Source organism: Rhodococcus sp. NPDC060084, assembly GCF_042730335.1.
GTDB lineage: Bacteria > Actinomycetota > Actinomycetes > Mycobacteriales > Mycobacteriaceae > Rhodococcus.
Genome location: NZ_JBHWWX010000001.1, coordinates 170,504 through 285,846 on the forward strand (window position 1 = coordinate 170,504; position 115,343 = coordinate 285,846).

Genomic DNA, 115,343 nt, shown 5'->3' on the forward strand with positions numbered 1-115,343 from the left:
GCGTGTCGGCACCGTAGTCGTGGCAGATCTGGTCGGGCGCAACGGAGTTCTTGAGCGACTTGCCCATCTTTCCGTACTCGCGGGCGACTTCCTGCTCGCCGTCGGGACCCGTCCAGAAGAACTTCCCGTCGCGTTCGACGACGTCCTCGGCCGGGACGTAGACACCGCGCGCGTCGGTGTAGGCGTACGCCTGGATGTATCCCTGGTTGAACAAGCGCCGGTACGGCTCGGACGAGGTCACGTATCCGAGGTCGAACAGCACCTTGTGCCAGAAACGCGCGTACAGCAGGTGCAGCACCGCGTGCTCGACGCCGCCCACGTACAGATCGACGCCGCCGGGATCGTTCGGCCCGTACAGATCCGGGCGCGGCCCGGTCCAGTACTGCTCGTTCTCCTTGGCGCAGAACTCCTCGTTGTTGAGCGGGTCGATGTAGCGCAGCTGGTACCACGAGCTGCCTGCCCACTGCGGCATCACATTGGTGTCGCGGGTGTAGCGCTGCAGACCGTCGCCGAGGTCGAGTTCGACGTTCACCCAGTCCGTGGCCTTCGCGAGCGGAGGCGAGGGGGCCGAGTCGGCGTCGTCGGGATCGAACGAGACGGGAGCGTAATCCTCGACCTCCGGAAGCTCCACGGGCAGCATGGATTCGGGGATCGCGTGAGCCTCGCCCTGTGCGTCGTAGACGATGGGGAACGGTTCGCCCCAGTAGCGCTGGCGCGCGAAGAGCCAGTCGCGCAGCTTGTACTGGACGGTTCCGACTCCCGCCCCGGACTCCTCGAGCTTCGCGATGATCGTCTTCTTCGCGTCCGGCACCGCCAGACCGTCGAGGTAGTCGGAGTTCACGAGCACACCGTCGCCGGTATATGCCGCCTCCGCGATGTCGCCACCGGTGATGACCTCGCGAATCGGCAGCCCGAAGGCGGTCGCGAATTCCCAGTCACGCTGGTCGTGGCCCGGCACCGCCATGATCGCTCCGGTGCCGTACCCGGTCAGGACGTAGTCCGCGATGAAGACCGGCAGCTTCTCCCCGTTGACGGGGTTGACCGCGTAGGCGCCGACGAAGACGCCGGTCTTCTCCTTGCTCTCCTGCCGCTCGAGATCGGACTTGGCCGCGATCGACGCGCGGTACGCGGCGACGGCGTCACCTGGGGACGCGGCGCCACCGGTCCAGCGGGCATCGACACCCTCCGGCCAGGATGCGGCGACGATCTCGTCGACCAGCGGATGCTCGGGTGCGAGAGTGACGTAGGTGGCACCGAACAGCGTGTCGGGCCGGGTCGTGAAGACCTCGATATCCGAATCATGCCCGGCCACACCGAACTTCACCTGTGCGCCGTGGCTGCGCCCGATCCAGTTGCGCTGCATCGACTTGACCTTCTCGGGCCAGTCCAGGTATTCGAGATCGTCGATGAGCCGGTCGGAGTACGCCGTGATGCGCATCATCCACTGCTGGAGGTTCTTCCGGAACACCGGGAAGTTCCCGCGTTCGGAACGGCCGTCCGCGGTGACCTCCTCGTTGGCGAGCACCGTGCCCAGGCCGGGGCACCAGTTGACCAGCGAATCCGAGCGGTACACGAGGCGGTAGCCGTCGAGAGCGGACTGCTTCTCGGCATCCGACAGGTTCGACCAGTCACGGCCGTCCTCGAGGGAGCGGACACCCGCGTCCAGTTCCGCCTCGAGTTCGGAGATCCGGCGGGCCTTCCCTGCCGACCGGTCGTACCACGCGTTGTAGATGGTGAGGAAGATCCACTGCGTCCAGTGGTAGAACTCCACGTCCGTGGTCGCGATGGAGCGACGCTCGTCGTGCCCGAGTCCGAGGCGCCCGAGCTGGCGCTGCATGTTGGCGATGTTCGCCTGGGTGGTCGTGCGGGGATGGGTCCCCGTCTGGACGGCGTACTGCTCCGCCGGCAGCCCGAAGGCGTCGTAACCGAGCGTGTGCAGCACGTTGCGGCCCTGCATGCGGTGATAACGCGCGTAGACGTCCGTCGCGATGTAGCCGAGCGGGTGGCCGACGTGCAGGCCCGCACCCGACGGATAGGGGAACATGTCCTGCACGAACAGCTTGTCGGCCGGCACATCGCCGGCGAGCGCGCCGACGGGATTGGCGGCGTGGAAGGTGCCGCGCTCGCGCCACAGCTCCTGCCAGCGCTGCTCGATCTGCCCCGCGAGTTCGGCGGTATACCGATGCTTCGGGGTGGCGTCGGACGACTGCTGCTGTGCGGCAGCGTGCGGCTGTGCGGAGGTCTGATCGGGACGGGTCACGGTGATCGCTATCTACTCGGCCGGCGTTTGTGGGCTCCTACCAGGGTAGAACGTGCCCGAACCCGACCTCACCGGCGCCTTCCGCCGACGCGTATCCTGACCGAGTGCTGATCGTCGCCCTTCTGCTCTTCCTGCTCGCTCTCGTCGTCGGAGCGGTCGGTGTCGCAGCGCTGGCCGGGAAGTTGCCGCGTAACCGCTGGGCCGGAGTGCGCACCCCCGACTCTCTTCGCGACGACACCACGTTCGCGCTGGCCAACAAGGTTGCCGCCCCCAGCATGCTCGGGGCTGCCGTCCTACTCGCCGTGGGCGGTATCGCCTGCCTGACCCTGCCGACCGTCGCGGCGATCATCGCGATCGTCGTCACCGTCGGGGCGGCGCTCGTCACCGCCGGTGCCGGTGGTGCGGTCGGTGCGCGGGTCGCGGCGGCGACGAAGCCCACGGAATCCGAGGGATGCGGCTCGTCCTGCGGTGCGTGCAGCCTGCGCGGGGCGTGCGAGCCGAGCGCCTGACAGATCCCGGCGCCGGCCTCGCCGGCAGCGTGGAAAAGCTCCGAGGCTCTACTGTGAGGCCGTGTCGCAGAGTGAGGCCGTGTCGCAGACCCGCGTGATCGATCCTGTCGGTGTTGTCTTCGGCATCGTGGTTCCGGTACTCGCCGCCGCCTCGATCGTCGTTCTCGCCCGTCTCTGGGAGCCACGGCTACCGGCCGAGGTGGCAACGCACTGGACCGGATCGCGCCCGGACGGCTTCGGACCGGTCGGCTCGTCGGCGTGGACGATGGCGCTGCTCGTTGCGATGGTCGGGGGCGGTTGCTGTGCGATCGCGGCGCTCGCCCGGTCGTTGCTGCTGATGCGGCGCTACATGCTCGTCATCGGTCTCGGGGTCACCGGGGTGATGGTCGCGACATTCGTCGCCGTGCTCGGCGCCCAGCTCGACGTCGCGGACGCGACACAGACAGCATTTCCCACCTGGTCGATCGCGGTCGGCACGGTCGCGGGTGTCGCCGTCGGATGGCTCGGTGCGGCCCTGCTCCGCGACGGACGCGAACGCACACCCGCATCACGGCCGCCCGCACCCGATCTGCCCCGCGGACCGGTCGAATCATCACCCCTGGTGGACCGAGTCGGTATCGGCGCCGGTGCCACCGTCGTCCTGCTGGGCTCGATCCTCGTGCCCACCGTCCTCGTGTGCGCAGCCACGGACAGCTGGTGGCCGACGGCGGTCGTCGTTCCGGTCGCCGTCCTCGCCGTGAGCCTGCTGCGCTTCACCGTGATCGTGGACGAGAAGGGCATCCGGGTGCGCAACCTCGCGACGGATGCGGTGGTCTACGACCTCGACGAGATCGTCGGGGCCGAGGTCACCGAGACCCGGCCCTTCCAGGACTGGGGCGGCTGGGGTCTGCGGGTGAAGGGGCGCGGCCGATACGGCCTCGTCACCACCACCGGACCGGCTGTGGCGGTGACAACGGCGTCGGGCCACGTCTTCACGGTCACCTCGGCACGCGCCGATGAGCTCGCCGGGGCACTCAACACCCTCGCGGATCGACGCGGCGCCGCCGCATCCAGCGACTCCACCGGGTTGACGGAACCGTCCACCTGACGGTCGGTCAGTTCCGCTCGATCTCGATCGGATGCGTAGCGAGCAGCGCGAGCGGGAGCGGCTGACGGCGCAGGACCCGTGCCCAGAGGTCGACGTGCGCGGGAGTGAAGATGTCGTAGGGAAGCGCGGAGACCACCATCCAGTCGTCGTTGCGCAGCTCTCCGTCGAGTTGACCCCCGCTCCATCCCGCGTACCCGGCAAAGATCCGCACGGCTTCGACGTGCCGGGCGATGACGGCCGGATCCGAATCGAGATCGATCATCACGACGCGCCCGTCGACCCGTCGGATACCGGGCACACCGTCGACGGACATTCCGACCGGGACCGTGCCCAGACACAAAGCCGAACTCCGGTGAACCGGGCCGCCGACGAACAACGCCTTCGGCGCCGCCGCGAGCCGCGTCCACCGTGGCAGCATCGCGTCGACCGAGGTATTGCTGATGCGGTTGAGGACGACGCCGAAACTGCCCGCGTCGGTGTGCTCCACGACGTAGACGACGCTGCGGCGGAAAGTCGGTTCGGTGAGGTCGGTGGCGGAGACGAGGAGACTTCCGGGCCGCACCTTCGGAGTCACAGGTGCGGTGCGGTCCTCGGGTTCCTCCTGGTGCTGCGCCACGAGAGACATTCTGTCACCGGCGTCACCGCGATGTCGGCCGGAACCCGGCTGTCCGCGCGAGCAACGCGAGGTGGTGGTCGAACAACGACTCCGGGTCCGTGAAGGTGTCCGTGCCGTACTGGCCGAACACTTCGAAACTCACCGCCCCGAACAGCGCCGGCCACACGAACAGACCGCGCGCCAGAACGTCGTCCGGCAGGTCTGCGGAAATCTCGGCACGGATGCGATCGAGATCACCGACGAGCCCGGCGGTTGTGGGGACTTCCGTCGCCTCGTCCAGCGCCGCGGCCCGGTGGGCCTCGACCAGGATGCGTACCAGAGTCAGAACGACGCGGGTCCCCGGCTGGGTGGTCCGCTCGGCGGGTGCGTGATAGCCGGGCACAGGGGTACCGAAGATCAGGCCGTACCGGGCCGGCTCGGCACGCGCCCAGGCTCGCACCGCCCGGCCCAACGCGAAGAAGCGTGCCCGGTGGTCGGCGGCATCCACGGCATCGACGGCTGCGTCGACGGCATCGCCGAGTTCGTCGTAGGCATCGATCACCAGCAGGGTCAGGAGTTCGTCGCGGCTTGCGACGTACCGGTAGACGGCCGAGGAGACCACCCCGAGATCGCGGGCGACCGCCCGCAACGACAGGGCCTCGGCGCCACCGGCGGCGAGATGCTCGCGGCCGATGGCCACGATGTCCGCCATCGTGCGGGCACGAGCCCGGGCGCGGGGTGTTGTCACGCCGCCCAGCCTGCCCTACCGGAAGCACCGCAAACAAATGTGAGCACTGCTCCCTGCCGCGCCGGGCGGGACATCCGCGCAAAGTCGCGATCGATAGGGTCGCGTGTGTGCGGGACTCCCAGAAACAGGCGTGGCGATCGACCGCGACGGCGCTACGGCATTCCCCGGGACTCGCGCGACTGACAGCCGTCCGGTTCGCCGGGCAGTTCGGGGACGGTCTGTTCCAGGCCGCCCTCGGCGGAGCCATCCTCTTCAACCCCGAACGTCACACGAATCCGGTGGACATCGCCGTAGGGTTCGCGGTGCTTCTGCTGCCCTATTCGGTGATCGGACCGTTCGCCGGAGCCTTGCTCGACCGCTGGGATCGCCGTCTCGTCCTGGTGTGGGCCAACGCGGTGCGCGGAGTTCTCGTCGCGTCCGCGGCGGCGGTACTCCTCGTGGGTGGGCCACAACTGCCCCTGATGCTGCTGGCACTTGCCGCCGTGGGGGTGAGCAGATTCGTTCTCGCCGGAGTCTCGGCATCACTTCCGCACGTGACGAGGCAGTCGTGGCTCGTCCCGGTCAATTCCGTTCTGGCGACCGCGGGTTCGGTGGTCGCCGCAGCGGGTGCCGCCGTCGCGGTCGCGACGATCGGTGTCGTCGGTGCGGGGGACACGGGTTCCGGCATCGCGGTGGCGGTCGGCGTGACCGGATCGATCGTCGGCGCCGCCGCAGCGGCAGGGTTCCCCCGCAACGCGCTCGGACCCGACGGTGCACGACTCCGTTCGCCCGCGAGCGCGGTACTCGCCGGCCTGCGAACCGGCGCGGGCGCGGTCGCCGAGAATCCCGGAGTCGCTGCCGCGCTGCTCGGTATCGGGGCGCACCGCATCGTGTTCGGCCTGAACACACTCATCACGCTTCTCGTCCTGCGAAACGCCGACAACCCGTCGGACCTACCCGGTGGGCTCGCCGGATTCGGTGCCGCGGTGGCCTGCACGGCGGCGGGAATGCTCCTCGCCGCCGCCCTCACACCGTTCCTCCTCCCACGGCTCGGGCGACCTCGTGCGGTCACCGCCGGATTGCTCGCCGCCGCGGTCGTGCAGTTCGCGTTCGTCACCTCCTTGACGACGGGATCGTTGCTGATCGCCGCTTTCCTCCTCGGGGTCGCGGGACAGACCATCAAGCTGACGGGTGACGCCGCCATGCAGATCGAGATCGACGACGCGCGTCGCGGGCAGGTATTCGCGTTGCAGGACACCGTGTTCAACCTGGCGTTCCTTGCCGCGATCGCCGCGTCGGCCTTCCTGATCGCGCCGGACGGGCGCAGCCCGGGACTTGCCCTGGCCGGCGGGCTGATCTACGTGCTCGCCCTGGCCGGCGTTCTCGCACTCGGGCGGTCGCGGACCTAGTCACGACCCCCGCAGGGCCGGAAGCGCGGCGCGATGAACGCGAATCTCCATGGCCTTGACGACGAACCACACGGCCGAGCCCGGCTCGAGACCGAGATCCGCAACCGCGGCGGGCGTCACTTCCGCCGCCAGACCGGCGACTCCGGTGCGCACCAGCACCGTCGAGCCCCGGGCCTCGACTTCGGTGACGGTCACCTCGAACGCATTGCGGGGACTCCCGTGTGGCTCGTCCACGTACACCGCGACCGCGGCGGGGGAGAAGACGGCCGCGGCCACATCTCCCGGTACGCACTCCTCGTCGACGACGCCGTGCACGGCACCGACCTCCGTCTCCACGCCATCCGCTGTCACCGTGCCGGCGATCAGGTTCATCCCGGCGATCTGTGCGGCGAAAGCGCTCCGTGGCCGGGTGAGGACGTCCCGCACCGCGCCGTGTTCCACGACACGTCCCGATTCGACCACCACGACGCGGTCGGCGAGGGCCAGGGCGTCGAGGGGGTCGTGTGTGACCACGAGCGCCGTGCGCCGGTCCTCACGCAGTATCCGGCGCAGCAGTGACCTGATCGCCGGCGCCGCAGCGACATCCAGCGCGGCCATGGGTTCGTCCAGCAGGAGCAACTGCGGGTCGGCAGCGAGAGCGCGGGCGATCGCGACCCGCTGAGCCTGCCCGCCCGACAAACGGTGCGGTTTGCGGTCGGCGAACGCCACCGCGTCGACGGCGTCGAGCCAGCGCAACGCCTCGGTATGCGCGGCGCGGCGGCTCATTCCGGCACTGCGCGGTGCGAAGGCCACGTTGCCCGCAGCGGTCAGGTGCGGGAACAGCAAAGCCTGTTGTGCCAGCAGGGCAACCGACCGGCGATGGGGCGGCACCGCGACACCCGCCGACGTGTCGGTGAGGATCCGGCCACCGAGCTCGATCCGGCCTTCGTCCGGAAGAACCAGTCCTGCAATCAGGTTCAGCAGCGTCGATTTCCCGGCACCGTTGGGACCGAGGATCGCGACCACGCTGCCCGATGCCACGTCCAGGTCGAAGTCGACGGACCGTGCGTCCACCCGTGCGTGCACGTGCAGTTCGCTCACCAGTCGCCACCTGCCCGGCGTCCGCGTGCGGCCACCACGATGAGCACTGCCACGACGACCAGGAGCAGCGACAACGCCACGGCGGCATCGGGATCGGTTTCCCGCTGCAGATAGATCTCGAGAGGGAGGGTGCGGGTGACGCCCTGGAGGCTGCCCGCGAAAGTGAGAGTCGCGCCGAATTCCCCGAGCGCCCGCGCGAACGCCAGGATCGCACCGGAGACGAGTCCCGGCAGCACCAACGGCAGGGTGACCCTGCGGAAGACCGTAGTGGGCCGGGCGCCCAGCGTCGACGCCACCGCCTCGTACCGTCGGCCCGCGGTACGCAACGCTCCCTCGAGACTCATCACCAGGAACGGCAACGCCACGAAGGTCTGTGCCAGCACGACAGCGGTGGTGGAGAACGCGATCCGGATCCCGAACGCCTCGAGGTGCTCACCGATGAGGCCGCGTCTGCCGAAGGTGTACAGCAGCGCGATCCCACCCACCACGGGTGGCAGCACGAGCGGCAGCAGGACCAGTGAACGGAGCACCGGCATCACGCGGGACGTGCTGCGTGCGAGCACGGCAGCCATGGGCACACCGAACACGATGCACAGCACGGTGCTGGTGAACGCGGTCCGCACGCTGAGCGCGAGCGCCTGCATCGATGCCTCGGACGTGACCAGTTCCGGGAAGCGGTGCCAGTCGACGGAGAGCACGATCGAGACCAACGGCAGCACCACGAACAGGCCGCCGGCGATCGCCGGAAGATAGATCCACGCCGGCAGACCGGTCGGGGTGCGGGCCGCCGTCATGGACCGGCGAACCCGGCTTCCCCGAGAATCTCCAGCCCTTCGGGTCCGGCGACGAAATCGACGAACGCGCGGGCGGCGTCCGGATTCCGGGAATCTTCGAGTACGGCGATCGGATAGGAGTTGACGGAGTCCCCGGACTCGGGAAACGCCACGACGGTGACGGCGTCGCCCGCGGCGCGCGCATCGGTGACGTAGACCAGTCCGGCGTCGGCCTGTCCCGAGGTGACCTTGGCGAGCACGTCGGCGACGGAGGATTCCTCGCTGACCGGCGACAGTTCGGTTCCGGTCGCCTCCTCGGCGCGCACGGTGGCGGCGCCGCACGGCACCTGGGGTGCGCAGACGACCGCCGACACGCCGTCGCGGCCGAGGTCGTCGAACGAGGTGATGCCCTTCGGATTCCCCGGCTCGGTGACAATCGTGAGCGTGTTGGCCGCGAAGAGCACCGGATCACCGGCGACGAGACCCTCGTCCACGACGCGGGACATCGTGACGGTATCGGCGGACGCGAACACGTCGGCGGGTGCGCCCTGCGCCAGTTGGCCGGCGAGGTCCGACGACCCTGCGAAGTTGAACACCACGGCGGCGTCGTCGTGCACTTGCTCGAACGCGGTGCCGATCTCGGTGAACGTGTCCCTGAGCGACGCTGCCGCGAACACCGTGACAGTGCCCGTCACACCGTCACCCGACGGATTCCGATCACTCTGTTCCGAACCGCAGGCGACCGAAGCCAGTGCCACGGACGCCACCAGGATCCATCCTGCGCGCACGCGCCTCACGAGGACCCTCCGGGTGTTTCGATGATGACGGTTGTCGCTTTGACGACCGCGACCGCGACGCTGCCCGGTTCGAGGCCGAGTTCCCGCACCGCTTCGGTGCTCATGAGAGATACGACCCGATGCTGCCCGCACTGCATCTCGACCTGCGACATCACCGGGTCCGAGACGACCCGGGTGACGAGACCGACGAATTTGTTGCGGGCGGAACTCCCGACGCCGAGCAGATCCGGTGCCGCGTCGGCTTGGGCCCGCGAGAACGCCGCGAGTTCGCTGCCGTCGACCACTTTGCGGCCGGTGTCGTCCTTGCTCGCACGAAGGGCGCCCTGGTCGATCCAGCGCCGCACGGTGTCGTCGCTGACACCGAGCAGGCGTGCGGCGTCGCGGATACGGAAAGTCGTCACGATATGTTCCGCACACAAGTCACGAACTGGACGATACGTCCGCAGATGCGGTTGTATCAACCTTCTCAGTAGACGTCGCGCACGTACCGCTTCTCAGCACTCAAACGATCGACGTATGCCGCTGCCGCCTCCTGGTCGAGCCGGCCGTGGGTCTGCACCACCTCGCGGAGCATCGCGTCGACATCTTTCGCCATGCGCCCGGCGTCCCCGCAGACGGCGAAATGAGCGCCGTCCTCCAGCCATCTCCAGAGCTGGGCGCCCTGCTCACGCATGCGGTCCTGCACGTACACCTTCTGTCGCTGGTCACGCGAGAACGCGAGGTCCAGCTTGGTGAGGAACCCGTCGGCGTGCATCTTCTCGATCTCGTCGCGGTACAGGTAGTCGGTGTCCGACCGCTGGTCGCCGAAGAAGAGCCAACTGCGACCGGTGTGCCCGGATTCGCGGCGGTCGTGGAGGAAGGCCCGAAACGGCGCGATCCCCGTTCCCGGCCCGACCATGATCATCGGAGTATCGCCGGGTGGTGGCCGGAAGTGCGGATTCCGCTGCACGAAGATGGGGATGTCGACGCCCTTGCTGTGGTCGGCGAGGAAGCCCGAGCACACGCCGGCCCGGTCGCGGCCCTCGAAGCCGTATCGCACCACCGACACGGTGAGCTGCACCTCCCGCGGGTTGGACTTCGGACTCGACGAGATCGAGTAGCTGCGTGGCTGAAGCCGCGTGAGCACACCGAGCCACTCGTCGAGCGGTGCCTTGAACGGGTATTCGGCGATGACATCCATCGCCTGCCGCCCCCACAGCCACCGCTGCAATTCCATCTTGTTTCCGGGTCGCAGCAGCTTGGCGAGTTCCGGACTCCCGCTCTGGCGTTGCACGAAGCGCAGCAATTCGGGAGTGGTCCTGGTGATGTCGAGGTACCGAGCCGCGGCCTCCCGGAGAGGGACGGTGGGACGATCGACGCTTTCGACGGGCGCCTCCGCGTCGAGCGCGGTGACCTGCATCCATTCTTCGACGGCCTCGGGGCAGTTGGTCGGCATCACCCCGAGGGCATCTCCCGCACAATATTCGAATTCCGGGTCGAACAGCTCGAATCCGAACTGCCGCACATCCTTCGACGATCCGGCTCCACTGAGTGCGATGTTGCGTGTCAGGCGGGTGACGAGCGGGGACTTGCGGCTGTACACGGATGCCCGCGGCGGGACAGGTTGCGCGGGCGCGTCACCGGCCACCAGATTCTGGACCGAGCACACCCATTCGTTCGCGCGGTCCTCGAAATCCGGTTCACAGTCCACGCGTGGAACCATCCGGGTCGCTCCGAGATCGGCCAGCCGGTCGTCCACCTTGCGTCCGTACCCGCAGAAGTCGTCGTAACTGGAGTCGCCGAAAGCCAGTACCGCATAGCGGGTACCGGCGAGCGACGGTGCGTCTGCACCGTTCAAGCTCTTCCAGAACGCCGAAGCGTTGTCCGGCGCGTCGCCGTCACCGAACGTACTTGTCACCACCAGCAATTCCGGTATCTGCACGAGATCCGCGACGGTCAGCGTCCCCATCCCGACCGCGGTGGCCTCACGTCCCGCGGCACGAAGACGCTCGGCGCAGGTGTGCGCGAATCCTTCGGCATTCCCCGTCTGCGACGCCCACGCCACCACGACCGGCGGTTCCGGGTTCCGGTCCCCGGCCGCGGCATCGGAGCCGGCGTCGATCGCAGCGCTCTGCGAGTACATCCCCGCGAACAGTCCGTCGAGCCACGCCCGGGTCGCGGGGGGAAACGGCGCCGAAGCCGGCAGCGACGGCGCGGCGGTGACATCGGACGACCGCAGACCGGCGAGAAGACCTGCGAGATAGCGTTTCTCGTCGTCGCCGAACAGGGGAGCGGGGATACCGCCGACTCCGAGCGTCTCCGCGAGCCGTCCGACGACCGAATCGTCGGCGGGCAGGGAAGGGGATACAGGTGCTGCCGCGACTTTCGTCACGGCGACCGCGCAGAACTTGAATTCTGGCTGGAGCGACGCGGAATCGACGGCGTCGTTGGTCACGACGTTGATCGCGCGATCGTTCCCGAACAGGTCGTTCCAGTGGAACGGGGCGAAACAGTTTCCCGGCATCACCCGATCGGTCACCACCGCCGGAAGGACGGCGCGCCCCCGCCGCGATGCGATGTCCACCGCGTCACCGTCGACGATCGACAACCGCGCGGCATCCTCGGGACTGATCTCCACGAACGGTCCGGGGTCGAGTTTTCCGAGCTTGGCGATCTTGCCCGTCTTGGTGAGCGTGTGCCATTGGTGTTGTACGCGACCGGTATTGAAAACGAACGGGTAGTCGTCGTCGGGCAGTTCGGCTGTGGGCAGATGCGGACGGGGGAAGAACCGGGCTCGTCCGTCCGGTGTCGCGAAGGCCAGTTCCGGTACGGATCCGTCGTCGCGGACCACCAGCGTCCGGCTGTCTCCGTCGTTGAGATACCGGACCGGACTGCGATCGTCGGTGCGGCCGGGGCCACACGGCCATTGCACCGGGCCGTGCCGCAGCCTGTCGTATGTCACGCCGCGCAGGTCGTACCCCGTCTGCGGATTCCAGAACTGCGTGATCTCGTCGAAGATCTCCTCCGCGCACGAGTAGGTGAACGCGTCACCGAACCCCATCTCACAGGCGACACGCGCGATGATCTGCCAGTCGGGCAGTGCCTCTCCGACCGGTTCGACGGCCTGTTGCAACAGGTTCAGAGTGCGGTCGGATCCGACTGTCACGTAGTCGGACTCCGCCCACAGGGCACCCGGAAGGAGGATGTCGGCGTACGCATTCGTTTCGGTCTCGAGGAACACGTCCTGGGCGATGACGAGTTCCGCGTTCTCGAGACCCTCGAGAACGGTCGCCCGGTTCGCGACCGAGGCCACCGGGTTGGTGCAGATGATCCAGCACGCCTTGATCATTCCTTGTGCCATTTCCCGGAACATGTCGACGGTGCCGGTGCCTGCTTCGGCGCGCAGCGTGCCGGGAGGTAGCGCCCACTGCTCCTCGACGAACACCCGGTCGTCGCCGGACAACACGCTGCGCTGGCCCGGCAGGCCGGGACCCATGTACCCCATCTCGCGACCACCCATCGCGTTGGGCTGACCGGTCAGCGAGAACGGGCCGCTTCCGGTGCGGCAGATCGCTCCCGTGGCGAGATGGAGATTGCAGATCGCGTTGGTGTTCCAGGTGCCGTGGGTGCTCTGGTTGAGCCCCATCGTCCAGCAACTCATCCACTCGCCGGCCTCGCCGATCCATCGTGCAGCCGTGCGGATGTCGGCTTCCTCGAGGCCGGTGATGCCGGCGACGAGAGCGGGCGGGTACTCGGCGAGGAACTCCTCCATCGCTTCCCAGCCCTCGGTGTACTCCTCGACGAAGTCACGATCGACGTGCCCGTTCTCGACGATCAGGTGGAGCAGGCCGTTGAGCAGTGCGAGGTCGGTACCCGGCGCGATCTGCAGGAACAGGTCCGCTTTGTCCGCGGTGGCGGTGCGCCGAGGATCGACGACGACGAGCTTGGCCCCGGCTCGGACACGTTCCATCATCCGCAGGAAGAGGATGGGGTGACAGTCGGCCATGTTCGAACCCGAGACGAAGAACAGATCGGCGTGCTCGAAGTCCTCGTACGAGCCGGGTGGCCCGTCCGAACCGAGCGACTGCTTGTAGCCGGTGCCCGCAGAGGCCATGCACAGCCGCGAGTTCGATTCGATCCGGCTCGTGCGCACGAATCCCTTGGCGAGCTTGTTCGCGAGGTATTGCGCCTCGAGCGACATCTGTCCGGAGACGTAGAACGCCACCGCATCGGGTCCGTGGGTTCCGATGATCTCCGTGAGACGGCGTGCGGTGTCGGCGACGGCCGCGTCCACCGGCACCGGCGAAGGAGCGCCGCCGCGGCGGTCACGCACGTACGCGGTCTCGAGACGGCCCGCCGCAGCCAGCATCTCCGCGCTTGTCGCACCCTTGGTGCACAGGCGCCCCCGATTGGTGGGGTGCTCCTTGTCGCCGTACGCCTTGACCACCCTGCGGGCACCGGTATCGGGATCGGTGGCGACGTCGAGCACCATGCCGCACCCGACACCGCAGTAGGAGCACGCGGTCTTCACCGTCGTGATGTCATCCCGCATCCGAATCTCCTACCCGGCACCGCGTCCGCCGGCAGTGAACCGAGGGGCACGCCGTTGCCGTCGCCGATACGACGACTTCCATGCTGCGGACTCGGTGTTTCGGACGCGTCACATGGGATGAGCACGCTGTGACATCTGGCTCACGGGTGACGGGAGGAGGTGTGAGGTGCCGGCAACACGCTCAGGACTTCGGTTGCTGCTCCCACCATTTCAGGAGCTCGGCCTCGGCGTCGTCGCGATCGAGTGGACCGCGATCGAGGCGCAACTCCTTGAGGAACTTCCACGCCCTGCCCACCTCGGGGCCCGGCGGAATGCCGAGAACTTCCATGATCGCGTTGCCGTCGAGATCCGGGCGGACCTTCGCGACGCCCTCTTCCTCCGCCAGTCGCGCGATGCGCACCTCGAGATCGTCGTAGGTGGCCTGCAGTGCTGCGGCGCGCCGTTTGTTGCGGGTGGTGCAATCGGCCCGAACCAGCTTGTGGAGCCGGGGGAGGAGGTCCCCGGCATCGTGCACGTACCGCCGCACCGCCGAGTCCGTCCATTGGCCCTTGCCGTACCCGTGGAAGCGCAAGTGCAGAAACACCAGCTGGCCGACGTCCTCGATCATCTGCTTCGGGTACTTCAGGGCCCGCATCCGCTTGCGCACCAGCTTCGCCCCGACCACCTCGTGGTGATGGAAGCTGACGCCGCCGCCGGCCTCGTTGCGCTTGGTGCCGGGCTTGCCGATGTCGTGGAGCAGCGCCGCCCAGCGCAGCACCAGGTCCGGGTCGCCGTCCTCGAGATCGATCGCCTGGGTGAGCACGGTGAGCGAATGCCAGTACACGTCCTTGTGCTGGTGATGCTCGTCGATCTCGAGTTTCATCGCGGGGATCTCCGGGATGACGCGCTCCGCCAGGCCGGTCTCCACCATGCACTCGATGCCGTCGACCGGATGGTCCCCCAGGATCAGCTTGTCGAGTTCGGCCCGCACCCGCTCGGCGCTGATGCGCAAGATCTCGTCCGCCATCTCGCGGATCGCCGTCTGGACCCGCTCGGTGAGCGAAAAGCCCAGTTGGGAGACGAATCGGGCCGCCCGCAACATGCGCAGCGGGTCGTCCTCGAACGAGTCCTCGGGCCGAGCCGGAGTGTCGAGAACACCTGCGAGCAACGCGTCGAGCCCACCGAGCGGGTCGACGAACTCGCCGGCACCGTCCGGACCGATCCGAACGGCCATCGCATTGACGGTGAAGTCACGGCGTACGAGATCGTCCTCGAGGCTCGTTCCGTACTCGACGACGGGATGGCGGGTGACACGGTCGTAGGCGTCGCTGCGGAACGTGGTGATCTCGAGTTGTTCGGATCCCTTTGCCGCGCTGACCGTGCCGAAGTCGATGCCGGTGTCCCACTGATGGTCCACCAACCCGCGCAGCAGTTCCTGGACCTTCTCGGGGCGCGCGTCTGTCGTGAAGTCGAGGTCGGTACCCAACCGGCCGAGAAGCGCGTCGCGGACGCTCCCGCCGACGAGATACAGCTCATGGCCCGCCTCGGTGAACCGCGCACCGAGTGGAGCCAGGACATCGGACAACGAGCGCAGAGTGACGTCGGCTCCGGCGAGCAACCGGGTTCGGCGGTCGAGGTCTGCGGTGGGTGAGTTCACGTCTTTGCACCTTACCGAGCAGGGCGTTCGTGTGGTTGAGCCGGGACCGACGGCGGTACATCTACTATCTATTAGGTGTCGCCCGCCGAACGTGCCAATCGCAACCGCCGCAGCTCGCGGCGTCGTGGCACGAGCGCGAAAAAGGCTGCTCAGGGCGGAGCACCCGGCGCACCCGGCCCTCGACTGCGCACCGTCCGCGAGACCTCGGCCGGCGGGCTGGTCGTCGACGGACTCGGCGGTCCACCCGACAAGCTGTGCGCCGCGCTGATCGGGCGTACCGACCGTCGCGGCCGCCTGCTGTGGTCGCTGCCGAAGGGGCACATCGAGCGCGGCGAGACCGCCGAAATGACCGCGATGCGCGAGGTGCACGAAGAGACCGGTGTCCGCAGCACGGTGCTCGCCGAACTCGGCAGCATCGACTACTGGTTCGTCACCGAAGGCCGTCGCGTCCACAAAACGGTGCACCACTATCTTCTGCGTTACCTCGGCGGTGAACTGTCCGACGCGGATGTCGAGGTCACCGAAGTCGCGTGGGTTCCGCTCCGTGAACTCCGGTCCAGGCTCGCCTACGCCGACGAACGTAAGCTCGCCGACGTCGCAGACCAGCTCATTGCGGAGATGCATCCCGAATCGCGTCCCCGCACCGACGAACCGGGGGCCCATCTCGGATGACGGCGGTGGTTTCCCGAACGGGTGCCGCGGTTCTGGCCGTGCTCACGCTCGTTCTCACAACGATCGGTGTGGCGATCCCCGCACCCGCGACGGCACAGCCGGACTCCGAAGACACCAAGTTTCTCGCTCTGAGCATCGACGAGGTCACCCCGTCGGTGGTGTCGCTCACGAGTGAATCGGTAGTCGAGGTCACGGGCACCGTCACCAATGTCGGCGACCGCGATGTCGAGGACGTCTGGGTGCGACTTCAGCGCGCACCCGTCATCTCCGACTCCGCTGCCCTGCGCACCTCGCTCTCCCTCGATCAGTCGGGTTTCGACACCGTGGGCGAATTCGAGCAGGTCACGGACCGGCTCGGCCGCGGCGACCGCACCGAGTTCACGATCGAGCTGCCCCTGCGTTCCGAACTCGAGCCGTCGCTCGGCATCGACACCCCCGGTGTCTACCCGTTGCTCGTCAACGTCAACGGCTCGCCCGAATACGGGGGCCAGGCCCGTCTGGACGATGCCCGTTTCCTGCTGCCCGTGCTGGGAGTGCCCGCGGGCGAGGACACCTCCGGCCCGCGAACGTCGGCGTCCACGCCCTCGGGCGGAACCGCCGGAACGGCGCCCAGGAGCGAGACCGAGAGCTTTCCCGCCGTTCCACCCGAGGTGTCGCGCCCCGTCGCCGTCTCGATGTTGTGGCCCTTGGCCGACACGCCGCGGCTGGCCTCGGGTGTTCCCGGATCCGCGACGGAACCCGCCCGGCTCGTCGATGACGTGCTCGCCACGTCGCTGGCCGAAGGAGGACGGCTCGACGGGTTGCTGCGCGCTGCCGAACAATCGCTGGAGACCGATCCGCGGGTCACCGAAGGCATGTGCCTGGCGATCGACCCCGACCTGCTGGTCACGGTCGCGAACATGACCCGGGACTATCTCGTGGTGGGCGACCCGGCCGATCCGATGGCGGCCGCGAGCCCCGGAACGGGCACCGAGGCGGCTATCGCGTGGCTCGGCCGCATCCGGGCACTCGCGACCTCCATGTGCACGGTGGCGGTGCCGTTCGCCCAGGCGGACCTGACGGCGCTCGCGGAACTGGACGATCCCACGCTGACCGTGCCCGCCTTGCGGTCCCCGAGCACGCTTGTCGACACGATCCTCGGAACCACGTCGCTTCCGGATGTCGTGTGGCCCGATTCCGGTGTCCTCACCGAGAACGCCGGGCTTCTCGTCGCCGCGGACGGCCCGGTCACGGCGGTACTCGCCGACACCGCGGTGGACGACGGACGCGCCGCCATGAGCGGCGCATCCCCGCGCAACAGTGTCCGGGTGTCGGGAGTGGACGGGCTGACGGCCGGCCTGTTCGACGCCGCGGCCTCGGCAGCACTCGCGGGCATGGGCGACGCGCCGTCGACCCCCTCGTTCGTGACCAAGGCCGCGCGCTACGACCTCGCCGACGACTCCGCGACCGCACGGTTCCAGGACGCGCTCGGTGCGCTGGCGTTTCCGGCGCTGGCCCCGTCGGTGGACGCGGCGTCGGGAGTGCCGCTGCCCGCACCCGGCCGCTCGGTGCTGTTCGCTCCGCCGCAGGTCTGGTCGCCGTCCCCGGACGAGGCGTCGGCCACGCTGTCCATGATCTCGTCACTCATCCGTTCGGGAACGGCGACGGCTCGTCCCTTCACCGAGTTCGTCGCCGCGGCAGCAGCCACCGCAGACGACCCGAATACCTCCGTGCTCGACTATCCGGAGCAAGCCGTCACCGACGGTGTGCCGGCAGAAGTGGTCCGGATTGCCGCCGAGCAGACGCCCCGGCTCGATGCTCTGCAGGCAGCGTTGATCGAGGATCCCCAGGCCCAGCTCACGCCGCAGGAGTTCCTCACACCGCTGCGGGAGGATCTGCTGCGCGCGATGGCGTCGGCGGGGCGGCGGGGTGAAGACCCCGAGCAGGCGGTGGACGCCGCGACTCTGCGCGCGGTGGAAGTCGAAGAAGCCGTGGACGGGATGTTCGCGGGAGTGACAGTGCTCTCACCGGGTGGTGTGTACACACTGACCTCCGAACAGAGTCCCCTACTGTTGGTGGCGCGCAACGATCTGCCCGTGGGCATCACAGTGCGGTTGCACGTGGACGCGCCCTCGGCGATGGAGATCACCGATATCGGGCCGACCCAGCTGCCTCCGCGCGGTAGCCGCACCCTGACGGTGCCCGCTCAGATCAGCGACTCGCGGAAGCTCGAACTGGAGTTCTCGCTCACCACGGAATCCGGCCTGTCTCTCGGCAGTCCGACGAACGTGACGGTACGTTCCAATGCGTATGGCCGGATTCTCGCCATCGTCACGGGCTGTGCGGGAGCGCTCCTGCTGTTCCTGGCGGGCAGGCGGCTTCTGCACCGGTTCCGCGGGGAACCGGATCCAGCCGACGAAGGGTACGAACGAGAATGACGGGGAACGCGACCCGCGACGACGTGAAGTCACCGACGACTTCACCGGACGTCACCGGTGCCGGTCCCACCGGCCGGAAGGTTCCGAGCCTGCTCGCGGCCACCGGCTCCATTGCCGTCGCCACCCTGGTCAGCCGGATCACCGGGTTCCTCAAGCAACTGCTGATCCTCACGTTGCTGGGTGCGAGCGTCGCGTCGTCGTTCACCGTGGCCCACCAGATCCCCAACATGATCTCCGAGCTGGTCCTCGGCGCGGTCCTCACCTCGATCGTGGTGCCGGTGCTCGTGCGGGCGGAACGCGAGGACCCGGACGGCGGCGAGGCATTCGTCCGTCGCCTGTTCACCGCGGCCGTCGTGCTGCTCGGCGGCGCGACGATCCTCGCGGTCGCCGCCGCGCCGCTGCTCACGACGCACGTGTTCCTCGACGACTCCGGCAAGGTGTCGACGACACTGACGACTGCCCTGTCGTACCTGCTGCTGCCGGCCATCGTGTTCTACGGGCTGTCGGGCCTGTTCACGGGCATTCTCAATACGCGGCAGGTCTTCAAGCCCGGCGCATGGGCACCCGTGGCGAACAACGTCGTCGTGCTCGTCGTGCTGGTCGTCTATTACCTGATGCCGGGGGAGATCACCCTCGATCCGGTGCGCATGAGCGACCCGAAGCTGCTGGTACTCGGCCTCGGTGTGCTTCTCGGCGTCATCACCCAGGCGATGTGCCTGATCCCCGCGCTCCGCCGCGAAGGCATCAACCTGAAGCCGCTGTGGGGCCTCGACGACCGCCTGCGCCAGTTCGGCGGGATGGCCGCGGCAATCGTGCTGTACGTGCTGATCAGCCAGATCGGCATGATCTTCGCAACCAACATCTCGTCGGGCGCCGATGCCGCAGGCCCCGCGATCTACAACAACGCCTGGCTGCTGCTGCAGTTGCCGTACGGCGTGCTCGGCGTCACCGTGCTCACCGCGATCATGCCGCGACTGAGCCGCAACGCCGCCGAGGGCGACACTCCCGCGGTCGTCGACGACCTGTCGGTCGCGACCCGGATGACCATGATCGCGCTGATCCCGATCGTCACGTTCCTCACGATCGCGGGCACGCACGTCGGGACCGCCCTGTACGGCTACGGCAATTTCGGCGCGGGCAACGCGTCCCTGCTCGGCCAGGCCGTGAGCTGGTCCGCCTTCACCCTGATTCCCTACTCGCTCGTGCTCATCCACCTGCGTGTTTTCTACGCGCGGGAACAGGCCTGGACCCCCACCTGGATCATTCTCGGCATCACCGCCGTCAAGATCGGCTTGTCGGCGCTCGCTCCGGTCGTGGCGAGCAACGACCAGCAGGTCGTCGTCCTGCTCGGTGTCGCGACCGGTCTCGCGTTCACCTGCGGTGCGTTCATCGGCGGGTTCCTGCTGCACCGCACCCTGGGCGACCTGCGGATGGCCAACGTGGGCCGCACGATTTGGCACGTGGTGCTGGCGTCGGCCGGCGGGGCGGTCGTCGTGCTCGTCGCCGACAGACTCCTGCAGTTGGACGCCCTCGCGGACCGCTTCGGCGGCCTCGGCTCGATGGTGCGTGTCGCGATCAGCGGCATCCTCATGCTGCTCGTCGCGCTCGTCGGTATGTATCTGCTCAAGGTTCCCGAGATCATGGCCATCGAGGCCGCCGTACGCCGCAAGATCGCCGCGGTGCGCGGTGGCGGCGCGGAAGAGAGCGAAGCCGAACTCGGGGAGTCCACGGCCACTTCGCCGGCCGATACCGGTGCCTTCCCGACCCGCCGCCGCTTCGGCTACGACGCCTACCCGGAGTCCGACTTCGAGAAGACCGTCGTACTGCCGCGCATCGACTACGGCGACTACGGAGTCGGACCGTACGACGCGATCACCGAAGTCATGCCTGCGATCAGAGACGTGCCCCGTCCCGTCGAGGCGCAGCAACAACTCCCGTACCCTGGTCAACAGCAGATTCGACACGGGCGCCGTGGTCCGCGCTACTTCGCGGCCCCCACGGGCGATCCTCGTCTCCGCACCGGAAGTGGACGAGTCGACAACGAAGGAGTGAGGGTGAGCGACGACCACGCTGCCGGCAGGTCCACGATCGACGCGTCACAGCAGGCAGGATCGACGCCGGCCGGAAACGATCAGCGGCCCACGCCGCCGAGTCCGCCGCGCGACACCCACCACGACACCGGGGTCATACCGATCGGCTCTCCTCAGCTTCCGCCCGTCCGGGTTCCCGGGTCGGCGCCCCGCCGCACCATGCGCGGACCGGAACTCATCGCCGGCGCGTCCGTGGCCGGTGGCCGGTACCGGCTGCTCTCGCCCCACGGTGGCGCACGCGGGCTCCGGTTCTGGCAGGCACTCGACGTCAAACTCGACCGCGAGGTGGCACTGACGTTCGTCGACGCCGACCAGAGCGCTGCCGACGGCACCGGGCCGGACTCTCCACAGGCCATCCTGTCCCGGACGCTGCGGCTCGGCCGGATCAATTCGCCCGGACTGGCACGTGTCCTGGACGTGGTCCGGGGTAGTTCGGGCGGCATCGTCGTCGCCGAGTGGACGCCCGGTCGTTCGCTGCGCGAGATGTCCGCCACGCAGCCGTCCCCGTTGGGCGCTGCACGAGCCGTCCGCGCCCTCGCGGCAGCGGCAGAGGCCTCGCACCGTGCGGGCAGCGCGTTGTCGATCGACCACCCCGACCGCATCCGGATCAGTGTCTCCGGCGACGCGGTGATGGCGTTCCCGGCAACCTTCTCCGACGCGGATGCCGTCTCCGATGTGCACGGTCTCGGAGCCAGCCTGTACGGGCTGATCACCGGCCGCTGGCCGCTCGCTGAACCGCCCGCTCCGGGACGGCCGCCGGCCCCGCACCACAGCGGCGCGACCATCGGTGGCATGCCGGAAGCCGACCGCGGCGCCGACGGCAAACCGGTCGAACCCAAGGTGCTCCGCCCCGACGTTCCGTTCGAGATCTCGGCGGTCGCCGTGCGCGCTCTGAACACCGACGGCGGGATCCGCACCGCGGCAACGGTGCAGCACATCCTCGACCAGGCGTCGGTGGTGGATCAGAAGACCGACATGATTCCCGCGCTCCGTATCGGCCAGCGCGCGAACATGACCGAAAGCCATGCCCTGGCGGACCCCGAGGCGCTCGAACAGAAGAAGAAGCATTCCCAGCGCATGCTCGTCGCGCTGATCGGCCTCGGTATCACGACGGTCGTGCTGCTCTCGCTGATCGGTTGGTGGATCACGAATCTGCTCGCCGGCGACGCAAGCGATGCGCCGCTCACCAGCCAGGAATTCGGTCTCACACCGACCGCCGAAGCACCTGCCGCACCCGAGTCCGCGTCGGAGGAGGCGGCTCCCGCCGCAGCCGGGGGCCCGGTGCCGGCATCCGCGGTGACGGTGTTCTCGCCGCAGGGCACCCCCGATTCTCCGGCGTCCGCGTCGCTTGCGATCGACGGCGACCCTGCCACGGCGTGGAGCACCGACGCGTACTTCGATCCCTTCCCGTCCCTGAAGAGCGGGGTGGGCCTGCTGGTGACGCTCGAGGACGCAGCGACCCTCTCGTCGGCGAAGGTCACGTCCGAGTCGCCCGGGACCGTGCTCGAAATCCGCAGCGCGCCCTCGGATTCGACGTCCCTGGACCAGACGCAGGTGATCGGCCAGGCGACACTGGGATCCGGCGAAACCGAGATTCCGCTCGACGCCGACGGCCGCACCACGCACGTGTTGCTGTGGATCACCGGGCTCAGCTCCGACGGTGGCAGCAACAAGAGTTCGATCTCCGAGATCGAGTTCATCGGCTCGGACTAACCGGATCGCCCCGAGCGCAAGCCGGGGCAATCGCCGTGCGATCGGCTACCATCCGCGCGTGCGAATTTTCGGGGGGATCGCAAAAATCGCCGTGCCCGACGACTCTGTGCTCACAGAGGTGCCGGGCACGTTCGTGTCCGACGCAGCCCTGTTGTCGGCACACGCGGCCGGCGATCGGGAGGCGTTCGCGACACTGCTGTCGCGCCATTACGACCATTTGTGGCAGGTGGCGCGACGTACCAGCTACTCGCCGGAGGACGCGGCCGACTCGCTTCAGGAAGCTCTCCTGTCCGCGCATCGTATGGCCGCGAACTTCCGTGAGGACGCCGCGGTCCGTAGCTGGATGCACACCATCGTCGTGAACGCGTGCCTGGATCGCATCCGGCGCAACAGGGTTCGGCCCACGGTTCCGCTCTTCCCCGACGATTCCGAAACTCCTCGTACGGGGCGGGATTCCATCCACGACACGGAACTCGCGCTCGATGTGAGGACCGCACTGTTCACACTTCCGCCCGATCAGCGCGCCGCGATCGTGGCGATCGACGTCGAGGGATATTCGGTGCGAGAAGCGGCCCGCCGGCTGGGAGTACCGGAGGGGACGGTCAAGAGCCGATGCGCGCGGGCACGTCGCAAACTCGCCGTCGTTCTCGGCGACCTACGGGAGTGAGGGAACCGAACACGAGTCCGGATCGTCTTACTCTGGTGAGGACAACCCACCCGCGAGGAGAATGCGCATGAACGAGGACGAGATGCCACGTCCGCCGTACTCGCACGACCTGCTCGCCGACCTGCACGCGGGCGTGCTGGACGACGCCTCGGCCGACAGGCTCTGGCCCCTCGTACACGCAGACCCGGAGGCCGCGGCCGTCCTCGCACGACTCGACGCGGTGAAGTCGCGTCTCGGCACGCTCCGCGACAGTGATCCGGCGGAACCGATTCCTCCGGCGGTGGCCGCCCGGATCGACGCCGCTCTGGCAACTGCTCCGCGACGACCTGCCCGAACATGGCTGGCGGGAGCCGGGGTTGCCGCGGCAGCGGCATTCGCCGGCGTGTTCGCACTCGTCCTGCTCCACTCGGCGCCCGGGGGAGACGACGACGCGGGTAGCGACGCCTACGCCGCCCACGAGAGCGACTCCGTGTTCGAGCCCGCCGAGCTACGCTCGATGGTCGGCACGACTTCGCTCGGTCCTCTCTCGGATACGGTTCGGCTCCGGAACTGCTTGGAAGCCAACGGTTTCGATTCGAATTCTCCTCTGCTGGGATCGCGGCAGACGGAATTTCGCGAACGTGACGCCGTCCTGCTGCTCCTCGGTGGACCGCACCCTCCGCAACTGACCGCGGTGATGGTCGGAACCGATTGTGACGCAAACACTCCCGCTACCCTGGCGGTTCATACCATCGGATAGGCGCTCGGCGTGCGTCGTCACTCGGCGATGGTCAGCAGCAGGTGAAGTATCCGTGCACGCAGCGCCGGGGTGTCGTCCTCCGCGGCGATCAGCCCGGTGAACAGCGCGGTCCCCGCCGCCATCACGAGCGCCGCCCGGGCATCGAGTTCCGCGTCCCCGTCACCGTTCTCGGTGAACAGCGCAGTACTCGGACCGCTGAAGGTTCGCCACAGTGTGCTGCGAAGGTCCTCGTGGTCACGCAGCGCCGCGAGGAGTCCGGGTAGGGCGGCGCGAACCTCGGGTCTCGAGAAGAGTTCGTTGCTCCCCGCGACAACCCATTCGATCCAGCCCTTGCGGTCGATTCCGTCGTACGGCGCCAGATCGGGTGCCGAGCCGAGCAGCGCATCGAGCATCAGGTGCGCCTTGCTCGGCCACCTGCGCGTCAGTGCGGCTCGCCCGACTCCCGCACGCGCCGCGATCGCCCGCATGCTGAGGCCGTCCCACCCGTCCCGGACGAGCATCTCGCGGGTGACGGCGAGGACGTCACTGTCGATTCGAGGATCTCTCGGACGTCCCGCAGGTACAGCTGGCATGGGCTCTCGTGTGAGTGGGACCAGACAGTGCCTGGTGTGTGATCGGGGTTATAGTCGGCCTATTACGATACCACTGGCATCGAAAGTAGGGTCATGACTTCGCCGCGATCCACCGTCTTCGAACCCGCCCGCCTCGGGCCTCTCACGCTCCGCAACCGCATCATCAAGGCCGCGACGTTCGAGGGTGTCATGCCCAAGGGTGCGGTCACCGACAAACTTGTCGACTTCCACGCCGAAGTCGCACGCGGCGGTACCGCGTTGACGACCGTGGCGTACTGCTCCGTCTCGCCCGCGGGTCGCGTCCACCGCGACACCCTCGTCCTCGACCGCGACGCCGTGCCCGGGCTGACCCGGCTCACCGAGGCCGTCCACCGGGAGGGCGCACTCGCGTCCGCGCAGATCGGGCATGCCGGGCTCGTCGCCAACCAGCTGTCGAACGGGATGAGCACCACCGCCCCCTCCACCCGGATCAGCGCCCCCGCGATGGGTCTCGTCCGCGGCGCGACACTCGGGCAACTCGACGCGATCGTGGAGGACTACGCGTCGGCCGCGCGATACGCCGTCGAATCCGGATTCGATGCGCTGGAAGTACACCTGGGGCACAACTACCTTCTCAGCTCCTTCATGAGCCCCAACCTCAACAAGCGGACCGACCGGTACGGGGGAAGCATCGCCAACCGCACCGCTTTTCCCCGGCGTGTCCTCGCCGCCGTGCGCGCTGCGGCGGGGGATTCGGTCGCTGTCATCGCCAAGTTCAACATGACCGACGGCGTCCCGAAGGGACTGTGGCTCGACGAGTCGCTGCCCATGGCCAAGCTGATCGAGTCCGACGGCACCATCGACGCGATGCAGCTGACCGGTGGCAGCTCGCTGCTCAACGGGATGTACTTCTTCCGCGGCGACGTTCCGATGAAGGAGTTCGTGCAGTCACAGCCGAAGGTCATCGGCTGGGGCCTGAAGGTGTACGGACCCAAGCTCTTCCCGAAACTTCCGTTCGAGGAAGCGTTCTTCCTCCCGATGGCCCGGCAGTTCCGGTCCGAACTGTCGCTGCCGCTGATCCTGCTCGGTGGCATCAACCGCATCGACACCATCGACAACGCCCTGCACGAAGGTTTCGAGTTCGTGGCCATGGGCCGGGCGCTTCTCCGTGACCCGTATCTGGTCGACAAGTTCCGCAACCACACCGCGGACGAAGGGTTGTGCATCCACTGCAACAAGTGCATGCCAACCATCTACACCGGGACCAAATGTGTGATCCGGGAAACCCTCCGGGACGTCCCGGGCGCGGTCTGACACCTCCGGGCGGCGGGTGCGCACGCGCTGTGGCACGACGCACGCTGCGAGGGGAACAACACCGTTTACCCTGGTGTTGACATCTGTGTATGCTGCCGCGCCGGTCTCTCGGCACGTGGCATCTACGACAGCCCCGACCGCCGACCGGAAGGCCTCCGCCGAATGACGACCTCGCCCACCATTCACGACCTCATCATCATCGGTTCGGGCCCGGCGGGATACACCGCCGCGATCTACGCCGCCCGCGCGGAACTCTCGCCCATCGTCTTCGAGGGAACGCAGTTCGGCGGCGAGCTGATGACGACAACCGAGGTCGAGAACTTCCCGGGCTTCAAGGACGGCATCATGGGTCCGGAGTTGATGGACCAGATGCGCGAGCAGGCGCTCCGCTTCGGTGCCGACATCCGTACCGAAGACGTCGAGGCCGTCGATCTCGCCGGCCCGGTCAAGACCGTGGTCGCGAACGGCGAAACCTACAGCAGTCACGCGGTCGTGCTCGCCATGGGCGCCGAACCCCGTTACCTCGGTGTGCCGGGGGAGGAGCGGCTCCTCGGCCGCGGCGTCTCCGCCTGCGCCACGTGTGACGGGTTCTTCTTCCGGGATCAGGACATCGCAGTGGTCGGCGGCGGCGACTCGGCGATGGAGGAAGCCACGTTCCTGACGCGGTTCGCGCGCAGCGTGACCATCATCCACCGCCGCGAAGAGTTCCGCGCCTCGAAGATCATGCTCGAGCGCGCCGAGGCTAACGAGAAGATTCGTTTCCTCACCAACACGAGGGTCCTCGAGGTCCTGGGAGAGAACAGCGTCTCGTCGCTGACCGTCGAGAACACTGTCACCGGCGAGCGCAGCGATCTCGCCGTCACCGGACTCTTCGTCGCCGTGGGACACGACCCGCGCAGCGCACTCGTCGCGGGACAGGTCGAACTGGACGACGAGGGTTACGTGAAGGTCGTCGGCCGCACCACTGCGACGTCCCTGCCGGGTGTCTTCGCGGCCGGAGACCTCGTCGACCACACCTATCGTCAGGCCATCACCGCGGCCGGCAGCGGTTGTTCCGCGGCGATCGACGCCGAGCGCTGGCTCGTCGCACGCCACGAGGTACCGCCCTCGATCGTGCCCGCCCAGGTCTGACCGTCCCACCCACCCCCCGATAACACGCGACACCAGGAGATAGCCGTGGCCGTCAAGGACACCAACACCGTCACCATCACCGATTCCTCGTTCGTCGAGGATGTGCTGCAGGCCGACAAGCCCGTGCTCGTCGACTTCTGGGCCACGTGGTGCGGTCCGTGCAAGATGGTTGCTCCGGTTCTCGAGGAGATCGCGGGTGAGCACGGCGACAAGCTGACGATCGCCAAGCTCGACATCGACGCGAACCCGTCGGCGGCCCGCGACTACCAGGTCATGTCCATCCCCACCATGATCCTGTTCTCCGGCGGCAAGCCCGTGAAGACGATCGTGGGGGCGAAGGGTAAGGCGGCGTTGCTTCGGGACCTCGCGGACGTCCTGTAGTACGGTCCCGAGGATCGATTCTCGGATGCGCCGCCCCGGGCCCCGGCTCCCGGCGCATCTGAGATAATTCCGTTCGATGCTGCCCTGCCCCGTGCCGGGCGCAATCCGGTCAGCACGGAAAGGCCCAACGCATGCGCCCTCTTCGTCACGGCGACCACGGCCCGGCAGTCGCCGAGATTCGGAGCACTCTGGCCGGTCTGGGTTTCCTGCACGCCCGTCCCGACTCCTCCGACAGCTGGATGGGGTCCGACGTCGTTTTCGACCGCGAACTCGACGGCGCCGTGCGCGCCTTCCAGCAGCAGCGCGGTCTGCTCGTCGATGGGGTTGTCGGCCCGGCCACGTACCGCTCCCTCAAGGAGGCGTCGTACCGACTCGGCGCCCGAACCTTGATGTACCAGCTGTCGGCGCCGTTGTACGGCGACGACGTGGCGGCGCTGCAGACCCGGCTGCAGGACCTGGGGTTCTACGTGGACCGCGTCGACGGCTACTTCGGCCAGAAGACCCACGAAGGACTCAGCTCGTTCCAGCGCGAGATCGGTCTCGCCGCGGACGGAATCTGTGGACCCGAAACGTTGCGGGCACTCGAGTTGCTCGGTACCCGGGTGTCGGGCGGATCGCCTCACGCCATCAGCGAGGAGGAGATCGTACGACGGTCGGGCCCCCAGCTGAGCGGTAAGCGCATCGTCATCGATCCCGGTCTGGGCGGCACCCACCACGGCATCATCGTGCCGAGCGTGCACGGGCCCATCTCGGAAGCCGACATCCTGTGGGATCTTGCGCGCCGCCTCGAGGGCCGCATGGCCGCGACCGGCATGGAGACGTTCCTCTCGCGCCCGTACCACGCGGATCCGACCGACGTCGAACGCGCCGGCACTTCCAACGCGTTCGGTGCCGATCTCATGATCTCGCTGCGCTGCGATTCGAGTTCGAACCCGCACGCGAGTGGCATCGCCAGCTTCCACTACGGCAACTCGCACGGCTCCGAATCCATGATCGGTCAGGTACTGACCGGGTTCATCCAGCGCGAGATCGTCGCGCGAACCTCGCTGCAGGACTGCCGCAGCCACGGGCGCACCTGGGACCTGCTGCGCCTGACGAATATGCCCACCGTGCAGATCGATCTCGGTTACCTCACCAACGAGCACGACGCATCACTGCTCGCCGACCCGCGCACCCGTGACGTCATTGCCGAGGCAATCCTCGTCGCAGTGAAGCGCCTGTATCTGCTCGGGCAGGACGATCAGCCCACCGGTACCTACACGTTCGCCGAACTGCTGGCCGAGGAACTCTCCATCACCGAAACTCGCTGACTCGCTGCCGGGGACTCGGCACCGCGGTCGCCGGCACCTTTACGGCACGCCCACCGCGGTGCGCCCCGTGACATCCTCCACGGTCAGTGAGGCCGCTTCGATCAGGCGCTCGAGAGCCGCTTCCACCTCTTCCTTCCATCCGTGGTCGCGGTCGAGTTCGAGCCGCAATCGTGGGAAGCGAGGATGCGGGGCGATCACCTCGAAGCCCATGTCCTCGAGAAAGTCGGCGCCGATCATGCATTCGGCAGGGGAGCATTCCCGCGCGGAGGTGGTGCTGGGCACGTCTCCCGCCGACGGCCTGTCGTCCTCCTGCGGTCGCACCCCGAACGCTTCGAGCGCCCGGACGTTGCGGCGGACCAGATCGGTCACGACGGCGCGAATGAGATCGGCACCCACATCCAGGTCGGACGCGTGAGGCTCGATGCGCATCGTGGTGAGCAGAATCGCGTCGGCGCTGACGGGTGAGGTCGGGAAGAGTCGCGCCCGGGGAACCATGTTGGGTGGCGCGTAGAACGCCACCCCTGCCACTTTGTCGTCGGTGTCCCCGAACGTGGCGACCTGTGCGCACGACCCCCACTCGAGCATGACCATGGACAGCCACGCTTCTTTCTCGAATTCGGGATCGCAGAAGTTGCGGGCATCACCGGCGGGCGCCGGATCCATTTCCCAGAACACACACCGCCTCGGGTGCGCAGGCAACTGCTCGATCGCACTCAAGGACAGCGGCGTGACTCGCGTCGACACGGGATACCTTCGCCTCCACGTCTTTCTCTCACAGACTGTTGTCCGACCCCCCTCGGGAAGTCAAGACTGGCGGGCCCGATCGGTCGGATCCGCGCCGACCTCACGGTCGGTCTGCATCATGGTCACGATACGTTCGAGATCGTCCACAGACCCGAATTCGACCACGATCTTGCCTTTGCGCTTCCCCAGACTCACGGTCACGCGGGTGTCGAAGGAGTTGGACAGACGCTCGGCGACGTCCTGCAACCCCGGCATCTGGATGGGCTTCCGCTTCGAGGACGGCGACGGCGTGGGAGCACCACTGCGGTTCGCGAGCATGACCGCTTCCTCGGTCGCGCGTACCGACATCCCTTCGGCGACGATCCGCATCGCGAGCGCTTCCTGAGCGTCGGCACCGGCTTCGAGTGCGAGCAGGGCGCGCGCGTGACCTGCGCTCAGCACGCCCGCAGCGACCCGCCGCTGGACAGGGATGGGCAGCTTGAGCAACCGGATCATGTTCGTGATGACCGGGCGCGAGCGTCCGAGACGTGTCGCCAGTTCCTCGTGGGTGACGTCGAACTCCTCGAGCAACTGCTGATACGCGGCTGCCTCTTCGAGGGGGTTGAGTTGCACACGGTGGATGTTCTCGAGGAGAGCATCGCGCAGCATCGCGTGATCGTCGGTGTCCCGGACGATCGCGGCGATCGTGTCGAGTCCCGCTTCCTGGGAGGCCCGCCACCGGCGCTCGCCCATGATGATCTGGAAGCGGTCATCGTCGGCTCGCCGCACCACGATCGGCTGCATCAGGCCGAACTCTCGGATCGAGTGGACGAGTTCGGTCAGTGCCTCTTCGTCGAAGACCTGACGGGGCTGCTTCGGGTTCCGGTCGATTCGGTCGATCGGGATCTCGAGGTACACCGCCCCGGCGGGAGAGGGGAGTTGACCCTGATCGACCTCGGCGGGCGCAGCCTCGTCGCCTTCCGTGCCCGGCGCCGTGGATTCGGGAGAGGCAGGCTTTCCGTCGCCGATGATGAGGTCCGCCGCGGCGGATCCGAGTCCGGACGGCGACGAGGACATTCCCGGTGACGCACCGGCACGTCGACTGGGGGCAGGCTTCACGGGCGGCGCGGGAGCGGTCGGTGCCGATGCGCTGGTGGTCGATTCGGTGGTCGTCGATTCGGTGGTCGTCGAGGTGGGCGCTGTCGTGGCCGGCGCAGTTACCGGTGGACCGGTCGGGATGAGAGCAGCCAAGCCTCGTCCGAGCCCGCCCTTGCGTGTCGCACTCATTCGTTCCCCTGCTTCTTCTGTATCCCGCGTGCCGCCAGCTCGCGACCCGCATCGAGGTAACTCATCGCGCCGCGCGATCCCGGATCGTAGTCGAGAACTGTCATCCCGTAGCCGGGAGCTTCGGAAACCTTCACGCTCCGGGGGATGACGGACCGCAGCACCGCGGACCCGAAGTGTGCGCGCACCTCGGAGGCGACCTGATCGGCAAGCTTCGTGCGGCCGTCGTACATCGTGAGCAACACCGTCGAGACGTGAAGGTCGGGGTTGAGGTGCGACTGCACGAGTTCGATATTGCGCAGCAACTGCCCGACACCTTCGAGGGCGTAGTACTCACACTGAATCGGGATGAGCACTTCCTTGGCCGCGACAAGAGCGTTCACCGTCAGCAGGCCCAGTGACGGCGGGCAGTCGATGATGACGTAGTCGTACTCGCGCGGCCCGAGCGCGTCCTTCGTGAGTGCGTTCCGGAGACGGTTTTCGCGAGCCACCATCGACACGAGTTCGATCTCGGCGCCTGCCAAGTCGATGGTCGCCGGGATGCAGAAGAGGCGCTCGCTGTGGGGACTCTGCTGGACGGCGTCGACGGCGCGCACCTCGCCCAGGAGGATTTCGTAACTCGACGGAACGCCGGAGTGATGAGGTACTCCCAGCGCGGTACTCGCGTTGCCTTGAGGGTCGAGGTCGACGACGAGCACCGTCAGACCCTGGACCGCCAGCGCGGCGGCGAGGTTGACCGCGGTCGTGGTTTTGCCGACCCCACCCTTCTGATTCGCGATCGTGAACACGCGGCGCTCGTGCGGCTTCGGGAGAGCAATCGCATCGCTCGGGTGAAGCACCTGGCTCGCGCGATGTGCCGCAGCGCCGATCGGCGTATCGATCGCGGAGAAACCATCGAAGGGGACGGGTGAGAACTCGTCGTTCATCGCCTCGGTTTCACGTGAAACAGCGGATTCAGATCCACCCGTCATAGAACGCTCCTTAAACGTTTGATCCGCACGGTCCGCACGCTACATCCTCTTCGCTCCGGGGACACGGCGCACGGGACGCGGCCTGTTCGAGCAACGAGGAGGCGAGGCATGTCCGAGGAGTTGGTTGTGTCTTCGACGCGTCGATTCACGTCCACTTCCTCGGTCGGTTCAGTATTCCACCCGCATTCTATGTGGCTGCCACGCGATCACACCGCAGGACGTTCCACGTGAAACAACGCTTCTTTGTTTCACGTGGAACATTGCGGACCGGGGGGAGTGGGGAATGTTTCACGTGAAACTACGACACGTGTCGCTCGGGTCGCTGAGCTACGGGTACTGATTACTTCCGAGTATCTGAACATCTTGGTGCGCAACGTGTTTGAAATTCTTTCCCCGTAAGACGTTGTGCCACAGCGTTTCCCTCATCCGGAGAACTTTTACACGGCACGGTCCCACTTCTGGCGTCACAGTGACGAAAAGAGAAGGGGTCCCCGGTACCCGCCCACACGGGAACAAAATCGACCCTTGACGCCGTCCGAACTCTTCCGGATGCCACTCAGTACTCGAGGGACTGCCTCGAGCTCGAGAGGCATCCCGGTCGATCGGTACTCGAGATGTCCGGCGCCGGCCCGAACAAAACAAGCCCCTCGACTCCGCGAGGGGAGTGAGGGGCTCGTTTCACGTGGAACAGTTACTTGTTCTTTCTCCGCCGCGAAGGACGTGGCATGCGCTCCGCTTTCACCACGAGTGTCGGAACCGGAAGCGCATCGCGGCCGCACTCGAGCACCTCGAGATTGCCGGCACCGAGGCGGGCAAGCTCGTCTCGGTCTCGCTCGATCTCCTCGTGCGCCGAGGAACCTTTCAACGCGAGCATGCGGCCGCCTTCGTGGATCAGGGGGAGGGACCACTTGGCGAGTTTCGCGAGCGGCGCGACCGCCCGCGACGTGACCACGTCGGCTCCGCCGGCTTCCTGAAGCACACTCGGCTGTTCCGCGCGGCCTCGCACCACCAAGACATTGTCGAGACCGTTGGCTTCCACAAATTCCGCCAGATAGACCGTGCGTCGCAAGAGCGGCTCGACGAGTGTGATTCTCAGGTCGGGTCGAGCGATCGCCAGCGGAATACCCGGCAAGCCCGCTCCGCTGCCGACATCGACGACGGCCTCGTCCTCCTGGATGAGTTCGCCCAACACCGCGCAATTCAAGATGTGACGCTCCCACAGTCGGGACACTTCACGCGGACCGATCAGTCCGCGCTCGACTCCGTCGACCGACAGTGAGCGATGGTAACGCTCGGCAAGCTCGAATCTCTCACCGAAGATCTGCTGGGCGGTGGCCAGCAATCCTGCCTCGTCTTGTTCCACGTGAAACATCCTCTCGTGCCGACGGCGTGCCGGCGGTGCCGGTCCCGCTGGCCTCCATCGAATAAAAAGAGGGACCCCGAGTGTTCAGGGTCCCTCTTCGAGCCGAAAGCGGACGGCTCAATCCTGCACGATCACAACGCGCCGATGCGGTTCGGCGCCTTCGCTCTCGCTGGAGACCCCGTCGACCTTCGCGACCGCATCGTGCACGATCTTGCGTTCGAAGGGAGTCATCGGGGCAAGTTCCTCACGACCGCCGCCGGCCAGGACCCGCTTCGCAGCGGAGGTACCCAGCTCGGTCAGCTCGGCGCGCTTGCCCGCACGCCAGCCCGCGATGTCGAGCATGAGCTTGCTGCGTTCCCCGGTGGCCTGCTGCACGGCGAGACGTGTGAGCTCCTGGAGGGCGTCGAGAACGTCACCGTTGGTTCCGACGAGCTTGCTCAGATCCTTGCCGCCGTCGATGCTCACGACGGCCCGGTCACCCTCGACGTCGAGGTCGATGTCGCCGTCGAAGTCGAGCACGTCGAGCAACTGTTCGAGATAGTCGCCGGCGATTTCCCCCTCTTCGATCAAGTCCTCGTCGTCGACCACGTCGGTGTCGAGTTCAGGCTCGCGCGCCTCGCCGGTCACCTCGATGTCCTCCTGTGCCTTGTCCAGGTCACTGGCCATGATCAGCTCTCTTCTACTTCGGTCAGCGCCGCTTGCGCTTGGAGTTCTTGGGACGGCTACCCGGCTTCGGGGCCGATGATCCGGGACCGGACGTGGGCGTCGAGTTGCCGTTCGCCTGAGCGTCTACGTCCTTGGTCAGCGAGACCTCGGGCGTCACGTCGGTGGCCGCACCGTCGGCAGGAGCACTCTCCGCCGCAGCGACGGCGCCCTTCTTCTTCTTCGCCTTGTTCGGACGGGCACCCGGCTTCGGGGCGTTCTCGTTGCGGCGTGCGAGCGCCGCTGCCCGCTTCTCTTCTTCTTCCTGATCGATCTTCCGGAAGACGAGATGCTGCTGGCCGTACGTCCACACGTTGTTGCTCACCCAGTACAGGATGATGGCGATCGGGAGGAACGGACCACCGACGAGCACACCGAGCGGGAACACGTAGAGCGCGAGCTTGTTCATGATTGCGGCCTGCGGGTTCGCGGCAGCCTGAGTGCTCTGGCGGGCGACGGAAGCGCGGGCGTTGAAGTGCGTGGCGATACCGGCCACGATCATGAGGGGAACGGCGACCGCCGCGATCTGCCACCGCGAAGGGATGTCACCGAACGGCGCGAAGGCCTCGAGCGAGGCGATCGGCTGAGTGATCCACGACGAGATCGGGGCACCGAACAGACGCGCGCTCAGGAAGGATTCGACGTCTTCCGGGCTGAAGGCGTAGTTGCCGACACGTGCGTTCTCTTCCGGCGTCAGGCCGAGCTGGCCGAAGCCGGTACCGGTGCGGTTGAAGGACCGCAGCACGTGGAACAGACCGATGAAGACCGGCACCTGCAGCAGGACCGGCAGGCAACCCATCAGGGGGTTGAAGCCGTGTTCCTTCTGGAGCTTCTGCATCTCCAGTGCCTGGCGTTGCCGGTCGTTGGAGTACTTCTTCTGAAGCGCCTTGATCTGCGGCTGAAGTTCCTGCATCTGCCGGGTCGTGCGGACCTGCTTGACGAACGGCTTGTACAGAATGGCGCGGAGGGTGAACACGAGGAACACCACCGACAACGCCCACGTCCAGCCGCTGTCGGGAGCAAGGACGAACGAGAAGGCTTTGTGCCAGACCCAGAGGATCCAGGACACGGGATAGTAGATGAAGTCGAGCACGGCTCTATGTACTCCTCGGGTCGTCCATGTCGCCACGGAGAGGCGTCGGTCTCAGGTCTTCGCTCCGGTCAGGTACCCACGTGGGACGACCGATGACTCCGCTCGGGTACCGGATTCCATCCTCCAGGATGCCAGGGAGCACATTTGAGCAGCCGCACCAACGTGAGCGCCGTGCCGACCACGAACCCTCGCGCGCGCAACGCTTCGACCGCGTATTCGCTGCAGGTGGGAACGAATCGGCACGTCGGCATCCGGGTAGGCGACACGTACGTGCGGTAGAGCTCGATACAGAAGATCAATGCCCTTGCCGGCGCCGAGCGGATGGTGTTTCCGCTCGCATTCGGGGCGGTCATGCGGGCTTCCCGGCATCGGCGTGGACGCCTGCACTCTCGGCAGGGACGCTGGAGGACGGCTCCTCGCCGGTGGGAGATGCGTCGAGAAGAAGTCCGAGCCTGGTCAGACCCGACCGGAGCTGCTTGTCGAGTTCCCGCGAATCCGCGGTCGCCGAGCCCGGAAGAGCACGCAGCACGAGGTCGGTGTTCTCGGGTACTCGCTCGACGAGGCCGGCACAGATATGACGAAGCCGGCGTGCGACTCGATGTCGAATCACCGCCGGCCCGACAGCCTTATTCACGACGAGCCCGAAACGGGGACCGTCGACACTCACCAAGAACTCGGACCTATCACGCTCGAGAGCGTGAATCACCAGGTCCCGCCGCCCCTGACGGCGACCGCGACGGACGGTATCGGAAAAGTCCGTGCGGCGCCGCAGTCGATACGGCTCAGGTAACACCCCGAGCTCCCGTTACGGGATCAGGCGGTGAGTTCGGCGCGGCCCTTACGGCGACGCGCCGTCACGATCGCGCGACCCGCACGGGTCCGCATCCGGAGACGGAAGCCGTGGACGCGCGCGCGGCGTCGGTTGTTCGGCTGGAACGTCCGCTTGCCCTTAGCCACGGTCAACACTCCTCGAGATATATGTGACGCCGGCAGGCGCCATCGGTCTAACGTGTACGGATTTTCGCACGACCCGTGCGCAATGAGTGCAGCACGGACCTATCACTTCTGCATGAGTGACTGTTCGAGGCTACGCGGATTCCGACGCGAAATCAAACTGCGGTCTCTGTGCCCGCGCGGTCCCGGTTGTGGTGCACATCCGTCGAAAGTCGGGCCCCGAACACCCCTGTGTCCCACGTCACGGTGGGTTACGCTCTCTCGCATGGCTTCGTCAGCGAACCCGCAGCGCATAGGCCGTCTTGCCCATTCGCCGCACGTCCATAGACGATGCGCGCGGCCGCCGGTCGCGTGCCGTCGCTCCTGACGCGCCGCACAGCGCCACCGCGCGGAGCCGATCTCGTGTGCCAGACTGATCACGAAGCGTCGGCACACCGACGGGCCCCTCGAATCAGGTCTTCCACTTCACCTGTGCACACAGTTGCACCACTTCTGCAGACATCCACCGGGTCGTCCCCCCCCGGTTGTCCACACCTGTGGATAATCGTGTGGAAATCATGTCGACCTGTGGGAGGAAGCTACGTGAACGACGAGCCGAACGCGCTTGCCGATGTGTGGGCGGACGTCGTCGCCGAGCTGACAGCGGACGACGGAGTGCTGACCAAGAGCCAGAAGGCGTGGCTTGCGCTGGTCAAGCCGATCACGCTGGCCCAGGGTTTCGCGCTGCTGTCGGTCCCGTCCACGTTGGCCCAGCAATCCATCGAGCGTGACCTGCGCGAACCTATTCTCCGGGTGCTCACCCGCTACCTGGGTCATCGCGTGGAAGGACTGGGCGTTCGGGTCGAGCCGCGCGAACGCATCGACGACCCCGCGGAGGATCCGTACGCGGAACCCCGCGACACTCTGCCCCTCGAGGGCCTTCCCGAGGACCGGGGCGCCGGGGATACCCGCAGCGGAGAGAGCCGCGCCCGCGATGCACGGCGCGAGCCGGCGGGATCTCGAGACGGTGGTTCACCTCGAGACGGTCGCTCCTCCCGCGACGGCATGGCTCCCGGCGAAGGCATCGGGCACCTCCGGCGGAGGTACACCACAGCCCGCGACCACGACATGCTCGACGGCGAGCCCGGCGACCACGAGGAAGTGGACGACGACCGGGAGGCACTGACCGCCGTCCGCGAATCGTGGCCGTCCTACTTCACGCAGCCGCCACCTCCCGAGACGCCCTCCATGGGCAGCAGCAGCCTCAACGCGAAATACACCTTCGACACCTTTGTGATCGGCGCGTCGAACCGCTTCGCCCACGCCGCGGCCGTCGCGATCGCCGAAGCCCCGGCCCGGGCATACAACCCGCTGTTCATCTGGGGTGCGTCCGGTCTCGGCAAGACCCATCTGCTGCACGCCGCCGGTCACTACGCCCAGCGGTTGTTCCCCGGTATGCGGGTCAAGTACGTCTCCACCGAGGAATTCACGAACGATTTCATCAACAGCCTCCGCGACGACCGCAAGGTCGCGTTCAAGCGGCGGTACCGGGAGACGGACATCCTCCTGGTCGACGACATCCAGTTCATCGAGGGCAAGGAAGGTATCCAGGAAGAGTTCTTCCACACCTTCAACACGCTCCACAACGCGAACAAGCAGATCGTCGTCTCGTCGGACCGTCCTCCCAAGCAGCTGGCAACCCTCGAGGAACGCCTGCGCACCCGGTTCGAGTGGGGCCTGATCACCGATGTCCAGCCGCCCGAACTCGAGACGCGCATCGCGATCCTCAGCAAGAAGGCGCGCATGGACGGGCTCAACGTTCCCCATGACGTCCTCGAGCTGATCGCCAGCCGGATCGAACGCAACATCCGCGAACTCGAGGGTGCGCTGATCCGCGTCACCGCCTTCGCGTCCCTGAACCGCCAGCCGCTCGATCTGACGCTGGCGGAGGTCGTGCTGCGTGATCTGATGCCCGATTCGACGGCTCTCGAGATCAACGCAGCGACCATCATGGCGGTGACCGCGGAGTACTTCGGTACGTCCATCGACGACCTGTGCGGTCCGGGCAAGGCGCGTCCACTCGCGCAGGCCAGGCAGATCTCCATGTATCTCTGCCGAGAACTGACGGATCTGTCACTGCCGAAGATCGGGCAGACGTTCGGACGCGATCACACCACAGTTATGTACGCGGACAAGAAGATTCGCAAAGAGATGACGGAACGCCGGAAGGTGTACGACCAGGTCCAGGAACTCACCGCGCGGATCAAGCAGAGGTCCAAGCGGTAGTCCTCGCCGCAGAAAGCTGTCCACAGGGAGTGCCCACACGGGCGCTCCCTGTCCTGTTTCCGTCCCGCATCTCGAGAAAGTCCGGGTACTCACACTTGTGGACAAGGGTGTGTACAACATGGGATCTTTGTGGACGGACGGTGGACAGAGGACTAACACTCTCGAGGAGTCCACATTCCATCCTCGAGTAGTCCTCGAGTTCATCCTCGAGTGCGGCGCCTCGAGAAGGGCACCCCACCAGCCTAGACGTCGATCGGTCCACAGATTGCACAGGACCTATTACTACTTCTGTGAGTTCTTCTGAGAAATACTATTTAAAAACAGGTGTGTGGATGAGCTGTTCCACAGGCGTCTCGAGTGAGGTGCCCTCTCCCGGCCCCAGCTTTCCAACCAGCCAGGGAAGGCATACCGTGGAGCCGCATCCCCCGACGCCGCCCCGCGGAGTCGGGGCCTTGTGTCAGACTTCGTACGACTTGTCGAGACCACGATCGAAGGGATCCACCGGGCGATGGAGCTTGGAAGCATGAAGTTTCGTGTTGCTCGCGAGGACTTCGCCGACTCTGTCGCGTGGGTTGCCCGGAGTCTGCCGTCACGACCTCCGGTGCCCGTCCTCGGCGGTGTCCTCCTCGGAGCCGAAGAGCAGGGCCTGACCGTGTCGGGATTCGACTACGAGGTCTCGGCGCAGGTCCACGTGGCGGCCGAAGTCATCACCACCGGCCAGGCCCTCGTGTCGGGCAAGTTGCTCGCCGACATCACCCGTTCGCTGCCCAACAAGCCGGTCGACGTGGTTCTCGACGGCACGCGTGTACTCATCACGTGCGGCAGCGCAAAGTTCTCGCTCCCGACGATGCCCGTCGAGGATTATCCCCAGCTCCCCGAGCTGCCCCAGCAGACCGGCTCGCTCGCCGGCGACCTGTTCGCCGAGGCCATCAGCCAGGTCGCGGTGGCAGCGGGCAGGGACGACACCTTGCCGATGCTCACCGGCATCCGGGTCGAGATCGACGGCACCGACGTGGTGCTCGCCGCCACCGACCGGTTCCGCCTCGCGGTGCGCAAACTCGAGTGGATGCCGACCACGGACACCACCACGGCCGCAGTGCTCGTACCGGCGAAGACTCTGTCGGAGGCTGCGAAAACCGTTGGCGGGTCGTCGAATTCGCCCGTGCAGCTCGCACTGGGTAGCGGTTCGTCGGTGGGCGCCGAAGGTCTGCTCGGCATCGTCGCCGACGGCCGCCGCACCACCACGCGGCTCCTCGATGCCGAATTCCCCAAGTTCCGCCAGCTGCTGCCGAACGAGCACACAGCGATGGCCACCGTCGAGATCGCTCCGCTCGTCGAGGCGATCAAGCGTGTCGCGCTCGTTGCCGAACGTGGCGCTCAGGTCCGACTCGAGTTCACCGACGGCGGCGTGCTCCTGTCCGCCGGTGGCGACGATGCGGGTCGCGCCGAAGAATCACATCCCGCCGAGTTCTACGGTGAACCGCTGGTCATCGCGTTCAACCCCGGTTATCTGCTCGACGGCTTGACGTCGCTGCACACCGACAAGGTCTCGTTCGGGTTCACCACCGCGAGCCGGCCCGCCGTGCTCCGGCCCGCACTCGAGGAAGAACCGTCGCCCGACGCTTCGGGTACCTTCGCTGCTCCCGAGAGCGATTACACCTATCTGCTGATGCCGGTGCGCCTGCCGGGCTGACCGGCGCGCCAGATTTGGACGGTCCGTGTACGTTCGCACCTTCTCGTTGCGCGACTTCCGCTCCTGGGAAGCCGTCTCCGTGGAGCTGTCGCCAGGAGCGACGGTCTTCGTCGGCCGCAACGGACACGGCAAGACGAACTTGCTCGAGGCTCTCGGATACCTGTCGAGCCTGTCGTCGCACCGGGTCGCGTCCGACACACCGCTGCTGCGCGCCGGTACGACACGTGCATTCACAGGTGCGCAGGTCGTCAATGCGGGTCGTGAGCTGGGCATCGACATCGAGATCAACGAGGGCAAGCCGAATCGCGCCCGCATCAACCAGTCGCCGGCTCGTCGCCCCAGGGAGATTCTGGGGATTCTGAGGACCGTGTTGTTCGCGCCCGAAGACCTGTCGCTCGTCCGCGGTGACCCCGGTGACCGGCGCCGGTACCTCGACGAACTTCTCACCACCCGTTATCCCCGGATGAGCGGCGTCCGGGCCGACTACGACAAGGTGCTGCGGCAGCGTTCGGCGCTGCTCAAGACAGCCGGAGGCGCGCTGCGCCGGGGCACGCGCTCGACCGACGGTACGAGTGCGCTGGCGACCCTCGATGTCTGGGACGGGCACCTCGCCGCACACGGATCGGAGTTGCTTGCGGCCCGGCTCGAGTTGTTGCACGCTCTGGCCCCGCACGTGTCGGAGGCATACCGCTCGATCGCGCCCGAATCCCGTCCCGCCCGCCTGCGATATCGCAGCAGCCTCGGTGATGCACTGCCCGACGAGTTCTCCGATCCGGCCCGCGTTCCCGCACCGGACGACCGTGAATTCCTCGAGACCGTGTTCCTGCACCGTCTGGCAGAAGCGCGGAACAAGGAGATCGAACGCGGTGTGTGCCTGGTGGGCCCGCACCGCGACGATCTCGAGTTGATCCTCGGCGAGCACGGTGCGAAGGGATACGCGAGTCACGGCGAATCGTGGTCGTTCGCGCTCGCGCTCCGGCTCGGCGCCTTCGCGCTGCTCCGTACGGACGGTACCGACCCCGTGCTGTTGCTCGACGACGTCTTCGCCGAACTCGATCGCCGTCGCCGCGCTGCGCTCGCGGAGGTCGCTGCGACCGCGGAGCAGGTACTGATCACCGCGGCTGTTCCCGAGGACGTGCCGGACGAGTTGAGCGGCGCGCGGTTCCCCGTGGAGGTGGAAGACACCGACAACGGTCGGATCTCTGTGCTGGGATCGGTGCAATGGGCAGACGCACAATCGGTCGGGAGGTTCGATGAGTGACGAGTCACGGCCACAGGACGGCTCGCCGTCCGGCGAACCGGAACTGAAGGGTGTCGACCTCGCACGGCGCGCGCTCGAGGAAGCTCGAGCAGCAGCCAAGGCCAGCGGCAAGGCAGTGGGACAGGGTCGCGCGTCGCGCGGGAACCTGCGTCCTCGCCGGCGTCGCCGCGGCTGGTCCGGCCCCGGACCCGACGACCGGGATCCGCAGCCTCTGGGCGCTCTCACCGGCGCGGTAGCCAAGCAACGAGGCTGGTCGACGCACGTATCCGAGGGCACCGTCCTCGGCAGTTGGGCTCGTGTGGTGGGCGAGGACATCGCCGGCCACGCCCAGCCGACGACACTGCGCGACGGCATCTTGCACATCTCGGCCGAGTCGACGGCCTGGGCAACCCAGTTGCGGATGATGCAATCGCAGATCCTGGCGAAGATCGCCGCGGCCGTGGGCCACGGCGTGGTGAAGGAACTGCGCATCAGCGGACCCACGGCGCCGAGTTGGCGCAAGGGCGAGCGGCATGTCCGTGGGCGTGGTCCTCGCGATACGTATGGGTGATCCAGGTCGCCCGCGAGCATCACGAGCGCGGAATGAAGCCGACGTAGGAAATTACGTGTGTTGATGCGCGCGAGGCCCGCTGCGGGGATATCAGCGGGGTAAGCAACCGCATTCTGTGTCGCCCCCGGCATACGAGGGTCGGGCACGTAGGATGGATGAAGAATGCCGCGCGCGTTGTGCGGGGCCGAGGCGGAGAAGGAGAGCTACCCACCCGTGGCTGCCCAGAAGTCGAACAAGAGCAACAAAGACTACGGTGCGTCGTCCATCACCGTCCTCGAAGGACTCGAGGCGGTACGCAAGCGCCCTGGTATGTACATCGGTTCCACCGGAGAGCGTGGTCTGCACCACCTGATCTGGGAAGTCGTCGACAACTCGGTCGACGAGGCGATGGCCGGGTACGCGACGAAGGTCGAGGTCACCCTTCTCGAGAACGGTGGCGTGCAGGTCGTCGACGACGGCCGCGGTATCCCGGTCGGGATGCACTCGTCGGGCGTTCCCACGATCGAGGTCGTCCTCACCCAGCTGCACGCCGGCGGCAAGTTCGACTCGGATGCGTACGCCGTGTCCGGTGGTCTGCACGGTGTCGGCATCTCCGTGGTCAACGCGCTGTCGACCACACTCGAGGTCGAGATCGACCGCGACGGGTACCACTGGGAACAGACGTACACCTATTCCAAGCCCGGTGAGCTGGTCAAGGGTGAGCCGTCGACACGGACCGGCACCACTGTCCGGTTCTGGCCGGACCCGGACATCTTCGAGACGACCACCTTCAACTTCGAGACGGTCGCGCGCCGCCTGCAGGAAATGGCGTTCCTCAACAAGGGACTGACCATCACGCTCTCCGACGAGCGCGTGCTTCCCGAGGAAGTAACCGACGAGGTCGTCCTCGAGACCGCGGACGCGCCGAAGACCGCCGAGGATCAGGAACTCGAGGCCAAGAAGCCCGAGGTCCAGAAGGTCAAGACTCGCGTCTACCACTACCCCGGTGGTCTCGAAGACTATGTGCGCCACCTGAACCGCACGAAGTCGCCGATCCACAACTCGGTGGTGGGTTTCACGGCCAAGGGCACGGGCCACGAACTCGAGGTCGCGATGCAGTGGAACTCGGGTTACTCCGAGTCCGTCCACACCTTCGCCAACACCATCAACACCCACGAGGGTGGTACGCACGAGGAAGGCTTCCGTGCGGCCCTGACCACCGTGGTGAACAAGTACGCGAAGGACAAGAAACTTCTCAAGGAGAAGGATCCCAACCTGACGGGTGACGACATCCGTGAGGGTCTCGCGGCGATCGTCTCCGTCAAGGTCGCCGAGCCGCAGTTCGAAGGACAGACCAAGACGAAGCTCGGCAACACCGAGGTCAAGTCGTTCGTACAGAAGGCGTGCAACGAGCACATCTCGCACTGGTTCGAGGCGAATCCGGCCGACGCGAAGACGATCGTGACGAAGGCAGTGTCGTCCGCTCACGCCCGTCTCGCAGCCCGGAAGGCGCGAGAACTGGTGCGGCGCAAGAGCGCTACAGATATCGGTGGTCTGCCGGGCAAGCTCGCCGACTGCCGCTCCAAGGATCCGAGCAAGTGCGAGATCTACATCGTGGAGGGCGACTCGGCCGGCGGTTCCGCGAAGTCGGGCCGCGACTCGATGTACCAGGCGATCCTCCCGTTGCGCGGAAAGATCATCAACGTCGAGAAGGCCCGCATCGACCGGGTGCTCAAGAACGCCGAAGTCCAGTCCATCATCACGGCTTTCGGCACGGGCATTCACGAAGAGTTCGACATCGCGAAGCTGCGGTACCACAAGATCGTGCTGATGGCCGACGCCGACGTCGACGGCCAGCACATCGCGACATTGCTTCTCACCCTGTTGTTCCGGTTCATGCGGCCGCTCGTCGAAGACGGTCACGTCTATCTGGCGCAACCGCCGCTGTACAAGCTCAAGTGGCAGCGGAGCGAGCCCGAGTTCGCGTATTCCGACCGGGAGCGGGACGCGTTGCTCAAGGTGGGTCTCGAGTCCGGTAAGAAGATCAACAAGGACGACGGTATCCAGCGCTACAAGGGCCTCGGCGAGATGAACGCGAAGGAACTGTGGGAGACCACCATGGATCCGGCCGTTCGCGTTCTCCGTCAGGTGACGCTCGACGATGCCGCCGCCGCGGACGAACTGTTCAGCGTCCTCATGGGTGAGGACGTGGAGGCACGCAGAAGCTTCATCACGCGCAACGCCAAAGACGTACGGTTCCTCGACGTCTGACACGGGGCCGCTCGGCGGGCGCTGAGCGAAATCTGACCACATCGGGATCCCTTTTGTGAGAGACATCACATTAGGGGTCCCGATGATGTGACATGTGACAGTGACACGCTGGTCGCGCTGGCTGGCTACCCGCTAGTACAGTCCATTGGGCCACCGCCATGTGTGGCAGCCGTACAGGGGGTCGGGTGCATTTCGCAGGAGCGTACGAGCGTGCGCCTTCCGTATTCCCTGTATGTACCGCTATGGTGCCCTCACCCAGGAACGTCTCGTTCGACTGCATCGATCGAAAACGCACTCAGTTTCGAGCGGTGCGCCGGTTGGCGCTCGTCGCCTGGCGCGAACGGGGTGGAAGGAGAGCTGTAATCCATGAGTGACAAATCGCCGCCCCGGCAGCGGTGGTGGAACATCGAGGGGTGGGGTCTTCGCACGAAGGTCACCGCCGTCCTCGCTGTCCCCGTGACAGTGGCGATGGTCCTGGGTGGTCTTCGCGTCGAGAACGAACTGTCCAATGCGGTGCACTTCTCCTCCGCGGCCGATCAGGTCGCGGTCGTGCCCGACATCGTCGACTTCTCGACGGCGTTTGCGACGGCGACCGGTAGCGCGGCAGCGGGAACGATCACGCCCGAGGAGATGGACACACTCGGGGAAACGTTCGTCACGATGAAGACGATCGCTGCAAGCCCCGAGTTCGACGAGGCGCTCGTCTCGGACCTCGACCGCACGATCGCCAGCGCCGAAACGCTTTACACCAAGATGCAGGCCGGGCCCGTCGCGATCGCTGAGATCGCCGCCGTCACCAGCGAGGTGCGCGACAACCTCAACAGGATCGTCGAAGCGGTCCTCGACGGTGTCGACGACCGCGAGATCCTCGACTACGGCAACCAACTCGTCAACGCCTGGTACTCGCAGCGATACCTGTTCGGACAGGTGCTCGGTGTGCTCGCGATCCTCGAGAACCCGGAACAGCCCGACACCGCGCTCGTGTCCGCGTCCGGCGGCGAGCTTGCGATGCTCGAACTTCTTTCCCGGTCGTACCCGATGGCCGACGCGCAGATTGCCGACCTGCGGTCCGGCGTCAAGGAACGCACCGACATGGTCGCGGCTGCCGGCGAAGGCCCGCTCCCGATCCTCAACGTCCGAGCGTCGCTGCTGCACAGCGTCGACGTGTACGGCGGCATCATCGACGCTGCGGCGCAGCAGATCACGACGACCATTCAGGATCGTGCCGCGGAGACCCGTGCAGCGGCCTTGCGCGACACCGCGATCGTGCTCGCCGCTCTGCTCGCCGCTCTCGTCCTCGCGCTGCTCGTGTCCCGGTCTCTTGTCGGCCCCATCCGCCGGCTGCGGTACGGGACCCTCAAGGTTGCCCGTCAGGAGCTGCCCGAGGCCATCGACCGCATCAAGGTCGGCGACAGCATCGAGGACATCGAGTTCACCCGCGTTCCCGTCCACACGACCGAGGAAATCGGTCAGCTGGCGCGCGCGGTGGACGACATGCACGGGCAGGCACTGCGTCTCGCGGGCGAGCAGGCCCACCTCCGTCTCCAGGTCAACGACATGTTCGAGACGCTGGCCCGGCGAAGCAAGTCCCTCGTCGAGCAGCAGCTCGGACTCATCGAACGGCTCGAGTACGAGGAGAAGGACCCCAGCCGTCTCGAGAGCCTCTTCCGGCTCGATCACCTTGCGGCTCGTATGCGCCGTAACGGCGACAACCTGCTGATCCTCTCCGGCACGCGCATCCGCCGCGGTCACTCGGCGCCTGTACAGCTCGGCGACATCCTGCGTGCCGCGATGTCCGAAGTCGAGGACTACCAGCGGGTCCAGATCGGTTCGACACCGGACGGTGCGCTCAGCGGTGCGGTAGCAACCGACATCGTGCATCTCCTCGCAGAATTGGTCGACAACTCGTTGCGGGCCTCCCCGCCCGACAGCACCGTCACGTTCAGCTTCGCGCGCGCCGTCGACGGTGGACTGCTCGTCGAGATCGCCGACCGCGGCATCGGTATACCGCGGGAAGAACTCGAGATCATCAACGAGCGCCTGACGAGCGGTGGCGCGGTCGGTCCCGACACCGCCCGCCACATGGGTCTGTTCGTGGTGTCGCGGCTCGCCGAGCGTCACGGCCTCACCGTGCGGCTGCGCCCGACCTTCGACACCGCACGCAACCCCGGCATCACCGCGAGCGTTCACATCCCGGATGTGCTGCTCGTCTCGCCGCTCGCGTTGTCCCAGACGGGTCCGCAACCGCGAATCATCGACGCGGAGCCCGAGTCTGCACCCGAGGCACTGTCCTCGCCGTCGTCGCAGGAGACTCCCCAGCTGCCGCCGCCTTCCCGCGAGAAGGAATACGAACCGGCGCGGTCGCAGTCTCAGGCGCCCTCGCAGCCTCAACCCCGGCCGAAGCCCCAGCCCCGGCCGCAGTCCGATCAGCAGTCGCAGCCCCAGCCCCGGCCGCAACCGCAGTCCGATCAGCAGTCGCAGCCGATCCGTGTCGATGCGTACGACCGTTCCGACGCGGAGTCCAACCCGCCGTCGCAGCCGATCCGCATCGAGGCGCCCGACCGGTCGTACTACGCGCAGGACGAGCGGTCTTCGGAGAGAAGAGATCCGGGTCAGGGTGTCCGCCGTGATTCCGCACCGGGTCGTGACGAGCGTTCCCGCGACGACGAGCGTGCGGGCTTCGCGCCGGCCTCTCGTGGCGCGGTTCCGCGCGAGTCGACGGGTGCGCACGAATTGTCCGCACTCCGGGAATCAGGTGTTCCGGGCCGGCCTCAGCAAGGCCAGGGCGACCGCTCCGGTCTGCCGACGCGTCAGCCGGGCGCGGCACCGGGACTTCCTCCGCGCCAGCCGGGTTCGAACCAGCCGGCTTCGAACTCGGGTCTGCCCACCCGGAACCCCGGCGCAGCGGCATCGGGTCTGCCTACCCGCAACCCCGGCGCAGCGGCACCGGGTCTTCCGTCCCGTCAGCCGGGGACGACTCCCGGGTTGCCGACGCGTCAGCCGGGTGCCACTCCCGGGTTGCCGACGCGTCAGCCCGGCGCGACTCCCGGTCTGCCGACGCGTCAGCCCGGCGCGACCTCCGGTCTACCGCAGCCGCAGCAGGCTCCGCGCAGGATCCAGCCCGACGCCGCGGCAGCATTCGTCTCGGCGCTTCCTCCCCGCGGCCAGCACGGTCAGAACCGTCCCGCTCAGGACCGCGTGTGGCAGGACGAACACGCTCGTCGTCAGGAGCGGGAGGCGCAGGCCGGACAGGAATCTCGTCAGGATCGTCCTCAGCAGGACGAGCGCGATCGTCGGATGGCACGGGACGAGCGTCCGGCCGAACGGACCGGCAGCCACGCGGCGGCCGAGCCGTCCACACATCGGCAGCAGCCGGAACCTGTTCGGGAACAAGAAGCTTCGAGCCTCCCGCAGCGTCAACCGGGTAATACTCCCGGCCTTCCGGTCCGTTCGGGACCTGCCCCGCAGGAGCAGCGTCCGGATGCGCAGCAGGGAACCCGTCCGTCGGGGCTCCCGCAGCGTCAGCCCGGTGCTACACCCGGACTGCAGGGACGCGGCGCAGCCCCGTCGCCGCAGCAGCAGACGACTCCTGAGCGTGCTCCCCAGCATTCGCAGGCACAGCATTCGCAGGTGCAGCCGCCGCAGAATCTCCGGCCGTCGCAGCAGCAGCCGCAACACGAGGCTCCGAACGGGCTGCCGCAGCGTCGTCCGGGTGCTACGCCCGGCATTGCCGGTGGGCCGCAACCTCGCCCGGACAGCGCACCGGCCGGAGGACTTCCGCGTCGCCGGCCCGGGGCGACCCCCGGTCTTCCGCCGCGTCCTGCCACCGCGCAGGAACCCTCGGCTGCCGCACTGGCGGGTCCGACGCCAATCCCGTCGGCGAGTATTGCCGACGGCGGATCGGTGGCGCCGCAGAGCGACGCGCAGAACGCCGCTCGCCATCGCTACCGGACGAACTCCGCGAAGACGGCGTCGTTCTTCCAGCCCAGGCCGGATTCGGTCGGGCTCCGCCCGCAGCCCGCACCGCACACGCCGATCTTCTCCAACATGATGTCGGATTGGCTTGTCGATCCGACCAGTCTTCCGGAGGACCGCCGGAGGAAGGAATGGCGCTCGGCTGCCGACGCAGGATGGGAAGCAGCACAGCGAGCAGCAGAAGTATCGGTGGAAGAACACACGACGGCCGGCCTTCCGAGGCGCGAGCCGGGTCACCGCCTCGTTCCGGGTGCGGTGAGGGCTCCCGCCACCGGGGAGCTGCCCAAGACGATCCGACGCCGGGACCCGGAAGCCATTCGGGCGAACCTGAGTCGCCACCAGCAGGGCGTCCGTAACGGTCGCACCTCGGCGAATACCAGCAATCGCGAGAACAATGAACAGGGAGTTCGATGAACATTGATCATGGATCCGACGTGGCCCGTCCACTGGACTGGTTGGTTTCCAACTTTGCGCGCGAAGTTCCAGGTGTCTCGCATGCCGTACTCGTGTCCGCCGACGGCCTGCTGATGGCTGCCAGCGCCCACCTTCCGGTCGACCGTGCCGAGCAGCTCGCTGCCGTCACCTCCGGCCTCGCGAGCCTGTCCAACGGTGTCTCGCAGTTGTTCGACGGCGGCGGAGTGCTCCAGTCGGTCGTCGAGATGCAGCACGGTTACCTGCTGCTCATGAGTGTCGGTGACGGTTCGCACCTCGCGGCTTTGACCGCGTCGGAGTGCGATATCGGACAGGTCGGCTACGAGATGGCGCTCTTGGTGGACCGGGTGGGTGCCTCGGTCGAGGCAACCCCGCGGGTCGGCCAGGGGTCCTGACGTCGAGGTGGCCATGGAATCGCGCAAGCCTGAGTCGGTGCCGGATCAGCCCAGCCTGGTACGGCCCTACTCGCTGACTTCGGGACGTACGAGTCCTGCGGTCGAACTGGCGTTGGAAGCACTGATCCAGGCGATCCCGGGCACGGACCCTCGGGCCCGTGACTTGGACAACATCAACGCCACGATCTTGGAGTTGTGCAAGGAGTCGCCCTCGGTTGCCGAGATCGCGGCGAGGGTGGGCGTGCCGCTGGGAGTGGCACGCGTCCTCGTTGCCGATCTTGTCGAAGCCGGACACGTACAGATCCTGGCCACGCTGAAAGACGATTCGAGCGACGCGGAGCGTCGTGAGCTGATTGAAAGGGTCCTCAGTGGACTTCGCGAACTCTAGCGCCACCAAGCGCGTGACCTCGACCAAGATCGTGATCGCGGGTGGCTTCGGTGTCGGAAAGACCACGCTGGTCGGGGCGGTGTCCGAAATCGTCCCCCTCCGCACCGAAGCGCTCGTGACGAACGCCAGCGACGGGGTCGACAATCTCACCGCGACGCCACAGAAGGCGACGACGACGGTGGCGATGGACTTCGGCCGTATCAGTCTGGCCGAGGACCTCGTGCTGTACCTGTTCGGTACTCCGGGCCAGCACCGATTCTGGTTCATGTGGGACGATCTCATCCGAGGCGCGATCGGTGCGATCGTGCTGATCGACACGCGTCGGCTCGACGAGAGTTTCGCGGCCGTGGACTTCTTCGAGGCGCGGAACCTTCCGTTCATCGTCGCGATCAACGAGTTCGACGACGCGCCGCGCTACCCGCTCGAGGACATCCGCCAGGCCATGGCGATCTCACCCGATGTCCCGATCGTGTCGATCGACGCTCGTTCCCGTGAATCGGCGAAGCAGGCATTGGTGACCGTCACCGAATACGCGCTGCGGAAGCTGCACCAGCCGGTGGCCCCCTAGTGGTCGAGGGACTCCAGCTTTTCACCATGGGTCCATGGGTGATCTTGCTGGCGTACCTCACCTCGGCGATCGGGGTGTTCGTCGGGGTCACCAGCGTCCGGAAGGTTCGTACCGCGGGCAGCGACCGCGTTCGCCGATTCTGGCTGGTGGTCGCATGCCTCGTCCTCGGTGGAGTCGGTGTGTGGCTCGCACAGTTCCTGCCGATGGCCGGGTTCGCGGTGGAGAACAGCATCGTCCGGTACGACCTGGTCACCATCGTGTTCTCGATGTTGCTCGCGCTGGTGACGGTGTTCATGGCTCTGCTGATCGCGTCGCCGTCGGATGGTTCCTCGTCGAGGACGGAGCCGGCTGCTCTCGTACTCGGCGCCGGACTCGCCGCTGTGCCCTACGTGATCATGTGGTCGGTCCGGACCCAAGGCGAGGTCTCCTTCAACCTCATCTTCGTCGGCGCCGGCGTGCTCGTCGCATTCGTGACGGCCGCGGGTCTGATGTGGCTGGTGCAGCACGCGGACACATGGCCCAAGCGGCTGGTCGGTGGGGTTCTCGGCGGCGCCGCAGTGATCGTCGTGCACTTTCTCGCTGCGGCGTCCATCCGGGTGACTCCCGACGCGACGGTGCCGGCACCCGCCGGCATCGAGGTGTTCGCGATTCTGTTCCCGTTGTTCGTCGCCGGACTGCTCATGCTGGTCGTTCCGATTGTCGCGGTGCTGCTCGCCCCGGACCGCGTCGCGGCGCAACTCGAGCGTGAAGCCGACGAGTGGAACGCGGAGACGTTCCGGACCCCCACGCGGTAACAGTCCGGCGTGCACCATTTCTCGATGGGGCCGTGGGTATTCGTGCTGGCCTACGCGACCGCTGTAGCCGGGTCCTACACCGGGCTGTCCTGCATTCGCAGGTCGCACGAGGACTCGGGACGCAACGGGGGCAACTGGTGGTTGCCCATGGCGTCCCTCGCCATCGGCGGCGTGGGGATCTGGCTCATGCACTTCATCGGCATGATGGGGTTCTCCGTGCCGGGAACCGTGATTCGCTACCACCTCGGACCCACGGTGCTCTCGGTGCTGGCGGCGGTGGCGACCACCATGCTCGGCATCTGGATCGTGACTGTCCGCTCCGCGGTGCTCGAGCGGCTTCCGCGCGGGGTCCGTCCGGGAATCGGCGGCCTGGTGATGGGTCTCGCGGTGACCCTCATGCATTACATCGGGATGACCGCGATGAGGGTCCAGGGCACCATCGACCACGATGCGAGGTTCGTTCTCCTGTCGGTGGGCATCGGTGTGGTCGCGTCGACGCTTGCGCTTGCTCTCGCGCGGAGCGCCGAAAGGGTCCACATCCGTCTGATGGCCGCGTTCGTCATGGCCTCGGCCGTGGTCGCGCTGCACTACACCGGAATGGCGGGGGTGCACGTGGTCGTCGACCCCGGAGCCCCGGAACCGAGCGGCATGAGCGTCCTGTCGTTTCTGTTCCCCGCGTTCATTCTCGGCATCATCGTGCTGGCTGTGCCGATCACCGCACTGGTGCTCGCACCGGAGGACGAGAAGGACCGGCACGAGGACCTGATCGATCTCCGGACCGACGCGGGAAGTGGGACATGACGTGGTGCAGGACGGCGCTTTCGTGTGTGATCTACCTCTCCCTTGCGGAGACGTGAGCGGAAAGTGCCTGTCCTTCGCGGCGTGGGGTGACCTGCACCTATAGACTCGTGTGGTTGCGAGACGTCTGCCGGGCGGAAGACCGCGGGCGGACGTTCGAGCCGAGTAGAAGAAGGAGCTCATGACCGACACCACGTTGCCTCCGGAGGGGCCGGGGCACGACCGCATCGAGCCCGTCGACATCCAGCTGGAGATGCAGAACAGCTACATCGATTACGCGATGAGCGTGATCGTGGGGCGTGCTCTGCCCGACGTGCGTGACGGACTCAAGCCCGTCCACCGTCGCGTGCTGTACGCGATGTTCGACAACGGGTTCAGGCCGGACCGCGGCTATGTGAAGTCGGCGCGTGCCGTTGCCGAGACGATGGGCAACTACCACCCGCACGGCGACTCTTCGATCTACGACACCCTGGTGCGCCTGGCGCAGCCGTGGGCGTTGCGGTACCCGCTCGTCGACGGACAGGGCAACTTCGGTTCCCGCGGCAACGACGGTGCGGCCGCCATGCGGTACACCGAGTGCCGGCTCACCCCGCTCGCGATGGAGATGCTGCGCGACATCGACCACGACACGGTCGATTTCCAGCCGAACTACGACGGCCGGACCCAGGAACCGACAGTTCTCCCCAGCCGTATCCCCAACCTGTTGATCAACGGTTCGGGTGGCATCGCGGTGGGCATGGCGACCAACATCCCGCCGCACAATCTCCGCGAGGTCGCCGAGGCGATCTACTGGGCACTCGAGAACTACGAAGCCGACGAGGAAACGACCCTCGCCGCGGTCATGGAGCGGATCAAGGGACCCGACTTCCCGACCGCAGCCTTGATCACCGGATCCCAGGGCATCCACGACGCGTACACCACGGGCCGCGGCTCGGTGAAGATGCGCGGTGTCGTGGAGATCGAAGACGACGCCAAGGGCCGCACCACCATCGTGATCACCGAGTTGCCGTACATGGTCAACCCGGACAACCTCATCACCTCGATCGCCGAACAGGTTCGCGACGGCAAGATCGCGGGCATCTCCGACATCCACGACGAGTCGTCGGATCGTGTGGGTATGCGCATCGTCGTGACCGTCCGTCGTGACGCGGTCGCGAAGGTCGTTCTCAACAACCTGTACAAGCACACCCAGCTCCAGACGAGCTTCGGCTGCAACATGCTGTCGATCGTCGACGGTGTGCCGCGCACACTGCGCCTGGACCAGATGATCCGGCTGTACGTCGTGCACCAGGTCGAGGTCATCGTCCGGCGTACGCGGTACCTGCTGCGCAAGGCCGAGGAACGGGCCCACATCCTGCGCGGCCTCGTCAAGGCACTCGACGCGCTCGACGACGTCATCGCACTCATCCGCAGGTCGCAGACCGTCGACATCGCGCGTGGCGGCCTCATCGACCTGCTCCAGGTCGACGAGATCCAGGCCGATGCGATTCTCGCGATGCAGTTGCGACGCCTCGCCGCTCTGGAACGTCAGAAGATCATCGACGACCTCGCAGAGATCGAGCGCGAGATCGATGATTACAAGGACATTCTCGAGAAGCCCGAGCGGCAGCGCGCCATCGTCCGCGACGAGCTGAAGGAGATCGCCGAGAAGTACGGCGACGATCGCCGGACACGCATCGTCGCCGCCGACGGTGACGTCACCGACGAGGACCTCATCGCTCGCGAAGACGTGGTCGTCACGATCACCGAGACGGGCTACGCCAAGCGCACCCGCACCGATCTGTACCGGTCGCAGAAGCGCGGCGGCAAGGGTGTCAAGGGCGCTGAGCTCAAGCAGGACGACATCGTCAAGCACTTCTTCGTGACCTCCACGCACGACTGGCTGCTGTTCTTCACGACGAAGGGCCGCGTCTACCGGGCGAAGGCATACGAACTGCCGGAGGCGAACCGCACCGCACGCGGTCAGCACGTCGCGAACCTGCTGGCCTTCCAGCCCGACGAGCGGATCCAGGGCGTCATCCGCCTGCAGAGCTACGAGGACGCGCCGTACCTGGTGCTCGCGACGCGCAACGGCCTGGTGAAGAAGTCGCGGCTGTCGGACTTCGACTCCAACCGCAGCGGCGGCATCGTGGCGATCAACCTGCGCGGGGACGACGAAATGGTGGGCGCGGTTCTGTGCTCCGCCGACGACGACCTGCTGCTCGTCTCGAAGCTGGGACAGTCCATCCGGTTCTCCGCGACCGACGAAGCGCTGCGGCCGATGGGACGCGCAACCTCCGGCGTCCAGGGCATGCGGTTCAACGGTGAGGACAGCCTGCTGTCGCTCAACGTCGTCAAGGAAGGCACCTACCTGCTGGTCGCGACCTCCGGTGGATACGCGAAGCGGACTCCGATGGAGGATTACCCGGTTCAGGGCCGCGGCGGCAAGGGTGTCTTGACCATCCAGTACGACCGCCGGCGTGGCACCCTGGTCGGTGCTCGGATCGTCGAGGACGATGACGAGCTGTACGCGATCACCTCGAACGGTGGTGTCATCCGTACTGTCGCCAAGCAGGTGCGCAAGGCTGGTCGGCAGACCAAGGGTGTGCGCCTGATGAACCTCGCCGAGGGCGACACGCTGTTGGCGATCGCCCGCAATGCCGACGAGCTGGACGACGCAGACGTATCCGGAGCTAAGGAGTCGTAAGTGAGCACTCCCCAGGGACCCAACGGAAACGGCCAGGGGCAACCCGGCCGGAAACCCGAGGATCGCAATGGGCAGGAGGTGTCGTCCGCTTCATCCGGTGCGGCGCCTTCACAGGGGCCGGCTCCGCAGGGGGCATCCTCACAGGACCGGGCACCGCAGGACCGGGCTCCGCAGCAGGAACGGTCGCCCCAGAACACGGCGGCGGACAAGCCTGCCGGATCTCCGCAGAGCGGTGGCCCGGTTGGGCAATCCGCTCCGTCGAAGCCGGCGGAGGTTTCCGGGAAGGCCCCTGAGAAGGCCCGCGAGACGCCGAAGTCCGAAGGTAAGGGTCCGGCGGCCGGTACGGCGAAGCCCGCACAGCGCGAGGAGTCCGTGCGCAGCGAGTCGCAGGTACGCAGCGAGGAGCCTCGTCAGGCTGCGGCAGCGCCGCAACCGGAGGCTCCCAAGGCGAACCAGGGCGCCGGGAACCAGAGCGCGGGAAATCCGGGCACCGGGAACCAGGGCGGGGCACCGTCCGGAGCTGCGACAGCACAGTCGTCGCAGGGCGGCGATCAGTCCCGCTCGGCGAGGCCCGCCAACCAGACGGCGCGTCCGGGTGGCCAGACCCCGCCGTGGCAGCGCGGCCAGCAAGGGACCGCGCAGGGCGGTTCTTCGCCGCAGAAGACGCCGCAGACCAACCTGCCCGGAGTCGGCCCCGGTCTCGGCAAGTCCGGGCCGGCGGCAGGCGGCGGATCCTCCGCTTCGCGGCCGTCGACGGGTGGCCAGCCTCCCGCCGGCAAGCCTGCCGCAGCTCAGAATCCGGCACCGTCGACCCGTCCGGTCGTGACGGGTACGGCAGCGGCCGCGATGAACTCCGGTAACTCCGGTTCCTCGGCGTCGGCTACGCGCACCACCAACGAGCGCGCGAGCAACGACCGTGCTGCGGCGAAGGCGAAAGCCGCGGTCATCGACGGGCCCACGCGGCATATCGAGCGCAAGGATCTTGCGAAGGATCTGCCCGATCTCTCCGCCGTCAAGCATCCGACGCCTGTCGCGCCGGCAACGGGGGAGACCCCGAAGGTGGGTCCGACGGCGATTGCCCCGGCCCCCGCGGGTGTCGACACCGGTGATGCACTACGCGCCACGGTGCAGGTGCGGCGGATCGACCCGTGGTCGATGCTGAAGATCTCGTCCGTGATTTCCGTCTCGCTGTTTTTCGTGTGGATGATCGCGGTCGGTCTGCTCTACGCCGTGCTCGCCGGGATGGGCGTGTGGGACAGGCTCAACAGCGCGTTCACCGACATCGTGAGCGATGCGGGCAGTGAGGGACTCGTCACGGTAGGCCAGGTGTTCGGCTACGCGACCGTGATCGGCCTGGCCAACATGGTTCTCATGACCGCTCTCGCGACCCTCGGAGCGTTCATCTACAACCTGTGCACCGACCTCGTCGGTGGCGTTCAGGTAACGCTCGCAGACCCGGACTGACCTGCAGGAATGCTGCCCCGTCGAGGCGATTTGAATCATCCGGCGTCGGTGGGGTAGTGTTCCATCCGGTTCGAGGGCCTATAGCTCAGGCGGTTAGAGCGCTTCGCTGATAACGAAGAGGTCGGAGGTTCAAGTCCTCCTAGGCCCACTCCCCGTGCCCGAAAGGCAGCCAGAAATGAAGTTCCTGATCGCTGTGGGAGCTGGTTTTCTGGCGGTCGTCGGACTTGCTCGCATGCTGCGTAGTGAGGACGAGTGGCACGAGGTACCCAGTCGCTAGTCGGCGTACGGGGCCTTAGCTCAGTTGGTAGAGCGCTGCCTTTGCAAGGCAGATGTCAGGAGTTCGAATCTCCTAGGCTCCACAGCAACACGAAACCCACCTCCGTTCAGGGGGTGGGTTTCGTCGTACTTGCGGGTTGCGTGCGTTTCACGTGAAACCCGGCGCGACAGTGCTGCATCACATACGACGCTCTGTAGTACGAGACGTATCATCGGGGGCATGGCCGCCGACCCTCAGCTTCTCGCGCGCATGCGCGGTGGCTTCGTGGGTGGCACCTGTGGGGTGGTCGCGATCGTCGCGCACGCCGTTGCGGAGGGCGCATATCCGGGCACTACCGCCCTCACGGTTCTTCTTTCCGTCGCCGTGATCGCGGGCGCTGTCGCGGCGGGCACCCGGCTCGCGGTCGTACCGTTACTCCTCGCCGGGCAGGTCTTCGGTCATATCGCACTGTCGCTGGGCAGCGGCCACTTTCATCTCCCCGGCCCGGGCATGCTTGCTGCTCACCTGGCAGCGGTCCTCGTTGCGTCCGCCCTCATACGCGGCGCAGAACGGGGTAGCGCCCTCGCACTGAACGCGGTGCGCCGCATCGCCGCGATCCGCGGTCCCTTCTCCTCTCTGCCCGTTCCGGCCGCACTCCCCGTGGGGTACCGGCCCGCGGTGCGCCGGATGCAGGTCTTCGCCACGGGAGTCTCGACCCGTGGACCACCGCTCGTCACGGTCTGACCTCCTTTTTCCTCCTCGACCACCGTTCCTACGGCGGTCGGCGCCCTCGCGCGCCAACCTACTTTCCTGGAGTTACCGATGACGAGAAAAACTGTTCGTACTGTGGCCGTTGCGGGAGTTGCCGCTGCTCTGGCCGTGCTCACCGCCTGCGGATCGACCGATGCGCCGCCCACTGCCGCCGAGGCGCTGACGGTGTCCGATGCCTGGGTCAAGGCCGCCGACTCGGGCATGACCGGCGCCTTTGCCGAGTTGTCCAACACGGCCGATACGGACCTGCATGTGGTCGCAGTATCGAGCCCGAGCGCGAGCCGCACCGAATTGCACGAGATGGCCCCGGACGGGGGAAGCGCGATGGTGATGCGCGAAATGGCCGACGGCCTCGTGATCGGAGCCGGAAGCACCCACAGCCTCGCTCCCGGCGGCGACCACCTGATGCTCATGGACATCGTCGAACCGATCAGGCCCGGCAGTGACGTCACCTTCTCCCTGGAATTCGAGGACGGATCCGTGAAGGACTTCACCGCGCAGGTCCGCGACTTCGCAGGGGCACAGGAGGAGTACGAGCCGGCGACAACCGGGGCGGGTCACGGTGGCTGAGCTCAGCCGCCGTCATCTACTCGGTGGCGGTCTGGCAGCCGTAGGGGCTGCGGGTCTCGCGGCGGTCGGTGGTGGCGCGGCCGTGGCATCCCGGACGCCCGAGCGGATGGGTGCGGCCACAATCGACCCCCACGGCCGTCACCAAGCCGGGATCGATACACCGCCGCAGGCGTTCGCCTCGTTCGCCGCACTCGATCTCGCGAGCGGTGTCGACCGTGCGGGCCTGGCCGGAATCATGAAGGTGTGGGCGGAGGACATACGGCGCCTCACTGCCGGACGGCCCGCGCTGGGGGACACCGAACCGGAACTCGCGGTGGATCCGGCTCGGCTCACGATCACCGTGGGATTCGGACCGGCGGTGTTCGATGCCGCCGGACTGGCCGACCGGCGTCCGGCGTGGTTACGTCCCCTTCCCGAGTTCGCGGTGGATCGCCTCGAAGACCGGTGGTCGGGTGGCGACCTGGTGCTGCAGGTGTGTGCCGACGATCCCGTGGTGGTTTCCCACGCCACGCGCACCTTGACCAAGAACGTGCGATCGCTGACCACCGTGCGCTGGGTACAGCGGGGATTCCGGCATGCCGTGGGCACCAGGCCCGACGGGATGACGATGAGGAATCTGATGGGCCAGGTAGACGGCACCGTCAATCCGGCGCCCGGCAGCCCGGACTTCGGGCGGCAGGTGTGGAACCCCGGTGAACCGGAATGGCTGCGCGACGGAACGTCGCTCGTGTTTCGCCGGATCCGGATGGAACTCGACACGTGGGACGAACTCGACCGGCCCGCACGAGAGCTCGCGGTGGGCCGGACCCTGTCGAACGGTGCTCCTCTCACCGGCACCGAGGAGCATGACGACGCCGATTTCGAGGCTACTGACCGGTACGGGATTCCGGTGATCCCACCGGAGTCACACGTGGCGAGGGCGCGGCCACGGACCGCCGACGAGCAATTCCTGCGTCGGGGATACAACTACGACGACGACGGTGCAGGGCTGTTGTTCGCGGCGTACCAGGTCGACGTGGACCGTCAGTTCGTCCCCGTACAGCAGCGCCTCGCCGAGCACGATGCGCTCAATCCGTGGATCACCCCCGTCGGATCAGCGGTGTTCGTCGTTCCACCCGGCTTCGGTCCGGAGGGCTATCCGGGAGACACGCTCCTGGCCGGGTGAACTCGCGCCGGACGTGCCGGTGACGAATGCTTCCGGGACGCCCGGGGTGGGGTTACCCTCGGGGTGTGACCGGAAGCACACAGACACGTCTCGGGTTCGCGTCGCTGCGGGAAGGCGGCCTCAACTGGGACGCCTTCCCGCTCCGACTCTTCGCGAAGGGCAACGCGAAATTCTGGGATCCCGCGGATCTCGATTTTTCGCGCGACGCCGCCGACTGGCAGGCGCTCACCTCCGAGCAGCGCCGCAGTTCCACGTTCCTCGTCGCGCAGTTCGCCGCGGGAGAAGAAGCCGTCACCCAGGACATCCAGCCGTTCGTGCGCGCGATGGAGGCCGAGGGGCGGATCGGCGACGAGATGTATCTGACGCAGTTCTGTTTCGAGGAGGCCAAGCATCTTCAGGTGTTCCGGCTGTGGATGGACTCGGTGGGGCTCACCTCCGACCTCCACCCCTATGTGGCCGACAATCCGTTCTACCGGCAGCTCTTCTACGACGAATTGCCGAACTCGCTGCGACTGCTCGAGTCCGATCCGTCGCCGGCCAACCAGGTACGCGCGAGCGTCACCTACAACCATGTGATCGAGGGGAGCCTCGCGCTCACCGGTTACTACGCGTGGCAGAAGGTCTGCACGACGCGCGGCATCCTTCCCGGAATGCAGGAACTGGTCCGGCGTATCGGTGACGACGAGCGCCGGCACATGGCGTGGGGCACCTTCACCTGCCGGCGGCACGTCGCGGCAGACGACTCGAATTGGGCTGTGGTGCAACAGCGTATGAACGAGTTGCTTCCGATGGCACTCGGCATGATCGGGTGGGTCAACGATCAGTTCGACGAGCAGCCGTACGGGCTGGATCCCGACGAATTCGTCTCCTACGCCGCCGACCGGGCCGAGCGGCGTCTAGGCGCCATCGAATCTGCTCGCGGTCGCCCGGTGGAGGAGATCGATCTCGATTACTCACCGGAATCGCTCGAGGAGAAGTTCGGTGCGGAGGACGCGGCCGAACTGGCGTCGATCGCCGACGGGGGAGACGGAAGTCCTCGCTAGATCCCGACCGTGATCGGGATTCCGCGCGGGTTCAGATCAGGACCGCGGCGGCGACGACCACGACCAGCACCGCCAGCAGCACGGCAGCGGCTATCCGCACGGTGTCGGCCTGGCTTCGCACCGGCTGGGGAGGTTGGCGGGTTGCGGTGTCCGGTTCTACCGTCACCGCGACCGCAGCGGCGGAGTTCTCGGTCTCGTACAGATCCTCGATGGCTTTCAGACGCGCGAGGCCACCGGTGAGCACGTCCGTTTCATCGTAGGAGGGCGGCAGACCGATCCGGGTCTTCTTCGTCTCGCGCGCCGGAGTGAAACCAGCGGCGAGAATCGCCGCGCCGAGCGCCGCGGTCTGCTCCGGCCCCGGTCCGACGAGACTACGCACCATCAGCTTGGTCGCGAGGCTGTTGGCGATCTCCTGGATATGCGAGCGATCACGCGCGACGAGTCCGTCACCCATCACGACCACGGCGTCGAGATTGTCCGACAACCATCCGAACGAACCGAGTGCCGACGCGAGTTGGGCTGCGGGTGACGGTGCGTTCTTGACGGGAACCCGGAATGCCTTGCCGACGGGGACACCCGAGCGCACCAGCGTCACAGTCGAACCCACGTCGTCGACGTGATAGACCCCGACGAGCTGACCGGGCGTTTCCGAGATCTCGGAGGCATACCAGGTGGCCGCAGCCTGCGCGTCCGACACCAGATCGACGTGCCGGAGATCGGCGAAGTCGAGCGCGGATCGGAGGGTTGCGACGGTCGCGGGGTCCCAGTGGGAGGGGTAGGTGGCGGTGTATCCGGGGTCGCTGTCCCTGTCCATACCGCCGAACGTCGGCAGGGGATGGCACTCGGTGAGCAGGCAGTGGATGGCCGTCGCCATGGCGTCCTCCGCGCGGTAGACGCGCCCGTCGCTCGCCGAGAGTCCTGCGGGGTCGCCTACGCGGGAGAGGAAACCGCTGAGCGTCCGGACCTCGTCGTCGGCCCGCGCGGAGCCACCAAGAAAGGTCGAGTCGTCCCGGCCGATATGGAGAACGGTGTCGCGGGCGATGACCACCGGGTCGGGAGTGCCGGGTTCGTTGGACGCGACCACCGCTGTGGACACAACCCTTCCGATTCGGAGCCCCACCCCGATTGCCATGACTCTCCCCTCGTCTGTCGATCCGGGTCCATCTTGCTACCGGCACCACTCCGTGTGGTTGTGCCGCGCCGCGACCCCGATCGTCATGATCAGGACATACCACGTACCGGTCTTCGCGCAACTGTCATCCCTTCCTGCGGGCCGAACCGAGCGCGCGCCAGGGTTCCGCGACCGAGGTTTCCGGGGCCGTCTCGCCTCATGTCCTGTGCAGGAACACCGCCTTACCGGTCGGTAATGTACGTGTTACAGTCCGTACCATGTGACCGAAGGCACGCCTAGGTCCGGGATGTGGTGGAGGAAATATGGGAACGAGCAGCACCCGGAAATGGGCGGCAGCGGCGTTGACATCCGCAGCGCTCGTGGGGGGACTTCTGGCGGCGCCGGCGACGGCACACGCCGAGGGCGACTTCTACACGCCGCCCGCGCTGGAGCAGGGAGGAAGCCCGGGAGACATCCTCCGGAGCGAACCGTCCGATCTTGCCATCCGGGTTCCGACCGGGGACGGTGTGTTCCCCGCGCAGGGGACGCGGTTGCTGTACCGCTCGAACAATGCGAAGGGCGCACCCAACGCGGTGAGCGGCACGTACCTCGAGCCGTCGACCGTGTGGAACGGTGAGGGACCTCGCCCTCTCGTCGCGGTGGCGGTCGGCACGCACGGACAGGGCGACCAGTGCGCTCCGTCGCGCAATCTCGGTGCGCTGGTGCAGTACAACCCGCCGCTCGATCTGTTCACCGAGTACGAATTGCTGTCGATCAATGCGTTGCTGCTCCAGGGCATCGCGGTGGTGGTGACGGACTACGACGGACTCGGGACTCCCGGGCACCACACATACGTGAACAGGGCTGCCGAGGCCTACGCGGTGCTGGATTCGGTCCGGGCGGCGCTGAATCTTCCCGGAACGAGCCTTACCCCCGACAGTCCCGTCGGGCTGTACGGATACTCCCAGGGTGGCGGTGCGAGCGGGGCCGCAGCCGAACTCGCTCCCACGTACGCCCCGGAACTGAACCTCAAGGGCGCCTACGTCGGTGCGCCTCCCGCCGATCTGCTGGCCACGCTGAAGCAGATCGACGGCACGCTCCTCACCGGCGCCGTGGGCTACACGATCAACGGGCTGATCGAGGCATACCCGGAGATTCGCTCCGAGGTCGAGGCCGAGATCAACGACCGCGGCCGCGCCATGCTCGCCGCGGTGGCGAACCAGTGTGTTCCGGAAACCGTTGCCACTCTCGCGTTCCAGCGGACCGAAGACTTCACGCGCACCGGTGAACCTCTCGACGTGGTGGTCGGCCGGCTTCCCCAGGTCCAGAAAGCGATCGACGAGCAGCGCATCGGCCGCCTGACCCCGCAGATCCCGGTGCTTCTCCAGCACGGCACGCAGGACGACACGGTTCCCTACGGGCAGGGTCGCCAGCTTGCGCTGGACTGGTGCGACAACGGCGCCACCGTCCAGTTCGACGCGAACCTCACGCCGCCGATCCTGCCGGGCTTCGTGATCAACCACGCGGTACCCCTGCTCACCGGGCTGCCCACCGCGGTCCAGTACCTCGACGCGCGTCTGCGTGACGCTCCCGCGCCGTCCAACTGCGGCGCCTTCTGACGCGACCCCGAACGCAACGGCCCGCCCTCGTCACGAGGGCGGGCCGTTGTGGTTCTGCGCCTACACGACGTTTCTGGTGTCGATGATCCGGCGAGCCACGTTCTCTTCCGTGGACGGGCCCGGTGTCCATTCCGCGATCCACGGGCCTGTTCCTTCACTCGCATCCAGGATGCCGTTCTCGAGCCAGCTGTAGCGACCGTCGAGGACACCGCGGGTGAGCTTCCGGTCGGAATCGTCGGTGTTGCTCCACAATCCGTCGAACAGTGCCTCTACCCGTAGCCGGGACTGCCGGCAGAAGGCGTCGGCGAGTTCGTATGCGGCATCGGCACCCGGATGGCCGTCGGCGCGTTGACGTTCGGCGCGCACACAACTGGCCGACATCGCGAACAGTTCGGCACCGATGTCGACGATGCGGCCGAGGAAGTTCTGACGCTTCTCGAGACCGCCCTGCCACCGGGCCATGCCGTAGAACGTCGACCTGGCGAGTTTGCGCGAGCTACGTTCGACGAACCGGAGATGTGGTGCGAGGATGCCGAATTCGGTGAAAGCTCCGGGAAGGCGGCCCTTTCCTGCCACCAGCGAGGGCAGCCACTTGGCGTAGAAGCCGCTCGCCTTCGCCGCGGCGCGCGCCTTGGTCTCGAGAGACGCCTTCGGGTCGATCAGGTCGCCGGCGGCACGGAGATGTGCGTCGACTGCCTCTCGGGCCACCAGTAGCCGCATGATCTCGCTCGAGCCCTCGAAGATGCGGTTGATGCGCAGGTCCCGGACGAGTTGTTCTGCGGGCACGGCTCTCTCACCGCGTGCGGCGAGCGACTCGGCTGTCTCGTAGCCGCGGCCCCCGCGGATCTGGATCAACTCGTCGGCGATGGCGCAGCCCATCTCGCTGGCCCACAACTTCGCGAGCGCGGCCTCGATGCGAATGTCGTTGCGCTCCTCGTCGTTCATCTGGCCGGACAGTTCGACCACGGACTCGAGTGCGTAGGAGGTCGCCGCGATGAACGAGATCTTGGCGGCCACCGCCTCGTGTTCGCCGAGTGCTTTGCCCCACTGCACCCGGGCTTCCGACCACTCGCGGGCGATCTTGAGCGCCCACTTGCCGGCCCCGGCGCACATCGCCGGGATGGCAAGCCGTCCGGCGTTGAGTGTCGTGAGGGCGATCTTGAGGCCGTCACCTTCGCGTCCGACGAGGTTCTCGGCGGGCACGCGCACCTTGTTCATGCGGGTCAGGCCGTTCTCGATGCCTCGCAGGCCCATGAAGGAATTGCGGCGTTCGACGGTGATGCCGGGCGAATCGGCTTCGACGACGAACGCGGAGATACCGCCGCGATGCCCGTCGCTCTTGGGGACCCGCGCCATGACCACGAGCAACTCGGCGACCACACCGTTGGTCGTCCACAGTTTCACGCCGTCGAGTTCGTACGCCCGGCCGTCCTCGACCGGAACCGCACTCGTGGCGAGTCGTGCGGGGTCGGAACCGACATCCGGTTCGGTCAGCAGGAACGCCGAGATCGCGCCGCGCGCGCAGCGCGGCAGGAACCGCTTCTTCTGCTCCGGGGTGCCCGCCAGTTTCAGCGGTTCGGGTACACCGATCGACTGGTGTGCCGAGAGCAACGCTCCCAGGCTGGGGTGTACGCACGCGACGAGCATGAGCGCCCGGTTATAGGCGACCTGCGACAGGCCCAGGCCGCCGTACTCCTCGGGGATCTTCATGCCGAAGCACCCGAGTTCCGCCAACCCGCGGATGTAGTCGTCGGGAATGCGTGCCTCGCGCTCGATGGTCGGGCCGCTCATGTCCCGGCACAAGTTCCGCAGCGAGGTGAGGAATTTTTCGGTGCGGGCGTCTTCGTCGGGTGTGGGACGGGGGAAGGGATGGACGAGATCGAGGGTGAACCTGCCGAGGAAGAGGTGTTTGGCGAACGACGGTTTCGTCCAGTCCGCTTCTCGTGCTTCTTCGGCGACCTCACGGGCTTGCTGTTCGGTGACGCGCGTTTCTGCCATGTCTGCCTCCAGAAGGGCTTGCCTACCGGCGAGTATTCACCCTTCTGTGTCGCACGTCACAGGATTGGACGGACCGATACCGGTGAGTAATCGCAGGACGTGCACCGCAGGTGTGAAACAGATCACCCGGGGCTGCGGTGTCTCGAGATGCCGGGTGCGCGATACAGGCCTACTCTCGAGTAGTCACCGCCGACGCGTCCGCCCGTCAACCCTCGTCGATCTTCGGATCGAACTGGAGGCGACCATGGCCCTACTTGCGTCCGTACCCGTTCTTCTCGCACTCGTCGTGCTTCTGTACTTCGTCTCGTGCCGCATCGTCGATCACGAGATACGCAGCGCCGAACGCGAATACGGTGGCATGCCGGCCGGCTCGCCCGCCGTGCCGGATCCCATTGTCCCGGGGATGCCCCCTGTCCCGGGGATGCCCGCCCACCGGTGAGCCGGGCCCCGCACGAGTGCGGGTCTCCGAGCGCTCACTCGTTCGAGATGCGCTCGCCGGCAGGATCAGTCGGTGGCGGGAGTCGTGTCACCTGCCGCCGGACGTACGCGCGGGGGTTCCGGCGCGATCGGCGGGTGCGCCGGCCGCCGACTCCGGTACAACGCGAGTGCGCCGAGCACGACCGCGGCGAGCGCGCCCGTCGTGACGAGTGCCTTGCGTCCCGGGCGGGGCGCTGTGCGCCGACGAGGTGCGGCGTCGAGCGCGGCCTTGTCCCGACGTGCATCCTGCACCCGCTCGACGGCATTCTTCGTCAGTTCCAGCCCTTGGCGGGAGAGCACGAGGCCTGCCGCCGCGGATCCCTGCGCCAGGGTGACCGCGCCCTCGCCGGCGACATGCAGGGCGTCGCTCAGGCTTCCCGTCTGTGCCAGGGGATATACGAGGTCGGGGAGGGAACCGCTGCGGGTGCTGGAGTCGCTCACCTTCGTCATACGTCCCACTCTTCCATACCGCAGCACGTGTTCCCGTCTGTCGTGCGGTGCCGACAGGGGAAGGACCGCGTAGGCCCCGAAGCCAGGAATGGCACCATAGGGGAATGACGTCACCGAATCAGACAGCAACCGCCACCCTCCACACCAACCGCGGAGACATCGTGATCGCGCTCTTCGGCAACCATGCCCCGAAGACCGTGGAAAACTTCGTCGGACTCGCCACCGGCACCAAGGAATACAAGTCCGCGAACGCGAAGGGCGAGTCCAGCGGACCGTTCTACGACGGTTCGGTGTTCCACCGCGTGATCGACGGCTTCATGATCCAGGGCGGCGACCCCACCGGCACCGGTCGCGGCGGCCCGGGCTACCAGTTCGGTGACGAGTTCCACCCCGAACTGCAGTTCGACCGCGGCTACCTGCTCGCCATGGCAAACGCGGGCCCGGGCACCAACGGCTCGCAGTTCTTCATCACCGTCGGCCCGACGCCGCACCTCAACCGTCGCCACACGATCTTCGGTGAGGTCGTGGACGCCGACTCGAAGAAGGTCGTCGACGAGATCGCCACGACCAGCACCGATCGCGCCGACCGTCCGGTCGACGAGGTCGTCATCAACAGCATCACCATCTCCTGAGAGAAGTGCCATGACGAACCCCGGCTGGGGTCCTGCGGCCGAGGGTGGTGGCCGGCAGCCCCAGCCGAGGTGCGTCCGCCACCCCGATCGCCCCACTCTGCTCACCTGCACTCGATGCGGGCGTCCGTACTGTCCCGAGTGCCTGCGTCCGGCCGCGGTCGGCCAGCACTGCGTGGACTGTGTCGCCGAGGCCGCCCGGTCCACCCCGCAGGCCCGGACCATCGCGGGTGCGCCCGCACGTTCGGCGAAGACGACCCCGATCGTGACGTACACGCTCATCGCGCTGAACGTCCTGGTCTTCCTCGTCACGGCCGCACAGTCCGGCAGCGTGATGAACAACGAGCGGTCGTCACCGCTGTTTCTCGACTGGGCTCTGTGGCCGCCGGCGATCGCCGCCAACGGTGACTACATCCGGATTATCGGCAGCGGATTCCTGCACTTCGGCCTGATGCATCTCGCGATCAACATGTTCGCGCTCTGGATCATCGGCCGCGACACCGAGTTGGTTCTCGGCCGCGCCCGTTACCTGTCGGTGTACGTGATCTCGATCCTCGGCGGTTCCGCCGCGGTGATGCTCCTGCAGACGGGGGCCGTCACGGCCGGCGCGTCCGGTGCGGTCTTCGGATTGCTCGGCGCCCAAGCGGTGATCCTCATGAGGCTCCGCCGCAGTCCCGCTCCGGTGCTGGCGGTCGTCGCGCTGAATGTGGTCATCAGCATCACGATCCCGGGGATCTCCCTGTGGGGACATCTCGGCGGGCTGGTGGCAGGTGCGGCCGCCACCGCGGCACTGCTGTACGGGCCGCAATCGCTCCGTGCGGGCAACGATCGCGCGCGGGCGACTCGCACGGGATGGGTCGCACTCGGTGCGGTCGCCATCCTCGTCGTGGCGGTGGTCGTGGTCGCGGTTCTTCGCTTACGGGCTCAGCTGGGCTTGTGATCGGGTGCCAGCCCCCGCGCGCCGAGTGCTTCGTGCACCTCGCGGGGGTCGGCTCCCAGATCCCAGCGACCGAAGATCATCAGGCTCTCGGAGCCGTCGCGAGGATCAATAGTGTCGATTTCCAGCATGGGCACCCGCCTGCCCATGCGGGGATACTCCACGAGTCGCACGCGGTGCAGCGCCGCGGCCGGGTACTCGCGTCGTCCCGTCAGCCGGGTCACGGCGAGTCCCGAGGATTCGGGTAGAACCTCGAGGCGGGGACGCTGGCGCCAGGCGGAGGCAGCGAATGCGAGCACCAGTGCGGCCGCGACCCCCACGAGGACACGTCCGGCCGCATCGACCGCCGTCGCAGCCGCCACCGCGAGCGCGACGCCTCCGGCAGCAAGGGCCACGACGGCGCCGGGCGGAGTGGACCACCGTGGTGTGTTCTCGGCGCTCACGTCAGCCCTCACATCGCTTTGTACACAGGGTTATCCCCAGGTGGGGATGAATAACAAAGATGTAATCCACAGAACGAGGCGCGATTTCAGCGCCATCTCATCGTCATGACGAGCCCGGCCACCATGAACCCGAATCCGATGAGGAAGTTGTAGGCACCCAGCGAATTCATCCACGAAATCTGTTCTGCGGCCAGGTAATACACCACCAGCCACAGCAAACCGATGATCATGAGGCCGAGCATCACCGACACGTAGAGGGTGCTCGACGGCGCAGCTTTCACCTTCACCGGTGTGCGGCTCACCGTCCTGGGGGCCGCGCTGTCGTCCTTCTTACGTACCTTCGACTTGGGCATCGTGTCCTCGTTCTTGCGACTCCGCCCGTGCCGGACGAGCGGAGTAAGTTGGGCAGCTACCTGTGCTGTATACGCTAACGCTGTCCTGTTCACGCTAACGTAAGGCCGGAACGGAGGGGTGAGGTGTCCGAGTGGCGGCCGCGTCGAGTGGCCTGGGGTTCCGCGACCCTGGCCGTGTGCCTCGTGGGCGGTCTGTTGATCGGTACCACCCGCGGCGTCTCCGACGGCAACGAACTCCGCGTCGGTGACTCGCCGCGCCTGTCCGATCTGGTCCGGGCCGCACAATCCGGAACCGACGACCTCGCGACCACCCGTGACGACCTCGCCCAGCAGGTCGCGCAGGTGCAGGCCCGCGTCGCCGCGACCGACGGCGACGTCGCGTCCGTGCTCGACGAACTTTCCGCCGTCGCGGATCCGGCGGGGCAGACGGCTCTGCGCGGACCGGGGATCACGGTGACCCTGACCGATGCGTCGCGCGACGCCGACGGTAAGTATCCGTCCGGTGCGTCGCCGGACGACCTCGTGGTGCACCAGCAGGACGTCCAGAGCGTGCTCAATGCGATGTGGGCCGGCGGCGCCGAGGCCATCTCGATGCAGGACCAGCGGATCGTCGCGACGTCGGCGCCGCGCTGTATCGGCAACACTCTGCTGCTCCACGGCCGCACGTATTCCCCGCCCTACGTCATCACCGCCCTCGGCGACCGGTCGCGTCTCGAGGCTGCCCTCGGGGCCGAACCGGGTATCCGGCTGTACAAGCAGTACGCGACCCGCTACGGGCTGGGCTACACGCAGACCGCGGGTGACGACAAGTCCGTTCCCGCCTATACCGGGGGCGCGCCCGCCCGCTGACCTGTGGGTACTCTCGTGGCATGCGCATCCTGGTCGTCGACAACTACGACAGCTTCGTCTTCAATCTGGTCCAGTATCTCGGGCAGCTCGGCACGACGGCCGACGTGTGGCGCAACGACGACGACCGGCTCACCGCGCCCGGCGCCCTGGCCCGTGTCGCCCAGGACTTCGACGGTGTGCTGCTGAGCCCGGGACCGGGCACCCCCGAGCGTGCGGGCGTGAGCATCGACCTCGTCAAGGCGTGCGCCGACACGAGCACTCCGCTGCTCGGCGTATGTCTGGGACACCAGTCGATCGGGGTCGCCTTCGGCGCGACGGTCGACCGGGCCCCTGAACTGCTGCACGGCAAGACCAGCGTCGTGCGGCACAACGACACCGGTGTTCTCGCGGGCCTGCCCAGTCCCTTCACCGCCACGCGCTACCACTCGCTGACCGTCCTTCCCGAAACCATGCCCGCCGAGCTCGAGGCGACCGGTCACACCGAGAGCGGCGTCATCATGGCGTTGCGCCACTCCGAGTTGCCGATCCACGGCGTGCAGTTCCACCCCGAGTCCGTGCTCACCCAAGGTGGTCACCGGATGCTCGCGAACTGGCTCGGGATGTGCGGCGAGGCGCCGGAGGAGACTCTCGTCGCGCAGCTGGAGGCCGAAATGGCACGCGCGCTCGACGGTGGCGCTGCCTGACCCGCACGCACTACGACGAAGGTCCCGGACATGATGTCCGGGACCTTCGTCGTCACGCGGGAGCGATCAGCGGATACCGAGAACTCCGACACCGATCGTGATCGTCTGGGTCTTGGAAATCTCCGAGCCCGGAGGTTGCGCCTGGGTGATCACGGTGCCCACCAGGTCCGGGGACAGCGTGGCTTCACGAGTCTGCACGAGATCCGACGCGGAGCCGGTCCACCCGGCGCTCCGCAGCGCCGACAGCGCCTCCGACACCGAGCGGTTGGTGACCACCGGCATCTCGACGCGGTCACCGTTGGAGACCTTGATCGTCACCGTCGACCCTTGTGCTGCGGACGCGCCGCCCGCGGGGCTCGTCGACACCACAGTGCCGTCCGGCTCGCTCGAGTCGACCTGCTCGACGACGACCTCGAAGCCGGCACCTTCGATGTTGCCGGTGGCCACGGCGGTGGCCTGACCGACCACGTTGGGCACCCGAACCTGTTCCGGTCCGCTTCCCAGCGTGATGGTGACTTCGCCGTCACGCTCGATGCTCGCGCCCGCGGCCGGGCTCTGTCCGACCACGAGATCCACATCGTCGGCGTCCGACGGCGCTCGCTGCACGTCCGAGCCGAGACGCAGACCCACGGCGGCGAGCTCCTGCGCGGCCCGCTGCTGCGACATTCCGGTGAGGCGGGGGATCTGCACCTGCTCCGGCCCGCTCGACACCTCGAGTGTCACGGTCGATCCCTCTTCGACCTGCGTACCCGAGACGGGCCGGGTGTTGATGACGTTGCCACGTGCCACCACCGGATCGTTCTTCTGCTGGATCGACACCCGGAAACCGGCGTCCTGCAGCTGGTTCTCCGCCACATCCGAGGTCAGGTTCCGGACATCGGGGACCGCCACCTGTGCGGCGGTCGAACCGGGACCGAGCGACCACAGGAACACACCCACGATGCCCACGACCACCAGCGCGACGAGACCGAGGAGCACGCGCTTGGTGACCGACCCGCCGCCTCCACCGGAATCACTGCTCCCCGCAGCACCCGCCGGGGCGGCCGGCGCCACTCGCGCGTGCCGTCCCGGATTCGTATCCGCGGAGTCGAGCAGGGTGGTGCGGTCCTCGTCGGTCATCACCATCGGAGCGCTGGGTCGCTGACCGTTGAGTACCCGGATCAGGTCGCTGCGCATCTCGGCTGCGGACTGGTAGCGGTTGGCGGGATTCTTCGCCATCGCCTTCAGGATCACCGAGTCGAGCTCGTGCGGAATCGACGGATTCACCGACGACGGCAGCGGCGGATCCTCCCGGACGTGCTGGTATGCGACCGCCACGGGAGAGTCGCCCTTGAACGGCGGTTCGCCGGTGAGGATTTCGAACAGCACGCAGCCGACGGAATACACGTCCGACCGCGCGTCGACCTGCTCGCCGCGCGCCTGCTCGGGCGACAGGTACTGGGCCGTACCGATCACGGCGGCGGTCTGCGTCATGGGGCTGGCGGCGTCCGACAACGCACGGGCGATGCCGAAGTCCATGACCTTCACGGCCCCGGCCTTGTTGATCATGACGTTCGCGGGCTTTACGTCCCGGTGCACGATCATGTTGCGGTGGCTGAAGTCCAGCGCTGCGCAGACGTCGGCGATGACCTCCATCGCGCGCTTGGGTGCCATCGGGCCGTCGCGGCGAACGATGTCGCGCAGGGTGTCGCCCTCGACGTACTCCATGACGATGTAGGGCAGCGGCCCGGCATCGGTCTCGGCCTCGCCGGTGTCGTAGACCGCGACAATCGCGGGATGATTGAGCGCCGCGGCGTTCTGTGCTTCGCGACGGAAACGCAGATAGAACGTGGGATCGCGCGCGAGATCCGCACGCAGAACCTTGATCGCCACGTCCCGGCCGAGCCGTGTGTCCCGCGCGAGGTGTACCTCGGACATGCCGCCGAAGCCGAGGATCTCACCCAGCTCGTACCGAGAGGAGAGCTTGCGCGGTGTGGTCATGACGTTCCTTGGGTGTCCGGCGGTGCGTTGTTCGTACCGTTGCTGGCTTCGGGATCTGGGTCCCCGCCGTCTGCGTCTCCGTCCGCCTCACCGTCGGTCTCGCCGGCGTCCGGCGCCGTCACCGTGGTCGTGGTGGGTGTGGTTGTCGCGTTCGTGGTTGTGGGGACGGTCGTGGTGGGAGCATCCGTCGTCGGCGGCACCGTGGTGGTCGGCGGGACGGTCGTGGTGGGTGCGTCGAAAGTCGGTGTCTCGACCGGGGCCGGGGCAGGCACGGTTTCCTCGGTGATCGTGGTGGTCCGAGGGGGCCGCGTCGTCGTGGTCGTCGAGGGACGGGTCGTCGTGATCTGGGTCGTCGGCGACGGTCCGGGTGTTCGCGTTCCCTCGTCGTCCCCGCCGAACAAGACGATCCCCAGCGTCACCAGGGCGAGCAGGATCGCCGCACCCGCGGCCCACGCCAACGCAGTCGGGCTCGGCCCGCGTTTGCCGCCGTCACCGTCGCCGGCCGGCCCACCCGTCGTCGGCGGTCCCGAGACGGGCGGCTGTCCCGCTGTCGGGGGCAGTGCACCGGTCTGCGGCTGGGTGTAGGCGGTCGGGGAGTAGTACTGATTCGGATCGAGCGCGCGCGTGGCGGCAGTCGGCGCCGAGGTGCCCGGAACCCCGGGCGGCAGGACGCGATTCGCGCTGGTCACCGGCGGCACGTTGCCGGGCGGAGGCGCAGCCCGGCCCGAGCGCACCGCGGCCACCGCGTTCGCGAACTCGCCGCCGTTGGAATAGCGCTGGAGCGGGTCCTTCGAGATCGCAATGCTGATGAGTTCGCGCACCTCGGCCGGGAGATCGTTCGGCAGCGGAGCCGGTGTCTCCTGGACGTGCTTCATCGCGACCGTCACCACGCTGTCGCCGAGGAACGGGCGGCGACCCGACAGCACCTCGTAGCCGACGATGCCCAGCGAGTACACGTCACTCGCGGAGGTCGCCTCCTGCCCGAGAGCCTGCTCCGGGGCGATGTACTGGGCGGTTCCCATCACCATGCCGGTGCGGGTGACCGGAGACGCGTCGACGGCCTTCGCGATGCCGAAGTCCGTGATCTTCACCTGCCCCGTGGGCGTGATGAGGATGTTCCCGGGCTTGACGTCGCGGTGCACGACACCGGCATTGTGCGCGGCCTGCAGCGCACGCCCGGTCTGCTCGAGCATGTCCAGGGCGTGAGGAAGCGAAAGCCGGCCCACCCGCGAAAGCACCGCGTTGAGCGGTTCGCCGTGGACCAGTTCCATCACCAGGTAGGCGATGGACTGGCCTTCGGTGTCGGTGGTCTCGCCGTAGTCGAACACCCCGGCGATGCCCGGGTGGTTCAGCTGTGCGGTGGTGCGCGCCTCGAACCGGAAGCGCGCGAGGAAGTCCTCGTCGCCCGAGAGTTCGGCCTTGAGCACCTTGACCGCGACGCGCCGGTCGAGCCGGGTGTCGAGTCCCTCCCACACCTGTCCCATGCCGCCGGTCGCGATGAGGCGCTGGAGTCGATATCTGTCGGCGATCATGGCGCCGTTGCTCAAAGCCATGTCAGCCTCCCTGTAACCCGGCCGAGATCACGGCTCGTCCGATGGGCGCGGCCACTGAGCCGCCGGTCGCGGCGAGTGCACGGTCGCCACCGTCCTCCACGATCACCGCGATGGCGATAGTGGGTTGCTGCGCCGGCGCAAACGCGATGTACCACGTGTGCGGCGGGGTGTTGCGAGGATCGCTGCCGTGCTCCGCGGTCCCGGTCTTCGACGCGATCTTCACACCGGGGATGCCCTGGCCTCCGGCGAAGTCCTCGGCACCCACCATCAGGTCGGTGAGGGTCGCGGCGACCTCCGGCGCAATGGCCTGGCCGAGCGACTCCGGTGTGGTCTCCTCGAGCACCGCGAGATCGGGGCCCTGCAGACGCTCGACGAGATACGGCTCCATCCGGACACCACCGTTGGCGATGGTCGCGGCGATCGACGCGTTCTCGAGCGGGGTGAGCGCCACGTCGCGCTGCCCGATGCTCGTCTGGCCCAGAGCGGCCCCGTCCGGGATGGGCCCGATGGTGCTGGGCGCGACCGGCAGTGGCACTTCCATGTTTTCGTCGATTCCCAGCGCTTCGGCCTGGTCGACGAGGGCTTCCCGCCCGGTGGCGATGCCCATTTCGACGAAGGCGGTATTGCACGACCGCGCGAACGCCTCACGCAGCGTCACCGTAGGTGCGCCACCGCACGCGGCACCACCGTAGTTCTCGAGGGTGGTCGCCGTGTCGGGCAGGGTGATGTTCGGGGCAGCGGTGAGCTGGGTGTCCGGGGTGACGCCGGACTCGAGGGCCGCGGCCGTGACGACGACCTTGAAGGTCGACCCCGGCGGATAGGTCTGCGAGATCGCACGGTTGAGCATCGGCTTGTCGGGATCGGCGTTGAGTTCGTCCCACGCCGCCGACGTCGCTGCCCCGTCGTGTCCGGAGAGACGGTTGGGGTTGTAACTGGGCGTGCTCACCATGGTCAGGATCCGGCCCGTGCTGGGTTCGATCGCGACGACCGAACCGGTGTAGCCCCTGCTCGTCAGTTCGTCGTAGGCGACCTGCTGCATGACGGGGTCGATCGTCGTGACGACGTTGCCGCCACGGGGATTGCGTCCGGAGACCAGATCGAACAGTCGCTGGCCGAACAGCAGGTTGTCGGACCCGTTGAGCAGCGCATCCTCGGAGCGCTCGAGTCCGGTGCTGCCGTACTGCATCGAGTAGAAGCCGGTGACGGGCGCGTAGGCGAGCGGGCTCATGGGCTGATTCGGCGGCGCCGGATATTCACGCAGGTACTTGTAGCGGCTGTCGGTCGGGATCGAGACGGCAAGCGCCTGCCCGGCTGCGGCGATCTGACCGCGCTGACGGGAGTACTCGTCGATCAGCACGCGGGAGTTGCGCGGATCGGTGCGCAGGTCATCGGCCTCGATGACCTGCACATACGTGGCGTTGGCGAGAAGAGCGACGACCATGAACATCACCGCCATCGCAACCTTACGAAGCGGACCGTTCATTCGCGCCCCAACATTTCCGTCGGCGCGTCCGCGATCGGCGTGGCCTTCTTCCGCGGAACCACAGGCTCGCGGGCAGCATGGGAGATCTTCATCAGCAGTGCCAGGAGTAGATAGTTGGCGAGCAGAGACGAACCGCCGTACGACACGAACGGTGTGGTCAGGCCCGTCAGGGGGATCAACTTCGTCACGCCTCCGACCACCACGAAGAGCTGGACCGCCAGGGTGAACGACAGGCCGGCGGCGAGGAGCTTGCCGAAGCTGTCACGGATCGCCAGGGCGGTGCGAAGGCCCCGGATGACCAGAATCAGGAACAGCAGCAGGATGGCGGCGAGCCCGATGAGCCCGAGTTCCTCACCGATGGTGGCGACGATGAAGTCGGTTTTCGCGAACGGCACCTGGATCGGCCGTCCGCTTCCGAGACCGGTACCCGCGACACCGCCGGTCGCGAGACCGAACAGCGACTGGGAGATCTGGTAGCCGGTGTTGTTGTAATCGGCGAACGGGTCGAGCCACGTCTCGACACGCACCCGGACGTGGCCGAACATCTGGTACGCGAAATAGAACCCGACCGCGAGCAGCGAGAAGCCGATCACCAGCCAGCCGACGCGTTCGGTCGCGATGTACAGCATCACGAGAACGGTGGTGAACAGCAGCAGCGACGTACCGAGGTCCTTCTCGAACACCATCACACCGATGGAGAGAACCCAGGCCGCGAGGATCGGGCCGAGATCACGAGCCCGGGGGAAGTCCATGCCGAGGAAATGCTTGCCGGCGGTGGTGAACAGATCGCGTTTCGCGACGAGCACCGACGCGAAGAAGATGATCAGCAGGATCTTGGCGAACTCACCCGGCTGAATGCTGAATCCGGGCAGCTTGATCCAGATCTTCGCGCCGTTGACCTCGGAGAACCGGGACGGCAGCAGCGCCGGAATCGCGAGCGCGACCAGTCCGATCAGGCCGAGGGTGTAGCTGTACCGCGCGAGCAGACGGTAGTCGTGCAGGAACACGAGGACCGCGATGAACAGCACGATTCCGAGCGCGGTCCACAGCACCTGCTGGGTGGCATCGGGTGACGGCGCTTCCACCCCCATGTAGCGGGCGTTCTCCTGGTCGGCGAGGTCGAGCCGGTGGATGAGCACCAGGCCCAGTCCGTTGAGCAACGCCACGATCGGCAGCAGGAACGGATCGGCGTACTTGGCGAACCGGCGCACGGCGAGATGCGCGACGAGGAACAGCGCCGCGTACGTCACGCCGTACTTCAGGAGATCCGGGGTGATCGTCTGCTCGAGGCTCGCCTCGACGAGTATCAGCGACACCGTGGTGATGCCGATGGCACCCAGGATCAGGAGAAGTTCGGTATTACGACCTGTCGACTGAACCGGTGCCGGAGCGAAGCCACCCGGGGGACTTGGGAAGGCCCCCGCGCCATGGGTCACCGACATCAGGCGCCCACCCTGCAGTTCTGGCCGGGTATCTGGGGCGGCGCAGGAGGTGCCGCCGGTACCTCGGGCGCGGTCGTCTCGGGCGCGGGGAGCGGCTGACCGTCGACCCCGGGTGCCGGTGGTGCCGGCGCAGAAGCTTCGGCGGGAGGAACGCCGGGTGCGGCAGTGCCGTCCGTTCCGGGTGCCGGAGTCGCCGGCGGTGCCGGAGTGGGTTCGGTCGGGGGTGTTTCCTCGACGGAGCACACGGGCAGCAGATCCATCTCGGCGAGACGTTCCATCTGAGCGCTCGTGTCCTCGAGCGAGCCCGACGGCAAGCCCGCGCGAACCTGTTCACGCGCGGCAGGCCACAGATCGTCGACGAGCATGACCCGGCACCGCGCATCACCGGGTGCGGTGAGGGTCAGCGTGCCGTCGTCGGTGAGGCATCCGACGAGGGCGGCTTCCTGCAGCGAATACCCGAACACGTTTCCGGGCAGGCCGCGCAGGACGGTCACCGCTCCGCTGTTGTCGCCCACGTAATAGTTGTTGCGGACGAGTTGGCGGCCGACGACCAAGCCGACGGCGAGGAGCGCGACCAGCGCGAGGATGACGACGGGCCACCACAGCCGGCTGCGCTTCTTCGGGGGCGTCTCGGGCGCCTGGACGATCACACGCTTCGGAGCGGCGCGCGGCGGGCGCATCGCGGCGGCGCGTCCGGCAGCGGTGTTCGGAGGGGGAGTGTCCTCGTCGTTGTCGCCCGACGCGGCGCCGGCGACAATCGGCTTGCTCTGCCCGTAGTCGAGGTCGATCACGTCGGCGACGACCACGGTGACGTTGTCGGGGCCACCGCTGCGCAACGCCAGTTCGATGAGCCGGTCGGCGCACTCGTCGTGGGTGCCCTCGCGCATCGTGTTGGCGATCGTCTCGTCGCTCACGACATCCGACAGGCCGTCCGAGCAGATCAGGTAGCGGTCGCCGGCCCGCGCTTCGCGGACGGTCAGCGTCGGCTCGACCTCGGCGCCGGTCAGGGCGCGCATGATGAGCGAACGCTGGGGATGGGTGTGGGCCTGCTCGGCAGTGATACGACCCTCGTCCACCAGCGACTGCACGAACGTGTCGTCACGGGTGATCTGGGTGAGCTGGTCGTCGCGCAGCAGATAAGCGCGGGAGTCGCCGATGTGCGCGAGTCCGAGCTTGCTTCCGGCGAACAGGATGGCCGTGAGGGTGGTGCCCATCCCGTCGAGTTCGGGTTCCTCGTCCACCTGATCGGCGATAGAGGCGTTGCCTTCACGGACCGCGGAATCGAGCTTTCCGAGGAGGTCACCACCGGGCTCGTCGTCGTCGAGATGCGCGAGCGCGGCGATCATCAGCTGGGAGGCGACCTCACCGGCCGCATGCCCGCCCATACCGTCGGCAAGCGCGAGCAGACGTGCGCCGGCGTAGACGGAATCCTCGTTGTTCGATCGGACGAGGCCGCGGTCGCTGCGGGCGGCATAACGCAATACAAGGGTCACGGGCGGAGCTCGATCACGGTTTTACCCACTCGGACAGGCGTACCGAGAGGGACGCGGACAGCGGTGGTGACTTTCGCACGATCCAGATACGTGCCGTTGGTCGACCCGAGGTCTTCGACGTACCAGTCGGATCCCCGCGGCGACAACCGGGCGTGCCGGGTCGAGGCGTAGTCGTCGGTCAGCACCAGCGTCGAGTCGTCGGCGCGGCCGATGAGGACGGGCTGGGTGCCCAGGGTGATCCGGGTGCCTGCGAGCGCACCGTGGGTCACCACGAGATATTTGGCGGTCTTGTTGCGGCCCAGCGACGGGAGCATCGACTGCTTCGGCGAATACCGAGGCAACGGTCGAGCAGTCCCCGCATAGATGTCCGACCGCAGACTGCGCAGCACGGACCACACGAACAACCACAACAGGAGGAGGAAACCCGCCCGGGTCAGTTGCAGAATCAACCCCTGCACGGCTCATCCTCCTTCGGCTCGGTCGACCGGCATATGCCGTCCGGTGCGCTGCGGTCACTCACAATACGGACACGGCCGACTCGATACAGCGTCCGACGCGCAGTACACGCGTCGGACGGTGTCGACGGACCCCGTAGGCCCTGGATATCCGCAGCTCAGAGAATGCGCACAAGGATTTCCGAGTGGCCCGCCCGGACGATATCGCCGTCGGCCAGCTGCCAGTCCTGGATGGACGCGCCGTTGACGGTGGTGCCGTTCGTGGATCCGAGATCGGAAAGCATCGCGACCTGGCCGTCCCAGCGGATGTCGATGTGACGACGCGAGACACCCGTGTCGGGGAGACGGAACTGTGCGTCCTGCCCGCGACCGATGATGTTGCTGCCCTCACGGAGCTGGTAGTACCGGCCGCTGCCGTCTTCGAGCTGCAGGGTGGCCGTCAGCACACGACCGGCGGCGGGGGACTGGTAGCCACCTCCCGCGTAACCCTGGTCGTACGCCGGCTCTGCTGCCGCGTAGCCCTGGTCGTATGCCGGCTCGGCGTAGCCCTGCTGGCCGTACGGCTGAGCCTGGTAACCCTGGTCGGCGTAGCCCTGGTCGTATCCGCCGCCCTGCGGCTGCGGAGCCTGGTAACGATCGTCGTAGCCGGGCTGCCCGTACTGCTGAGCGCCGTCGCGGCCGTAGTCCTGGCTGTATGCCTGGGGCTGCGCGCCGTAGGCCTGCTGGTCGTAACCGCCCTGCTGGTCGTAACCGGCAGGCTGGTCGTAGCCGCCTTGCTGGGAATAGCCTTGCTGGTATCCCTGCGGATCGTAGTTCTGATCGCTGTAGGCCTGCTGGTCGTATCCGCCCTGGGCGGGGTCGCCGTAGCCACCCTGGGGCTGGTTGTCGTAACCGCCCTGCTGCGGGTCGCTGTAGGCCTGGCTACCTGCGTAGCCCGCGCCGTTGTTGTAGCCCTGTGCGTAACGCTGATCCTGGCCGACGTGCGCGTGACCGTTGCGTGCGTACTGCGGTTCCGCCTCGGCGGGGTCACGGCTCGGTTCGTAGCCGGGGTTCTGCGTCATGGGGCCAACTCCTGGTTCGGGTGTCACTGTTGGGCGGATCTGCGGGTTCCGCGGAGCCGGGGCGCGCGCCGCTGAGCGCCCCACATCTGGATCAACCGAGCCGCGAGTCCGGAACTGCCCTGTGTGCAGTGCCGACGACGACTCGAAGACGACCTGGATGTCACCGTACGTCTGCCATCCCTGTTCACGGATGAAGTCATCAAGGTGACGCGCGAAGGCCTTGACAGTCAAGTCCCGGTCGGCAGCGAGGGCCTCATGATCGGATTCGCTGATGGTGATCACGTATTTGTTCGGGGCCAGGGTATGGCCTCGATCGAGCTGCTGGACGCCGTCGGTCGCCTCTTGCTGCAGCGCAGCTTCGACTTCCTGAGGAACCACGCCGCCGCCGAACACGCGGGCGAAAGCGTCGCCGATAGCGGACTGAAGCTTGCGTTCGAATCGTTGGGCGATGCCCATTGCGACCCCCTTTCAGGTCTCCGCGTGTCGTGATGCAGATCGTGCAACTGCATGGTATCCACTTTTTCCACGTTTGGACCGGGTGGCACCCCCTGCGTGTTCCGATCGGTAGTGCGCCGGGGTCCCGTGAGGCTCCGTTTTCGCCCTGACCAGGCGAATCGTTGTTTGATTAGGAGCTGTGTTACTGTTTTCTGCGTTGCTCGGGCGAGTGGCGGAATGGCAGACGCGCTGGCTTCAGGTGCCAGTGTCCTTCGGGACGTGGGGGTTCAAGTCCCCCTTCGCCCACCAGGAGCAGTTCCACGAACTGCAACGAACGAGGTCACGAACTCGAACGAGATCGGGGCCTCGTTTTTCGTTGTCCGGGGAAGCTCTTGAGCCACGAATACGACGGTGTTCGGTGTGGTACGCCGCAGGCCAGGCCGGCGAAAGCGTCACGGGATCTGTGCGGTCGGTGGGGTGGCGCTAGGGGAGATGCCATACATGCGCCGATACTCCCGGCTGAACTGGGAGGGGCTGTCGTAGCCCACGCGGTGGGCAACGGCGGTGATGTCACGGCCGTCCGAGAGCAGCAGAAGACGGGCCCGTTGAAGGCGAATGAGTTTCTGGAACCGAATCGGACTCTGCGCGGTGGCGATGTGGAAGTTGCGGTAGAACGCCGACGGGCTCATCCCCGACATCCGTGCCAGGTCTGCGACGCGGAAGGGCTCGTCGTAATGATCGCGAATCCAGCGAACTGCGCCCGCGATATGGTGCAGGCCACTCTCGGCCAGACCGAGCTGGCGAACCGCAGTGCCGTGTTGCCCGGTGACCAGGCGCCATAGGATTTCGCGCTTGATCAGCGGCGCCAGCGCCGCGCGGTCACCAGGGTGGTCGAGCAATCGGATCAAACGGATTGCGGCGTCGAGTAGTTCGCTTGTCAGAGTGCCCACCGCGACGGCGGGTGTCACCTTGTGGTGCACGCGGGATAAATCGCCGGGGCGGACATCCAGCAGTAGATCGGCAATGGCTGAGGGATCCAGAACGAGCGCAAAACCGAGCGCGGGCGCCTCAGGAGTTGCACCGACGAATGTGCCGGTCACCGGCAGGTCGATGGAAGTGACGAGATAGTCACCCGGCTGGTACTCGTGCACTTGATCGCCAACTGCAAGGCGCTTGGCTCCCTGTGCCAGAACCGCGAGGACGGTGCCCGACATCTCGACCGAAGGCGGCCCGGAGTGTTCGACCTTCGCGATGTGCAGGCCTTCGATTGCGGTCGTTCCGGTTGGTTGCGCATGCCTGTCGAGCAGGGCGCGCAGTTCGTCGAACCTCACGTGCACGATTTCACCACGGCTCCGAACCGATAGTCCTTACCCATAGAGGATCAGGCAAGCAAGCGGGAGTATCTGTCTACTGTTCTTGCACTTCACCGCGTCAAATAGAGGCATCGCCCGAGATTGATCGGCCACCGACCCGGCGCCGATCGGGAGTATCGCACTCGAAACCGAGGAGAAGACATGACCGTCGGATACGGATTCAATGCCCTTTTGACTGCGAAACCGGGGATGGCGGATCGGTTGGTCGATGTCCTGCTGACAGGCATGGACGACGGCAACCCCGCTTCCAGTGAGCACTGCCTGGTTTATCTGGTGTGTCGCTCCGCGTCTCGCCCCGATCTCATCCATGTCACAGAAGGCTGGACTAGTGAGGCAGATCATCACCGTCTGTTCGCGGACGAGGCGGCGCAGGCAATCGTCGCCAGGATCCAAGACCTCGTCACCGGCGAGAACCCCCGCACCGATTACACACCGATAGGCGGAAAGGCCGACTTGTGATCGGCCCATCCCGTCACACAACCAGCAGAGGAACGACATGTCACCTGTGACCTACCCGGCGCTCGATCCCGAACTCGATGCGCTACTCCTCGATTTCCCGCTCCTCCCACGGATCACGCCCGAAATCCTGGTCCAACTCCGCGCGATGCCGACTCCGCCGCTCGAGGCCGTGCTCGTGGGCCGTGAGGTAGAGAGACGCGAGGTCACCGTCCCTGCTGATAATGGCAGCGGGATCCCGATGACCGTCCTGATACCTGTAGACCGTGCACCTGCGGCGCCCTGCCTCTATTGGATGCACGGCGGTGGCATGATCATGGGAGACCGATTCTCCCAGTTGGATATTCCGTTGGAATGGCTCGATACCATGGGTGCTGTTGTGGTCACCGTCGACTATCGGCTCGCACCCGAGTACGGAGGCCTCACCCCCGTCCAGGACTGCTACAGAGGGCTGCACTGGATTGCCGAGCACGCCGACGATCTCGGCATCGATCCCGATCGCATCGTGGTCGCGGGTACGAGCGCAGGAGGGGGCCTTGCCGCCGGTCTCGCCTTGATGGCCCGTGACCTGGGTGGGCCCGCGATCGCCGCGCAAGTCCTGAGTTGCCCGATGTTGGACCACCGCAACACCACAACTTCCAGCCGGCAGTACTCGGGCAGACCCGGGGTCTGGACTCGTGAGACCAACGAGTTCGCTTGGAACGCCCTCGTGGCCGACCTTTCCGATGAGGAGATCCCCGCCTACATCTCGCCCAGTCGAGCTCGCGAACTTGCCGGCCTCCCTCCCGCCTACATCGACGTCGGTTCTGCCGAAGTTTTCCGCGACGAGGTCGTCGATTACGCCGCCGGGATCTGGGCAGCCGGCGGCCACGCCGAACTGCACGTCTGGGCCGGCGGATTCCACGGTTTCGATGCCCTGTTCCCCCGCGCGCGTCTGTCCACTGCCGCGCGACGAGTGCGCACCGCGTGGCTCGCACGGACTCTCGCCTTCTCCCATGAAGTTGGGTAGCGGGCAGCGGATCGACTGCCAGCCGGTTGGGTCGCCCGTCTCCGACCGGATCGGTGGAGAATCGATTGCCCTAGCGGTGAGTGGTATTCGGGATCAGAAGGCGTCGTTGATTGTGATCCGGTCGTACGTCGCCGGAAAGTCGTCGGCCCCAAAGCAGTTCAGGGACGTGGTTTGCCCCACCTGAATCTGCTCCGTCGTGCAGTTGACCAAGGCCACCACTTCGTTTCCGTTCATGAACTTGATTTCTACGATCGCGCTGTCCGTCTCGTCCCGCGAATTCGTGACCCGGAGACCCTCCACCTGCACGTCACCGAGTGTGTCCTGGGTGACGGACCACCCTGGTGCATATTGAAATCCGGAGACCTCGAACGGTTGCCCCTCGGCAATCGTCAGAGGGTTGTCCGGACCGCCCGGAGCAGCGTCGTCCACCTCCGCTGATTCGATCGCCTCGTTGACCTCATTTGCCGTGACCGCCAGGAAGGCGAGGCACCCGCCGATTGCCAGTACGAACACCGCGATCAGCGTGAGCAGGACATTGCGCAGCGTGTGCGACTTCTCCGGCGGCCGAGGGGGTGGTGGCTGGGGCGCAGACGGGGGCGGACCGCTGTTCTGTACGCGGTCGGTCCACCGGGCTCCGTCCCACCAGCGCATCACTCCCGATGGGTCGCGGTAATAGCCGGGGCCGGGTGATCCGGTGTTGCCTGGATTCGGAGTATCGGACATCAGCGATTCCTTCCGGCCGATATGGATCCGGTTTCTTCAACGTAGTGAGCAGCGGCGCATATCCGCAGGGCTACTCCGCGGAAACAAAAACAAACTGAAAGATGGATATATTGGGCACAGTCAAACCTACAGTATGTGAGTGAGGCTGCGATGGGTTCGAACTCGTGAGTATCGCCGGTTCTCCACCGTTGCCGACTGCGGTGGCGCAGCCTCAGGCGAGTTCCGAAGCAGCGACGGCGGCCCCGCGCGCCGGTCGGTATGTTCTCCTCGAGCCGTTGCGGGCGATCGCGGCACTCATGGTGCTCAGTTACGTCCTGGTCGAGCGGCCGATGGTGGCGTTCGCTCGCAGAACATAGCCTCGGGCACGAAGGGGCGCACGTCTCAGGCGGGCGCAGGTCCTTTGCCGAGCGCAGTCTTCACCGCGAAACCCGCCAGAAGTGTCCCGGCAGCCCATCGCTGCGCGAGCATCACGCGCGGCCGGGCGAACAGGAAGCCCGCGATCTTCGCCGCTCCGAGCACGATCATCCCGTTGACAGCGACTGCGATCACGATCTGCACCGCGCCGAGTTGGAGGAGTTGCAGCCACACCGGGCCCGATTCCGGAGACACGAACTGGGGGAGCAGCGCGGCGTACATCAGGGCGATCTTCGGGTTGAGCAGGTTGGTCAGAAGGCCCATCCCGAAGAGCCGGCGATCGCTTACCGGATCCAGTTCGCGAGGGGAGAACAGGCCGCGTCCGCCGGGGCGGATCATTCCCCAGGCCAGGTATACGAGATACGCAGCGCCGGCCAGTTTCAGCACGGTGAACGCCGCAGGGACCGCGCCGAACACGACAGACAGACCGGCAACTGCCATCAGCAGATAGCAGAGGAATCCCACCCCCGTGCCCGCCAACGACACCAGGCCGGCGCGTCGGCCCTGTCCGATCGCGCGGGACGTCAGGTAGACCATGTTCGGCCCGGGGGTGAGCACCATGCCGAGCTCGATGAGTGCGACTCCTCCCGCAGCGGCAACGTCGACGATCATCCGATTCCCCTCGAGAAGGCTGTCACTGCGGACTAAACCAGATCGTCCGGCTGCATCCGACCGCTCGGTGTCCGACCGCTCGGTGTCCGACCGTCGGTCACGGTCCTAACGTTAAGGCATCGCCGAGTCCGCAAGGCCATGCCCCGCGCCCGCCGGGGACGCGGAGCATCTGCACCTTTGTCACTCCACGATGGGGAAGATCGACTCGCCGTCTTCGGGGCTACCGTCGATCTGGCCGCGATCCACGCGGGAATCCTCGACGATGACCCCGTCGACTACCTCCGCATGTTTGACGGTGCCGTCGTCCTCGTCCGGATCTTCATCGATGACCTCGTCCACGAGGTCTTCGGTGAGTTCGTCGTCCGGCATCACCGCGACCGGCACTTCCGGCGGTGTTTCGGGCTCGATGTCGGGTTCTTCTTCGGCAAGCCGCTGGTCGAGCGATTCGCCTTCCTGCTCTTCGCGCTGTGTGGTGCCGAATTTGTCGGCTTCGCTCCATCCTTCGGGCGGATCGACAACTTCGTCGCCGTCGTCATTGCGTACTTCGTCCGCGTCGAGACCCTCGCTCGGGCTGAGGGTGTCGCCGGGCCCATCTTCGATACTCATACGGCATGAAATACCCGAGCCGGCAGGCCCCGAAACGAAGCGGGCTGTGGCGGAGACAACGAAAATGCCGGGCCGTGTGGGCCCGGCATTTCCTTGTCGGTGAGTTGAAGAGTCTTCGAGGGCCGGCGTCGTCGGCGGGCCCAGGAAGAGCTACCTCAGTCTTTAGCGGCGAACACCACGGCCGGTGACAGCCTTGACGAGGAACAGCAGGATCACAGCGCCGAGGAGGCAGGTCAGGAAGCTGAAGATCAGCCCACCGCCTTCGACATCGACACCGAACAGCTTCAGGAGGAAGCCGCCGATCAGGCCGCCGATCACACCGACAACAACGTTGAGGAGAATGCCCTGCTGGGCGTCAGTGCCCATGAACTTACTGCCGATCCAACCGGCCAAACCACCGATGATGATCCAGCCGAGGATTCCGAGTCCGAGCATCGCGCGGGTCCTTCCTTGAGACTTCGGTAGAGAGATTGACTAGCCCATACTGCTTCTTTGCCGAGGTGGTTATACCCGTTTTGTCACGATCAAACCGTTGGTGCACAAAATTGTTCGTTCCCGGTGACTTTCCGGGCGCAGGTTCGGCGTGGACGGACCACTTCGCCGAACAACGCGTGCCCGCGGAGTCGCAGGACGCACACTGTTTCTCGTGCTCCCATCCACGACGGATAAGCCCGCCCGCGCGCCACTGGTGCTGGGAACGCTCATCCTCGTCGCGGCGGTCGCGAATCTCAATCTCGCCGTCGCCAATGTGGCCCTGCCCGATATCGGGAAAGCATTCGACAGCAGCCAGACCGACCTGAACCTCATCGCGGTCGGATACTCGCTGGGTTTGGCGGGGTCGGTGCTCTATCTCGGTGCGGTCGGCGACCGCTACGGCCGAAAAACGATGCTGGTGCTGGGCATGACGTTGTCGGTGCCGATCTCGCTACTCGCCGGTCTGGCGCCGACCACCGAGGTGTTGTTTCTGGCGCGGGTGCTCGGTGGCATATCCGCGGGACTGGCCTTCCCGACAACGCTGGCATTGATCACCGCGTTGTGGTCGGGTGCGGCGCGGACCCGGGCGATCGCATTGTGGTCCGCCATCGGCGGTGGTCTCACGTCGCTCGGCCCGCTCGTGGCAGGAGCACTGCTCGAGTGGTTCTACTGGGGATCGGTCTTCCTGGTGACGATTCCGCTGGCGGTGGCTGCCCTCCTCCTGACAATCGTGTTCGTCCCGAGGCACGTCAACGAGTCCACCGCTCCGGTCGACCACCTCGGCGGGGTCGTGTCTGTCGTAATGGTGGGGTCGCTCGTTCTCGGCATCACCTTCGCGCCGGTGAGCGGTATGCAGACCACCGCCGTCTCCGCGGGCGTGATCGCACTGGCAGCCGGGGCCGTGTTCGTCATCCGCCAGCTTCGGGCGCCGAACCCGCTGTTCGACCTGCGGGTCGCGCGTCGCCGAATCTTCTGGGTCGCGGCGGTGGCGGGCATCATCGTGTTCGGATCGCTGATGGGATCGATGTACGTCAGCCAGCAGTATCTACAGAACGTTCTCGGGTATTCGACACTGGCGGCGGGATCGGCTGCCTTGCCGGCCGCAGCGGTGATGGTGCTGGTGGCGCCGCAGTCCGCGAAACTCGTGGAGGCGTACGGTTCCCGGTTCACGTTGTTGTCGGGATACGTGCCGATTGCGCTCGCGTTGGTCCTGGCGCTGGTGCTGTGGGACGAGAACGCCCGCTACTGGTCGATCGCCCTCGTATTCATGTTGATCGGTGCCGGCATCGGCCTCGCAGGGACACCCGCCTCCCACTCGCTCACGAGTTCGGTTCCGGTCTCACGGGCCGGAATGGCATCGGGTACCTCGGATCTGCAGCGGGATCTCGGTGGCGCCATCATGCAGTCGACTCTCGGTGGACTCCTGACTGCCGGCTACACGGCTTCGTGGGCGGCGACGATCGCAAGCGCACCGGACGCTCAGTCCGTCAGCGAGCAAACGCAGGCAGCCCTCGAGAAGTCGTTTGCGGGTGCTGTGCACGTCGCGGAGAGCAACCCGCAATATGCGGAGCAGATCATGTCCGCGGCCCGCACCGCCTTTCTCGACGGTGACGATCGTGCGTACGCCGCAGCGATCGTGATCGTGGTCCTCGGAGCTCTGCTGGTGTTCTTCGTGTACCCGAAGCGCGACGGCGAAAAAGAACTTCTCGCGCACTACGCGGAGGAGGACTCCCTGGAAACGGCCGAGTAGCGATCGGCCGGGCCGCGTGCATCGCGGCTACCTGCCGGTCTACGACTCGGTGCGGCGCCGCGATAGCGTCGTGCCATGAGTTTCGTCGAGGCTTCACCCGCCGTTCGTACGCGCTTGTCCCGGGCGACGCTCCGGCGTGCGATGCTCACCGCCGTAGTCCTGGCTTTCCTCGCACTGGCGGCTGTCCCTGTGCACGAGGAGTTGTACACCGCAATCGCCCGCGCCATCGAGGCGTCGCCGCTGGCGGCGTTGGCGGGTGTGATTGCGGAGAAGGGGCCGCTGGTACTGGTTGCGACGTTTGCCGTGCTGGCGGTGCGGTCCTGGCTGCGCGACCGCCGCGCGCTCCGGATCATGGTGGCCGGTGGCGCAGGAGCCGTGGTGGCGTACCTGACAAGTGAGCTCGTCAAACTCGTCATCACCGAACCCCGGCCGTGCCGGGCATTCGACGTGACGACCGTCCTCGAGTGCCCCGAAGTGGGCGACTGGTCGTGGCCGTCGAACCACTCGGTGATCGCCGCGTCGCTGGCGACCGCCTGCGTTCTGGCCGTCCCGCGCATCATCTGGTTCGTTGCGCCCGTGGCGGTGCTGCTGGGGTTCTCCCGGGTTGCCGGCGGCGTGCACTACGTGCACGACGTGCTCTCGGGTTTCGCGCTGGGCGTGCTCGTCGTCACGGGCATCACCGTTGCGCTGCTGCCCCTCGTCGACCGTCTCTACCTGCGGCTCCCGGACCGGTTCGAGCGCACGGACTGACGCTCCGCGGGACGGCGTTCAGCTGATGAGCGCCGCTGCCAGTTCGCGGTAGTCGGCGGCCGGGAACGCGTTGGGATCGGCCGTCAGCACCTGGATCGCCACTTCGTCGGCGCCCGCGCGGTAATGCTTGTCGATGCCGGCGACGACGCGGTCGAGATCGCCCCACGGAATCAGCGCGTCCATCAGCCGGTCGCTGCCTCCGCCGGCCACGTCGTCCTCGGTGTACCCCAGACGCCGCAGGTTGTTCGAGTAGTTCGGCAGTGACAGGTAGCCGCGCATGTATTCGCGCGCGATGCCACGAGCGGTGTCCTCGTCGCTCTCGAGCACGACGGCGACCTCCGGGGCGAGCAACGGACCGGCTCCGAGGATTTCGCGTGCCTGCGCGGTGTGTTCCGCAGGAACGAAGTACGGATGAGCGCCGGACGCTCGTGCCGCCGACAGGGCGAGCATGCGCGGGCCGAGGGCCGCGAGGACACGGCGCTCGGCGGGAACCGGCGGCTGGGCGGCGTCGAGCGCGTCGAGGTACTCGACCATGTGGCTGTACGGCTTGGTGTAGGTGTGCGCAGCCTTCGCGTCGACGACGGGAGCATGGCTGGTGCCCACGCCGAGCAGGAACCGGCCCGGGTGTTCCTCCTCGAAGCGCGCGACGGTCGCGGCAACGTCGGCCGGTTCCGCATGCCAGATGCTGACGATGCCGCTCGCGACGCCGAGGCGCGTCGTCGCATTCAGGACTTCGCCGTACACGGGCGGAACGCCCTCGCCGAATCCACCCGACGTCCACAGTCGCTCGTAGCCCAGATCGTCGAGTTCACGGGCCGCGTCGAGCGCAGCCTCCCGGGTCTTTCCGCTCAGCCAGAACCCGCCGCCCCACACACTCACTCGTCGCGTCATGCACTCGACGATAACCGGAGGGCGGCGCCTGAGCCCCGCTACCTGAGCCGGAACGGCCGTCAACCAAGGGTTGACGAGCCTGGATCGTCAACCTAGCGTTGACGCATGGAACCCCTACGACCGACCCATCCCATCCGGCTCGACGACCTCATCGAAGGAATCAAGCAAGTCCATCCCGACGTCCTCGACCAACTCTCCGACGCCGTGATCGCCGCAGATCACCTGGGCGACATCGCGGATCACCTCATCGGCCACTTCGTCGATCAGGCGCGACGCTCGGGAGCGTCGTGGTCCGAGATCGGCGCCAGCATGGGCGTGTCCAAACAGGCGGCCCAGAAGCGATTCGTTCCGAAGCGAGAGAACGACCTGGATCCCGAGCAGGGGTTCTCCCGATTCACGCCACGTGCCAAGAACGTCGTCATGGCGTCGATGAACGCAGCCCGGGCCGCGGGCAACCCCGAGATCGCGCCGGCGCACCTCGCTCTCGGCCTCCTCACCGACACGGACTCGTTCGCTGCGCAGGCGCTCATTGCCCAGGGGATCGATCTCGAGGCGCTGCGCACCTCGATCACAAGCGCCCTGCCTGCTCCGTCGAGTGAGTCGATGCCCGAACTGATCCCGTACGACGCGCAGGTCCGGAAGATCCTCGAGCTGACGTTCCGGGAGGCGCTGCGCCTCGGGCACAACTACGTGGGGAGCGAGCACATCCTTCTCGCGGTGCTCGAAGTGGAGAACGGTTCCGGCGTGCTGTCGGCGGCCGGAATAGGCAAGACACGCACGGAAGGGGAGATACAGAAGATGCTCGGTGAGACCCAGGAGACCACACAGGATTGAGAGCGCGCCGAATCGGTTTGTCGCGGGGGCATTCGGGTACTCGAAGAGAACCATCGCGCACTTACCGATCGGAGTTTTCGATATGGCAGGGCAACCCCCTAAGGTTCCGGGCGCACCCGCGTCCATCGAGCCACAGCTCACAGAACCCACGACACCGGTTGATGCTCCCGGAACGAAGCCCGACCAGCAGCAGCCGGCGGGCGTGACCGCGACGGGCAACAAGGTCGACATCGACGGTGCCCGCGCCCAGAGCGGCGCATTCCTCACCACCGCGCAGGGCGCGCGTCTCACCGATACCGATCATTCCCTCAAGGCAGGGGCACGCGGGCCTGTTCTTTTGCAGGACCATCACTTCCGCGAAAAGATCACTCATTTCGACCACGAACGCATTCCCGAGCGTGTAGTCCATGCGCGAGGCGCCGCCGCTCACGGAGTGTTCCGCGCCAACGGTGCAGCCACGACGGTGACCCGTGCCGGGTTCTTGAAGAAGGGCGCGGAAACGCCTGTCTTCGTTCGGTTCTCGACTGTTCTCGGTTCGAGAGGCTCGGCGGACACCGTTCGCGACACGCGTGGATTCGCGACCAAGTTCTACACCGACGAGGGCACTTTCGACCTGGTCGGTAACAACATTCCCGTTTTCTTCATTCAGGACGCCATCAAGTTCCCGGATATCATCCACGCCGGAAAGCCGCACCCCGACAGGGAGATTCCGCAGGCACAGAGCGCGCACGATACGTTCTGGGACTTCGTCTCGCTCCACACCGAGGCCACCGCGCACACGATGTGGAACATGTCCGACCGCGGTATTCCGCGCTCGTACCGGATGATGGAGGGCTTCGGCGTCCACACCTTCCGGCTCGTCAACGAGGCGGGCGAGACTTCTCTCGTCAAGTTCCACTGGAAGCCGCGCTTGGGCGTGCACTCCCTGGTGTGGGAAGAAGCCCAGATGATCAACGGCTTCGACCCCGACTACCACCGCCGCGACCTGGCCGACGCCATCGAGGCCGGGGCATACCCGCAATGGGATCTCGGGGTGCAGGTGTTCCCCGACAATCCGGAACAGACCTTCGAGGGCATCGATCTGCTCGACCCGACGAAGATCGTGCCGGAAGAACTCGCTCCGGTGCAGATCATCGGCACCATGGAGCTCAACGCCAACCCCACCAACTTCTTCGCGGAGACCGAGCAGGTCGCGTTCCATCCCGGCCACCTCGTGCCCGGTATCGACGTCACCGACGACCCGCTGTTGCAGGGGCGCCTGTTCTCCTACCTGGACACCCAGCTCACCCGGCTCGGCGGGCCGAACTTCGGCCAGATTCCGATCAACCGCCCGCACGCCCCCGTCAACGACATGCTGCGCGACGGGTTCCACCAGCACGCGGTCCACAAGGGCGTCGCGCCGTACAAGCCGAATTCGCTGGACGGGGGATGTCCGTTCTTCGCCGGTGCCGACGAAGGGGCCTTCATCGACTTCCCGGTCGAGCTGCCGGCGGCCCAGAAGGAACGCGCCCTCTCGCGGAGCTTCGACGACCACTACTCGCAGGTCCGCCAGTTCTACAAGAGCCTGTCGGAGATCGAGAAGGAACACGTCGCGTACGCGTACACCTTCGAACTCGGCAAGTGCTACGAGCAGACGATCAAGGAGCGTCAGCTCCAGATCCTCGCCAACATCGACGCCGATCTGTGCGCGACGGTGGCGGCAGGGCTCGGTCTCGAGGCGCCCGCACCCACGATCGAACTCGTCGATCCTGCCCCGAGCCCGGCGCTGTCGCAGGTGGGCAAGACATGGCCGGTTCAGGGCCGCATCATCGGTGTCGTCGCGGACGACACCAGCGACCTCGATCAGGTGCAGGCCGCGGTGAAGGCGATCGACGGCGCGGATTGTGTGCCGCTGGTCATCGCACCGCACGGCGGGAAGCTCGGCGGCGTTGTTCCGATCTCCCGAACGTTCCTCACCGCACGGTCCGTCGAGTTCGACGCGGTTCTCTTCGCCACCCCCGCACCCGACCCGCGGGCACGGCTCCTCGTCGACGAGACGCTCCGGCATCAGAAGGCGGTTGCCGCGTGGGGCGACGGCCGGGCGTTGTTCGAGGGCGTCGCGGCACCGGGCGTGGTCTCTGCGACCGGTCCGGAAGACGCCGTCAGCGCGGTGTTGGAGCTGCTCGGTACCCACCGAGTCTGGGAACGAACCGCGATGTGACAGAGTTCACCTGAGCGCGACTTACGGTTTCGAAAGCTCCGCGTTATTCTTTCGTTACCTCTGGCCGCAGCTGATGTTCATCGCTGCGGCCAGTTGTTGTTTACGGGCCTTTCAGATGCCCGTGGTCGCGCGAGGATAGGCCGCCTCCGTGTCGGTGAGAACGTTCACCACATAGGGGACCCCCGACGAGAAAGCCCTGTCCAGGGCCGGGCCGATCGCCCGGGGATCGGCGACCATCTCACCCCCGGCACCCAACGCGACCGCTACCTGGTCGTAGCGGGTGCCGGGGGTGAGGTCTGCCGCGACGTCATACCCGTACAACATCTGCATCGGCCCCTTCTCGAGCCCCCACGCCGAGTTGTTCCCCACCACGATCACCACAGGCAGACGGTGCCGCACCAGGGTGTCGACGTCCATCAGCGACATCCCGGCGGCTCCGTCGCCGAGCAGCAACACGACCTGGCTCGACGGCCGCGCTATCCGCGCCGCGATCGCCGCCCCCAGACCGGCACCGAGGCATCCGTACGGTCCGGGATCGAGCCACAGGCCCGGCTTCCGCGGCTCCACGAACTTTCCCGCGAAGGACACGAAGTCACCGCCGTCCCCGATGACGACGGCGTCGTCGGCCAGACGCGGGAGAAGCTCACCGTAGATGCGGGCCGGATGGATGGGGTCCGAGTCGGCGGACAGCAGCGCGGTATCGCGAGCGGCCGCCTCGAGCGTGAGAGCGCGCAACCGGTCCGCCCACGCACGAATATCCGGCCTTGCGGACAAGGCCGAGAGAATGCCGTCGAAGCACGCCGTGAGATCCCCGGCCGCGGAGGCCGCGAGTTCGGCATGTGCCGAGATCTGGCCGGGGGAGTCCGCAATGTGCACGACCTGGGCGGCCGGCCCGCCGTCGCGGCCTCCGAACCGTCCGTACCCGAGCCGGAAATCCAGCGGGGTGCCCACGACCAGCACGAGATCGCACGTGCCGACCGCCGCGCTCCGTGCTTTGCTGACGAGCAGCGGATGACCGCCGGGGACGATGCCGCGTCCCATGCCGTTGGTGATCACCGGTATGCCCAGTTCGTCGACGAACCAGAGGGCCGCGTTCTCGGCGCCGTCCGCCCACACATCGGTGCCCAGGACGAGCAGGGGCCGTTCCGCGCTGGTCAGCAGCCGGGCGATCTCGGCCAGGTCCTCCGAATCCGGCTCGAGGCGGGAACGCACATGCGCCTGCGGCCGCGGCGCCGTCACTCGTCCGTACAACTCGTCCATCGGGACATCAACGAAAGCCGGTCCGCGATGCGGGGATTCGGCCGCGGTGAACGCCGCATCCACCGTCGGGCCGACCTCACCGACGGTGCGGGCCGTCTCCGACAACTTGGTGACCGACCGGAACAACGGGGGCTGATCCAGTTCCTGGAGACTGCCCGTGCCCCAGCGCGCATTGGGGGCGCGGCCGCCCAGTACGACCAGTGGCGAGCCCGCGAAGTGGGCCTGCGTGACGGCGCTGATCCCGTTCGTGACGCCCGGCCCGGCGGTAAGTACCGCAAGGCCCGGATGCCGCTCGAGCTTGCCGGTCGCCTCCGCCGCGAACACCGCCGTCTGCTCGTGTCGCACGTCGACGAGACGCATCCTCGACTCGCCTTTCACCGCGGCGTCGTACAGGGGGAAGACGTGGGCGCCGGAGAGGGTGAACATCGTCTCGACACCGTGTGCGCGGGCCACAGCGGCGGCGTGATCGCCACCGTGCCCTTCCAATTCGGGGCTCATGCGCCCGAACGCTACGACCCGGCGGAGGGCCGTGGGTTCGGTTCGGAGGAAACCCGGGGCGTCAGGCGAATCTCGAGGTGGCGCGGACCGCCGCGTTGCGCGCGGTGGTGAACCGGGTGGCGGTCGCGACTCCGGCCAGTATCCGGGAGGCCCGCACGAGTCGCTGGGTGCGGTGCCGGCGCGCGCGGTCGTAGCGAAGGAGGGCTTCGGTGACGGGGTGGTCGCGAAGCAGGACGGCGAGCGCGGAGGCGTCGACGATCGCCTCGCAGGCACCGCGGCCGAGGTTGGGTGCCATCGCGTGTGCGGCGTCGCCGATGAGGGCCACCTTGCCGCGGACGTACGACGGCAGCGGTGGCGACTGGTACAGGTCGTGATGCAGCACCGTAGAGGGGTCGAGGCGATCGAGTACGTCGAGGACCGCGGGGTGCCACTCGCGGAAGCGCTCGCGGAGGTCGGGAACACCGCCGGTCGAGTCGGCCGGCGCGCGGACCGCCGCGAACCAGTTGGTGAGGTCGCCGTCCCGGGGTGTGATCCCGAACAGCGCGTTCGGTCCCCAGCTTTCGCTCAGTGAGGCGGCACGCCCGTCGACCCATCCTCGCCATGCGGTGAATCCGGTGTAGACCGGCCGGAACCGCGACCCGAAGAGGGCGTCGCGGGTCGCGCTCCCGATGCCGTCGGCGCCGACCACGACGTCGTATCCGGAGAGATCCGGTGCCGCCGGCGCAGTGTGACCGAAGTGCACTGTGCCATCCGGTAACCCGGCGGACAGGAGCTCGAGCAACGGCGGCCGCGACAGGAGGACGGCGGGCCGCCGGAGATTCTCGAGGCGCGCGATGGGCAGGCCGTCCCAGCGCAGGAACCACCCCGAGGTCTGCAGCACTCCCCGTTTCTCGGCCTCGCCTCCGAGGCCGGCGACCTCGAGCGAGGCAAGTGCCTCGGGCCACAGTCCCAGCGCGGTTCCGGTGGGAGGCAGGCCCTCCGCGCGTTCGAATACGTCGACGTGCCAGCCGAAGCGGACGAGTGCGTTCGCAGCGGTGAGCCCGCCGATGCCCCCACCGAGAATCGCGGCCTTCCCTGCGTGTGTCCCGCTCATGCACCGCAATCTACTACGTTTGTAGTGTGGTGTCACTACAAACGTAGTGACCGGTTTATGCTGGGACCGTGACCGACAAGCGTGCCGCTGTGCTCGACGCCGCCATCGAGGTTCTGGGAGGGGACGGGGTGCGTGCCCTCACCCATCGCCGCGTCGACGCACGTGCGGGTGTTCCCGCAGGTTCGACGTCGAACTACTTCCGGACCCGGGGTGCACTCGTCGAGGGGGTACTCGATCGCCTCCTCGAACGTGATCGCCAGGATCTGGCGGCACTGACGGCGGACGGCACGGCACCGGACCGGCGAGGCCTCGAGGTCCTGTTGCGGGAGTACGTGCTCTACGCGACCGGTCCGGACGCGGTGCGCACCCGCGCGCGACTGGCGCTGTTCGTCGAATCGACCACGGTCCCGGCTCTGCGCGAGTCGGTGGGAGCGAGGCGCGGAGAACTGCGGGCGTGGGGCAGGGAAATCCTTGCCGCGCTCGGCGCCGACGACCCCGAGACCGCCGCGCAGATCGTGGTGGACTACGTCGACGGGGTGATCCTCCACCGCCTCACCTCCGAGGACGACGCGACGGACCCGCAGACCGGCATCGGCAGGATCCTCGACGCCGTCCTGCAGCGAACCGCGGTTATGTGAACGGCTCGTCACAGGCGTGTCAACGGGGCATTTACGCAGGTCAGCCCCAAGGTAGGGCAGCCTATGTTGCATTACCCCCGGTGACCTGGCATATCGTTTCCTCCAGAGCGGTGGGCCCACGATGTCCCACCGGTCGCCAGACCCGTCTCGTGCTGCCGACAAAAGGCACCCGCACCGTCGCGGATGAGCGGATACTGGCGGTGTCGAAGGTATCGGGACACCCGGCCGATACCCGTCTACGGCAGTAGATGGCCATCAGCGCTGCTGGTCGTCGGTGCTATCGCACGCAACGAAGGCTAGGTATGACTCTTCTCCCCGGGCCTCAAGGGCTCTACCACCCCTCGAACGAGCACGATTCCTGTGGCGTCGCGTTCGTTGTCGACATGCACGGTCGCCGAAGCCGCGACATCGTCGAGAAGGCGATCACCGCGCTCGTCAATCTGGAGCATCGCGGTGCTGCGGGAGCGGAGCAGAACACCGGCGACGGCGCCGGCATCCTCATTCAGATTCCCGACGCCTACTTCCGCGCTGTCGTCGACTTCGACCTTCCCGCGGAAGGTGCCTACGCGACGGGTATCGCCTTCCTGCCCAAGGGCACGGAAGCCGCCGATGAGGCTGTTGCACAGGTGAACCGCATCGTCGAGGAAGAGGGCCTCGAGGTCCTCGGCTGGCGTGAGGTGCCCGTGGACGAGTCGGAACTCGGCTCCATGGCGATCGACGCCATGCCGACCTTCCGCCAGATCTTCGTCGCGTCGGGCGCCCGCGCCCTGACCGGCATCGACCTCGAGCGCCGTGCCTACGTGGTGCGCAAGCGCACCGAGCACGAACTCGGACACGAGGGCCCCGGCGAGGACGGCCCCGGCCGCGAGACCGTGTACTTCCCGAGCCTGTCGGCGTCGACCTTCGTCTACAAGGGCATGCTCACCACGCCGCAGCTCAAGGGCTTCTACGTGGACCTCCAGGACGAGCGCGTCGAGTCGGCTCTCGGTCTGGTGCACTCGCGCTTCTCCACGAACACCTTCCCGTCGTGGCCTCTCGCGCATCCCTTCCGCCGCGTCGCACACAACGGCGAGATCAACACCGTCACGGGCAACGCCAACTGGATGCGTGCACGTGAGGCACTGATCGACAGCGACATCTTCGGCGGTCGCGACAAGCTCGAGAAGATCTTCCCGGTGTGCACCCCGGGTGCCTCGGATACCGCGCGGTTCGACGAGGTTCTCGAACTTCTCCACCTCGGTGGCCGCAGCCTGCCGCACGCGGTGCTCATGATGATCCCGGAGGCGTGGGAACGGAACACGGCCATGGATCCGGCCCGTCGTGCGTTCTACGAGTACCACTCCGCGCTCATGGAGCCGTGGGACGGCCCCGCGTCGGTGTGCTTCACCGACGGTGTCGTCATCGGTGCGGTGCTCGACCGCAACGGTCTGCGCCCGTCGCGCGCCTGGGTCACCGACGACGGCCTGGTCGTGATGGCGTCCGAGGTGGGTGTGCTCGACATCCCCGCCGAGAAGATCGTGAGCAAGCGGCGCCTGCAGCCGGGCCGGATGTTCCTCGTCGACACGGCCAAGGGCCGCATCGTCGAAGACGAGGAGATCAAGCGCGAACTCGCCGCCGAACTCCCGTACCAGGAGTGGGTCGAGAAGGGCGTCACCCGTCTCGAAGACCTGCCGCAGTCGAAGTACACCTACATGTCGCACGAGCGGGTGGTGTTGCGGCAGCAGGTGTTCGGATACACCAACGAAGAGGTCGACCTTCTCGTCAAGCCGATGGCTGCCACCGGTGGTGAGGCGCTCGGTTCCATGGGCACCGACACCCCGATCGCTGTGCTGTCGTCGCGGCCGCGGATGCTGTTCGACTTCTTCTCCCAGCTGTTCGCGCAGGTGACCAACCCGCCGCTGGACGCGATTCGCGAAGAGATCGTCACCAGCATGGGCGGGATGCTCGGGCCCGAGGGCGACCTGCTCGACCCCACCGCCGCGTCGTGCCGGCGCATCCTGCTCTCCGCACCGGTGATCGACAACGACGATCTGCAGAAGCTCATCCACGTCAACGACGAGAAGCAGTTCCCGGGCTTCAGCAGCGTCATCATCCGCGGCCTGTACCCGGTCGCGGAAGGCGGAGCCGGTCTGGAGCGGGCGCTCGCGAGCATTCGCGCGCAGGTGTCCCAGGCCATCGAGAAGGGCGCACGCCTGATCGTGTTGTCGGACCGCGAGTCCGACGAGAAGCTCGCGCCGATCCCGTCGCTGCTGCTCACCTCCGCGGTGCACCACCACCTCGTGCGGGAGAAGACGCGCACGCAGGTCGGTCTGCTCGTCGAAGCGGGCGACGCCCGCGAGGTGCACCACATCGCCGCGCTGTGCGGTTTCGGTGCGGCCGTGGTCAATCCGTACATGGCGTTCGAGAGCATCGACGAGTTGCTGCAGAACGGCGACCTGCCGGAGGGCATGACCCTCGACAAGGCCATCGCCAACTACATCAAGGCCGCGTCGAAGGGCGTCCTCAAGGTGATGTCCAAGATGGGCATCTCCACGCTCGCCTCGTACACGGGCGCGCAGCTGTTCCAGGTCATCGGCCTGTCGCAGGACCTCGTCGACGAGTACTTCACCGGCCTGCAGTCGCAGCTCGGGGGCGTCGGCCTCGAAGAGATCGCCCACGACGTGGCAGCCCGTCACCGGTCGGCATTCCTCGACCGGCCGTCCGAGCACGCGCACCGCGAGCTCGAGGTGGGCGGTGAATACCAGTGGCGTCGTGAAGGTGAGTACCACCTGTTCAACCCGGACACGGTGTTCAAGCTCCAGCACGCCACCCGCACCGGTCAGTACAAGGTGTTCAAGGAGTACACGAAGCTCGTCGACGACCAGTCGCAGCAGCTCGCGTCGCTCCGTGGCCTGTTCGAGTTCAAGACCGGTTTGCGCCCCGCCGTGCCTCTCGAGGAGGTCGAGCCGGCGAGCGAGATCGTCAAGCGGTTCTCCACCGGTGCGATGAGCTACGGCTCCATCTCGTCGGAGGCCCACGAGACTCTCGCGATCGCGATGAACCGTCTCGGCGGCCGATCGAATTCCGGTGAGGGCGGCGAACATCCCGACCGCTTCACGCCGGACGAGAACGGCGACTGGCGGCGCTCGGCGATCAAGCAGGTCGCGTCCGGCCGGTTCGGTGTGTCGTCGCACTACCTGACGAACTGCACCGATATCCAGATCAAGATGGCGCAGGGCGCCAAGCCCGGCGAGGGTGGACAGCTCCCGCCGCACAAGGTGTACCCGTGGGTCGCCGAGGTGCGTGGTTCCACGCCGGGTGTCGGCCTGATCTCGCCGCCGCCGCACCACGACATCTACTCCATCGAGGATCTGGCCCAGCTGATCCACGACCTGAAGAACGCCAACCCGGAAGCCCGCATCCACGTGAAGCTGGTGTCCGAACTCGGCGTCGGCACGGTCGCGGCGGGCGTGTCCAAGGCGCATGCCGACGTGGTGCTCATCTCCGGTCACGACGGTGGCACCGGCGCGTCGCCGCTGACCTCGCTCAAGCACGCCGGCGCACCGTGGGAGATCGGCCTGGCCGAGACCCAGCAGACGCTCATGCTCAACGGTCTGCGCGACCGCATCGTGGTGCAGGTGGACGGCCAGATGAAGACGGGCCGCGACGTCATCGTCGCCGCGCTGCTCGGAGGCGAGGAGTTCGGTTTCGCCACCGCGCCGCTCGTGGTCTCGGGTTGCATCATGATGCGCGTCTGTCATCTCGACACCTGCCCCGTGGGTGTCGCGACGCAGAACCCGGTGCTGCGCAAGCGTTTCACCGGCAAGCCGGAGTTCGTCGAGAACTTCATGCTCTACATCGCCGAAGAGGTGCGCGAGTACCTCGCGGAGCTGGGCTTCCGCAGTCTCGACGAGGCGATCGGGCAGGTCGACTGCCTCGACACCCGCAAGGCCGTGGACCACTACCGCGCGTCGAAGCTGGACCTGTCGCCGTTGCTGCAGAAGGTCACCTCGCCGATCTACGGCGAGCAGGACATGCACTGCACCAAGGAACAGGACCACGCACTCGACAAGGCGCTCGACAACGACCTGATCGCCAAGGCGCAGCAGGCTCTCGAGTCCGGCATGCCCGTCGAGATCGACACGGCCGTCGCGAACGTCAACCGCACGGTCGGCACGATGCTCGGCCACGAGGTCACCAAGAAGTACGGCAAGGACGGCCTGCCCGACGGCACGATCGACATCACGTTGACGGGATCGGCCGGTAACAGCTTCGGTGCCTTCGTGCCTCGCGGTATCACGCTGCGCCTGTACGGGGACGCGAACGACTTCGTCGGCAAGGGCTTGTCGGGTGGCCGCATCGTCGTGCGTCCCCCGCTCGACGCCGCACCGGGATTCGTGCCGGAAGACAACATCATTGCCGGCAACGTGATCCTGTTCGGTGCCACCGGCGGTGAGGTTCTCATCCGCGGTGTCGCAGGCGAGCGTTTCGCAGTCCGCAACTCCGGAGCCACGGCCGTCGTCGAAGGCGTCGGCGACCACGGCTGCGAGTACATGACGGGTGGCAAGGTCGTCATCCTCGGCAAGACCGGCCGCAACTTCGGTGCGGGCATGTCCGGTGGCGTCGCGTTCGTGTACAACCCGGACAAGGACTTCGAGGACAACCTGAATACCGAGCTGGTCGACCTCGAGGATCTCGAGGGCGAAGACTTCGTCTGGCTCAAGGGCGCGGTCGAACGGCATCGTGACGAAACGGGCTCCGACGTTGCAGCCCGCATCCTGGCCGACTGGTCACAACAGGTCAGCCACTTCGCGAAGGTCATGCCTCGCGATTACAAGAAGGTGCTCATGGCTATCAAGGACGCCACCATTCGTGGTGGGAACGTGGACGAGGCGATCATGGAGGCAGCTCGTGGGTGATCCAAGCGGCTTCCTCAAGCACGGGTCGCGCGAGACTCCGGTCCGTCGTCCCGTCCCCCTCCGGCTGCTCGACTGGAAGGAGGTCTACGAGCCTTTCCCGCTCGAGACCCTCCAGGTCCAGGCGAGCCGCTGCATGGACTGCGGTATTCCCTTCTGCCACAACGGCTGTCCGCTCGGAAACCTGATTCCCGAGTGGAACGACCTGGCGTACAAGGGCAAGTGGGAGGACGGCATCGAACGCCTCCACGCCACCAACAACTTCCCGGAGTTCACCGGGCGGCTGTGCCCGGCACCCTGTGAGGCGTCGTGTGTCCTGGGCATCAACCAGGATCCGGTGACGATCAAGCAGGTCGAGGTCGAGCTGATCGAGAAGGCCTTCGAGGACAACCGCGTCAAGCCGGTGCCGCCGTCGAAGCTCACCGGTCGCAAGGTGGCGGTCGTCGGGTCGGGTCCGGCAGGACTTGCTGCGGCGCAGCAGCTTACGCGCGCGGGGCACACGGTCACGGTGTTCGAGCGGGCCGACCGCATCGGCGGACTGCTCCGCTACGGCATTCCCGAGTTCAAGATGGAGAAGCGGTTCATCGACCGCCGTCTCGCACAGATGGAGGCCGAGGGCACCGTCTTCCGGACCGGAGTGAATGTCGGGGTCGACATCACGGCCGACGAACTGCGCGAGCAGTTCGACGCCGTGGTCCTCGCCGGCGGTGCGACGGTGGCGCGCGATCTGCCCATTCCCGGACGCGAACTCGACGGGATCCATCAGGCGATGGAGTTCCTGCCGATCGCCAACCGTGTCCAGTTCGGTGACCTCCCCGCGCCGACCATCACGGCGGAAGGTAAGAAGGTCGTCATCATCGGTGGCGGCGACACCGGTGCCGACTGCCTCGGTACGTCACACCGTCAGGGTGCGGTGAGCGTCAGCCAGTTCGAGATCATGCCGCGCCCGCCGGAGCAGCGCGCCGACTCGACGCCGTGGCCGACGTACCCGTTGATGTACCGCGTCTCTTCGGCACACGAAGAGGGTGGCGACCGCGTCTTCTCCGTCAACACCGAGCAGTTCGTCGGCGAGGACGGCAAGGTCACGGGTCTCCGCGCCCACGAGGTGCGCATGGTGAACGGCCGTTTCGAGAAGGTCGAGGGAAGCGACTTCGAACTCGAAGCCGATCTCGTCCTCCTCGCGATGGGCTTTGTCGGGCCCGAGAAGCCGGGCCTGCTCACGGATCTCGGTGTTGACCTCAACGAGCGCGGCAACGTCGCCCGCTCCGAGGAGTGGTCCACCAATGTCGACGGCGTGTTCGTCGCCGGCGACATGGGGCGTGGCCAGTCTCTCATCGTGTGGGCCATCGCCGAGGGTCGCGCATGCGCGGCGGCAGTGGATCGATTCCTCGAGGGAGCAACGGCGCTTCCCGTTCCGATCACCACCAGCACGATGCCGCAGCGCTGACGCTGCCGAACGACAGGCGGGGCCGCACACGAGAGTGTGCGGCCCCGTTTGTCTCTTCCGGGACCTACCGAAGAGTCCGGCTTGCGAAGCGGCTTGTCGCGGCCGCGTATTCGGCGGCGAGGTCGTCGACGATGGATTTCACCGGCGTGACACCGTCGATCAGGCCCAGACCCTGGCCCGCGGCCCAGATGTTCTTCCACCGCCCCTGCACGTCCGCACCGGCGTTGTAGTCACGGTTGGCCGGTGCGGTGAGGGCGTCGGGATCGAGACCGTTCGCAACCAGGCTGGGACGCAACCACGAGGCGCTGGTCCCGGTGATGCCGGAGCTGACGACGAGATCGTCCGGTCCGTGCTCGACGACCATCTGCTTGTAGTCGGCGGACGCCATGCTTTCCGTCGCCGTGAGGAACCGGGTGCCCATGTAGACGAGATCGGCGCCGGCCGCGACGGCACCTGCCACACCCCAGCCGTCGGCGATGCCTCCGCCGATGACGAGCAACCCGTCGAAGAACTGCCGTACGGCGGAGACGAACGCGAACGGGGAGAGATGGCCCGTGTGCCCCCCTGCTCCCGCCGAGATGCACGCGAGTCCGTCGACTCCGAAGCCGGCGGCTTTACGGGCGAGCCGGACGGACACCACATCGGCGAGCACCAGTCCGCCGTATCCCTTGACCGTCTCCATCACCGGTTCCGGAGACCCCAGAGCCGTGATGACCACAGGCGGGCGATGCTCGGCGACCAAGCGCAAGTCCTCCTCGAGACGCTGGTTGGAGCGGTGGGTCACCAGGTTCACCGCCCACGGCGCGGCATCCGGTCCCGCGGCGGCGACACCGTCGGAGATCGTCCCCATCCAGCGGTCGAGTTCGGCGGTCGTGCGGCAGTTGGGCGTGGGGAAGGAGCCCACGATTCCGGCCGCGCTCGCCGCGATGACGAGTTCCGGGCCGGACACCAGGAACATCGGGGCCGCGACCACCGGGACGCGCACGCGCGCGGGAAGGTCGATCGAAGTGGAGTGGGGTGCTGTGGACATGCTCATAGGGATTCCAGGAGGTCGGTGCGAATGTGGCGTCGCAACAGTTTGCCTACCGCGTTGCGCGGCAAGGTGTCGACGAGTTCGATGCGTTCGGGCAGTTTGAACGACGCGATGTCCCGCGCGCGAAGGTGCGCCGTGAGGTCGTCGAGTGTCGGGGTGGCGCCGGCGGTGGGAACCACGACCGCACAGCATTTTTCGCCGAGTACTTCGTCGGGGATACCGATGATCGCGACTTCGGCCACCGCGGGGTGGTCCTGCAGCAGCCCTTCGATCTCTGCCGGTGCGATGTTCATGCCGCCCCGGATGACGATCTCCTTGATCCGGTCGACGAAGCGCAGGTACTCACCGTGCTCACCGCACAACTCGAAAACGTCACCGCTGCAGAGGAAGCCGTCCTCGTCGAACGGGGACGACGTCGCGGTGCCCTCGAGGTAACCCGCGAAGACGGTGGGCCCCTTCAACCGGAGTTCGCCGCGGCCGCCGATGGTGTCGACCAGGGCGCCGGTCACGGGATCGATGAGGCGTACCTCGGTGCTGCGGCTCAGACGCACCACCCAGGACCGGTCCGGCGCCGCGTAGTTCGGCAGATGCTGAGCGCGGACGGTCGGGTCCGGGATGTCGCCCGGTGCACCGAGAAGGCACACGCCCTCGTTGGATCCGAAGAAATTGATCACCTCGACCCCGTGGTCGTTCTGCCAGGACGCCACGACGGACGGCGGCAGCGGTGCGCCACCCGCCCCGACGCGCGCGAGCGACGAAAGGTCGAACTTGCCGCGCAGGTCGTCGTTCTTGAGCAGCATCGTCAGGATCGCCGGGGGCATGGTGGTGTGGGTGGCCCGGTGGTGCTGGATCTGGCCCAGATAGACCGCGATGTCCAGGGGGTGGTGGTGGACGAGGTGACCCCCACCGAGGAGCCAGGGCAGCAACGCCGCTGCGAACCCGGCCATGTTCACCAAGGGGAACGGGTTCACGAGCACGGAATCCTCCGTGGTTTCGAGGCCGTCCTGCACTCCTCGGCCCACCGCGAGCCAATCCGCGTGGCACCGGGGTACGCCCTTGGGCGCTGCCTCGGTACCGCTCGTCCAGCACACGGTGACCCGGTCGTTGACCGTGCGTACCACCGCGGCCGCGTAGGTATCGGCCTCGTCGAGGAGGGATGCGGGCACCGATGCGGTGTCGATCTCGACGGCCTGTTCGGGCACGTGCGGTCCGAAAGCGAATACGGTTCCGAGGGTCCGGTGGCCGGAGACCAGTTCGGACGCTTCGGTGGCGAGTGAGCGGTCGCCGAGTTTACCGACGGTGACGACGGCGACGGCAGAACACGCATCGACGATGCCGGACAGTTCGTGACGGCGATACGACGCGGGCATCGGGGTCGCCACGGCGCCGAGGCGCCACAGTGCCAGGTATGTCGCGGTGAGGGCGACCGAATTGGGCATCTGCACGGCAACCGTGTCGTCCTGCCGTATTCCACGCGCGTGGAATACCGCAGCGACCCGCCGCACGAACTCGTCGAGTTCCTGCCATGTCAGCGACCGGGGCTGTGCCCCGGTGAGATCCACCAGGTTGGCCGGGTCGGTGGTCGCGGCATGCGAAGGCCTGCGCTGTACCCAGGAATCGAAGAGGTCCGGGAGCGTCTCGTCCTGCCACCAGCCTCGTTCCAGGTATTCGGAGACTGTGGCGTCGGGATGGCACGCGCGTGCGGTGGGCGGGAGGGAAAGAGGTGTCGACATCAGGGGGCCTTTCGCGAAGTCCGGGTGGGAAAGCGGTCGCGGGTATCGCTCACAGCCGGCGGAGCACCAGGGCTGAGCCGAGACCGAGGGCTGCGGGGATGGTGACGAGCGCATGCTCGCCTCCGGTGCGTTCGAGCTGGTCGAGTGCGTGAGCCACGAGAATGCCGCCGGTGGCCCCGAGCGGATGTCCGACGGCGAGAGCGCCGCCGTGGACATTGACGCGGGCCGGGTCGAGGTGCAGTTCCTCGATCATCATCAACGGTGTCACGGCGAAGGATTCGTTGATTTCGACAATGTCGAGGTCCTGCGCGGTGATGCCGGCACGTGCGAGCGCCCGGTGCGCTGCGGCCACGGGAGCGGTAAGAAGCGGTGAGCGGACCGCGCTCTGCGCCGTCCCGACGATCTGGGCGCGGGGCCGCATCGACAGCGCCGCACCGGCTTCGGCGTCACCGATCAGAATCGCGGAGGCTCCGTCTGCCAGCTGGGGCGCGGTCGCGATCGTGTGCAGTCCCGCCGCCGGGCGCGGTGAATCCGGCAACCGGCGGGCGACCCGCTCCCATCCGGCGTCTTCTCCGAAGAGCGCGGGCAGCGCGGCGAAATCGTCGAGTGTCACTCCGGGGCGCGGGCCCTCGTCCGAATCGAGTTCGGTATCGCCGACTTTCATGCTGATCAGGGACGGCGAGGGGGGAGCGGTGGCGGCACGTCCGTGCGAGGCGACCGCGTAGGCATCGAGCAGCTCGCGGGTGAACCCGTACCGTGCCGCCGTGAGATCGGCCGACACCCCGATGGTGACGAACCCGGTGCGTTCACCGAGTTCGGGGTCCACGGCGATCGGGGGCGAATCGGAGAACATCGGCACCCGGGACATCGATTCGACGCCCCCCGCGACCACCGCGCGCGCCGTACCGGCGGCCACCCGTGCGGCTGCGCCTTCGATGGCATCGAGCCCGGAGCAGCACAACCGGGAGACGACGCCGCCGGGGATGTGATCGGGCCAGCCCGCCCACTGCACGGCCGCTCTGGTGAGGTCGCCGGCTTGTTCTCCGGTGGCGGTGCTGATTCCGAGGAGCACGTCGTCCACAACCTCGGATGCACCGCAGCGTTCGTCGAGTGCGGTGAGAAGCCGGGCGATCAGCTCGACCGGGCGTACGCCTGCCAGGGTGCCGCCGCTCTTGCGCACGCGGGCACGGGGGAGGCGGACGGCGTCGTAGATGTACGGGGGATTGATCCGATTCACAGATTTGCTCCGACTCGTTGAATGTCGTGACCCGAGTCACTACAGCTAACGAAGTGATACCGGGTGACATCGGTCGGTGTCAAGATGGGGACCAAAGGCCCGCGTCAGGGATGGGGCAGCATCGGCTCGATCCGCGCACTGTGCCGATCCACCGGCCCGTCGCATCCCCTGCACTGAAGTTCCGGATGCAGGATCGCGCCGCACTCGCGGTGCAGGATCCGCAGCGGCCCGGGCGCCTCCGGGAAGGCCTGTGTGGACCACCGGATCAGGAAGACGAACACGCCGAACAGCGCACGACCGCGGTGCGTCAGGCGGTATTGGCGGTCGGTACCGGACGGGTGGCCGAGGATCTGCGCGGCGCACAGCCGGGCGAGGCGATCGGTGAGCGTCGTCGGGGAGATGTCCAGCGCCGACCGGAATTCTCCGAACCGGCGGGCTCCGGCCAGTGCGAGACCGGTGATCGCGCCGCTCCAGCGATCACCCAGAGCCTCCATCACCGCGTTGAACTGCATGTCTGCCGACACGCTCTTGCCGGCGGGCCCGCGGGTGGAGCGCCGCCGGGCACCGGAGGTCACGGTCCAGATCGCTTCCGCATCCATCTCGATGTCCGTGTCGTGGGTGGTGACGACAGTGCCGCAGGATCCGCAGCGGATGACGGCGGGACCACGGTGCCCGCACACGTCGTGCACCAGGTCGGGCTGCCACGCACCTTCGGGTGTCCACTCCCGTTGCCAGCTCCAGATGCACACCAGGATCGGCCAGGTGGCGGTCCCCAGATCGGTCAGCAGGTAGTCGTGCCGATCCGAGCCGGCCGACTGCGGAGAGCGTTCCAGCACACCGGCCGCTGCCAGTGACTGGAGCCGGTCGGTCAGCACCGAGGACGGGGCACCCGTGAGTTCGAGCCACTGGTTGAAGCGGGTCGTGCCGCTCACGAACGCGTGTCCGAGCAGCGCGAGTGTGAGGCGGTCGCCGAGCAGATCGAGCGTGGCGGCGACCGGATTGACGGTCGCAGCCCGGTCGCTCGGCACGGTGTTGCTTCGGGTCACGGGCCAACCTCCTCCGGTGCGCATCCGTCGTTGCGTGGCTCACACCAAGATGCTTCAATAACTGTACTAAACGGGGACGGCGGGCTTCACCGTCGCGGAACTACTCTCCCAAGACCTCCACCGACCCGTCGAACCGATCTCGAAAGCGAGACGACATGACATCAGCTCAGGTGTGGATCGCCGGCGGCTATCAGAGCGACTTCGCCCGCAACGTCACCAAGGAAGGCTTCGACATCGGCGATCTCACTGCCGAGGTCGCGCGCCGCACGCTCGACGACGCGGGGATCGACGCGAGCGAGGTCGACGTCGTCCACGTGGGCAATGCCTTCGGCCAGCTCTACACCGGGCAGGGTCACCTCGGGGCGATGCCGGCGTCCATGATCCCCGAATTGTGGGACGTTCCCGCGAGCCGGCACGAGGGAGCATGTGCCTCGGGCTCTCTGGCGATTCTCGCCGCGATGGCCGACCTCGAATCAGGGCGTTACGACTGCGCACTCGTCCTCGGTGTCGAACTCGAGAAGACCGTGCCGGGCGATATCGGCACGAACTACATGAGTCCGGCCGCGTGGGTGGGACGAGAGGGCCAGGACGCAAAATTCATGTGGCCCTACATGTTCGATCGCATCGCCGGCGAGTACACGACCCGGTACGGACTCGACCCGGCGCACCTGTGGGCCATCTCCGAACTCAATATCCGCAACGCCCGGAGCAATCCTCGCGCGCAGACCCGGACACGGTCCTATTCCCCCGAATCGTTCACGGCCGACGACACCGCCAATCCGCTCGTGGAGGGCAGCCTGCGCAAGATCGACTGCGGCCCCCTCACCGACGGAGGAGCGGGCGTGGTCCTCGTCAGCGATCGGTACGTCGCCCGGCATCCGGAGTTCGACGCGGCCCCCCGCTCCCGGATTCTCGGCTGGGGTCACCGCACCGTCGGGCTCTCCCTCGACGAGAAGCTCGCACGCAGTTCGGGCGGCGGCTTGATGTTCCCGCACCTCGCCGACACCGTCGCCGACGCATACGGGCGCGCCGGAATCGGAGGTGTGGACGAACTCGACCTGATCGAAACGCACGACTGCTTCAGCATCAGCGAGTACGTGGCGATCGACCACTTCGGCCTCACGCCGCCCGGCGAAAGCTGGCGCGCCGTGGAAGCCGGCGATCTCGAGATCGGCGGCCGGATGCCCATGAACCCCAGTGGGGGACTCCTGGGCGGAGGACACCCGGTGGGGGCCACGGGCGTGCGCATGGCTCTGGACTGCCATCGCCAGGTCACCGGCACCGCCGGCGCCTACCAGGTCGACGGCGCCCGACGGGCGGCCACCTTCAACTTCGGTGGTAGCACCACCACTTCCGTATCCCTCATCATCGGCTGAGCCGAAGGAGCATCGATGGACCTCGAAATTCTCGGCCGCGCATTGTCGACGCTGCCCACCGACGACGATCACCCCTATCGCACCGGGCCGTGGCGACCCCAGGTCACCGAGCACCGCGCCGACGATCTCGAGGTCGTCGGGGAACTGCCCGCCGATCTCGACGGGGTGTACATCCGGAACACCGAGAATCCGGTGCACCCTGCCCAGCAGGGCCGCTACCACCCGTTCGACGGTGACGGCATGGTGCATGTCGTCGGCTTCCGCGACGGGAAGGCGTTCTACCGGAACCGTTTCGTCCAGACGGACGGCTTCGTCGCCGAGCAGGAAGCCGGTCGCGCGCTCTGGGCGGGAATCGCCGAGAATCCGGCGAAGTCGGAACGCACCGACGGCTGGGGTGCGCGCACAAGGATGAAGGACGGATCGAGCACGGATGTCACCGTGCACAACGGGGTTGCACTCACCAGTTTCTGGCAGTGCGGCGACCTGTACCGGGTGGATCCGATGTCGCTCGAGACCGTCGGCAAAGCGGAGTGGGGCGGCGACTTCCCGTCGAATCTCGGAGTGTCGGCGCATCCCAAGGTCGATCACCGTACCGGGGAGATGCTCTTCTTCAACTACGGAACGGACGCGCCGTACATGCATTACGGCGTCGTCGACTCGTCCGACAAACTCGTGCACTACACCGACATCGAATTGCCCGGTCCTCGGCTACCCCACGACATGGCCTTCACCGAGAACTACGCCATCCTCAACGACTGCCCGCTCTTCTGGATACCCGAGGCTCTCGCGGCGGGTAAGTACGTCTCGCGTTTCCACCCCGATATTCCGATGCGCCTCGGCGTGCTCCCGCGGCGCGGCGGCGGGAGCGAGATCAGGTGGTTCGACGCGGCTCCCACTTACGTCCTGCACTGGACGAATGCCTACGAGGACGGCGACGAGATCGTCCTGGAAGGGTTCCACCAGGAGACACCCGAGCCGGAGGACACCGGGAACGGGTCGATCTACCAGCGCATGTTCCGCTTTCTCGCTCTCGACAGAATGGGCACGCACCTGCACCGGTGGCGCCTGAACCTGCGCACCGGCGGCGTCACGGAAGAGCGCCTCTCCGAACGGGTCACGGAGTTCGGCATGATCAGTCCCGTACACACGGGAGTACCGCACCGCTACACGTATGCGGCGACGGGCCTGCCCGGGTGGTTCCTGTTCGACGGCCTCGTCAAGCACGACTCGCTGACCGGCGCCGAGGAGCACTATGCGCTCGGTGAGGGAGTGTTCGGAAGCGAAACCGTGATGGCGCCGCGGATCGGGTCTTCGGGTGAGGACGACGGATACCTCGTCACCATGACCGTCGACATGAACCGTGATCTGTCCGAGTGCCTCGTCTTCGACGCACAGCGTCTCGCCGACGGCCCGGTCGCCCGGATTCGTCTTCCGGAACGGGTCAGTTCGGGCACGCACTCCACGTGGGCGTCGGGCGCGGAGATCCCCGGGTGGCGGACCGCCGAGCGGCCCGAGGACGCAGTCGGTTTGTAACCAGGGTGTGCCGGCGGGCGGTGTAGACACGTCGCCGATTCGAGTTACCGTCGTTCTTCCGCTCACCGGCCACGGAGCGGTTACCGTTCTGCCCATGACTGTTTCGCGACGGCGATGGACGCTCCTCACGGTCGGTGCGTGCATCGCCGGGGCGGGTGTCTCGACGGCTCCGGCCGCCGCTGCCGACCCGGCGGGAGCGTGCATCCAGAACGCCGGCGGAATAGTCTCGGTGGACGGGGCCGATCCTGTCCCCGCCGTGTTCGGCTTCGACGGCCCACGGCTTCTCGGCGTCGAGGGCGGCACCGGCAACGCCTGCATCACCAATGTCGGCCCGGGCACGGTGAGCGTCAGCCACCCGGAGGGCCGGGTGTCGGGTCGCACCGAGGTGTCGACGGCGTTCGTCGAGATGCGCGTCGACGGGGGCGTCGGCAACGTCGCGGTGACGAACTTCGGAACGGGCGCGGTCGCCGTCGACCGCCGGTCGGTCACACCGGAACCCGCGGCGCCGAGCACACCCCCGCCGGATCCCGGGATGCCGGAGATATCGGTCGACGCGGGCACCGACGGCGTGTTCGTGACGAACATCGGCACCGGTGCGGTCACCGTCACGGACGGCGATCCGGGACCGCTGCCCCCATCGGTTCCGCCACCCCCCGGCGCGGTGATCACCGATCCGGTCACCGGAAACGTCTACGTCACCAACCTTTTCGGTCCGGATATCGCCGTGGTCGATCCCCCGGCAGGGACCGGAGCGAGCGTGGTCGACCGATCGGTACCGGGCACCGATGTGGACTACGGGACGGGCAACGTCTTCGTGACGAACATCGGCGGCGGGCAGGTCACCGTCATCCGGTGAGGACGATCCCGCCCGTGCCCGCCACCGGCATCGAAACCTCGCGCTCGCTTCGGGCATATGCCATTCTCTTGGTCAACAGTGGGCGACGGAGCGGGACGGGTCGATGGGGATGAAGAACGTGTGGGCCGCGGTGGTCACCGTCGTCGCGGCATGTGGGTCGGTGATCGTGGCAGCGCCTGCCGCCGCGGCGAATCCGCCGGCGTGCCCGACAGTGAATGTGGTCGCCGTCCCGGGTACGTGGGAAACGTCGAATACTCCCGACCCCTCACGCGGCAACGGCATGCTCGCCCAGGTCACGAGCGGCCTCCCCGCGGGGACCCGAGTCGACTACGTGCAATATCCGGCGAGCGCGTTTCCATGGGAGGGCGAGGTATACGTCGCGTCGCGCAACCGTGCCGTCGACAATGCCCGTGCCCTCATCGCGGCCACTGCGGCCCACTGCCCGCTCACGAACTTTGCCCTCGTCGGATACAGCCAAGGTGCCGACGCAGCAGGTGATCTCGCGGCCGCGATCGGAACCGGGCTCGACGTCGTGGGACCACACCGGCTGGTTGCGGTCGGATTACTCTCCGATCCGCGCCGCTCGGAACAAGATCCGCTCGTAGGACACCCTGTGGCCGGTAACGGTGCCGGGGGCGCGCGGGTAGGAGGATTCGGTCTCGTCTCGCCGAACGTACGGACGATCTGCGCGGTGGGCGACCTGTACTGTTCCACGCCCCCGGAGGATTTCGTCACGAGAGTGGCGGGCTTCCTCGCGATGTCGGCGGGCAGCCCGCTCGACAAGCTCGAGGATTATCGGGACGAGGCCACGCTTCTCTACGCGGACATCATGGCCGCAGGCGGAATCCCCACGCTGCACGCACAGCTCACACCCGACGCCAACGGGCGTCGCGAGGCCCAGATCCGCGAGTTCTACCGATCGCAGATCCATCAGGACTATTCGAACTACCCGGTCGACGAACGGGGCACCACCGCAACGCACTGGCTACGGGACTGGATCGCATCCAAGGCGTGAGCCGGGCACGACCTCAGTACAGGTATTCGCGATAGAGTTCGCGCTTCCCGGCTTCGGCGTCGGCGGGGACGTCGATGGAGACGAGTTCGGCGTGCATATCGCGCATGCTGGGGACGAGTTCGTGTTTCGGATACGTCGTCGCGTCCCAGAGCTTCGCGCGGAGCATCGCGCGGGCGCAGTGCAGGAACACTTCGTCGATGCGGACGATCACCGCGAGCAGAGCCGGCTTCCCGCTCAGCGACAGCTTCTCGAGAAGCTCGGGGTCGGTCGAGAGAGTGGCACGGCCGTTGATCCGCAGAACTTCTTCGTCGCCGGGGACGAAGAAGAGCAAACCCACGTGCGGGTTCTCGAGGATGTTCCGGTAGGAGTCGGCGCGCCGGTTTCCCGGCCGGTCCGGCAACACGATCGTGTGGTCGTCGAGGACCAGCACCGAAGACGTGAGGTCGCCCCGAGGGGAGCAGTCGCAGTTGCCCGCGGCATCGGCGGTCGCGAGGGTGAAGAAGCGGGCGAGCGACAGAAAGTTGCGGATGAGCGGCGTCAGATGCGGTCGGGCCTTGTCGACGATCGCCGGATGCGGTGCCCCGAGGACCGCCTCGAGTTCGTGTTGTGTGCTGAGCCCGTTCTGCACGAGCTCGTCGATCCTGTCCGCATCCATCCGGTGCCACCTCCGGCGGTGACCGTACCAACCGGGTCGGCGGCGTCCGCACCCGGAACAGGGTTCTTCCTCTCCTACCCGACGGGCGACACAACCGGCGCGGCCATGTGGGGAGACGAACGGCACCCCGGCGCGCGGAGTCGTTCGATGTCACGCTTCACGCTCGCCGTATAACCGGAGTGTAAAACCGGCGCAGGCATGCCGGGATATCTGTTTACGGTGGGAACCATGGAGAAGGCAGCCGAGACCTCGCCGAGCCTATGAGCGCCGAGTCGACGGTCATGAAGTTCCGGCCGGCTACACAGCGGGCCTTCGACGACGTGACCGAGATGCTGGGTCCCAAGCGACGGCCGGACGCCCTGGCGTGCTGGTGTCTCACCTATCGCCTCGGCGCGGAGGCGGCCGGACTGGACGCCGGCGAGCGCCGGGAGCGGGTGTTCGAGATGTGCGCTCACCGTCCGGCCCCGGGAATCCTCGCGTATCTCGACGGAGAGGTGGTCGGATGGGCGGGCGTCGCACCCCGCTCCCGGGTCGCCGCGTTGCAGGACACGGAGACCTATCCACTGGTGGACGGGGTCGATCCGTGGTCGATCTTCTGTCTCCGTACGAAGGGGCGGCGTCGCCGCAAAGGTATCGGACAGCAACTCCTGCTCGGAGCGATCGCGTTCGCACGTGAGCACGGCGCCGAGGTCGTCGAGGGCTATCCCCTCGATACCGGAGACAAGGTCGATGCCGTGTTCACCTACCCGGGGTTGCGCTCGATGTTCGAGAAGGCCGGGTTCGTCGAGGTCGCGCCCGTGCGGGGAACCCTCGGCGGCGCGCCCCGGGTCGTCATGCGCCTGGCCACTCCGCGCACCCGGCGGTAACCGGGGCTGGGTCGGCACCGATTTACACCCGCAGGGTGTCCCTCACGTGGCCGGTCTCGTTGATCGAGGCGACCCGGCGAGTTCCCGTGCGTGAAACCAGGATGCGGGTGACCGACGTGTATTCGATCGGGAACATCAGCGGTCGCGGAAGACCGAGCAGGTCTTGCAGCACCACGTTGACCACTCCGCCGTGCACGAAGATCGCAGCGGTGTCGGAGTGGTCGCACGAGGCCACGACATGGTCGAGTCCCCGCAGCACCCGGGTGCGGAAAAGTTCCGCGTCGACGAAGTCCGGTAGCTCGCCGGCACGGATTCGGGCGTAGGCGTCCGACGCGACATTCTTGGCGGTCTCGATGGTGAGGTAGTGGTCGAGGCCGTAGTCGTACTCGGCGAGATCCTCCACCCGTTCGACCTCGAGCTGCCGGGTCGCGGCAACCGGTTCCGCGGTCTGGGCCGCGCGCTGCTGGGGGCTCGAGAACAGCCGCGTGATCCGGTACGGCGCGAGCGCGTCCGGGAGACGCTCGGCTTGCCGTCGTCCGCCCTCCGTGAGCGGCGGGTCGACCGGGAGGCCGTTGCCGGAACGCGCGTTGTTCGGCTCAGCGTGGCGGATCAGAAGTAGCTGCACGGACTTCACGATGCCAGGTGCGGCGGTTTCACGTGAAACCGCCTGTCAGGACCGGCGCGGCCTCGCGAACGGGAACGCCAGCGACTCGCGGATGCTGCCGCCGAGGACAAGCATGACGATCCGGTCGACACCCATACCCAGTCCGCCGGTAGGCGGCATCGCGTATTCGAGCGCTTCCAGGAAGTCCTCGTCGAGTTGCATCGCCTCTTCGTCGCCGCCGGCGGCGAGCAGCGACTGCCGGGTGAGACGGGCACGCTGGTCGACCGGGTCGGTGAGTTCGCTGTAGGCCGTGCCGAGTTCGACTCCCCAGGCCACCAGATCCCACTTCGCGGCGACACCCGGTTTACGGGGGTGGGGCCGGGTCAGGGGTGACACCGACGACGGGAAGTCGGTGTAGAACGTCGGGAATTCGGTGCGGGCCTCGACGAGGTGCTCGTACATCTTCTGCGCGGTTGCGCCCGCGTCCCACGACGGGTTGTAGGCGATCCGGTGCTCGTCGCAGAGGCGTCGCAGTACGTCGGCGGGCGTTTGTGCATCGACGAACGTGCCGAGTGCTTCGGAGAGGGCATCGTGGAACGTCGTGACGGGCCACTCTCCCGAGATGTCGATCTCGGTCGATGTGCCGTCCGGATTCGGGCGCAGGACGACCTCGCGGCCGTGTGCCGCACGCGCGGCGGCCTGGATCAGTTCGCGGGCGACGACCCGCATATTCTCGTAATCACTGTGTGCTTCATAGGCTTCGAGGATTGTGAACTCGGGATTGTGTGTGAAGTCGGCACCCTCGTTGCGGAAGACGCGTCCGATCTCGAACACCTTCGGCATGCCCGCGACACACAGTCGCTTGAGGTACAACTCGGGGGCGATCCGGAGGTAGAGGTCGGTGTCGTAGGCATTGATGTGCGTGACGAACGGCGCCGCGTTGGCGCCGCCGTGCACCGCCTGCAGGATCGGGGTCTCGACCTCGAGGTATCCGCGGGACTGGAGTTCCTCGCGCAGCGACCGCACGACCGCACTTCGGCCGGCGAGATGTTCTCGCGCCCCGGTGTCGACCGCGAGGTCGAGGTAACGCTGCCGCACTTTGGTTTCGGGATCGGTGAGCCCGTGCCACTTGCCGGGTAGGGGGTGCAGGCACTTGCCGTCGATCCGCCACGAGTCGGCGAGCACCGAGATCTCCCCGCTCCGGCTGCGTCCCATTCGGCCGGTCACCTCCACGAGGTCACCCAGATCGAACAGGAAGCGCTGTCCGGCAACGCGTTGGCTGTCGACGAGAATCTGGATGTCACCGGACCAATCGCGGAGAACCGCGAACAGCACCTCACCGAAATCCCGGATGCGCATCAGCCGTCCGGCGACGACGACACGCGTGCCGGTGAGGGCGTTACGTGCTTCGGCGGCGGTGTGCGTCGGGGGGATCGCGACGGGATACGGGTCCACCCCGTGCTCGATGATGCGTTCGAGGGTCGCCCTCCGCACCCGGTCCTGTTCCGGACGGGTATCGCTGCGGGCGTCCACGGTGTCGGTGTCGCCCGGCGCCGAGTCGGGTGCGCTTCCGTCGTCGTGCAGTGCTTCTGCCGAGTCGACGTTGTGGGGGAACGACGAATGGGTGCCGGTGTGGGTGCGCGTGGTACGACGGCCGAAGCTCGGCAGGGTGAGGAATCCTTCGGCAACGGCTGCGGCGAGCGCGACCCGCGGGATCTCCCGTGTCTCGCGGAAGCACAGATACCGCGGTACCCACTCGGGCCGGTATTTCACGTTGGAGCGATACAGCGACTCGAGTTGCCACCACCGCGAGAAGAACAGCAGGATCGACCGCCACATTCGCATGATCGGCCCGGCTCCGAGGCGTGAACCCTCTTCGAATGCGGAGCGGAACACCGCGAAGTTGAGGGACACACGACGGATCCCGAATTCCGGTGCCTGGGAGCACAGTTCGGACACCATCAACTCGACGATGCCGTTGGGGGCGTGCGGATCGCGCCGCATCAGATCGAGGGAGACTCCGTCGGAGCCCCACGGGACCAGCGACAGCATCGCGACGACCGACCCGTCGACCACTGCCTCGACGAGCAGGCAGTCGCCGTCGATCGGATCGCCGAGGCGCCCGAGGGCCATGGAGAACCCACGCTCGGATTCGGTGTCACGCCACGCGTCGGCGCGCTGAGCGACCGCGGACATCTCGATCGGAGACAGATCCCGGTGGCGGGTGATGCGCACTGTCGCACCGTGTTTCCGCGCCCGATTGACGGCTTGGCGGACGGGACGCATCTCACGACCCGCGAGAGTGAAACTGTCCGCGGACAGCACTGCCTCGTCTCCCAGCTCCAGAACGTTCAGTCCCGCACGGTGATACGCCGTCGCCCCTTCCCTGCCGGCGCCGAGCACAGCGGGTGTCCAGCCGTAGGCGCGTGCCAGGTCGAGCCATTCGTCGATCGCGTGGGGCCAGGCTTCCGGATTCCCGATGGGATCGCCGCTCGCGAGACAGACTCCGAGTTCGACCCGGTAGGTCACCGCAGCTTTGCCGCTCGGCGCGAATTCGACCCCCTTGTCGCGCCGCGTCGCGAAATAGCCGAGTGAGTCGTCGCTCTGGGACAGGAGCCCTCGGATCGCCGATTCGTCGGATCCGGTGAGGGCGTTGGTGGAGCGCTGGGACCGGAACAGCACCACGACGGCGGCGAGCACAGCCAGTGCGCCGAGCAGACCGAGGGTCGTGTTGACGAATCCGTGCGGGCGACCCGCGAACTGGTCGTTGTCGATGAATCCCAGCGCGGTGACACGGTTCAGTGCCCACAGGAAGCGGTCGGCGGGCGGCAGGGTGCCGGGAAAGAGTTCGACCAGACCCCATCCGGCGAGGGTGCCGGCGACCAGTCCGCCGGCGAGCACTCCCACCGACGTCCAGACCGCGCCGCGCCGGACCCGGGTGTAGAACTCCGGGTACGCGAGGAGCAGGACGGCTACCACCGCGAGATGCACAACGAGGGCCACCAGGTGCGTGGCGTCGCTCTCGACGATCGCGGACACGAGATTGGTGATCGTAAAGCCGCCGAGGTAGATCGTGAGAATCCACCACGCGATGCGTTTACGCCCTGCGACTGCTCCGGCGAGCAGTCCGACGACCAGTGCGAGCGCGAGACTCGTGTCGGGGGCGTCGAAGTAGTACTCGTCGATGTATTCGCGCGGCGTGCGGATCAGAA

General features: G+C 67.0%; 96 protein-coding genes and 3 tRNA genes (2 of these 99 running past the window's edge). 53 read left to right on the plus strand and 46 right to left on the minus strand.

The features are described 5' to 3' along the window. Positions 1 to 2,260, minus strand: partial view of a leucine--tRNA ligase gene (gene leuS, locus ACFWBU_RS00830; RefSeq protein WP_378527186.1) — the 5' portion only. The gene continues 623 nt to the left of window position 1, outside the view; the window shows 2,260 of its 2,883 coding nt (coding positions 1-2,260); the start codon lies at positions 2,258 to 2,260; its stop codon lies off the left edge, out of view. Positions 2,261 to 2,364: 104 nt separating this feature from the next. Between leuS and ACFWBU_RS00835 the strand changes: the two genes are divergently transcribed. Together ACFWBU_RS00835 and ACFWBU_RS00840 are read left to right on the plus strand one after the other, a co-directional pair. After that, positions 2,365 to 2,769: an SdpI family protein gene (locus ACFWBU_RS00835; protein ID WP_169620926.1), complete on the plus strand. Its 405-nt coding sequence runs from the start codon at positions 2,365 to 2,367 to the stop codon at positions 2,767 to 2,769. Between the two features lie 79 nt (positions 2,770 to 2,848). Next, on the plus strand, positions 2,849 to 3,856 hold the full coding sequence (locus tag ACFWBU_RS00840; RefSeq protein WP_378527246.1) for a DUF1648 domain-containing protein: 1,008 nt from the start codon (positions 2,849 to 2,851) through the stop codon (positions 3,854 to 3,856). A gap of 7 nt (positions 3,857 to 3,863) precedes the next feature. Here ACFWBU_RS00840 and ACFWBU_RS00845 read toward each other — a convergent pair whose 3' ends face one another. Both ACFWBU_RS00845 and ACFWBU_RS00850 read right to left on the minus strand, forming a co-directional pair. Then, the gene (locus ACFWBU_RS00845) at positions 3,864 to 4,481 is read right to left on the minus strand and encodes a YqgE/AlgH family protein (protein ID WP_206036880.1); all 618 of its coding nucleotides are present in this window, start codon (positions 4,479 to 4,481) and stop codon (positions 3,864 to 3,866) included. A gap of 13 nt (positions 4,482 to 4,494) precedes the next feature. Then, on the minus strand, positions 4,495 to 5,163 hold the full coding sequence (locus ACFWBU_RS00850; RefSeq protein WP_169621080.1) for a TetR/AcrR family transcriptional regulator: 669 nt from the start codon (positions 5,161 to 5,163) through the stop codon (positions 4,495 to 4,497). Between the two features lie 143 nt (positions 5,164 to 5,306). On the opposite strand from ACFWBU_RS00850, the gene ACFWBU_RS00855 reads away from it, so the two are divergent. Then, on the plus strand, positions 5,307 to 6,587 hold the full coding sequence (locus tag ACFWBU_RS00855) for an MFS transporter (protein ID WP_378527187.1): 1,281 nt from the start codon (positions 5,307 to 5,309) through the stop codon (positions 6,585 to 6,587). Here ACFWBU_RS00855 and ACFWBU_RS00860 read toward each other — a convergent pair whose 3' ends face one another. From ACFWBU_RS00860 to ACFWBU_RS00885, 6 genes are all read right to left on the minus strand, one after another. Next, positions 6,588 to 7,667 carry an ABC transporter ATP-binding protein gene (locus ACFWBU_RS00860; RefSeq protein WP_169620923.1) on the minus strand — a complete coding sequence of 360 codons (1,080 nt, stop codon included), beginning with the start codon at positions 7,665 to 7,667 and terminating at the stop codon, positions 6,588 to 6,590. Then, a complete protein-coding gene (locus ACFWBU_RS00865; protein WP_296551298.1) occupies positions 7,664 to 8,461 on the minus strand; it encodes an ABC transporter permease in 798 nt (265 codons plus the stop codon). Before ACFWBU_RS00865 ends, ACFWBU_RS00860 begins: the two co-directional genes overlap by 4 nt. After that, entirely contained in the window at positions 8,458 to 9,237 is a 780-nt protein-coding gene (gene modA / locus ACFWBU_RS00870; RefSeq protein WP_169652319.1) for a molybdate ABC transporter substrate-binding protein, read from the minus strand. The genes ACFWBU_RS00865 and modA overlap by 4 nt, the downstream gene beginning before the upstream one ends. Further along, on the minus strand, positions 9,234 to 9,638 hold the full coding sequence (locus ACFWBU_RS00875) for a molybdopterin-binding protein (RefSeq protein WP_169620920.1): 405 nt from the start codon (positions 9,636 to 9,638) through the stop codon (positions 9,234 to 9,236). Before ACFWBU_RS00875 ends, modA begins: the two co-directional genes overlap by 4 nt. 65 nt (positions 9,639 to 9,703) lie before the next feature. After that, positions 9,704 to 13,768 carry a molybdopterin-dependent oxidoreductase gene (locus ACFWBU_RS00880; RefSeq protein ID WP_378527189.1) on the minus strand — a complete coding sequence of 1,355 codons (4,065 nt, stop codon included), beginning with the start codon at positions 13,766 to 13,768 and terminating at the stop codon, positions 9,704 to 9,706. Between the two features lie 181 nt (positions 13,769 to 13,949). Beyond that, the gene (locus tag ACFWBU_RS00885) at positions 13,950 to 15,404 is read right to left on the minus strand and encodes a CCA tRNA nucleotidyltransferase (protein WP_169620918.1); all 1,455 of its coding nucleotides are present in this window, start codon (positions 15,402 to 15,404) and stop codon (positions 13,950 to 13,952) included. Positions 15,405 to 15,479: 75 nt separating this feature from the next. On the opposite strand from ACFWBU_RS00885, the gene ACFWBU_RS00890 reads away from it, so the two are divergent. The 5 genes from ACFWBU_RS00890 (at position 15,480) to ACFWBU_RS00910 (ending at position 23,702) form a co-directional block, all read left to right on the plus strand. Then, the gene (locus ACFWBU_RS00890) at positions 15,480 to 16,076 is read left to right on the plus strand and encodes an NUDIX hydrolase (RefSeq protein WP_169620917.1); all 597 of its coding nucleotides are present in this window, start codon (positions 15,480 to 15,482) and stop codon (positions 16,074 to 16,076) included. Then, on the plus strand, positions 16,073 to 18,493 hold the full coding sequence (locus ACFWBU_RS00895) for a glycoprotein (RefSeq protein ID WP_378527191.1): 2,421 nt from the start codon (positions 16,073 to 16,075) through the stop codon (positions 18,491 to 18,493). Before ACFWBU_RS00890 ends, ACFWBU_RS00895 begins: the two co-directional genes overlap by 4 nt. Continuing rightward, positions 18,490 to 22,296, plus strand: coding sequence for a murein biosynthesis integral membrane protein MurJ (murJ, locus tag ACFWBU_RS00900; protein WP_169620915.1), 3,807 nt, complete (start codon positions 18,490 to 18,492; stop codon positions 22,294 to 22,296). The genes ACFWBU_RS00895 and murJ overlap by 4 nt, the downstream gene beginning before the upstream one ends. Positions 22,297 to 22,429: 133 nt before the next feature. Beyond that, positions 22,430 to 22,963, plus strand: coding sequence for an RNA polymerase sigma factor SigM (gene sigM, locus ACFWBU_RS00905; protein ID WP_169621079.1), 534 nt, complete (start codon positions 22,430 to 22,432; stop codon positions 22,961 to 22,963). A 67-nt stretch (positions 22,964 to 23,030) separates the two neighbouring features. Beyond that, a complete protein-coding gene (locus tag ACFWBU_RS00910) occupies positions 23,031 to 23,702 on the plus strand; it encodes a hypothetical protein (protein ID WP_169620914.1) in 672 nt (223 codons plus the stop codon). Positions 23,703 to 23,719: 17 nt separating this feature from the next. Here ACFWBU_RS00910 and ACFWBU_RS00915 read toward each other — a convergent pair whose 3' ends face one another. Further along, the gene (locus tag ACFWBU_RS00915; RefSeq protein ID WP_169620913.1) at positions 23,720 to 24,274 is read right to left on the minus strand and encodes a TetR family transcriptional regulator; all 555 of its coding nucleotides are present in this window, start codon (positions 24,272 to 24,274) and stop codon (positions 23,720 to 23,722) included. Positions 24,275 to 24,367: 93 nt separating this feature from the next. Between ACFWBU_RS00915 and ACFWBU_RS00920 the strand changes: the two genes are divergently transcribed. The 4 genes from ACFWBU_RS00920 to ACFWBU_RS00935 all read left to right on the plus strand — a co-directional run bounded on the left by ACFWBU_RS00920 (position 24,368) and on the right by ACFWBU_RS00935 (position 28,389). Continuing rightward, positions 24,368 to 25,567, plus strand: a complete 1,200-nt coding sequence (locus tag ACFWBU_RS00920; protein ID WP_169620912.1) for an NADH:flavin oxidoreductase — start codon at positions 24,368 to 24,370, stop codon at positions 25,565 to 25,567. A 162-nt stretch (positions 25,568 to 25,729) separates the two neighbouring features. After that, a complete protein-coding gene (gene trxB / locus ACFWBU_RS00925; protein WP_169620911.1) occupies positions 25,730 to 26,698 on the plus strand; it encodes a thioredoxin-disulfide reductase in 969 nt (322 codons plus the stop codon). Positions 26,699 to 26,743: 45 nt separating this feature from the next. Further along, positions 26,744 to 27,079 (plus strand): thioredoxin, encoded by a 336-nt coding sequence (trxA, locus tag ACFWBU_RS00930; RefSeq protein ID WP_169620910.1) that lies wholly within the window; start codon positions 26,744 to 26,746, stop codon positions 27,077 to 27,079. A 131-nt stretch (positions 27,080 to 27,210) separates the two neighbouring features. Continuing rightward, positions 27,211 to 28,389 carry an N-acetylmuramoyl-L-alanine amidase gene (locus ACFWBU_RS00935; RefSeq protein ID WP_169652315.1) on the plus strand — a complete coding sequence of 393 codons (1,179 nt, stop codon included), beginning with the start codon at positions 27,211 to 27,213 and terminating at the stop codon, positions 28,387 to 28,389. A gap of 39 nt (positions 28,390 to 28,428) precedes the next feature. On the opposite strand, the gene ACFWBU_RS00940 is transcribed toward ACFWBU_RS00935, so the two are convergent. From ACFWBU_RS00940 to rpmH, 9 genes are all read right to left on the minus strand, one after another. Continuing rightward, positions 28,429 to 29,133, minus strand: coding sequence for a GNAT family N-acetyltransferase (locus ACFWBU_RS00940; RefSeq protein WP_169652314.1), 705 nt, complete (start codon positions 29,131 to 29,133; stop codon positions 28,429 to 28,431). 60 nt (positions 29,134 to 29,193) lie between these two features. Continuing rightward, the gene (locus ACFWBU_RS00945) at positions 29,194 to 30,399 is read right to left on the minus strand and encodes a ParB/RepB/Spo0J family partition protein (RefSeq protein ID WP_169620907.1); all 1,206 of its coding nucleotides are present in this window, start codon (positions 30,397 to 30,399) and stop codon (positions 29,194 to 29,196) included. Continuing rightward, a complete protein-coding gene (locus tag ACFWBU_RS00950) occupies positions 30,396 to 31,367 on the minus strand; it encodes a ParA family protein (RefSeq protein WP_169620906.1) in 972 nt (323 codons plus the stop codon). Before ACFWBU_RS00950 ends, ACFWBU_RS00945 begins: the two co-directional genes overlap by 4 nt. A 691-nt stretch (positions 31,368 to 32,058) precedes the next feature. Then, entirely contained in the window at positions 32,059 to 32,739 is a 681-nt protein-coding gene (rsmG, locus tag ACFWBU_RS00955; protein WP_169620905.1) for a 16S rRNA (guanine(527)-N(7))-methyltransferase RsmG, read from the minus strand. A 108-nt stretch (positions 32,740 to 32,847) separates the two neighbouring features. Continuing rightward, positions 32,848 to 33,396, minus strand: coding sequence for a R3H domain-containing nucleic acid-binding protein (locus ACFWBU_RS00960; protein ID WP_169620904.1), 549 nt, complete (start codon positions 33,394 to 33,396; stop codon positions 32,848 to 32,850). Positions 33,397 to 33,418: 22 nt separating this feature from the next. Then, complete coding sequence (gene yidC, locus ACFWBU_RS00965; RefSeq protein ID WP_169620903.1) at positions 33,419 to 34,525, minus strand: membrane protein insertase YidC; 1,107 nt, start codon at positions 34,523 to 34,525, stop codon at positions 33,419 to 33,421. 68 nt (positions 34,526 to 34,593) lie between these two features. After that, positions 34,594 to 34,878 (minus strand): membrane protein insertion efficiency factor YidD, encoded by a 285-nt coding sequence (gene yidD / locus ACFWBU_RS00970; protein ID WP_378527194.1) that lies wholly within the window; start codon positions 34,876 to 34,878, stop codon positions 34,594 to 34,596. Further along, complete coding sequence (rnpA, locus tag ACFWBU_RS00975) at positions 34,875 to 35,318, minus strand: ribonuclease P protein component (protein ID WP_169620901.1); 444 nt, start codon at positions 35,316 to 35,318, stop codon at positions 34,875 to 34,877. Before rnpA ends, yidD begins: the two co-directional genes overlap by 4 nt. A 20-nt stretch (positions 35,319 to 35,338) precedes the next feature. Then, the gene (gene rpmH, locus ACFWBU_RS00980) at positions 35,339 to 35,482 is read right to left on the minus strand and encodes a 50S ribosomal protein L34 (protein ID WP_169620900.1); all 144 of its coding nucleotides are present in this window, start codon (positions 35,480 to 35,482) and stop codon (positions 35,339 to 35,341) included. Between the two features lie 579 nt (positions 35,483 to 36,061). Between rpmH and dnaA the strand changes: the two genes are divergently transcribed. The 19 genes from dnaA to ACFWBU_RS01075 all read left to right on the plus strand — a co-directional run bounded on the left by dnaA (position 36,062) and on the right by ACFWBU_RS01075 (position 58,803). Then, positions 36,062 to 37,744 carry a chromosomal replication initiator protein DnaA gene (gene dnaA, locus ACFWBU_RS00985; RefSeq protein WP_169652310.1) on the plus strand — a complete coding sequence of 561 codons (1,683 nt, stop codon included), beginning with the start codon at positions 36,062 to 36,064 and terminating at the stop codon, positions 37,742 to 37,744. Positions 37,745 to 38,252: 508 nt separating this feature from the next. Then, complete coding sequence (gene dnaN, locus ACFWBU_RS00990; protein WP_169652309.1) at positions 38,253 to 39,437, plus strand: DNA polymerase III subunit beta; 1,185 nt, start codon at positions 38,253 to 38,255, stop codon at positions 39,435 to 39,437. A gap of 25 nt (positions 39,438 to 39,462) precedes the next feature. Continuing rightward, a complete protein-coding gene (recF, locus tag ACFWBU_RS00995; protein WP_378527195.1) occupies positions 39,463 to 40,698 on the plus strand; it encodes a DNA replication/repair protein RecF in 1,236 nt (411 codons plus the stop codon). Beyond that, positions 40,691 to 41,248 carry a DUF721 family protein gene (locus ACFWBU_RS01000; RefSeq protein WP_169620896.1) on the plus strand — a complete coding sequence of 186 codons (558 nt, stop codon included), beginning with the start codon at positions 40,691 to 40,693 and terminating at the stop codon, positions 41,246 to 41,248. The genes recF and ACFWBU_RS01000 overlap by 8 nt, the downstream gene beginning before the upstream one ends. Positions 41,249 to 41,461: 213 nt before the next feature. Further along, positions 41,462 to 43,498, plus strand: coding sequence for a DNA topoisomerase (ATP-hydrolyzing) subunit B (gyrB, locus tag ACFWBU_RS01005; RefSeq protein ID WP_169621078.1), 2,037 nt, complete (start codon positions 41,462 to 41,464; stop codon positions 43,496 to 43,498). 366 nt (positions 43,499 to 43,864) lie between these two features. Then, on the plus strand, positions 43,865 to 47,887 hold the full coding sequence (locus tag ACFWBU_RS01010; protein ID WP_378527196.1) for an ATP-binding protein: 4,023 nt from the start codon (positions 43,865 to 43,867) through the stop codon (positions 47,885 to 47,887). Next, complete coding sequence (locus ACFWBU_RS01015; RefSeq protein WP_072701130.1) at positions 47,884 to 48,300, plus strand: roadblock/LC7 domain-containing protein; 417 nt, start codon at positions 47,884 to 47,886, stop codon at positions 48,298 to 48,300. The genes ACFWBU_RS01010 and ACFWBU_RS01015 overlap by 4 nt, the downstream gene beginning before the upstream one ends. Before the next feature lie 13 nt (positions 48,301 to 48,313). Next, the gene (locus ACFWBU_RS01020) at positions 48,314 to 48,688 is read left to right on the plus strand and encodes a DUF742 domain-containing protein (RefSeq protein WP_072701132.1); all 375 of its coding nucleotides are present in this window, start codon (positions 48,314 to 48,316) and stop codon (positions 48,686 to 48,688) included. A 13-nt stretch (positions 48,689 to 48,701) separates the two neighbouring features. Then, positions 48,702 to 49,256 carry an ATP/GTP-binding protein gene (locus tag ACFWBU_RS01025; protein ID WP_169621077.1) on the plus strand — a complete coding sequence of 185 codons (555 nt, stop codon included), beginning with the start codon at positions 48,702 to 48,704 and terminating at the stop codon, positions 49,254 to 49,256. A gap of 26 nt (positions 49,257 to 49,282) precedes the next feature. Continuing rightward, positions 49,283 to 50,050, plus strand: coding sequence for an MHYT domain-containing protein (locus ACFWBU_RS01030; RefSeq protein WP_206036875.1), 768 nt, complete (start codon positions 49,283 to 49,285; stop codon positions 50,048 to 50,050). A gap of 24 nt (positions 50,051 to 50,074) precedes the next feature. Further along, positions 50,075 to 50,851, plus strand: a complete 777-nt coding sequence (locus tag ACFWBU_RS01035) for an MHYT domain-containing protein (RefSeq protein WP_296551331.1) — start codon at positions 50,075 to 50,077, stop codon at positions 50,849 to 50,851. A 178-nt stretch (positions 50,852 to 51,029) separates the two neighbouring features. Further along, positions 51,030 to 53,534: a DNA gyrase subunit A gene (gene gyrA, locus ACFWBU_RS01040; protein WP_169620892.1), complete on the plus strand. Its 2,505-nt coding sequence runs from the start codon at positions 51,030 to 51,032 to the stop codon at positions 53,532 to 53,534. Positions 53,535 to 53,906: 372 nt separating this feature from the next. Beyond that, on the plus strand, positions 53,907 to 54,998 hold the full coding sequence (locus ACFWBU_RS01045; protein ID WP_378527198.1) for a DUF3566 domain-containing protein: 1,092 nt from the start codon (positions 53,907 to 53,909) through the stop codon (positions 54,996 to 54,998). Between the two features lie 74 nt (positions 54,999 to 55,072). Next, positions 55,073 to 55,146, plus strand: a tRNA-Ile gene (locus tag ACFWBU_RS01050). A 138-nt stretch (positions 55,147 to 55,284) separates the two neighbouring features. After that, positions 55,285 to 55,357, plus strand: a tRNA-Ala gene (locus ACFWBU_RS01055). A gap of 137 nt (positions 55,358 to 55,494) precedes the next feature. Continuing rightward, positions 55,495 to 55,998: a hypothetical protein gene (locus ACFWBU_RS01060; RefSeq protein ID WP_378527200.1), complete on the plus strand. Its 504-nt coding sequence runs from the start codon at positions 55,495 to 55,497 to the stop codon at positions 55,996 to 55,998. 78 nt (positions 55,999 to 56,076) lie between these two features. After that, a complete protein-coding gene (locus ACFWBU_RS01065) occupies positions 56,077 to 56,595 on the plus strand; it encodes a copper chaperone PCu(A)C (RefSeq protein WP_169652303.1) in 519 nt (172 codons plus the stop codon). Next, positions 56,588 to 57,760 carry a Dyp-type peroxidase gene (locus ACFWBU_RS01070; protein ID WP_169620888.1) on the plus strand — a complete coding sequence of 391 codons (1,173 nt, stop codon included), beginning with the start codon at positions 56,588 to 56,590 and terminating at the stop codon, positions 57,758 to 57,760. Before ACFWBU_RS01065 ends, ACFWBU_RS01070 begins: the two co-directional genes overlap by 8 nt. A 26-nt stretch (positions 57,761 to 57,786) precedes the next feature. After that, a complete protein-coding gene (locus ACFWBU_RS01075; protein ID WP_378527202.1) occupies positions 57,787 to 58,803 on the plus strand; it encodes a R2-like ligand-binding oxidase in 1,017 nt (338 codons plus the stop codon). A 31-nt stretch (positions 58,804 to 58,834) separates the two neighbouring features. Here the strand turns inward: ACFWBU_RS01075 and ACFWBU_RS01080 are convergent, their stop codons facing one another. After that, positions 58,835 to 59,935 (minus strand): hypothetical protein, encoded by a 1,101-nt coding sequence (locus ACFWBU_RS01080; RefSeq protein WP_378527203.1) that lies wholly within the window; start codon positions 59,933 to 59,935, stop codon positions 58,835 to 58,837. Between the two features lie 302 nt (positions 59,936 to 60,237). Here ACFWBU_RS01080 and ACFWBU_RS01085 point away from each other — a divergent pair, with 302 nt between their 5' ends. Continuing rightward, positions 60,238 to 61,533 (plus strand): lipase family protein, encoded by a 1,296-nt coding sequence (locus ACFWBU_RS01085; protein ID WP_378527204.1) that lies wholly within the window; start codon positions 60,238 to 60,240, stop codon positions 61,531 to 61,533. Between the two features lie 60 nt (positions 61,534 to 61,593). On the opposite strand, the gene ACFWBU_RS01090 is transcribed toward ACFWBU_RS01085, so the two are convergent. Further along, the gene (locus ACFWBU_RS01090) at positions 61,594 to 63,531 is read right to left on the minus strand and encodes an acyl-CoA dehydrogenase family protein (protein ID WP_169620884.1); all 1,938 of its coding nucleotides are present in this window, start codon (positions 63,529 to 63,531) and stop codon (positions 61,594 to 61,596) included. Positions 63,532 to 63,775: 244 nt separating this feature from the next. Between ACFWBU_RS01090 and ACFWBU_RS01095 the strand changes: the two genes are divergently transcribed. Further along, positions 63,776 to 63,970: a hypothetical protein gene (locus tag ACFWBU_RS01095; RefSeq protein ID WP_378527205.1), complete on the plus strand. Its 195-nt coding sequence runs from the start codon at positions 63,776 to 63,778 to the stop codon at positions 63,968 to 63,970. A 65-nt stretch (positions 63,971 to 64,035) separates the two neighbouring features. Here ACFWBU_RS01095 and ACFWBU_RS01100 read toward each other — a convergent pair whose 3' ends face one another. After that, positions 64,036 to 64,458, minus strand: a complete 423-nt coding sequence (locus ACFWBU_RS01100; protein WP_378527206.1) for a hypothetical protein — start codon at positions 64,456 to 64,458, stop codon at positions 64,036 to 64,038. A gap of 104 nt (positions 64,459 to 64,562) precedes the next feature. Here ACFWBU_RS01100 and ACFWBU_RS01105 point away from each other — a divergent pair, with 104 nt between their 5' ends. Next, positions 64,563 to 65,090 carry a peptidylprolyl isomerase gene (locus ACFWBU_RS01105; RefSeq protein ID WP_169620881.1) on the plus strand — a complete coding sequence of 176 codons (528 nt, stop codon included), beginning with the start codon at positions 64,563 to 64,565 and terminating at the stop codon, positions 65,088 to 65,090. A 10-nt stretch (positions 65,091 to 65,100) separates the two neighbouring features. Then, complete coding sequence (locus tag ACFWBU_RS01110) at positions 65,101 to 66,027, plus strand: rhomboid family intramembrane serine protease (protein WP_169620880.1); 927 nt, start codon at positions 65,101 to 65,103, stop codon at positions 66,025 to 66,027. Here the strand turns inward: ACFWBU_RS01110 and ACFWBU_RS01115 are convergent. Continuing rightward, complete coding sequence (locus ACFWBU_RS01115; RefSeq protein ID WP_169620879.1) at positions 66,012 to 66,467, minus strand: PH domain-containing protein; 456 nt, start codon at positions 66,465 to 66,467, stop codon at positions 66,012 to 66,014. The two genes, ACFWBU_RS01110 and ACFWBU_RS01115, sit on opposite strands and share 16 nt — an antisense overlap. Before the next feature lie 86 nt (positions 66,468 to 66,553). Then, positions 66,554 to 66,820, minus strand: a complete 267-nt coding sequence (crgA, locus tag ACFWBU_RS01120) for a cell division protein CrgA (RefSeq protein WP_169620878.1) — start codon at positions 66,818 to 66,820, stop codon at positions 66,554 to 66,556. Positions 66,821 to 66,943: 123 nt separating this feature from the next. Between crgA and ACFWBU_RS01125 the strand changes: the two genes are divergently transcribed. Both ACFWBU_RS01125 and ACFWBU_RS01130 read left to right on the plus strand, forming a co-directional pair. Next, positions 66,944 to 67,669 carry a DUF881 domain-containing protein gene (locus ACFWBU_RS01125; protein WP_169620877.1) on the plus strand — a complete coding sequence of 242 codons (726 nt, stop codon included), beginning with the start codon at positions 66,944 to 66,946 and terminating at the stop codon, positions 67,667 to 67,669. A 20-nt stretch (positions 67,670 to 67,689) separates the two neighbouring features. Next, entirely contained in the window at positions 67,690 to 68,352 is a 663-nt protein-coding gene (locus tag ACFWBU_RS01130) for an aminodeoxychorismate/anthranilate synthase component II (protein WP_169620876.1), read from the plus strand. A 66-nt stretch (positions 68,353 to 68,418) separates the two neighbouring features. Here the strand turns inward: ACFWBU_RS01130 and pknB are convergent, their stop codons facing one another. The 7 genes from pknB to ACFWBU_RS01165 all read right to left on the minus strand — a co-directional run bounded on the left by pknB (position 68,419) and on the right by ACFWBU_RS01165 (position 78,275). After that, entirely contained in the window at positions 68,419 to 70,332 is a 1,914-nt protein-coding gene (gene pknB, locus ACFWBU_RS01135; protein ID WP_169620875.1) for a Stk1 family PASTA domain-containing Ser/Thr kinase, read from the minus strand. Beyond that, complete coding sequence (locus ACFWBU_RS01140; protein WP_169652297.1) at positions 70,329 to 71,885, minus strand: serine/threonine-protein kinase; 1,557 nt, start codon at positions 71,883 to 71,885, stop codon at positions 70,329 to 70,331. Before ACFWBU_RS01140 ends, pknB begins: the two co-directional genes overlap by 4 nt. Position 71,886: 1 nt before the next feature. Continuing rightward, positions 71,887 to 73,368: a penicillin-binding protein 2 gene (locus tag ACFWBU_RS01145; RefSeq protein WP_169652296.1), complete on the minus strand. Its 1,482-nt coding sequence runs from the start codon at positions 73,366 to 73,368 to the stop codon at positions 71,887 to 71,889. Continuing rightward, positions 73,365 to 74,810, minus strand: a complete 1,446-nt coding sequence (locus ACFWBU_RS01150; protein ID WP_169652295.1) for an FtsW/RodA/SpoVE family cell cycle protein — start codon at positions 74,808 to 74,810, stop codon at positions 73,365 to 73,367. The genes ACFWBU_RS01145 and ACFWBU_RS01150 overlap by 4 nt, the downstream gene beginning before the upstream one ends. Next, entirely contained in the window at positions 74,810 to 76,303 is a 1,494-nt protein-coding gene (locus ACFWBU_RS01155; RefSeq protein ID WP_378527209.1) for a PP2C family protein-serine/threonine phosphatase, read from the minus strand. The genes ACFWBU_RS01150 and ACFWBU_RS01155 overlap by 1 nt, the downstream gene beginning before the upstream one ends. Next, positions 76,300 to 76,761: an FHA domain-containing protein gene (locus ACFWBU_RS01160; RefSeq protein WP_169620870.1), complete on the minus strand. Its 462-nt coding sequence runs from the start codon at positions 76,759 to 76,761 to the stop codon at positions 76,300 to 76,302. The genes ACFWBU_RS01155 and ACFWBU_RS01160 overlap by 4 nt, the downstream gene beginning before the upstream one ends. A 155-nt stretch (positions 76,762 to 76,916) precedes the next feature. Beyond that, positions 76,917 to 78,275, minus strand: a complete 1,359-nt coding sequence (locus tag ACFWBU_RS01165; RefSeq protein ID WP_169652293.1) for a DUF3662 and FHA domain-containing protein — start codon at positions 78,273 to 78,275, stop codon at positions 76,917 to 76,919. Between the two features lie 202 nt (positions 78,276 to 78,477). On the opposite strand from ACFWBU_RS01165, the gene ACFWBU_RS01170 reads away from it, so the two are divergent. Continuing rightward, positions 78,478 to 78,563, plus strand: a tRNA-Leu gene (locus ACFWBU_RS01170). A 143-nt stretch (positions 78,564 to 78,706) separates the two neighbouring features. On the opposite strand, the gene ACFWBU_RS01175 is transcribed toward ACFWBU_RS01170, so the two are convergent. After that, positions 78,707 to 79,585 (minus strand): AraC family transcriptional regulator N-terminal domain-containing protein, encoded by an 879-nt coding sequence (locus ACFWBU_RS01175; protein ID WP_378527210.1) that lies wholly within the window; start codon positions 79,583 to 79,585, stop codon positions 78,707 to 78,709. A gap of 183 nt (positions 79,586 to 79,768) precedes the next feature. Between ACFWBU_RS01175 and ACFWBU_RS01180 the strand changes: the two genes are divergently transcribed. Both ACFWBU_RS01180 and ACFWBU_RS01185 read left to right on the plus strand, forming a co-directional pair. Continuing rightward, positions 79,769 to 80,086 (plus strand): putative quinol monooxygenase, encoded by a 318-nt coding sequence (locus ACFWBU_RS01180; protein ID WP_378527211.1) that lies wholly within the window; start codon positions 79,769 to 79,771, stop codon positions 80,084 to 80,086. A gap of 37 nt (positions 80,087 to 80,123) precedes the next feature. Then, a complete protein-coding gene (locus ACFWBU_RS01185) occupies positions 80,124 to 81,092 on the plus strand; it encodes an alpha/beta hydrolase (RefSeq protein WP_378527212.1) in 969 nt (322 codons plus the stop codon). Positions 81,093 to 81,185: 93 nt separating this feature from the next. On the opposite strand, the gene ACFWBU_RS01190 is transcribed toward ACFWBU_RS01185, so the two are convergent. After that, positions 81,186 to 81,815 carry a DUF2510 domain-containing protein gene (locus ACFWBU_RS01190; protein ID WP_378527213.1) on the minus strand — a complete coding sequence of 210 codons (630 nt, stop codon included), beginning with the start codon at positions 81,813 to 81,815 and terminating at the stop codon, positions 81,186 to 81,188. A gap of 164 nt (positions 81,816 to 81,979) precedes the next feature. Between ACFWBU_RS01190 and ACFWBU_RS01195 the strand changes: the two genes are divergently transcribed. Next, positions 81,980 to 82,171 (plus strand): hypothetical protein, encoded by a 192-nt coding sequence (locus ACFWBU_RS01195; protein ID WP_378527214.1) that lies wholly within the window; start codon positions 81,980 to 81,982, stop codon positions 82,169 to 82,171. A gap of 25 nt (positions 82,172 to 82,196) precedes the next feature. Here the strand turns inward: ACFWBU_RS01195 and ACFWBU_RS01200 are convergent, their stop codons facing one another. From ACFWBU_RS01200 to ACFWBU_RS01210, 3 genes are all read right to left on the minus strand, one after another. After that, on the minus strand, positions 82,197 to 82,838 hold the full coding sequence (locus tag ACFWBU_RS01200; protein ID WP_378527247.1) for a LysE family translocator: 642 nt from the start codon (positions 82,836 to 82,838) through the stop codon (positions 82,197 to 82,199). 183 nt (positions 82,839 to 83,021) lie between these two features. After that, positions 83,022 to 83,447, minus strand: a complete 426-nt coding sequence (locus ACFWBU_RS01205) for a hypothetical protein (protein WP_169620866.1) — start codon at positions 83,445 to 83,447, stop codon at positions 83,022 to 83,024. Positions 83,448 to 83,609: 162 nt separating this feature from the next. Then, positions 83,610 to 83,882, minus strand: coding sequence for a GlsB/YeaQ/YmgE family stress response membrane protein (locus ACFWBU_RS01210; RefSeq protein WP_169620865.1), 273 nt, complete (start codon positions 83,880 to 83,882; stop codon positions 83,610 to 83,612). 211 nt (positions 83,883 to 84,093) lie between these two features. Between ACFWBU_RS01210 and ACFWBU_RS01215 the strand changes: the two genes are divergently transcribed. Next, complete coding sequence (locus ACFWBU_RS01215) at positions 84,094 to 85,671, plus strand: MFS transporter (protein ID WP_346765349.1); 1,578 nt, start codon at positions 84,094 to 84,096, stop codon at positions 85,669 to 85,671. A 75-nt stretch (positions 85,672 to 85,746) separates the two neighbouring features. Next, positions 85,747 to 86,421: a phosphatase PAP2 family protein gene (locus ACFWBU_RS01220; RefSeq protein ID WP_240955037.1), complete on the plus strand. Its 675-nt coding sequence runs from the start codon at positions 85,747 to 85,749 to the stop codon at positions 86,419 to 86,421. 18 nt (positions 86,422 to 86,439) lie between these two features. Here ACFWBU_RS01220 and ACFWBU_RS01225 read toward each other — a convergent pair whose 3' ends face one another. Beyond that, positions 86,440 to 87,300 carry a TIGR03620 family F420-dependent LLM class oxidoreductase gene (locus tag ACFWBU_RS01225; protein WP_378527248.1) on the minus strand — a complete coding sequence of 287 codons (861 nt, stop codon included), beginning with the start codon at positions 87,298 to 87,300 and terminating at the stop codon, positions 86,440 to 86,442. Between the two features lie 117 nt (positions 87,301 to 87,417). Between ACFWBU_RS01225 and ACFWBU_RS01230 the strand changes: the two genes are divergently transcribed. Together ACFWBU_RS01230 and ACFWBU_RS01235 are read left to right on the plus strand one after the other, a co-directional pair. Beyond that, positions 87,418 to 88,146, plus strand: coding sequence for a Clp protease N-terminal domain-containing protein (locus ACFWBU_RS01230; protein ID WP_296550675.1), 729 nt, complete (start codon positions 87,418 to 87,420; stop codon positions 88,144 to 88,146). An 82-nt stretch (positions 88,147 to 88,228) separates the two neighbouring features. After that, positions 88,229 to 90,346, plus strand: a complete 2,118-nt coding sequence (locus tag ACFWBU_RS01235) for a catalase (protein WP_378527215.1) — start codon at positions 88,229 to 88,231, stop codon at positions 90,344 to 90,346. A gap of 111 nt (positions 90,347 to 90,457) precedes the next feature. On the opposite strand, the gene ACFWBU_RS01240 is transcribed toward ACFWBU_RS01235, so the two are convergent. Both ACFWBU_RS01240 and ACFWBU_RS01245 read right to left on the minus strand, forming a co-directional pair. Next, positions 90,458 to 92,104: an acetolactate synthase gene (locus ACFWBU_RS01240; protein ID WP_378527217.1), complete on the minus strand. Its 1,647-nt coding sequence runs from the start codon at positions 92,102 to 92,104 to the stop codon at positions 90,458 to 90,460. Between the two features lie 61 nt (positions 92,105 to 92,165). Next, complete coding sequence (locus ACFWBU_RS01245; protein WP_378527218.1) at positions 92,166 to 93,197, minus strand: FAD-dependent monooxygenase; 1,032 nt, start codon at positions 93,195 to 93,197, stop codon at positions 92,166 to 92,168. 68 nt (positions 93,198 to 93,265) lie between these two features. On the opposite strand from ACFWBU_RS01245, the gene ACFWBU_RS01250 reads away from it, so the two are divergent. The 3 genes from ACFWBU_RS01250 (at position 93,266) to ACFWBU_RS01260 (ending at position 100,177) form a co-directional block, all read left to right on the plus strand. Further along, the gene (locus tag ACFWBU_RS01250; protein WP_169620860.1) at positions 93,266 to 93,835 is read left to right on the plus strand and encodes a TetR family transcriptional regulator C-terminal domain-containing protein; all 570 of its coding nucleotides are present in this window, start codon (positions 93,266 to 93,268) and stop codon (positions 93,833 to 93,835) included. A 302-nt stretch (positions 93,836 to 94,137) separates the two neighbouring features. Continuing rightward, positions 94,138 to 98,733 carry a glutamate synthase large subunit gene (gltB, locus tag ACFWBU_RS01255; RefSeq protein ID WP_378527219.1) on the plus strand — a complete coding sequence of 1,532 codons (4,596 nt, stop codon included), beginning with the start codon at positions 94,138 to 94,140 and terminating at the stop codon, positions 98,731 to 98,733. Further along, positions 98,726 to 100,177 (plus strand): glutamate synthase subunit beta, encoded by a 1,452-nt coding sequence (locus tag ACFWBU_RS01260; protein ID WP_169620858.1) that lies wholly within the window; start codon positions 98,726 to 98,728, stop codon positions 100,175 to 100,177. The genes gltB and ACFWBU_RS01260 overlap by 8 nt, the downstream gene beginning before the upstream one ends. Before the next feature lie 64 nt (positions 100,178 to 100,241). Here ACFWBU_RS01260 and ACFWBU_RS01265 read toward each other — a convergent pair whose 3' ends face one another. The 4 genes from ACFWBU_RS01265 to ACFWBU_RS01280 all read right to left on the minus strand — a co-directional run bounded on the left by ACFWBU_RS01265 (position 100,242) and on the right by ACFWBU_RS01280 (position 105,226). After that, complete coding sequence (locus tag ACFWBU_RS01265; RefSeq protein ID WP_378527220.1) at positions 100,242 to 101,213, minus strand: NAD(P)H-dependent flavin oxidoreductase; 972 nt, start codon at positions 101,211 to 101,213, stop codon at positions 100,242 to 100,244. Continuing rightward, entirely contained in the window at positions 101,210 to 102,943 is a 1,734-nt protein-coding gene (locus ACFWBU_RS01270; RefSeq protein ID WP_378527221.1) for a class I adenylate-forming enzyme family protein, read from the minus strand. The genes ACFWBU_RS01265 and ACFWBU_RS01270 overlap by 4 nt, the downstream gene beginning before the upstream one ends. A gap of 49 nt (positions 102,944 to 102,992) precedes the next feature. Continuing rightward, a complete protein-coding gene (locus ACFWBU_RS01275; protein WP_169620856.1) occupies positions 102,993 to 104,180 on the minus strand; it encodes an acetyl-CoA C-acyltransferase in 1,188 nt (395 codons plus the stop codon). A 104-nt stretch (positions 104,181 to 104,284) separates the two neighbouring features. Continuing rightward, entirely contained in the window at positions 104,285 to 105,226 is a 942-nt protein-coding gene (locus ACFWBU_RS01280; protein ID WP_378527222.1) for a winged helix-turn-helix transcriptional regulator, read from the minus strand. 155 nt (positions 105,227 to 105,381) lie between these two features. Here ACFWBU_RS01280 and ACFWBU_RS01285 point away from each other — a divergent pair, with 155 nt between their 5' ends. The 4 genes from ACFWBU_RS01285 to ACFWBU_RS01300 all read left to right on the plus strand — a co-directional run bounded on the left by ACFWBU_RS01285 (position 105,382) and on the right by ACFWBU_RS01300 (position 110,006). Further along, entirely contained in the window at positions 105,382 to 106,602 is a 1,221-nt protein-coding gene (locus tag ACFWBU_RS01285; protein ID WP_378527223.1) for an acetyl-CoA acetyltransferase, read from the plus strand. A 15-nt stretch (positions 106,603 to 106,617) separates the two neighbouring features. Further along, entirely contained in the window at positions 106,618 to 108,135 is a 1,518-nt protein-coding gene (locus ACFWBU_RS01290) for a carotenoid oxygenase family protein (protein WP_296550664.1), read from the plus strand. A 94-nt stretch (positions 108,136 to 108,229) separates the two neighbouring features. Further along, the gene (locus ACFWBU_RS01295) at positions 108,230 to 108,991 is read left to right on the plus strand and encodes a hypothetical protein (protein WP_378527224.1); all 762 of its coding nucleotides are present in this window, start codon (positions 108,230 to 108,232) and stop codon (positions 108,989 to 108,991) included. Positions 108,992 to 109,100: 109 nt separating this feature from the next. After that, positions 109,101 to 110,006 carry a cutinase family protein gene (locus ACFWBU_RS01300; protein WP_169652353.1) on the plus strand — a complete coding sequence of 302 codons (906 nt, stop codon included), beginning with the start codon at positions 109,101 to 109,103 and terminating at the stop codon, positions 110,004 to 110,006. A 13-nt stretch (positions 110,007 to 110,019) separates the two neighbouring features. Here the strand turns inward: ACFWBU_RS01300 and ACFWBU_RS01305 are convergent, their stop codons facing one another. Beyond that, entirely contained in the window at positions 110,020 to 110,661 is a 642-nt protein-coding gene (locus ACFWBU_RS01305; protein ID WP_296550661.1) for an MSMEG_1061 family FMN-dependent PPOX-type flavoprotein, read from the minus strand. Positions 110,662 to 110,921: 260 nt separating this feature from the next. On the opposite strand from ACFWBU_RS01305, the gene ACFWBU_RS01310 reads away from it, so the two are divergent. Then, entirely contained in the window at positions 110,922 to 111,527 is a 606-nt protein-coding gene (locus ACFWBU_RS01310) for a GNAT family N-acetyltransferase (RefSeq protein WP_378527225.1), read from the plus strand. Positions 111,528 to 111,549: 22 nt separating this feature from the next. Here ACFWBU_RS01310 and ACFWBU_RS01315 read toward each other — a convergent pair whose 3' ends face one another. Further along, positions 111,550 to 112,152 carry a histidine phosphatase family protein gene (locus ACFWBU_RS01315; RefSeq protein ID WP_378527226.1) on the minus strand — a complete coding sequence of 201 codons (603 nt, stop codon included), beginning with the start codon at positions 112,150 to 112,152 and terminating at the stop codon, positions 111,550 to 111,552. A 45-nt stretch (positions 112,153 to 112,197) separates the two neighbouring features. After that, a protein-coding gene (lysX, locus tag ACFWBU_RS01320) for a bifunctional lysylphosphatidylglycerol synthetase/lysine--tRNA ligase LysX (RefSeq protein WP_378527227.1) crosses the window boundary here: on the minus strand, positions 112,198 to 115,343 show its 3' portion. It continues 205 nt past the right edge of the window; only the last 3,146 of its 3,351 coding nucleotides appear in the window; its start codon lies beyond the right edge, outside the window; it ends in the stop codon at positions 112,198 to 112,200.

Bases quoted from the DNA above. Each gene is read 5' to 3' on its own strand.
- ACFWBU_RS00845 (WP_206036880.1), bottom strand. From the start codon at position 4,481: ATGTCTCTCGTGGCGCAGCACCAGGAGGAACCCGAGGACCGCACCGCA.
- ACFWBU_RS00850 (WP_169621080.1), bottom strand. From the start codon at position 5,163: ATGGCGGACATCGTGGCCATCGGCCGCGAGCATCTCGCCGCCGGTGGC.
- ACFWBU_RS00865 (WP_296551298.1), bottom strand. From the start codon at position 8,461: ATGACGGCGGCCCGCACCCCGACCGGTCTGCCGGCGTGGATCTATCTT.
- ACFWBU_RS00880 (WP_378527189.1), bottom strand. From the start codon at position 13,768: ATGCGGGATGACATCACGACGGTGAAGACCGCGTGCTCCTACTGCGGT.
- ACFWBU_RS00895 (WP_378527191.1), top strand. From the start codon at position 16,073: ATGACGGCGGTGGTTTCCCGAACGGGTGCCGCGGTTCTGGCCGTGCTC.
- murJ (WP_169620915.1), top strand. From the start codon at position 18,490: ATGACGGGGAACGCGACCCGCGACGACGTGAAGTCACCGACGACTTCA.
- ACFWBU_RS00910 (WP_169620914.1), top strand. From the start codon at position 23,031: ATGAACGAGGACGAGATGCCACGTCCGCCGTACTCGCACGACCTGCTC.
- ACFWBU_RS00915 (WP_169620913.1), bottom strand. From the start codon at position 24,274: ATGCCAGCTGTACCTGCGGGACGTCCGAGAGATCCTCGAATCGACAGT.
- ACFWBU_RS00920 (WP_169620912.1), top strand. From the start codon at position 24,368: ATGACTTCGCCGCGATCCACCGTCTTCGAACCCGCCCGCCTCGGGCCT.
- trxB (WP_169620911.1), top strand. From the start codon at position 25,730: ATGACGACCTCGCCCACCATTCACGACCTCATCATCATCGGTTCGGGC.
- ACFWBU_RS00935 (WP_169652315.1), top strand. From the start codon at position 27,211: ATGCGCCCTCTTCGTCACGGCGACCACGGCCCGGCAGTCGCCGAGATT.
- ACFWBU_RS00945 (WP_169620907.1), bottom strand. From the start codon at position 30,399: ATGAGTGCGACACGCAAGGGCGGGCTCGGACGAGGCTTGGCTGCTCTC.
- ACFWBU_RS00950 (WP_169620906.1), bottom strand. From the start codon at position 31,367: ATGACGGGTGGATCTGAATCCGCTGTTTCACGTGAAACCGAGGCGATG.
- rsmG (WP_169620905.1), bottom strand. From the start codon at position 32,739: ATGTTTCACGTGGAACAAGACGAGGCAGGATTGCTGGCCACCGCCCAG.
- ACFWBU_RS00960 (WP_169620904.1), bottom strand. From the start codon at position 33,396: ATGGCCAGTGACCTGGACAAGGCACAGGAGGACATCGAGGTGACCGGC.
- yidD (WP_378527194.1), bottom strand. From the start codon at position 34,878: ATGACCGCCCCGAATGCGAGCGGAAACACCATCCGCTCGGCGCCGGCA.
- dnaN (WP_169652309.1), top strand. From the start codon at position 38,253: ATGGAGCTTGGAAGCATGAAGTTTCGTGTTGCTCGCGAGGACTTCGCC.
- ACFWBU_RS01000 (WP_169620896.1), top strand. From the start codon at position 40,691: ATGAGTGACGAGTCACGGCCACAGGACGGCTCGCCGTCCGGCGAACCG.
- ACFWBU_RS01010 (WP_378527196.1), top strand. From the start codon at position 43,865: ATGAGTGACAAATCGCCGCCCCGGCAGCGGTGGTGGAACATCGAGGGG.
- ACFWBU_RS01015 (WP_072701130.1), top strand. From the start codon at position 47,884: ATGAACATTGATCATGGATCCGACGTGGCCCGTCCACTGGACTGGTTG.
- ACFWBU_RS01020 (WP_072701132.1), top strand. From the start codon at position 48,314: ATGGAATCGCGCAAGCCTGAGTCGGTGCCGGATCAGCCCAGCCTGGTA.
- ACFWBU_RS01030 (WP_206036875.1), top strand. From the start codon at position 49,283: ATGGGTCCATGGGTGATCTTGCTGGCGTACCTCACCTCGGCGATCGGG.
- ACFWBU_RS01035 (WP_296551331.1), top strand. From the start codon at position 50,075: ATGGGGCCGTGGGTATTCGTGCTGGCCTACGCGACCGCTGTAGCCGGG.
- gyrA (WP_169620892.1), top strand. From the start codon at position 51,030: ATGACCGACACCACGTTGCCTCCGGAGGGGCCGGGGCACGACCGCATC.
- ACFWBU_RS01060 (WP_378527200.1), top strand. From the start codon at position 55,495: ATGGCCGCCGACCCTCAGCTTCTCGCGCGCATGCGCGGTGGCTTCGTG.
- ACFWBU_RS01065 (WP_169652303.1), top strand. From the start codon at position 56,077: ATGACGAGAAAAACTGTTCGTACTGTGGCCGTTGCGGGAGTTGCCGCT.
- ACFWBU_RS01075 (WP_378527202.1), top strand. From the start codon at position 57,787: ATGCTTCCGGGACGCCCGGGGTGGGGTTACCCTCGGGGTGTGACCGGA.
- ACFWBU_RS01080 (WP_378527203.1), bottom strand. From the start codon at position 59,935: ATGGCAATCGGGGTGGGGCTCCGAATCGGAAGGGTTGTGTCCACAGCG.
- ACFWBU_RS01085 (WP_378527204.1), top strand. From the start codon at position 60,238: ATGGGAACGAGCAGCACCCGGAAATGGGCGGCAGCGGCGTTGACATCC.
- ACFWBU_RS01090 (WP_169620884.1), bottom strand. From the start codon at position 63,531: ATGGCAGAAACGCGCGTCACCGAACAGCAAGCCCGTGAGGTCGCCGAA.
- ACFWBU_RS01095 (WP_378527205.1), top strand. From the start codon at position 63,776: ATGGCCCTACTTGCGTCCGTACCCGTTCTTCTCGCACTCGTCGTGCTT.
- ACFWBU_RS01100 (WP_378527206.1), bottom strand. From the start codon at position 64,458: ATGACGAAGGTGAGCGACTCCAGCACCCGCAGCGGTTCCCTCCCCGAC.
- ACFWBU_RS01105 (WP_169620881.1), top strand. From the start codon at position 64,563: ATGACGTCACCGAATCAGACAGCAACCGCCACCCTCCACACCAACCGC.
- ACFWBU_RS01110 (WP_169620880.1), top strand. From the start codon at position 65,101: ATGACGAACCCCGGCTGGGGTCCTGCGGCCGAGGGTGGTGGCCGGCAG.
- crgA (WP_169620878.1), bottom strand. From the start codon at position 66,820: ATGCCCAAGTCGAAGGTACGTAAGAAGGACGACAGCGCGGCCCCCAGG.
- ACFWBU_RS01130 (WP_169620876.1), top strand. From the start codon at position 67,690: ATGCGCATCCTGGTCGTCGACAACTACGACAGCTTCGTCTTCAATCTG.
- pknB (WP_169620875.1), bottom strand. From the start codon at position 70,332: ATGACCACACCGCGCAAGCTCTCCTCTCGGTACGAGCTGGGTGAGATC.
- ACFWBU_RS01140 (WP_169652297.1), bottom strand. From the start codon at position 71,885: ATGGCTTTGAGCAACGGCGCCATGATCGCCGACAGATATCGACTCCAG.
- ACFWBU_RS01145 (WP_169652296.1), bottom strand. From the start codon at position 73,368: ATGAACGGTCCGCTTCGTAAGGTTGCGATGGCGGTGATGTTCATGGTC.
- ACFWBU_RS01150 (WP_169652295.1), bottom strand. From the start codon at position 74,810: ATGTCGGTGACCCATGGCGCGGGGGCCTTCCCAAGTCCCCCGGGTGGC.
- ACFWBU_RS01165 (WP_169652293.1), bottom strand. From the start codon at position 78,275: ATGGGCATCGCCCAACGATTCGAACGCAAGCTTCAGTCCGCTATCGGC.
- ACFWBU_RS01180 (WP_378527211.1), top strand. From the start codon at position 79,769: ATGACCGTCGGATACGGATTCAATGCCCTTTTGACTGCGAAACCGGGG.
- ACFWBU_RS01185 (WP_378527212.1), top strand. From the start codon at position 80,124: ATGTCACCTGTGACCTACCCGGCGCTCGATCCCGAACTCGATGCGCTA.
- ACFWBU_RS01190 (WP_378527213.1), bottom strand. From the start codon at position 81,815: ATGTCCGATACTCCGAATCCAGGCAACACCGGATCACCCGGCCCCGGC.
- ACFWBU_RS01205 (WP_169620866.1), bottom strand. From the start codon at position 83,447: ATGAGTATCGAAGATGGGCCCGGCGACACCCTCAGCCCGAGCGAGGGT.
- ACFWBU_RS01210 (WP_169620865.1), bottom strand. From the start codon at position 83,882: ATGCTCGGACTCGGAATCCTCGGCTGGATCATCATCGGTGGTTTGGCC.
- ACFWBU_RS01220 (WP_240955037.1), top strand. From the start codon at position 85,747: ATGAGTTTCGTCGAGGCTTCACCCGCCGTTCGTACGCGCTTGTCCCGG.
- ACFWBU_RS01230 (WP_296550675.1), top strand. From the start codon at position 87,418: ATGGAACCCCTACGACCGACCCATCCCATCCGGCTCGACGACCTCATC.
- ACFWBU_RS01235 (WP_378527215.1), top strand. From the start codon at position 88,229: ATGGCAGGGCAACCCCCTAAGGTTCCGGGCGCACCCGCGTCCATCGAG.
- ACFWBU_RS01240 (WP_378527217.1), bottom strand. From the start codon at position 92,104: ATGAGCCCCGAATTGGAAGGGCACGGTGGCGATCACGCCGCCGCTGTG.
- ACFWBU_RS01245 (WP_378527218.1), bottom strand. From the start codon at position 93,197: ATGAGCGGGACACACGCAGGGAAGGCCGCGATTCTCGGTGGGGGCATC.
- gltB (WP_378527219.1), top strand. From the start codon at position 94,138: ATGACTCTTCTCCCCGGGCCTCAAGGGCTCTACCACCCCTCGAACGAG.
- ACFWBU_RS01265 (WP_378527220.1), bottom strand. From the start codon at position 101,213: ATGAGCATGTCCACAGCACCCCACTCCACTTCGATCGACCTTCCCGCG.
- ACFWBU_RS01270 (WP_378527221.1), bottom strand. From the start codon at position 102,943: ATGTCGACACCTCTTTCCCTCCCGCCCACCGCACGCGCGTGCCATCCC.
- ACFWBU_RS01285 (WP_378527223.1), top strand. From the start codon at position 105,382: ATGACATCAGCTCAGGTGTGGATCGCCGGCGGCTATCAGAGCGACTTC.
- ACFWBU_RS01290 (WP_296550664.1), top strand. From the start codon at position 106,618: ATGGACCTCGAAATTCTCGGCCGCGCATTGTCGACGCTGCCCACCGAC.
- ACFWBU_RS01295 (WP_378527224.1), top strand. From the start codon at position 108,230: ATGACTGTTTCGCGACGGCGATGGACGCTCCTCACGGTCGGTGCGTGC.
- ACFWBU_RS01300 (WP_169652353.1), top strand. From the start codon at position 109,101: ATGAAGAACGTGTGGGCCGCGGTGGTCACCGTCGTCGCGGCATGTGGG.
- ACFWBU_RS01305 (WP_296550661.1), bottom strand. From the start codon at position 110,661: ATGGATGCGGACAGGATCGACGAGCTCGTGCAGAACGGGCTCAGCACA.
- ACFWBU_RS01310 (WP_378527225.1), top strand. From the start codon at position 110,922: ATGAGCGCCGAGTCGACGGTCATGAAGTTCCGGCCGGCTACACAGCGG.